A 113,733-nucleotide genomic window follows, 5' to 3' on the forward strand; every position below is an offset into this window, starting at 1 on the left:
TTTTATATCGGTAAATTTATCAGCGATCAGCTGCAGCGCTTCATCCCATTCCGCCTCCCGAAACGAGTCTCCTTCCCGGATAAGCGGTTTGGTAAGGCGCTTTTCACTATTGACGAAATCCCAGCCGAATTTCCCTTTCACACACGTCGAAATGCCATTTGCCGGGGCCTCGGCCTGAGGCTCGACCTTTAAAATGTCTCTTCCTTTTGTCCATATATCAAAACTGCATCCGACACCGCAGTAAGTGCATACGGTTTTCGTTTTTTTGATTCTTTCATCCCGCATGGCCGATTCCATGTCCGATATGGCCAAAATCGATCCGTACCCGGTTTCGACCCCTTTTGTGATGTCAATCATCGGCCGAAGCGTCTCTTGGTTAATGCCTGTTAAATACCCCGCTTCGCCTTCCATGCCTTTTTCCATCATGGCATTGCACGGACATACCGTCGAGCAATGTCCGCAGGAAACACATGATGATTCATTGATCGGCACATCCTGATCCCAAATGACCCGCGGGCGTTTCCGCTCCCAATCAATGCTTAAGGTTTCGGTTACCTGTACGTCCTGACAGGCTTCGACGCAGCGTCCGCACAAAATGCACTGGTCGGGATCATATCGGTAAAACGGATTTGATTCATCTTTAGGATACGGTTTTTGATCGAACGGAATGCTTTGATGATTGATTTTCATTTCCTTTACGGTATTATGTACTTCGCAGCTCCCATTGTTGTAATCACAGACCGTGCAGTACAATTCATGGTTGTGCAAAATGTTGTCCATGCCGATAATCTGCGCTTTTTTCACATCGGACGAAAGCGTATCGATGACATCTCCGTCCTTTATTTGCGCGGAACACGAACGCACCAGTTCCCCGTTAACATTGACGATACAGGTATCGCACGTTTCAATCGGCCCGAGACTCGGGTGATAACACACATGCGGCACGTCAATTGAACTATTGTTCAAAAGCTGCAAAACGGTTTGACCGTCCGGCGCTTCCATTTCAACCCCATTGATTGTAACCTTCTTTGTATCAGCCATTTTCTTTTCCCCTTTCTGTACCCCTCTATACATCCTCTATGATTCCCAGCCGGCCTTTCACTAAAACATCTCGTTTATCTCAGGAAACATACGGGTATGAGCGGTAAAAAGGAGGCGTTCACATATGTTGAAGAAAAAAACACTCGCCACGGGATTATCGGCAGTGATGCTCACGGGATGCGCATTCGGCGCAGAAGCATTTTCGGTTACACAGCCCGTCCACGCCGCAGCCGCTTCAAAAACGGAAAACCAGCGTGCACAAGAACTGGTGAACAGCCTTTACCAATCGGCATTTAAAGGGGAAATGCCGCAAAATGTGAAAGGCCTGAAAATCAACCAAAGCACAAGACAGGACGTTTACGATAAAATCGGCGAGCCGGAACAAAAAGCAGACAGCCGCAATCCATTTGATTTATACAGCTGGAACATGGGAAACCCCGGTTATGGATTTTCCTATCATAAAAACGGAAAAATCTCGGAAATACGCTATTTCGGAACGGGGGTCGAGCGGCGCTTAAACCTCGGCAGCGTCACACCTGACGTCTTAAGCAAACAAATCGGCAGCGCTGACAAAATCCTGACAGTGCCAAAAACGGGCGAAACAGATTACGTCTACCATACGGGGCAGTATGAGCTCCGCTTCGTCATCGGCAGTGACCAAAAAGCAGACCACGTCAACCTAAAAGCCAGATAACGCAAAAAAAGCGGACTCCCGGGCCGTTTTTTCATAGACAGCTTCTCCGTCGTTCCTTACAATACATGGGAGTACAAAAAAAGGGGAACAGCGTGAAGTGAATAGACATCCATTAACATACGGAATATGTACCGTTTTTATCATCGCCCTCGGTTTGCTGTCCAGAACCGCATACATCACCGCCCTATTGCCCGGCATCATAAACGCTTATTTAGGAGATGCCCTGTGGGCGGCAATGATTTTTACAGGATTCGGGCTTTTGTTTCGGCACATCCGGACGGAAACAGCCGCATTTTTGAGCCTCTCGTTTTGCTGTCTGATTGAATGCAGCCAGCTGTATCACGCGCCTTGGATTGACGCAATCAGAAGCAGCACGCTCGGCGGGCTGATCCTCGGCTGGCAATTTGTCTGGAGTGATATTTTCGCCTATACCCTCGGGGTATGCGCCGCCGCATTTTTAGAATGGGCCGTAAAAAGAAACCGCCAGTCCCCTTCATAATCGGAGCATGCCGCCGATATGAAGGGATAAGGAGGTGGAAGCTATGGATATCCCTGCGTTATCAATCGCTATGCACCAAGCATCTCTGGCGCAGAATGTAAATATCGCTTTAACAAAAACGGTCATGCAGCATGCACAGGCTGCGGCGGAAGAAACAGTGAAAATGCTGCCGTCCCAGCACCCGACTGCCGGACATTCAATTGATGTGAAAGTGTAAAAAAAGATGCCGGATGATAACCGGCGTCTTTTTTTTGCCCGTTGTACGTACACCATACCGGGCATACAGGAATAAGGTAAACGGAACCAAACATTTGAAAAGGAGGTTTTCCTCTTGTACGATCCTTTCTATCATGAATACACAGCCGAGAGCCACGAACGGGTGCCATATCATTATCCGCGGCCGCCTTATTATTTCCCCAGACCGTATCCATACTATCCGCGGCCGCCTTATTATTATCCTAGACCATATCCATACTATCCGCGGCCGTATATCCCGTTCTATCCTTGGTATTAATGTTTGAAAAGAAATGACTGCAGACAGGAGGCTTCCCCTGTCTGCTATTCAACTTTGACCGACAGGATATACGGGAGGGCTTGAACTTTTTCCATTACCGCCGCTTTCCCGCTTTTGCTTTTCACCCTTCCCTTCACTTCAAGCACCGCCTTATTCAATTCATAGGACGTAATAAGAATTCCTTTTTCCTCAAGAGAAGTTAAAATATCATGCATGACGGCTTTCTCCTCAATCCTGAAACTGACAGACAAAGAATGCGCCGCCGGTTTAAACAGAAAATTTAACAGTTCAAGCCCGATTAACGCCAAAATCGTGCCGCTGATGCCGATGACATACATACCTGCCCCGATCGTCAGCCCGATGCCCGACGTAGCCCAAATCCCCGCGGCCGTCGTAAGCCCCCGCACGACATGCCGCTGCAAAATAATCGTGCCGGCTCCTAAAAATCCGACGCCGCTGACGACCTGCGCCGCCACCCGGCTCGGATCAAAGGACGTATGGCTGTTGGATAACAAATCAAAAAAGCCGTATTTGGAAACGATCATCATCAAGGCGCTGCCGACGGCCACTAAAAAATGCGTCCTCAAACCGGCTTCCTTCGCCCTGAATTCTCTCTCCAATCCAATAAGAGCCCCAAGCAGACCCGCAACCGCCAGACGAATCACAAAATCAAGTTCCATCCCTCTCTCTCCTTTCCTTATCTTCTTACCCGCTTTTTATCCCCCGTATCTTTTTCAATCAGCACAGGACTGCCCTGCTGAAAAAAACTGCATTTGAATATATACTTTGGTTCTTTATCATATTGTCAGTGCCCTTATTTATATGCGGAAGGTATTAAGCTGGCGTTTCCAAAATAAAGGAAATAACTTATTGAGAGTATATGAAACAAGTTTATTCGTTGAAGCTGCGGCCGCTTGTCTCTTCCAATCTTCTAAAAACAGAACGAATGCCGCTCCCTCATACTCAAAAATTGCTTTCAATCCGCAAAAATATATCGTAATATAAGATATAATCTTAATAAACGATAGAAGGTGGATGATGATGTCAAACGAAATCATGCGATTAAATGACCTCTGGACAGATATTTATTACCGGCTCCGTTATCAGCACCATGAAAAAATCACTCACCAAGGTGTACGGATTCTGCAAGTCATTCAAAAAGAGAAGGCAGTCGGAATAAAAGACATTGCCGAAGCGATTCAAGTATCACATAATACCGCTTCGGAACATATAAAGCGGTTACTGCAGAAAAAGTACGTTTATAAAACCAGAAGTGTTGAGGATGAGCGGAAAGTCATTTTAAAACTTACCAGTTTGGGGGCGGATGTCCTTTACCGGCATTCCGGTCTTGATGAAGAAAAGCTTAAACAGCTTCTTTTTGACAGCATGAATAATGAAGAAAGAACACTTGTCCTAAAAGCATTCAGTTTGATGAAGGAGCGTGCTGAAGATGTTTACGATCGTTAAAATCATTGTCTCCGCTGCTATTATTGGGATTATCACTGAAATATCAAGAAGAAGCCCCAGTTATGGAGGTATAATAGCGGCTTTACCAATTGTCAGTATGCTGAGCATGGTTTGGCTGTACATCCAAGGCGAAACGAAGGAGACATTAAGTCATTTTGCATTCAGCGTGGCTTCCGGCATCCCCTCCACAGTCATTATGCTGGTCATTATCGGCATCGCCCTTCGCCATTCACTGTCTTTCATTGCCGCATCAGGGCTTGGACTTACAGGATGGCTGGTTTTCTTGTATGCTCAGGATTTTATCGTGAAACATATAAACAGTCAGCAATAAGCACCTTAGCGCTTCTTTGGAAGAAATACGAGGAATTAAAAAAACAGGGATACCCCTGTCTTAAAAGTGACTCCGATTAAAAAGCGAAACCCCTTTCTTCACGAGAAGCAGACACCGCCGAACACAAAAACATCCCGTGTTGCGAACGGAGTTCGCAGCCTGTACAGCCATATCGGCATGAAGAACCGGCTGATCTCTCAAACAGAATGTCCGGCAATCACCTCAAAAAACGAGGTGAAATCTGTCAGTATCCCGTCATCCGCCAGCTGTTTTTCTTCAAATAGCGCGCGGTTTTTTCCGAGCGGGTCAATGGCCATAATCTTGCCTGCACCTGCTTTTTTCGCCGCTGTGAGCCCCGAAAAGGCATCTTCAATGACTAAGCATTCTTCAGGCCTGAGGCCTAACTTTTCCGATGCGATGAGAAAAATATCCGGCGCCGGTTTTCCGGGGAAGCTCCCGTCATCAAACGTGACTTTGTCAAAATCAAACCACCGATCCAACTGAAAGACGTCAAAGTAAAACTCGACATTTTCCTTTACCGTAGCCGTGGCAATGGTCATCGGCGTTTCTGATTTTTTCAGATGGTTCAATACGCCGGTCAGTCCCTTCGTCAGCTTTAACTCATCTTTGTTTTCAAGGCATAATTCTCTGTAGTAGGCTTCTTTTTCAAAAGACAGCTTCTTGATTTCTTCATTTGTTAAATCGCCGGAAATAAAATACGTCAGGATTTCACTGTTTGTTCTCCCGTGAATGTTAACGAAAATGTCTTCATCAGAAATAGTTTTCGGCGCGTATTTTTTCACCATGAAAAACCATGCTTTTTCGTGCAGATGCGAATCTTGAAACATCGTGCCGTTAAAATCAAAAATAACCCCTTTCATCGAACCGCCCGCCTTTTTTATTTTTTTGCGATTTTGACATCTACATATTGCTCATAATGAATCTGAACATCTTTCATCACTTTATCATCCGTAATCAGATAATCCATATCGTGTAAGTTATAGAACACGTAAAAATCTTCCCGGTTGAATTTTTTATTATCCGCCAGCAAAAATTTCGTCCGCGAATTATTCAGCGCGATTTGATGGGCTTCCCCTTCTTCAATGCTGTAAGAAGAAATCTCATCATTATGTATGCCGTTTGCGCTGATGAAAGCTTTCGTAAAATTGAATTTCTGCAGATTGCCGTTCACGATGGGCCCGACGAAGGCACCGGTATTTTTTCGGAAATCGCCGCCAATCAGAATGGTATCCGCAGTGTCACCATGCTTTAAAATATCAAATACGGGATAGTTGTTTGTGATAATCCTGATTCGCTTATGCAGCAGGTGTTTGGCTAAAAGTTCAATCGTCGTGCCGGGCCCTAAAAAAACGGTATCGCCGTCATTTACATATGAAGCTGCGAGTTCCGCGATCTTCCCCTTCTCATCCATTTGAACACCCAGTTTTTCATTATGCGATAATTCGTGATCAATGGAATAAGATATGCTCTGTGCGCCTCCGTGAATACGTACGATTTTTCCGGCCTTATCCAGCTCGTCCAGATCTCTTCTCACTGTCATATCAGAAACATCCAGTTCATCGATAATATCACTCACCGTAATAAACCCCCGCGAGTTTACGATGTCGATGATTTTTAAAAGACGCTCTTTTTTTAACATGTTCAATCATCCCCTCAACTTTACACACAATCTAACACACCGCGGCACTCCGGTCAACAAAAACAAACACTAACAAACAACATAATCAACATATAAAACAACAAGAAACTTATAAAACCCCTATGAACACAGATGTTATTTCTTTATGAAGCTATTGACAACAAAAATGTATGCGTTTACTATTAAACAAAAGATAACAATTACAAACATTAACAAACTTCAATTCCCACATTGGCGAAGGAGGATTCAGTAATGCTCAAATTACCTCATGACTTTATTTTCGGCGGGGCGACTGCGGCATATCAAGCGGAAGGCGCCACAAAAGAAGGCGGCAAAGGGCCTGTGGCCTGGGATGAATTCCTTGAAAAACAGGGAAGATTCAGCCCTGATCCGGCAAGTGATTTTTACCGCCAGTTTCCGGAAGATATTAAACTATGTGAAAAATTCGGAATAAACGGCATCCGCCTTTCTATAGCCTGGACGAGAATTTTCCCTGACGGCACGGGCAAAATCAATCAGGAAGGTGTTGATTACTATCATCGTATTTTCTCAGAGTGCCATAAACGCAACGTCACCCCTTTTGTCACGCTGCATCATTTCGATACACCGAAAGGATTATTTGACCAGGGAGATTTCCTCAACCGCGCTGCAATAGAAGCGTTCGTCAGCTATGCGGAGTTTTGCTTTAAAGAATTCAGCGAAATCAGATATTGGAGCACGTTTAACGAAATTTATCCCACAGCCACCAACCAGTATTTACTCGGGGTTTTCCCGCCATCAATTAAAAGTGATATCACAAAAGTCATTCAATGCCTCCATCATATGATGGTAGCGCATGCGATGACCGTCAATCTTTTTAAAGACGGCGGCTATCCGGGAGAAATCGGTGTCGTCCACTCATTGGAAACAAAATATCCCGCCAGCGACTCAGAAGAAGACCGCCGCGCCTGTTTTCTGGATGACGCGTTATCAGTGAGATTTCTCCTCGACGCCACCTACCTCGGCTATTACTCCGAGGAAACCATGCGGGCTCTGGATGAAATCTGTGAGGCAAACGGCGCTTCATACGAGTTTTCAGACAGTGACTTTGACGTGATGAAAAAAGCTTCAACGCGCAATGATTATCTCGGCATCAATCATTATCAATGCCATTTCGTCAAAGCGTACGACGGAGAAACCGTTATTCACCATAACGGAACGGGCGATAAGGGCACTTCGGTCTATAAAGTAAAAGGAATCGGCGAAAGAATTTACAAAGAAGGCCTGAAACGGACCGATTGGGACTGGCTCATTTATCCTGAAGGCATGTATGACATGCTGATGCGCATCAAACGGGACTATCCGCAATATAACAAAATGTACATTACCGAAAACGGCATGGGCTATAAAGATGAGTTTGAAGACGGCATCATTATGGATAAGGCAAGAATCGACTATTTAAAAGTCTATTTAGAAGCCGTCAGTAAAGCGATTAGCGACGGGGTCAATGTAAAGGGGTACTTCTTATGGTCCTTAATGGATTTATTTTCATGGACCAACGGCTACAACAAACGTTACGGTCTTTTTTACGTCGACTTTGACACCCAAAAACGATATCCGAAAGAATCGGCCTACTGGTACAAACTTGTAAGTGAAACAAAAACAATCATTTAACGATCATACATGGTGAAAAGAGTCTCTTTTCATCATGTGTGCCGTCTTTAGGAGGTTTTTTTCATGACAAAGGAAGAATTGCAGATGCTCGGTTTTGAAATCGTCGCCTATGCCGGCGACGCCAGAAGCACTTTATTGAAAGTCCTGAAGGAAGTCCGTGCCGGAAACTTCGAAAACACGGAAGCAGCATTGAAAAGCGCCGATGAAAATTTAACCCTCGCCCACAATGCGCAAACGAAAATGTTAGCTGAAGAAGCTGACGGCAAGGACATGGAATTAGGATTTATTTTCGTTCACGGTCAGGACCACTTGATGACAACCCTTTTGCTCCGTGATCTTATTCAGGATTTTATAGAACTCTACCGAAGCCGCCGATAAGGAGTGGAAAAATGAACGGTATCATCAAGCAAATCGAAAAGGGAAAACCGTTTTTTGAAAAAATCTCAAGAAACATTTATTTAGGCGCGATCCGCGACGGCTTCTTAACGGCCATGCCTGTTATTTTATTCGCCAGCATTTTCATCCTCACCGCCGCTGTGCCGGAAGTGTTGGGTTTCACTTGGCCTAAAAGTGTTTCTGAATGGCTTTGGAAAGTTTATAACTATTCAATGGGCGCCCTCGGTCTGATCGTTGCGGCAACAAGTGCGAAATGCCTGAGTGAATCAATGAACCGAAAAATGCCGAAAAACAAAGGGATCAACCCCGTTTCAGCGATGCTTGCTTCAGTCGTCGGGTTTCTCATTTTAAGCGTCACTCAAATCGATGGCGGATTCTCCACGGAATACCTCGGCACAAAAGGTCTTTTAGCCGCTTTTGTATCCGCTTTCATAACAGTGAACGTTTACAGATTCTGCGTGCTGAAAAATATTACGATTAAAATGCCGAAAGAAGTACCGGGTACCATTTCACAAACATTTAAAGATGTTTTTCCGTTCGCTTTTTCCGTTTTGGCCATGGTGATCGTTGATTTATTGATCAGGAATACGCTGAACGTATCTTTTGCAGAGGCTCTCTCCTCTCTCTTATCGCCGTTTTTTACCGCCGCAGACGGTTATCTGGGGATTTGTGTCATTTGGGGAATGATGGCGCTGTTCTGGTTTGTCGGCGTTCACGGTCCTTCTATTGTGGAACCGGCCATCGCAGCTATTATTTACGCAAATGTGGAGGCGAACCTTCAGCTTCATAATGCCGGTGAGCAGGCGTCCAACGTGCTGACCGTCGGACTCGGGAACTTCGTCGGCACAATGGGAGGGACCGGCGCAACCCTTGTTGTTCCGTTTATCTTTCTTCTTTTCGCGAAATCCAAGCAATTGAAAGCAGTCGGAAAAGCATCCGCGGTTCCGGTGTCTTTCGCAGTAAACGAACCTCTGCTCTTTGCTGCGCCGATCATTTTAAATCCTTATTTTTTCATTCCGTTTGCTGTAACGCCGATGGTGAATGTCTGTCTGTTTAAATTTTTCGTGGATGTCATCGGAATGAACAGTTTTATGTATGTTCTTCCGTGGGCCACCCCGGCGCCCGCCGGCTTGATTCTCGGAACCGGCATGGGGCTCTCGGCTTTTGTGCTGACGGCTGTATTAATCATTGTCGATTTCCTGATATACCTGCCATTCTGTAAAGCTTATGACAAAGTATTAGCGGCGAAAGAAGCCCAACACACCGAGCCTGAAACCGCGCCGCAAACATTACAGCCCGCCATGGCCGGCGCCTCCGAAGACGCGTCCTCCGTCATCAGCACAAATCTTCAGGAATCCTCATCCTCCTTGGAACACAGCACCAATGTGTTAGTGCTGTGCGCCGGAGCGGGAACGAGCGCCATGCTTGCGAACGCACTGACAGAAGGAGCCGAAGAATATAACGTGCCGATTACCGCCTCAGCAGGCGCCTACGGATCCCATTACGACATCATGAAAGACTTCGATATGATCATTTTGGCTCCGCAGGTCGGCTCTTATTACGATGACATTAAAGAAGATGCGGACCGCCTGCAAGTGAAACTCATCGCAACGAAAGGAGCGGAATATATCAGCCTCACCAGAAATTCACAAAAAGCCATTCAGTTCATACTGGAGCATACCTCAAAATAGAATCGGAGGTTTATCATGGATGCCAAACTTTTAAAATCAAGATTCGAAGACATTTTCAAGAGAAGTAACGGAGAACTGTTTTTCGCACCCGGCCGGATCAACCTGATCGGGGAACATACGGATTATATAGGCGGCCACGTTCTTCCATGCGCGATCACGATCGGAACTTATGCCGTATGCGCAAAACGCGGAGATCACCAGATCCGGTTATACTCAGAAAACTTTCCTGACAGCGGCATTGTCTGCCTTGATCTTTCCGCCACAGCATACAAAAAAGAAGACGGCTGGACCAATTATCCGAAGGGGATGATCCATTACCTTCTTAAAGTCGGCGGCCAAATAGACAGCGGAATGGATATTCTTTTTCACGGTACGATTCCAAACGGAGCCGGTTTAAGCTCCTCCGCTTCTATTGAAATGTTAACAGGTTCCATTTTAAGAAAGTTATTCAGCCTGGATGTTTCCGATACTGAACTGGCGCTTATCGGAAAAAGAGTCGAAAATGAATTTATCGGCGTGAATTCAGGCATTATGGATCAATTCGCAGTGCAAAAAGGCAAAAAGAACATGGCCATTCTGTTAAACTGCGATAAGCTTGAGCACGAAATGATTCCGGCTGCTTTTAACGGATATAAAATCGTCATTATGAATACGAACAAGCGCCGGGAGCTGGCGGCTTCAAAATATAATGAACGCCGCAGCGAATGTGACGAGGCTCTTTCAGAACTGCGGCAATATCGGAATATCGCCTCACTTGCGGAATTGACGGGAGAAGAATTCAACGAACTCGAATCCCTTCTCTCCTGTGAAACTTTGCGTAAAAGAGCCCGGCACGCGGTCAACGAAAACGAGCGGACCCTCTCAGCCGCGGAGGCTCTCAAATCGAATGATTTGAAAACGTTCGGCGAGCTGATGAATGCGTCCCACCGTTCTTTACGCGATGATTATGAAGTGACCGGTGACGAATTAGACGCGCTGGCTGAAGCAGCCTGGAAAGAAGGAGCACTCGGAGCGCGGATGACGGGCGCGGGGTTCGGCGGCTGCGCCATAGCCATTGTGGAAAGTGAAGAAACCGCCGGCTTTATCCGGGCCGTTTCATCTCACTACCGCAGCAGGACAGGTCTTGAAGCTTCTTTCTACATCGCGGATATAAGCGATGGCGCGGCTGAATGGAGGGAAAAATAAATCATGGCGATTCTCATTCTCGGCGGAGCCGGCTATATCGGTTCTCATGCGGTTGATCAATTATTAAACAAAGGATTTAAAACGATAGCTGTGGATAATCTCCAGACAGGCCACCGGAAAGCTGTTCATGAAAAAGCAGTTTTTTACCATGGAGATATCCGTGAAAAACCGTTTCTTCGCTCTGTGTTTGCGAAGGAGAACGTAACAGGCGTTCTCCATTTTGCCGCTCAATCCCTTGTCGGCGAATCAATGAAAGACCCTCTTTCATATTTCAATAATAATGTGTACGGTACGCAAATTACGCTGGAGGTCATGCAGGAATTCGGAGTGAAACACATTGTGTTTTCTTCATCCGCCGCTGTATACGGCGAACCTGAAAAAGTGCCCATCACAGAAGACATGCCCGAAAAGCCGGAAAGCGCATACGGCGAATCAAAACTCATGGCAGAAAAAATGCTGAAGTGGTGTGAAACCGCCTGCGGCATAAAATATGTCTCGCTTCGGTATTTTAACGTTGCCGGCGCGAAAACGGACGGTTCCATCGGAGAAGATCATCATCCGGAAACCCACCTTATCCCTATCCTTTTACAAACCGCGCTCGGTCAGCGCGAGGAGGTTTTGATATTCGGCACTGACTATGATACAAAAGACGGCACGTGCATCCGCGATTATGTCCATGTTTCCGATTTAATCGATGCCCATATTCTCGCTCTGGAATATTTGCAAAACGGCGGAGACAGCGGCATTTTCAATTTAGGATCAAGCAGCGGGTTTTCCGTATCAGAAATGGCGGAAGCGGCCCGGCAAGTGACCGAAAGAGACATAAAAGTAAGAGCGGCCGCAAGAAGACCCGGTGATCCAAGCACCCTCATCGCTTCCAGCGATAAAGCGCGGAACATTCTGGGCTGGAATCCGAAACAAACGGACATATCGGAAATCATTGCGTCAGCATGGAATTGGCATCGGCAACATCCAAACGGATACAAGGACAAATGAAATGGAGGCGGCGGTCATTGAAGTTTTTGAATCAGTGACAGGGTTTCTGAAAGAAAGCACTGTCTTAGGCGACATAAATGAAACAGATGTGATTTATACAAGAAACAGACTTCTCGATCTGCTCGGACTGACGGATTATGCAGAACCGAAACATATCAAGAAACAAAACAGGCTCCACTATTTGGACGAAATGGTGAAAGACGCGGTAAAACGGTCAATCATAAACGATACACCGGCTGAAAGAGACATGCTGGGAAGCAGAATCATGGACGTGATCACACCGGCCCCTTCTCTGATCAACGCCGCATTCAGCAAATTGTTATCAGATTGCCCGAAAAAAGCAACAGATTACTTTTACCGACTGAGCCAAAACAACGACTATATTAAGACGCGGGCCATTCGAAAAAATATCGTGTACCGCTCATCAACACCTTTTGGGGAATTGGACATCACCATTAATTTATCAAAGCCCGAAAAAGACCCTAAAGACATCGCCGCGGTAAAAAACAGTCCGGAAAACCGGTATCCGACATGTCTGCTCTGTATGGAAAACGAGGGGTATGCCGGAACACCGCATCACCCCGCCCGTTCAAACCACCGCATCATCAGGCTTGACTTAGCGGGAGAACAGTGGGGGTTTCAATACTCCCCTTATGCGTATTACAGCGAGCACGCTATCTTTCTTTCAAGCGTGCACAAGCCGATGAACATCAGCCGCGACAGCTTCAGAAGGCTTCTGGCCATAACGGAAATCTTCCCCCACTATTTCGCGGGATCAAACGCAGACTTGCCGATCGTAGGAGGTTCCATTCTTTCTCACGATCATTATCAAGGCGGCGCCCATGAGTTTCCGATGGCAAAAGCGGGTTCCCTCTACCCTTTTCATATGCGTCATTTTCCAGACGTTCAGGCCGAAGCCGTGAAGTGGCCGGTATCAGTGATCCGCCTTCGCGCAAAAGATCCGGATTTGCTGACAGATGCCGCTGCGTATGTTTTTGAAAAGTGGCGGGAATATTCAGACGAAACCGTCAGCATCATCTCAAAGACAAATGAACCCCATAATACCGTCACCCCAATTGCCAGACGCAGGGGAACGGATTTTGAAATCGATCTCGCTCTCAGAAACAACCGCACCTCCGAAAATTATCCGGATGGCATTTTTCACCCGCATCAAGATGTGCATCACATCAAAAGAGAAAATATCGGTCTGATTGAAGTGATGGGACTCGCCGTTTTACCTCCCCGCCTGAAAGATGAGCTGGCAGAAGTGAAAAAGTATTTACTGAATGAACCTCATGACATCAAAGATATTCATCTTCCGTGGGCTGAAAACATCAAAGCGGATAAAGACGTGACATCGGAGAATGCAGCCGCTGTTTTACAAAAAGAAACCGCGAATGTATTTTTACGCGCACTGACCGATGCAGGCGTTTTTAAAATGACACCCGAAGGAATTCAGGCGTTTCAGCGTTTCACGACGTTATTGGAGAATGGCAGCTGAAACATTCAGAGTGAAATCAATCAACAATTTTTTTATCAGGAGGTATTGTGATGTTCAAAAACCGATTGAAACGTGTATTTGTAAACGCAATCTGTCTTTCTCTCATTTTCACTGCTTTTACATTCTTTGAGAAGTCTCCTAAAGCAAAAGCGGATGCCCCGTTTGCCTATGGCGCTGATATAGGTTGGCTGAAACAAATGGAGGACGAAGGTGTGCGCTGGCTGGATGACGGCGGAAAACAGAAAGATGCCTTGCAGATTCTTAAAGATCACGGAATAAATGCCGTGAGACTGAGAGTGTTTGTGAATCCGCCAAGCAGCTATTATTGGCTGAAAGACGGGACAACATGGACCATGCTCGGCTATAGTGACAAAGCGGGCGTACTTGCGGCGGCCAAAAGGGCAAAAGCGTTAGGAATGAAGGTAATGGTTGACTTCCATTACAGTGATGTGTTCGCTGATCCAGGCCACCAGATCAAGCCGAACCAATGGAACGGCTATTCAAACAGCCAGCTGCAGGCAGCCGTGTATAACCATACGTACGATGTCATGAAAGAACTTAAAAATCACGGCATCTCCCCTGATTGGGTGCAAGTAGGAAATGAAATGAATTCAGGAATTTTACTGCCCGACGGCAGCACGAACGATTTCAGCAAATTGACCGGCTTACTGAACAAAGGCTATGACGCCGTGAAATCCGTCAGCCCGGCCACCAAGGTCATCAGCCATTTGGCACACGGCACGGACAACAGCCTATTCAGATGGTGGTTTGATCAATTCTTTAAAAACGGAGGAAAAACCGACATCATCGGCGTTTCATTCTATCCCTATTGGGAAGGCAAGCCGTACTGGGAGCTCACCGGCCATTTATCATCTAATTTGAATGACATCGCCTCACGCTACAACAAGGAAGTCATGGTGGTTGAACTGGGCGGAGATGAAAATAATCCGAAAGATTCCTACTGGACCATAAAAGACACCATAAAACTGGTGAAAGCGGTTCCGAACGGAAAAGGAACCGGCGTATTTTACTGGGAACCCGAAGCTCACTCCAGCGTTCTGTCAGACGCGTATCCATTAGGCGCAACCGCCAAAGTGTCTAAAAACGTCTTGAAATACACAACCGCAATCGACGCTTTTCATGATGCCGCAACAGGAAAATGATTGATGCGAATCTCAAGCAGGCTCATTGTGCAGCCTGCTTTTTTATAAGGCTGTAGTGTTGGCCTGTTATGAAACAGAGCAAGTAACGAATACGGAAAGAAAAATACCCGAAAACCCGCGTTTCGGTTAAAAAACCGCTTTTTAAATAGAATACTTCTTCTGTTCTCCCTCCTTCTTATTTCTGCGCACTATCTCTCAGTTCCTAAATCATAACTTTACGATTGTTGAAAAAGAAACAAACATTTTATAATATTGTGTAAGCACCACCGAGCAGGAGGACGGGACATGGACAAAAAAGAACAGCTCCTCACGGATTTCAGGGACTTTTTTAACAAGATGGTGTGGCTGAATAGGCTGAAGATGGAAGAAAGCCTTAAGGGGCATAAACCTTCTGAAGTGCATTGCATCGAATTCATCGAAAAAATTGAAGACGCCAATGTGACAAAACTTGCGGAGTCCCTTTATATGACAAGAGGCGCCATAAGTAAATTAACGAAGAAGCTTATCAATAAAGGCCTTATCGAAAGCTATCAGAAGCCGCTTAACAAGAAAGAAATCTATTTCAGGCTTACCGAACAAGGAAAAGTCATTTATAAAATTCACGAGGAATTGCACAAAGAGTTTCAAGAACGGGACAAAATCGTATTTGAACAAGTAACTGATGAACAATTTGACACGATGCTGAACTTCGTGGAAACATACAGCAGGCATTTGGATTCAGAAATAAAGAAACTTGGTGCAGACATGAAATCGGAATAAATATGAATAAAACCATAGGCAGCCCTTCTCCATGAAAACGGGCTGCCTTTTTATATCCCTCTTATTGTTGACAAAGAAACAAAATCACTCTATTATTTTGTTGACAAGGAAACAAAGACAGCAATTTTGAGAGGAGAGTAATATGTCAACACATAAAAGAAAGGAACTTCGGGTGCCAAAAGAAGTTCTCACAGCCGCCTGGGCTATTGCACTGGGAGCAATCGCTCCAATGCTTGACTCTACGATGGTAAACATCGCCATCGACAAACTGACCAAAGACTTCAACACGACATTGGATACCATTCAGTGGTCCGTTACAGGCTATGTCTTAGCACTTGCGATTGCAGTACCCGTATCCGGCTGGCTTATGAATAAATATAACGGTAAGAAAATCTTCATCGGCTCAGTCATCGCCTTTGGTGTCATTTCTGTTTTTGCGGGGATGAGCCGTGACGTTTCCAGCTTCATCTTCTTCCGTTTGCTTCAAGGATTCAGCGCCGGCATTATGACTCCGCTTATGTCAACACTCTTGGTTAAAACGGCAGGTCCGGAAAACCTGGGAAAAGTGATGGCAATCGTCAGCACCCCTATGATCTTCGGCCCGATCTTAGGACCTGTCATCGGAGGCTTCATCGTCCAAGGCGCTTCATGGCATTGGATTTTTTACATCAACGTGTTCATCGTTTTGATTGCTGCACCGCTTATGATGAAAACCATTCCAGACTTTGAACCATTCAACAAAGATCGTAAACTCGATATTTTCGGGATTATCAATTTGTCATTAATGAGCGCGGCATTGATTTACGGTATTACAAAAGCGGCGGATCATGCATCATTTAACAATAGCGACACCATTTTATGGACAGGCATCGGTCTTGTTTCAGCAGCTATTTATCTTGTATATAATCAGATCAAGAAAAACCAAACCGTGCTGCCTATGAATTTGTTTGCAAACAAGAGCTTCTTGGCATCTTCGATCGGGTTGTTCTTAGCGAATGTTGCCATCATGGGGCCGATGTTAATACTTCCGCTGTTTTTTCAAAACATTCGTCAGTTCACGGCAGCCGGAGCAGCACTCGCTTTAATCCCTCAAGGAGTCGGAATGCTCGTGACTCGTCCGCTGATCGGAAAAATGATTGATAAGATCGGTGCGAAATACGTGGTTACGGTCAGTCTTGTTCTTTCGCTGATCGGATCTATCCCGCTTATTTTTATCACCGATAACACAAGTATGATTTGGATTTCCGTCGTATTATTTATCCGCGGCACCAGTTTTGGAGGAATTATGCTCCCATTGATGAGTGACGCTTATACAGGTCTTGACAGCAAACAGCTTCCGGAAGCGGGTGTCGGTATTCATATGATTGAAAACCTCGGTTCCAGCTTTGGGTCAGCTGTGATCGCAACCGTTACCGCAACTGTCATACAAGGATTGCAGCCGACGATTTCGAACAGTTTAAAAGGCTACCATGCCGGATTCTTAGTATCCGTCATCATCCTTGCCGCCATCTTCATTCCAAGTCTGTTCCTTACCCATAAAAAGACTGCGATATAAAGAACTTTTTAAAGTAAAAAACCCTTGCACAGCAAGGGTTTTAGTGAATGAAACTGATGATGGTTGCCGGCAAAGTCAGCCAACAACAGACAAAGCCTTTTACTCATTCACATTGCTTTTCATTAACCATTCTACTTCCGTTAATTCTTGTTTTTGAACGTCTTTTGTATGTTTTTTCGTAAAATGGACTTTAACAGCTTCTTCGTTTTCCCAAATCTCCCAAAGCATGAGTTTGCGTTCTGATGGTTCGAGCGGATAAGCATGGAACTGAATACAGCCTTCTTCTTTGTTCGTTTCTTCCTCAAGTTTTTTGAACTCTTTCATTATTTCATTAAGGTCTTTATCACTGATGATTTTTAAGCATGCCGTTATGTAATGCATCGAAATTCCCCCTCTTCCCATCTTTTTATGGCTTTACATTATAACATTTATCGAAAAACGAAACCGGCATACCGCATTCTCAACATATAAAAAACCGTCCATAAAAAATGAACGGCAATGTTTATTTAAGAGCATTTAGAGCGACTTTTGCAGCCTCAGCGATAAGAGCATTATTATAATTGGCATCTTCCGTAAACCGGTTTGACAGGATTGCCAAAACAATTGGGGCTCTGTCAGGCGGCCAAACGATCGCAATATCGTTTCGTGTGCCGTAGCTTCCGGCTCCGGATTTATCGCCGACTTCCCATCCTGCAGGAGCGCCTGCCCGAATCAGTTCGTCGCCGGTAGCGTTGCCCCGCATCCAATCTGTTAAAATCGTGCGCTTGTCAGCCGTGAGAGTGTTACCCAAAGCGAAAGCTTTAAGATCGGTTGCCAGTGCTTTTGCGGTGCTTGTATCACGACGATCCCCGGGAATCGCCGAGTTTAGATCCGTCTCGAATCGATCAGCTTTTGTTACATAATCCCCGATCTGTTTCAATGACTTTTCAAAACCTTTGGGGCCGCCAAGCTGCTGCAGCAATAGGTTCCCGGCGGTATTATCGCTGTAACGGACAGCGGCTTCTGAGATTTCTTTCAGGCTCATGCCTGTATCCAGGTGTTTTTCTGTGATTGGAGAATATGTAACTAAATCGTCTTTGCTGTAGCGGATGATGGCATTAAGTTTTTCATTTGAGCTTTTCTTCAGAACAGCAGCTGCAGCCAGAACTTTATAGGTTGATGCGTAAGCAAACCGTTCATTCGGCCGATAGGCGATTGTCTTGTTTGAACCTGTATCAATCGCATAAACCCCAAGCCTGGCATCAAATTTTTTCTCAAGCTGAACAAATTTTTGATTCAATATACAGCTTGTCATTTTTGTGTTTTCTATAGATTTCGCTTCAGCATGCGCTGAGCCGAATAAAGGATTGAAACCGGTAAAGCTTAAACATAAAAGTCCAATGCATATTCCAACTTGTATTCTCGCTTTATTTTTCACATCCAGACCTCCTCATTATAATGATTTTGTATACATCTTCTAATTAACATTACAAACAGGATGAAAGTCAATATATTTCCTTTGAGATGATTAAATCCTGCATTCTGACTCCTCCCCTTATTAAATGCGCCGCCCTCGCCGCGTCTGAATGTTTGCATGTCCGCTTCGTGTTCATCATCTATTTGTTATCCCTCCGTGCAAATAAAAACGGACACTAATCACAACACAGTGAGCTGTGCAATGATCAGTGTCCGCAGGCTTTCCGTCTTGGACCTATATATGTTTCTCTTGCAGACTATAAAAATCATAAGTAAGTTAACAAACGCATTACCTTAATCCTGCCAGTCAAAAAATTATATCATTTTATATATTTCAATAAGATTATTATCTGGATCTCTAAAATGAGCCACTCGTGCACGCCATTCCTGACGATCATGTGGTTCATTGACGCATTTAATCCCTTGCTTGTGCAGATAGTCATACGTTTTATCAACATCTTCTACCTTAAACTGAAGCAAAAATCTTGATTGCGCATCTCCGTCTAAAGATTTTCTTTCTTCTCCAACTATTTCAGCCATATTTTCTCGAGATAAAAGCTCTATTTTCGTTTCTCCATTATCGAAGAGTGCATATTCCATTTCCTTCTCTAACCAACTGATTGGAAGTCCTAATGAATCTTTATAAAACTCGACGCTTTTCTTAAAGTCATTAACCAATAGTCTAATTTGCAGCAATTTCATATTGAACGCCTCCTATCATTTTACTGGCCATTCATTTAATCATACAATAGGGACCTGACAGCATTATGTCAAGTTTCCATAAATTTTTTTCCATACTGCACCTAAATTTCGGATGAAAGCCTTCGGAGATTCATGAAACTGCGTTTGATCAATTCACATTCTTGGTTTGAATTTTCCTTCACTTCACCGTGGAGGCTCCGGCCGTGTAAGTCGCGCATCCGTAAACATCCGGCCGCCGCTCCTGTAAGTAACACAACGGATAAATGATTGACTTGAGTAGTTTTTTTCATTGTCATTGCTTCCCCTGCTTTTTAAATTCTGCGATTTCCTTAGGGGTAGCCTTTCGGACTCCGTCTGTGTCTGTCCTGTTTGCCACTTGAACGCCTTCCATGTTTTTTATCTCGCTGACTACTCCCAAATGCTCTAAATACACATGATCACCAATCTTGAAACGATTCAGTTTGGCCCGCTCCTCTGTCATGCTCCTGTATTCAGTCGCGGCTTTCATTTTTAATTCAGCCAGACACATTTGACAAAGGGTTACTGTTACAGAATTGCCGTTAAAATCAGTAAACGAAACCGATCTGACAGATTCCTTTTCCGGGTGCATCGTGCATGTTTTCTTCATAGGCGATGGCCGTGTAAATTCAATCATTCCGCTTCCTCCTCAAAAAAAGTCTTTTCGTCCCTCAGACATAACTCCGGTTGAATGGGAAGTTTAATACACCCGCATTCGAACTGTCACGACACATGGAGATTGCCTTTCCTTCGCCGTCTGACGGATATTCACACATCCTGCATAGCTGTAAGCCTATATTTCTTTATATTCCCAATGCTTGCCGCACTTCCCTGTTAGGATGAAGTTTCTAAAGCTGTTGACCAGTTACCGCATGTTGGTTCCATGCGAAAAGCCGTTTGGGTCGCCGTATCCAATCCATACGGGTGAATTTCAGCCCTCTAATATGTGTGTATGCTTTGTAAAGGAGGTGCGTCACATGATGTTCTAACAACCGATTCAACCTAAAGCTAACTCTTCCCCAATTCCCGATCATAAAATAAGTAAATTTACCCAGAACAAATTAATCATTTTGCACTTTCAAAATACTTATTTGTCTTTTTCTTCATTCTTCCATGGTAATATCTTGTTGAAGTATTTCGAATGAAAGGATTATGGTCATGAAAGTTTTCGAAGCAACCACCCTGCTGGCCGCTGCCAAACAGCGCGCGAGTGAATACAAAAAACTGCGCGGCCAGATGGTCAATCTAAAAAAAGCGTTTCAAGGTATGGCTGATCTCGGTGACAGCGACTTCTCAGGCCGGGGCGCCAATAATATCAAAGCTTTTTTCAAGGACCACGCCGGCGTCACAAACAGCTGGCTTGATCTGATCGATATGAAAATCGCATTTCTCACAAGCCTTCCCGGTAAGGTCGAAGATGCCGGACTTTCCAATTCGCATGTGGAGGAATCATTTCTGGAGCATGAGCTCACCCACGCCCTCAGTAAATCAAAGGCAATTATGGAAGGGCAAAAAAAGGATATGGGGTCCATCCTCAGAGAGATCGAAGACATCATCTCGCTCGAATTGTTTTCAACCGAAAGCACAGAACAAAAGCTTTCTTCAGCTGACAAAAAAAGAAGCGAAACGATACATAAACTCGGCAAACTTGATCACGATCTAACGAAAGAATACGCAGAAACCGAAGCGAACGAACAGTTCATCCAAGCCGACTTTCAGCAGCTCCAAAACGCCACAGGCAAAGGAAAAAGCGCCACGCCGCTTCACTACAATGCCAAGGCGTACCGAGAAAGCGACATCCATAAGAAAAAAGACGAGATTGCAAGACATTCGGATGCTTATTTGACGATTAAGAAGGAAGAGGCGAAAGAGCGGGAAGTTAAGGCCCTAAAGAAAAAGCTGGCCGATGGTGTGACCGATCCGGATGAGTATTTGGAAATCGCGAAAAAGATCGGCTATGAAAACCTTGAACCTGCTCAGGTGGAATATGTGATGCAGCTTGAACAAGCAAAACAGCTAGAAGAAGTCGGAGAAACGGCTTGGGATATCGTTAAAGGAATAGGCGTCGGCCTTTATGATGTCGGGAAAGACACAGTAACAGGCGTCAAAGATCTGGCTGTCGGCGCATGGGATTTTTACCATCTCTCTGATGAACAAAAAGTCGCTAAAACCATATCGGCTGTATTGAACACGCCCTCCTACGCAAAAATCATATGGACAAACCTGGCGGATTCATGGAATGATAAAATGGTTAACGGGGATGCGTATTCAAGATCACATTACATCACCTACGCCATCGGGAGCATTGTGGGACTAAAAGGTTCCGGCTCAGCTGTAAAAGTATCAAGCAAGCTCGCAAAAACAGGCGCCGCCAAAGTGGATAACGTCTTGGAAGCCGGAGAAAAAGCGGCTGCAAAACATGTAAAAACCGGGATTGAAAAAGGAAAAGATTATATCAATTCCGTTTCGAAAAATAAGTACGAACCCGCACTTGCCGGAATAGCACAGGATATTGAAAATACTCACAATGTGAAAAATACGCCTTTGTTGAAAAGTATTATTGAAGATCAGAAAGAGAGTGTTCTTAGAAAATCTGTGTCTTCTGACAATAGCGGTATACATAGTGTTAAACAAGGAGACAGCAGTCCTCTCGCACCAGGCGGTGGCTTAGCTGCTCACGAAGCAAAAGGCGGACATCTTATAGAAAGACATGTTGGTAAGACTGATGAAGAGTTATTAGAGAGGCTACAGATAAACAAGAAGATACGTGCCTCTTCTAGTTTCACTGATAGGCCAACTGCAGAAAGAGTCGCTAATGAAACATTAATTAAACATAAAAAGGAAATTGAAGAGTGGTTAAAAAGTGATGTTAATGATCCATTACCGTTACCTTATAGAGGAACCGAAGTTATAGGTAGAGGAGTTCGTAAAGGTTCAAATGAAGTTAAAGATATGACTAATGCTAGAATAGTATTAAAGAAAAATGAAGATGGTAGCTTTATATTAACAGGCTACCCAACGAGGTGATATATAATGATTGAAATTAAAGTTTCTGATCCTGTATTTAGATTTCTCGGCGGACATTTCCACCAAGATATAGAATCTCCCGAAGATGCTCTTAATGAATATCTAAATGAAGCATCACAAAAACTAAAAGAAAGAGATTTAATAGCACTAACTGAGTTTGTAAATAGTGATTATTCAGAAGAAGACAAGAATGAATTTATAGAGGAAGCAGCGGATGGCATATACTTTCCTGAAGATGATATAACTCCATTAGAATGGCTTAAGCAAGTCACTGAACAAATTAAAAAACACCTTAAAACAACATAGTTAGAAAAAGAGCCCTCTTATAAGAAGGGCTTCTTTTATTAATTCAATTTCGCTTTCGTTTTTGGTCCGTAAATGCCGTCTGGCTTCAAACCATACATGAGCTGAATCGTACTGAAACGTTCAGCCGCATTTACTGATGTAAGTGTATTTGAATAAATTGCAGAAAAACCCTCCTCGTCTTGAGAAGGGCTCTGACTTATACTTCTTTTTCTCTAAATCAGTCCGAAGCAAAAAACTGATGCCGCTCAACTTTTCAATCTGCCCCTATGCTTTTCTTTTGCTTTTTGTTTTCTGATTAAATATTTTTGTTCCTTTATTTTTTCTCTTTATTTTCTATTCAGTTGTTTTTTCTTTTCTTGTTTCAAGCTCCTGTTTTATCGCTTTTTATGCCTTAGTTGATATCCCGATATTTTTCATCTCTTTAGAAGCTTGTCGTTGCAATCTTTTTGGGTTTAATTTCTTAGATTTTGCTTTAACACAAACCTCTTCTTGTCAGTGTGGGAGAGAGTCTGTAAAAAAGGAAAGGGTCTCCGCTTATTTTAACAACACTTCAAGTTTTACTTTGGTTCAAGCGCATAAATTCCATCAGCTTTTAATCCATTCATCAATTGAAATCGAATTACTGCATTCGCTGTCTTCGCTCCATATGCACCATCAATCCCGAAGTTCTTTCGCTTTAATGAAGGGCGACAGCGCCGTTCGAATCTGTTTTACGCTCTCCCCTCGGATTTTAATGGGTTTTCAACTTTAAAAAACCGGAAGACAAGAGGAAGGATGCTTTCTTGCCTTCAGATGAAGAGCCCCCTGAATCACTTCTTTATCATCGACGGCAAAATGATAGCTTGTCGATTCGCTGTTACCCGACATATAACTGATTTCATTGGCGGCCGCATGCGTCATTTCCTGTATTGTGAATGATTTTCGGAGTGCCGCTGTATTTGCCATAAAAAACTAAATATTCCGTTTTTCAATACAAAAAAACAGCTGGATTAACCAGCTGCTGATCGTTATCACTTTAGCCGTTCAGTGATACGAAATTTCTGTATTTCTCTGAAATGAACAGGTTTCGGCAAAGACCGCCGCCTTAAAGGCGATGTTTATCTCCCTTGCAGTATACAGCGAATGTACTTCAAAATCAGCCCAAAAAGCAGCTCCGTCCCCAATTCGCCCCTCGATGAATGATGACAAAATCAATAAATAAGCATTGTCGGACTCAAAGGTTCCGGCTCAGCTGTAAAAGTATCAAGTAAGCTCGCGAAAACAGGTGCAGCTAAAGTGGATAACGTCTTGGAAGCCGGAGAAAAAGCGGCTGCAAAACATGTAAAAACCGGGATTGAAAAAGGAAAAGACTATATCAATTCCGTTTCGAAAAATAAGTACCAACCCGCGCTTGCCGGAATAGCACAGGATATTAAAAATACTGACAATGTGAAGAATACGCCTTTGTTGAAAAGTATTATTGAAGATCAGAAAGAAAATGCACTCATAAAATCTGAAAATTCTAACAACACAGCCATAGGTAATGTCAAACAAGGTGATAGTACCCCTCTCGCACCTGGCGGAGGTTTAGCTGCTCATGAAGCAAAAGGCGGGCATCTTATAGAAAGACATGTTGGGAAAACAGATAAAGAATTAATAGAAAGACTGAAAACTGATTCTAACCCACATATTACAGCTTCATCTACTTTTAAAAATAGGGCTACCGCTGAAAGAATTGCTAATTCAGTTTTAAACGATTCAAAAAATATAAAGAAAATCGAAAATTGGATTGATGATCCTAAAAAACCTAAATTAATGTTAAGATACAAGGGCGATGGAGAAATAATCGGCAGAAGTGTATCAAGAAATTCAGATCTAGTAGAAAACGTTACAAACGCAAAAATTATACTCAAAAAAGATAATAACGGTAACTTTATCCTTACAGGATATCCAACCAAATAGAAAGAGAGGAAGTATCATGGATGAAAGGTATGATTTCTTAGATGAATTAGAAAATTTTTTAGGTGCAACATTTCATCAAGATATCCAATCTCCTGAACACGCCTTAGACGAATTTATTGAGGAAATTAGTAAAGAAGGTTTGCTATTTACAGTAAAGTATTGCGAAGAGTTTCTAAATAGCGATCTAACTAAAGAAGAAAAGGAAGACATTATAAAGTGTAATGCAGAATTATATTTCCCGACAATTGGCTTACCACCTATAGAATGGTTGAAAAGTGTAATAGAACAACTAAAAGAAGCTATTTAAAAGAAACACTGAAAGGCCCCCATTTTATGAGAGGGCCTTTTTATATTGATACCGAATTTTTTGGCTTTCTTATCTGAATAGAAATGCAATACCGACAGTGCGGTTTGGATCTACTTGACGGCATCACTAGCTGAACTTTTCAACAATTTTGACCCTAAAAAGAGATACGGACAATAAATTTCTAGCCAAAAAATCAAGTTCGCCAACAACTTACGAATTTGATAAACCGGCTTTATTAAGGGAAATTAAAAAACCCTTGCGTAGCAAGGGTTTTGGCTATGATTCCGACTGGGCTCGAACCAGCGACCTCTACCCTGTCAAGGTAGCGCTCTCCCAGCTGAGCTACGGAATCATGATATGTATGTGTTGCTGGGTATGTTGTTGTCTCTCTGACATTTATAATTATATATCCTGATTTCTCATTCGTCAACACTTTTTTTATCTAAAATAAAAAAAGGGCGCGTCACAAAATTGACGGCGCCCTTTTCGTTTATGATCTCACTTGGGCGGGGGTTATTTTTTTCAATGCCTGTTCGAAGTCCCGCTCTAAATCTTCGGCGTTTTCGACTCCGACGCTCAAGCGCAGAAGGCCGTCTGTGATGCCGCGTTTCTCCCTCTCTGCTTTCGGCATGGCGGCATGCGACATGGCTGCAGGGTATGAGAGAATGGATTCGACGGCGCCGAGGCTGACGGCAAATACCGGAAGCGATACGTTTTCGACCAGCTTTTTGACGGCTTCTTTGCTTTCCAATTCAAAGGACAGGACGGCGCCCGCTCCGCTCGCTTGCCGTTTATGGGTATCGGCTCCCGGGTGTCCGGCAAGGCCGGGATAGTAAACGTTTTTGATGGCGGGATGCCCGTCAAAATAGGCAGCCAGCCGTTCGGCCGTCCGGCTCGCTTTTTCCAGTCTGACCTGCAATGTTTTTAAGCCTCTCAATACGAGCCAGCAGTCCTGAACGCCGAGCACCGCTCCAAACGAGTTTTGCAGCTTATACAGCTGATTGCCGAGCTCTTCATCTTTTACGGCGGCAAGGCCTGACAGCACATCGCTGTGGCCGCTTAAAAATTTTGTCGCGCTGTGGAGCACGATATCTACACCGAGATCAAGCGGACGCTGCAGAGCAGGCGTCATGAATGTATTGTCAAGGTATGTCAGACAGCCGTGATCCTTTGCCAGTTTGACGACGCCCTTAATATCCGTGATGCCGAGCGTCGGGTTTGACGGTGTTTCCATATAAATGGCTTTCGTGTTCGGCCGGATGGCGCGGGCGACAGCTTCTGTGTCCGTCATATCGACAAAGGTATGTTCGATTCCGAAACGGGACAGAACCTCAGTCACCATGCGGAATGTTCCGCCGTACACATCCTCCGTGACGAGGACATGGTCGCCTTGGGATAAGAGCAGAAATGCCGTCGAAATCGCCGCCATACCGGAGCTGAAAGCAAAACCTCTCGTTCCGCCTTCAAGGCCTGCGATTGTTTCTTCAAGCGCTGTTCTTGTCGGTGTGCCTGAGCGGCTGTAGTCATATGTCCCGAATTCTTCAAATGAAGACTGATGAAATGTGGAAGCATGCTGAATCGGCACGCTGACGGCTCCGGTGGCTCCGTCTGTTTTAAATGGATTGTGCACGAGCTGGGTTTCCAGCGTCCAATTGTGATTACTCATATGACACGGCCCCCTCTTTTACTTGCTGTAATGCCTGCTTTACATCCCGCTTCAAATCTTCTGCATGTTCAATGCCCACTGAAAATCTCAGCAGACGGTTGCAGACGCCGTTTGCGATACGGATGTCTTCCGGAATGTCCATGTGCGTCTGTGTCGCGGGGTATGTAATAAAGCTTTCCACCCCGCCGAGACTTTCTGCGAAACAGATCGTTTTCAGCGCCTTTAAAAACGGATTGATCCATTCCTCTTTTTGCAGCCGGAAAGACAGCATCCCGCCTTTTCCGGGATATAACACGTCGGCGATTTCTTCTTCCTGTTCTAAAAATTCCGCAAGTTCACGGGCGTTTTCTTCATGACGGCGCATTCTGAGTCCGAGTGTTTTCATCCCTCTCATTAAAAGCCACGAATCAAACGGCGGGAGAACGGCTCCGATCGCATTTTGGTGATTAAACATGATCTCGCCGAGCTCTTCATCCTTTACGACAGCAAGACCGGCAAGGAGATCATTGTGCCCCGCTAAATATTTTGTGGCGCTGTGAATGACGATGTCCGCTCCCAGTTCAAGCGGGCGCTGGAGCACCGGGGTATAAAACGTATTATCCACAATTAAAAGCAGGCCGGCTTCTTTCGTAATCCGGGCGATTTTTTCAATGTCCGCCTCCTGCATTAACGGGTTTGTCGGCGTTTCAACAAATACCGCTTTCGTGTTTTCCGTTATTTTGGAGCGTAAACAGTCTTCATCGCTGAAATCATCGTAAATAAAGCTTAAGCCGTATTTTCTCCATTCGTTTTCAAACAAACGGTACGTGCCTCCGTATAAATCGGAGGATACAATCAATTCATCCCCGCTTTTAAATAAAGCCATAATCGTTTGAATGGCTGCCATTCCCGAGCTGAAGGCAAAGCCTCTCGCACCGTTTTCCAACACGGCGATAGCGTCTTCAACGAGCTGGCGTGTCGGGTTTTTCGTGCGCACGTAGTCAAAACCTGTAGATTCTCCTATTCCTCTATGGCGGTAAGCGGTGGACAGATAAATCGGCGGACTGACCGTTCCCGTTGCTTCTTCGCTTCTATTTCCGATTTGGGCTAATTTTGTATCAACATGCTGCGTCATCAGTAAGCACCATCCTTTTTCAAAAATAAAAAAGCCCCCTCTTCATAAGAAGAAGGAGCTTTTCTCTTCCTCTTATCTTCCAAGCATGTGAATCGCTTGCTGGATTTAGCACCTTGGCACTTTGCCTTCCCGCGGCAAAGCAAACCGGTTGCTGAGGTTTCAAAGGGCCAGTCCCTCCACCTCTCGTGATAAGAATATTGTTTTGTATTTTCTGATTGTTCTATATTAACGCACTATAAAATGAATTTCAATAACTTTTTATTTATCTGAACTCTCGCAAGAAGTGCATCTGAAGAAAGAAATTTCTAATAATTCATGGTACAATAGGAAAAAACCATCAAGACAAGAAGCGGCCTGGAGGAATGCGAAGTGGCATCAAAAAACGGAATCATTCATGAGAAAAAACTTTTCTCCCATGAGCTTGAAGAGGAAATGACCGTTTTGGTCTACCTGCCCGCCACCTTCTCCCCCCTGTATAAATATCATACGGTCATCGCTCAGGACGGCCATGATTATTTCAGATTAGGGAGAATCGGGCGGCAGGCGGAAGAGCTTATGTCAAAAGGGGAAATTGACCGCTGCATCATTATCGGCGTCCCTTATAAAAATGTGCGGGAGCGAAGAAACACATACCATCCAGAAGGGTCTAAGTTCGCCTCATATAAGCGATTCATCGCAAATGAGCTCGTTCCTTTTATCGACAAAGAATACCCGACTTATCAAGTCGGATACGGCCGCACCATGATCGGGGATTCCCTCGGCGGAACCGTTTCGCTTATGACGGCGATTGACTATCCGAACATGTTTGGAAACGTCATCATGCAGTCTCCGTATGTTGACGGGCACGTGCTGGATGCCGTCCGGCAGTCGGAGGATCTCAAACAGATTTCCGTTTATCATCAAATCGGAGAAAAAGAAACCGGCGTTCACACGACAGACGGCCAGGTTCTTGATTTCACCGCGCCGAACGAAGAGCTCAAACAGCTGCTGGAAAGCAAACAGTCTGAATACACGTATGAAACCTTCGACGGGGATCATAAATGGACCTACTGGCAGCCGCTCATCACGCCGGCGCTGAAAAAAATGCTGTAACCATTCATTTAAGGAGGGAACTTTCATGAAATACGGTATTGTTTTATTTCCATCAAAAAAATTACAGGATCTCGCAAATTCGTACCGGAAACGCTACGACCCGAGCTACGCGCTCATTCCTCCGCACCTGACGCTAAGAGATCCGTTTGAAGCGACAGAACAGGAAATCGAGCAGGTCGTATCACAGCTGAGACAGACGGCGAAAGAGTCGCATCCGCTCGTTCTGAAAATCACAAAATACAGCTCGTTTTCTCCTGTGAATAATGTGATATATATGAAAGCAGAGCCGACGGAGGAATTAAAATCTCTGAGTGAGAAATGCTACTCAGGAGCATTATCCGGCGAGCCGGAATACAGCTTCGTTCCGCATGTCACGGTCGGCCAGAAGCTGTCGTCAGATGAACATTCCGACGTACTCGGACAGCTGAAAATGCTGGACATTTCCCACGAAGAAGTCATCGACCGTTTTCACTTGCTCTATCAGCTGGATAACGGCTCATGGACTGTGTATGAAACATTTTTATTAGGCGGAGGAGAATAACTGCTTGGAATCCATCATCGCAAAAACTGAAAAACAGCTAAACGACGCTTTTTTCGTCAGAAAAGAGGTCTTTGTTAAAGAACAGCACGTTCCGGAAGAAGAAGAGATTGATCAATTCGAAGACACGTCAGAGCATATAGTCATATATGACGGCGGCCAGCCGGTCGGAGCCGGCAGATGGCGCTTGAAAGACGGGCATGGAAAATTAGAGCGCATCTGCGTGATGAAAAGCCATCGTTCTTTAGGCGTCGGAGCCATCATTATGCAGGCGCTTGAAAAAGCGGCGGCAGCCAAAGGCGCCGACAGCTTTATCTTACATGCGCAGACGCAGGCGGTTCCGTTTTACGAAAAACAAGGATACCGCGTCACATCCGGCGAAGAATTTCTCGATGCGGGCATCCCCCATCTGGAAATGATAAAGGAACACAAACGATAAAATCAAAAGCACTCCTGTTATATGGCAGGAGTGCTTTTTTATGAAAATAAAACTATTTCATGAATTTTAATGAATTTTATGGAAGATCAATGTATGTTTAGTATACGAAGTATTACAATTCATACAAAAAATACAATTCATTTTTCGGAGGGATAAACATGACGGCACCAAAAGGAAAACACATTTTCGGGACTGTTAAAGTGGGCACAAAAGGACAGATTGTCATTCCTAAAGAAGCAAGAGATGTTTTCGATATAAATCCGGGGGATTCACTGCTTATGCTCGGAGATGACCAGCAAGGTATCGCACTTGTTAAACAAGAACTCTTTTTCGAGTTTGCAAAAGATATTTTAAACGCTAAGCAAATCGATGAAGATAGCGAGGATGAGTAAATGCACGCGATTGAGCTGAAGCAATTAACGAAACATTATAAAGAAACCGCCGCCGTTGACCGTCTTGAGTTCTCAGTTGAGAAAGGGGAATTTTTCGCTTTACTCGGTGAGAACGGAGCCGGAAAAACGACATTAATCAGCATGCTTTGCGGACTCCTTTCTCCGGATAACGGTGATGCATCAGTGCTTGGACACAGTATTTTGACTGATTTGGATAAAATAAAACCGAAATTGAATATGTCCCCGCAGGAAACAGCCATCGCTCCTCATCTAACCGTACGGGAAAACTTAGAGTTTATAGCCGGAGTCTACGGAATTCCGAAAAAAGAAGCAAAAAAAAGAACAGATGAGATGCTCGAATTGTTTCAATTAAAAGAGAAAGAAAGAGCAAAAACCAAAACATTATCAGGAGGAATGCAGCGCCGGCTCAGCATCGCAATGGGAATGATCACCAAGCCGGATATTTATTTCTTAGATGAGCCGACATTAGGGCTGGACGTCCGTTCGCGCCGCGAATTGTGGAAAAATCTTGAGGCATTAAAGGGTGACATGACGATTATTTTAACGACACACTATTTAGAAGAGGCTGAAGCCCTGGCAGATCGTATTTGCATTTTAGAAAATGGGACTTTAAAAGCACTGGGTACGGCGGAGGCTCTGAAAAAGCAAACTCATTCAGCTACATTTGAAGATGCCTTTTTAGCGATTTGTGACGGGGAGGCGGGTCTTTATGCTTGATTTCGCCATTCGCAACCGCAAAGAAATTTTTCGTGACCCCCTGTCTATTATCCTTGGAATCGCACTGCCTGTTATTCTATTGTTTCTGTTTACGGCGATTGAAAAAAATGCGCCGCTTGATACCTTTAAAATTCAGCACTTAGCACCCGGACTCATTGTTTTCGGTTTCGCTTTCCTTACGATGTTCTCTGCATTGCTGATCGCAAAAGACAAACAGACCGCCCTTTTGACCCGTTTGTTTGCTTCCCCTTTAAAAACAGCCGATTATGTCATCGGTTATGCAATGCCGATGCTGCCGTTAGCCATTTTACAAATCGTCATTTGTTTTATCGCAGCAGCGGCTGCCGGTTTATCCGCCGAGTGGATGAATCTTCTCGCAGGTATCGCTGTCTTGCTGCCGATTGCGATGATGTCCGTTTTCTTCGGTTTATGTTTAGGGGCTGTGTTTACGGACAAACAAATTTCAGGTATCGGAACGATTTATATTACACTCGTGCAATTTCTGGGCGGGGCTTGGATGGAGGTGAGCCTGCTCGGTGACACATTCAAACATATCGCTTATGCCTTACCGTTTGTTCACTCGATCGAACTGGCCCAGGAAGTCATATCCGGAGATTATTCTTCCTTTCATCAGCATATTTGGCCGATAGCGGGATATACCGTTTTGGCGCTTGCACTTGCTTTCCTCAGTTTTATGAAAATCAGGAAGAGATAAAAAAAGCCGGCACTCCGTAATGGGAGCGCCGGTCTTCTTTTTTACGTTTCTTTCAGAAGGCTTATCGTATGCGGCAGCAGACGGTCATCCCCCGGACTGCCATGGCCCGGAACGACAATGCTGATGTCCTGATATCTTTTCATGACTTTGCGGACGGCGCGCGGCCACTGGTCCGGATAAAAGCCCGGAGTAGGCACGATTTCCTTTGTTTCTAAAGCCTTGATTAAGCATCCGCCGAATAAGAGCTTATCCTTAGGCAGCCAGACGGTAATATTGTCTTCTGTATGCCCTTTTCCCGGATAAAACGTTTCAATTTTCATATCGCCAAACTGCAGCTTTGTCACGTTTTTCAAATCTCCGAGCGGCCGGTCATATCCCTGCTCTCGGGCGAAGTTGGCGGTCAGCTTCGTGCTGTGCACCTTTACACCGTATTTGTACAGGGTGTTCAGACCGCCGATACGATCGTCATGGGCGTGTGTCACAATGGCATCGGTCATCCTTTTGCCGGGAAACCGCTTTTTTATTTGTGTCATTAACTGCTCTGTGAGACTGTCATTCCACGGAGTATCAATCAGTACGATTCCTTTGGAAGTCTCAAGAAGCAATCCGTTCGCAGGGACGGGACTTCCGTCTGCCGTACCGGTGCTTGTATGCATCCAAACATGCGGCGCCAGCTGTGTAAGCGTGACATCTTTTGCGGCGGAGCCCTCCGCCGCGTCTGCCGGTTTCATTCCGGCAGTAAAGAGGCCGAATAGAAATAACCCCGCAATTAATAATGAAAGCTTTCTCAAATTGAATCATTCCTTTCCGCATCTTTCATATATACGACTCAAAAAAACCCGGATATATCCGGGCTTTTTCACACGTATTGATTTATTAACCGGCCTTTTCCCATGATTTGCGGCAGACGGGAAAGAGAGCGCTTACGTTTTTCCTCATGTACTTTCTTTTCTGCGGCTGCGGTGTTTTCCTGGCGGCGCTCCACCTCTCTGTACACCCTGTCATTGGCAAGGGCGGCCGCTTTCGTAATGCCGGCATAATCAGACTTATAACCCGCTGCCCGGTTTGCGTATTGAGAATACTGCTGGTTTTGAATCCGTCCTGCATAAATCATATGTACCCCTCCCCTTCGCTTTCATTTCCCTTAATCTTACTTTTTGAAACGCTGTTCTTTTGTTATGATATTCTTTGTCTATCAAATGGATGAACACCTTTTAATGGGAGGACCCCTTTTTGAAATGCGCCCGACTGAATAACCGAACGATACATTTACATACATATTCTAGAGAACATTACCAATTCCTTTTTGAAGAAGCTCAGAAAGGAAATATTTTTTGCGCACATTGTGAGCAGCCCGTCTTGATGCGGCTTTCGATTTTAGAGCAGCCGGCATTTTATCACCGGCAAAAGGGAGACTTCACCGCCTGTGAAAAAGCATGCGCGGCCGAGGAACCACTAGCGGAGAAAGAAAAAGAAGAGTATAAGGAAGCCGGCATGTTCCGCCTGCCGAAAGGAAAAGCGATTTCAGAGAATCCGAAACCGATCGTCTCAGAATGGAAAAGCCCGAAAAAAGTGCCTGCGGCCGAACCGTTTTCACCAACATCCGAGGCGGCTGATACATCTTTGTTCCCCGGCATCGGCCTGAACCGTGAACAGATGAAGGCAGTTACTGAAACGGACGGGCCTTTATTAGTGCTTGCCGGAGCGGGAAGCGGAAAAACAAGGGTGCTGACAGCACGCGCCGCCCATATGATTGAACACCTCGGCATTTCACCTGAGAATATGCTGCTTGTGACCTTTACGACAAAAGCCGTCGCCGAAATGAAAGAGCGGATGGCAAATGAGTACGGTCTGGCAGCCGGAAAAGTCTCCCGTCTCGTGACCGGAACATTCCACAGTTTTTTCTATAAAATACTCTGTCATTATGATTCTTCAAAATGGAACGGCAGCCAGCTTTTAAAAATGGAGTGGCAAAAAGAGCAATATGTGAAAAAGGCGCTCTATGAAGAAAACTTGGATGCTAAAGAGTTTCCCGTCGACCAGGCGCTTCAGCTTATCGGCTGCTGGAAAAACACGTATCTCCCCCATGAGACCATTCCGCTTGCGGACGACTGGGAGAAAAAAGTGTACAGGCTCTACGAACATTACGAACGGCAGAAGCAGGAAAAACGGCAATTTGATTTTGATGACATGGCCCAAGGCTGTTATGAACTGTTTCAAAGCCGGCCTGATATTCTCGCGCAGTACCAAAACAGATTTTCTCATATTTTGATTGATGAATTTCAAGATATCAATCCTGTCCAGTACAACATTATGCAAATGATCGCAAGCCCAAAGAATAACCTGTGCTGCGTGGGTGATGACGACCAATCCATTTATGCGTTCCGCGGCAGCAGCCCGTCTTTCATTTTAGATTTTCAGAAAGATTATCCGGCAGCAAAGACCATTTACTTAACGGCAAATTACCGATCGCCGCATCCGATCGTCTCAAGCGCTCATGCCGTCGTAAAGAAAAATAAAAAACGGTATAAAAAAACACTTTCTGCCGTCAAAAACGGCGTTCACAATCCCGTGATGTTTTATCCTTACGATGAAGAAGAAGAAGCGACCATGATCGTTTCGGATATGAAAGAGAAAATTCAAAACGGGGCGAGTCCTGACGATTTTGCCGTGCTTTACCGGACAAACAGCGCCGGACGGGCCATTTATGAAAGACTGCACCAATCATCGATTCCTTATCATGCCGACCGGGGCGTGCAGACGTTCTACAGCCGCAGAATCGTACGCCAGATCCTCGCCTACTTATATGCGAGTCAGAATGAAGATGATCCGGATGCGGTGAAAGACCTGCTGCCCGCCTTATTTTTAAAGCAATCCGCCCTGCAAACGTTAAAGGCGCTGTCAATCACGGAAGATTGCACGATGATTAAGGCACTGACGAAACTGCCTGACCTGAAGCCTTTTCAAATAGGGAAGATCAAGCAGATCGTTCCGTTTTTCGCAAGCATCCGGACAATGAAGCCGGTTGAAGCCATCACCTTTGCAGAAAGCAAAATGGGTTTTTCCGAGTATTTAAAAAAACGGGGCAATGAGGGAAACAAACTGGAAAAAGGCTCTGATGATCTCAGGGATGTCAAAGTGGCCGCCAAAAAATTCAAAACCATTCCTGATTTTCTTGCGCATGTCGATCATATGCGCGCCGCTGAGAATCTGAAAACCGATGAAAACGGCGTCGAACTGCTGACCATTCACCGCTCTAAAGGTCTTGAATTCAATACGGTCTATATTTTAGGCGCGGCTGACGGCTCGATCCCCCATGACTTCGCACTTGAGACGGCGAGACAGGGCGATCCCGCTCCGCTCGAAGAAGAAAGACGGCTTCTGTATGTCGCAATGACAAGGGCCATGCAGCATTTATATGTATCTTGTCCCGCGTACAGGCGGGGAAAAACAGCGCGCAGCTCAAGATTTCTCGAGCCCCTTCTTCGGACGGACAGACGGAGCGTACTCAGGATATAAAGAACCCGGCAGATCACTGCCGGGTTCTTCTCACATAAAAAGGCCTTTTTAGCAAGGCCGGCTGACGCCTATTTATTGTTCAGCATTTTAGAAATGGTGCCAAAATCAAGTTTCTCTTTACCGCTTGTAATAGATTGAACGATTTTGTCTTCCAATTCTTTCGGAACACGCTTGTTAGCCAGCTGGGACACCTTCTGAATGACGCCTCTCACCGTGTTTTCATCTTTGAAATTGGCATTTTGCAATGATCCTGCAAGGTTCATGACATCCTTCATGCTGACGCCTGTTTTCTTCTCAATATTTTTGAAAAATTGATTATCCATGGTGTGCCTCCTTTTGTGGAGTAATACGATATTGTATGAATAAAGAGCGGAACATGTGCCCGTAAGACAAGGAAAAAATTCCGAGTGCCCCGTCTCTATACTCCTTTATACATCAGGGAAGCACGGGACTGAACGGTCCCGCGCTTATCCAAGGTCTTGCTAAGGTTTAGCCAAAAAAGGATGCACCGACAATGATCAGAAGGATGAACAATACGACAACAAGAACAAATGTTGAGCCGTATCCGCCTCCGACATAGCCGCCTCCGTATCCGCCGCAGCCGCCATAACCGCCGTAGCCGCCGCCGAATCCGCCATATCCGAATCCCATATCTAAGCACCTCCTTTACTCTCTATACTCTATGTGAGCCGACTTGTTTGGCTTGGATAAATGCATAGGGCCGGTGCGGATTTCATTCATTTTAGTGAGAATGCTCATTTTTCTTCAGTTTCGCTTCTGTTTCGGCGGCAAACACATCTATCCATTCCTCAAAGCGCGATCCCGCTTCATCAAACTCAGACAGCTGTTTTTCAATAGATAAGATATATTTGTCATGCTCCAGCTGGTTTTGATTGTGCCGGCGGTATTTACCGTTTATGAATGATTCAAATATATTCATAACATCCCCTCCTCCTATGATCTATGCCGAACAGAGGCCGGCGTTCGGCAAAAAACAAAAAAACCGGAAGCTCCGGTTTTTTAGAAAACGGCTATTTCGGTTTTTTCTTTTGGCCGCAGCCGCAGCCTTTTTTCTTAATTTTTTTTTCGTAAGGCTGATGCACAGTTGATTTGTATGGAGAGTGTTGGGAAGGTTTGCTTGATTGACTCATGGTGATCCTTCCTTTCCTTATGTCATATATGCCAGTTTATGCCGAAAGTGACGGTAAGTTGCTGGTGGAACCGCCTTATTCCTGCAGAAGACGAGAAACCGCAGCTTCAATGATCCCGGCCGCGCCGGCTATGGCTAACAGCAAAATCAGCCATTGCGCAGCCTCGGGTACCACAATCTGGACCGCAATTAAAAAGGCGGCGCACCACACGCCCGTACACCAGTAGCAGCTGAGAAGTTCACCGATAAATGCCCTGATCCCTTTGCCTTTTATGACAATGTAGGTTTCTGTCGTGCCGTCGGGTGCGGTTTCTGTTTTTTCCTCGTGAAAAAGGCTCCGAAGCGGCGCCATAATAGTGTCAAATACGAAAAGCCTGGCCAGCCGGAAAACGGCAAACGATAACAGAATAAATGAAAGCCAATTGATAACCACCTGTTCACTCCTTTTCAAAACTTGACCTCTTTATACATATGCGAAAACCCTGATCTTCATGAATCGCACCTTGTCCGGTAAAAAAATAGGTGCGGTTTAGTTGTTTTTCTTATTCCGCTCGGCGTTTCATTTGCATTATATAGAGTATGAATGAGAAAGGAGTGAAGGTTATGTCGTTTGAAGAAAAAGTCGAAACACTGCAACCGCAAATATTCGAACAATTATCTAACGAATTCGAGCAGAAGATCGAAGTGATTGATTGCGAAAATGTCACAATAGATACAACACATATAACGGCTGCTCTTTCTATACAAGCTTCAGTTACTGCGGCGATTATCCTCGCGACACAGCTCGTGATCGCAGATGAAGACACAGCCGATCAAATGGCAACCGAACTGCTGATCCTCGAGGATTGCCAAATAAAAAAGCGAACCCTCATTCAAGTCATTAACAGCCGCAATATTAAAATCACACTGACAGCAGACGATATCATGGCCTTTGTACAAACTTTGTTTCAGCTATTAAATATACTTTTTGCTGAACTAGACATCCTTTAACTCTTTCTTTTCAAATTTTTAAAATAGAGGTGAGAACAAATGGCAGATAACGAAAAATTCAAAGAAGAACTCGCAAATCTACCAGAAGTGGATCCGCTTTTAAAAGTGCTTGTCAGCAATGTCTTCAAAAAACACGGCGTGACAAAAGATAAAATGCGGGAAATACCTGATGAAGAAAAAGAAATGCTGATCGCATTAGTGAAAGACATGCAGGCGAAATCAGAAGCTTTTCTTGAAAGCCAGAAACAGAAAAAAGAGCAGAAAGCGCAAGAACAGCAGACAAAGCAGCAAACCCGCAGAGAACAATTAATCGAACAGCTCCGGCAAAGACGCCAAAATCCCGGTCAATAACTAAAAATAGTGATTTTTATCAGGATAGATGCCTGAGTCAAAGTAAGGGGCCGGCTCATTTAATATTAGTAAAAGAAAAGGAGGAATAGATATGGAAAGCAGACCATACTCTTGGGTTGCACTTGATCCTGAATGTGAACATCCGCGAGAAGAAAAAGAAGAAAAAGAAGGCAGAAGATGTAATGTTTGCTGTAACGGACACGGGTTCGGCGAAGATAATGCCTTCATCGACCAAGACCTGGCACAGGCGAATCTCAACAAACAAGTTTCTGAAGAAGCGATTATTATCAGAGATTCTTGTGATATTAACGTGACATCGACAGATATTCAGGCAGTCACTTCAGTCATGACAGCGATTAATGCAGCAGTCGTAACGGCCACTCTCACTTCAATCGCTGACGGAGTCATCGCTGAATTGGTCGCACAAGACTTATTGCAGCTAACAGCTAACAAACAAATCAACCGTCAAAAACTGCTCATCGAAAACTCCCGCGGCGTAAACGTGACAACAGTAGATGCCGATATCGCAACATTGATCTCAACAGCAACAAATACACTGATTGCCATCTTAGTCATCACCCTCGTCCTCTAAAAAGAAAAAGCAGAGCTAAAAATGCTCTGCTTTTTCTTATTTTCTCCGCATATGATGAATATATAGACGTTCACCCACACCAAGTGAGGCTCGCGTACATATGTTGTTAAAGACAAAAGTCAAATACCCTAAAAGAAGGAGCTGAAATCCATGAGCTGCGGAAAACACCATGGCCGAGATGAAAATTGTGTATGCGATGCAGTCGAGAAGATTTTAGCAGAACAAGAGGCTGTTGAAGAACAATGCCCGACTGGATGCTATACGAATCTTTTGAGCCCGACGATTGCAGGTAAAGACACCATTCCGTTTCTCGTATTTGATAAAAAAGGCGGATTGTTCTCCACATTCGGGAACGTCGGAGGATTTGCGGATGACAGCCAGTGCTTTGAGTCCATTTTCTTTCGTGTAGAAAGACTATGCGATTGCTGCGCGACGCTTTCAGTATTGCGCCCCGTAGATGTGCACGGCGACACCCTCAGCGTCTGCCATCCTTGTGATCCTGATTTCTTCGGTTTAGAAAAAACAGAATTTTGCATTGAAGTTGATCTGAGCTGCTTCAGCGCCATTCAGTGCCTTTCACCCGAGCTTGTTAACCGGCCTGCGCCGCACAAAGAGAAAAAGCATCACGGATAGTCATTGATTCGCATCTTTCCTAAAGAAGAATCCCCTTCCAACCTTCTATTACAGATGCAATCATCAGCCCGCCCGGACTTCCGGGCGGCTGACTCTCCGCTATCGTTTAAACCGGTACCATTTAAAACGTGAAGTCAGGAGGGATATTATGAGCAAGCATACAACATACTGTGTGCGTGAAGCGGTAGAAAATATTGAAGACCTGCAAAATGCGGTTGAAGAAGATTGCCCGACAGGCTGTTATTCTAACCTTTTATCTCCGGCTTATACATTAGGCGATACAGTGCCGTTCGCCATCTTCACCTCAAAATCGAAACCGTTCACCGCATTCGGAAACGTCGGCGAGCTGGATAACGGTCCGTGCTTTAATACCGTTTTTTTCAGAGTTGAAAGGGTCTGTGACGGCTGTGCCACATTAAGCCTGCTTATTGCTTTTGACGAGCATAAGCACATTCTTGATTTTACAGATAAAGACTCTCTCTGCGATGTATTCCGTTTAGAAAAAACGAACTATTGCGTTGAAGTCGATCTCCATAGCTTCTGCGCCATCAATTGCCTGAACCCGAGACTGATCAACCGCACACATTCTTAAATCAAAAAGCATAAAAATAAGCTGCCGGATGAAAGAATTCAGGCAGCTTTTTGTATGGTTAAAATCCAAGCGGATGCAGCGAGGTAATATCGTCTATTGCGAGTTCTGCCGGCGCTCCGTTGCTTGTCGTCCGCAGGAAGATCGCATTATTTTTTCTGCCGACGATTACGCCTCTGTAGGTTTTCCCGTTGGCTTCTATCAGACAAAGGGTCCGCGGCATATTATGCGGCAGCTTCGTTAAGAAATCAATTTTTTCAAGAATGGACATTCTGCTCATCGGCTTTTTCACGCGCTTTGGCGGAACCTTTTCCTCTGGGGCGGCATTGTGAACCGCTTCAGGCTCTTTTTCAGCGGCATCAGGCTCTTTTTTAGCGGCGTCAGGCTTGGCAGTGTCCTGCTCCGCTTGCGCCGGAACTTCTTGAACGGCTTCTTCTGCGCGGCTGTGCTGTTCAGGTACTTGCTTTTCTGGCTCGACAGCCACTGCTCCTTCAGGCTGAGTTTGACATTCTTCCTCCCGCTTTCCATGCATCGGCTCTTCTTCCGGCGGCTGAGGCGCTTTCCTTTTTTTGATTAATATGTCCTGCATTGATGATTGCGTGTCTGAATAATCCGCCTGAACAATATACATGAGCGGTTTTTTTTCCGCGTTTCTGTTTTGTTTTGACATCTTCATCCCTCCGATTCTGTCATGTTTTATTTATATGACGGAATGATTAAAATCAGAAGAAAGAAAAAAGCAATCCCTGAAAGGGACTGCTTGTTATTTAACGTGCGGTAATATGGAATCCTGAATCAACGTGAAGATTTTCGCCCGTGATGCCTCTTGACAGGTCACTGAACAAGAATGCAGCCGTGTCGCCCACTTCTTCAGGTGTTGTCGTGCGGCGCAGCGGCGCGCGCTCTTCAATTTCTTTCAGGATAGAGTTGAAATCACTGATTCCTTTTGCAGACAGCGTACGGATCGGTCCTGCTGAAATGCTGTTGACGCGGATGTTTTCTTTTCCTAAGTCAGCGGCTAAATATCTGACGCTCGCATCCAGAGACGCTTTTGCCACACCCATTACGTTATAGTTTGAAACGACGCGCTCTCCGCCGAGGTAAGTGAGTGTAACGATGCTTCCGCCTTCAGTCATAATCGGACGCGCCGCTTTTGCGACCGCTGTCAGAGAGTAAGAACTGATGTTATGCGCAAGCAGGAATCCTTCGCGGTTCGTATTTAAATATTCGCCGACAAGCTCTTCTTTGTTTGCGAACGCGATGCAGTGCGCGATGCCGTGAATCACGCCGACCTGCTCTTTAATGCTCGCAAAGCAAGTTTCGATCTCAGCGTCATTTGTCACATCACACGGAAGGATGATGGAATCATTTCTTTCTAATGTAGCCGCAAGGTCATGAACTGATTTTTCCAAGCGCTCTCCCGCGTAAGTGAAAATGAGGCGCGCTCCGGCTTCATGCAGCGAACGGGCGATTCCCCATGCGATACTGCGTTTATTGGCAACGCCCATCACAACGATGTTGCGGCCTTCAAGTGAGAAATTCATATGTATAAAGCCTCCTGTAATCGTCTTAAAGACATAGTTTTAGTACCTGATCTTAATTTTTATCATATCATAACCTTGTCCAGATTGAAAGCATGGGAAAAAGACCGCGGATGTTGAAGCGGTCTCTTTTTTATCTCGTCTGCAGACTGTTCCTTTTAAAGGCAAAATGATTGGTCGGGCCGTGTCCCTCTCCAATGCCGAGCGTATGTTCCACGGCTTCCCGCACAAAATTGACGGCTGTCTCAAACGCGGTCTGAATGTTTTTCCCCTTTGCCGTTTCCGCCGTCAGCGCGGCTGCGAACGTGCAGCCTGTTCCGTGGGTGTGTTTGGTGTCAATATAAGCGTGGCTGATTTGGGTAAAAGACGAACCGTCAAATAATAAATCAACGATCCTCCCCTGTTCAGGCTGGTGTCCGCCTTTTATGATGACATGCTTTGCACCAAGCTTGCAAAGGCGTTCGGCCGCTTTTTTCCGGTCCTCAAACGTGCGGATTTCCATTCCCGTCAATACCTCAGCTTCCGGAACATTCGGCGTCACCGCATAGCTGCGCGGAATTAACAGCTCTTTTAACGCGGCCTGAGATTCCTCACGCAGCAGGGAAGCGCCTCCTTTGGCAATCATGACGGGGTCGGTGATGACATGATCAAGCCCGTACTGATCCGTTTTTTCCGCAATTTCCGCAATCATTTCCGCGCTCCACAGCATTCCCGTTTTTACAGCGTCAGGCCGCAAATCTTCCGCCACCGCGTCAATCTGGCTGCCCAGCGCTTCCCGGGTGAGCGGATAAATGCCGTGAACGCCCAAAGTGTTCTGGGCGGTGACCGCTGTAATGGCTGACATCCCGAAAACGCCGAGCTCCTGAAAGGTTTTGAGATCCGCCTGTATACCGGCGCCGCCTCCTGAATCTGATCCGGCAATCGTCAATGCTTTGCATATGCTCATGATGTTTTTCTCTCCTTTCGCATTATCCGATCCATTTATGATAAAAGGATTTCGCTCTGCTGATATCACTTGTGCCGTGTATTAATGCTCTGCCGTCACGAAACAGTACCATCTTGAAATCGTCTTTGCAAAACGAAATTAAATACGGGTTGGCTGAAACATCAAGCCCTGTCCGTCTGAGCTGTCCCGCAAGTTTTTGCAGATCAAACTGTTCAGAGATCCCCGCTCTGATCTGCACCGTGTTCCGCCCGCACAGAACCGCCGCTCTTGTCTGATTTTCATAGGATAAAAACGGATAATCGTTCGTGCCGCAGCTTGGGCAATCAGCCGACTTAAGACGGGTGACGTTTATTTCTGACCGTTCATTTTTCCATAAATCAAAGGAACGGAGAACATGCTCGATAGATCCGCCCGTTAACAGCTTCAGCGCATCTGCTGCCTGAAAAACGGCCGTCTGCAATACAGCCGGGCTGATGATTCCCGCCGTATCGCATGTCATACCGCCTAAAGGCAATGTCTCAAGCAGACAATGAAGGCACGGCGTGACACCGGGAATGACGGTAAAAGAGAGCCCGTAGCTGCCGACACAGGCGCCATACAGAAAGGGAATCCCTTTCTGCACAGCCGCATCATTCACAATCAGTCTTGTTTCGAAGTTGTCGGCGGCATCCACGATGAGGGAGGCGTCACGAATCAATCCGGGTGCGTTTTCCGCAGTGACATCCATGACAAATCCCTCGACCTCTACATCACTATTTATGGATCGAAGCCGTTTTTCAGCCGCCGCGGCTTTCGGCATTTCCTCTCTGACATCGTCTTCGGTATAGAGCTGCTGGCGCTGGAGATTACTCCACTCCACATAATCTCTGTCAGCGATCGTTACCTTCCCGACCCCTGCTCTGACAAGCATCTCCGCACTTGCCGTCCCAAGCGCACCCGCGCCGATAATCACGGCATGAGACGACCGGAGCTTCTCTTGGCCGGAGGGACCGATCGGCTGAAACAGCTCCTGTCTGGAATATCTGTCCGTCATACCGGAAGACCGTCTCGCGGACTGCTTGCAGTTCCGTAATCTTTCACCGGAATTCTCCCCGCTTCATAAGAAAGGCGGCCCGCTTCTACGGCAAGCTTCATCGCCCGGGCCATCTTGACCGGATCATCAGCGCCTGACACAGCGGTATTTAACAGCACACCGTCAGCCCCGAGCTCCATCGCGTAGGCGGCGTCTTTTGAAGATCCGACGCCGGCATCGACAATGACCGGCACCTTCGCCTGTTCAATGATAAAGGATAGATTCAGCGGATTTAAAATTCCCTGACCGGAACCGATCGGCGAAGCGCCCGGCATAATGGCATGCACTCCGAGCTCCTCAAGACGTCTTGCGAGCACGACATCATCTGACGTATACGGAAGCACGATAAATCCCTCTTCGAGCAGCTGTTCTGATGCTTTCAGCGTTTCAACCGGATCAGGCAAAAGTGACCGGCTGCATCCGATGACTTCTACTTTTATCATGTCACAAAGCCCTGAAGCTTTGGCAAGCCTTGCGATTCGGACCGCCTCTTCAGCCGTTGCGGCGCCGGCCGTATTCGGCAGAAGCGTATACTTAGACAAATCAAGCTGTTCAAGAAAGTTAGGCTGAGACTCTTCAAAGATGTTCATCCGCCTTACCGCAAAGGTTAAAATATCTGATTCCGAGACGGCCACCGCCTCTTTCTGAATCTCAAAACTCGGATATTTTCCCGTTCCTAACAGCAATCTTGACTGAAACTGTTTTCCGCCTATTGTTAACATCCTCATCCGCCTCCTACAAAATGGACAATTTCTATGACATCGCGGTCACACAAACTCGTATTTTCATAATTCTTTTTTTCAATGATTTCTTTATTTCTCTCCACAACTACGATTCTTTGATCAAGCTGGTACGATTCAAGCAAATCCTGAACCGTCCCCTCTTTTCGATTCCAATCAATTTGTTTTCCGTTCAGCTGAAGGATCATATATGAACAGCCTCCTTGCGATCGATTCGAAACGCTTCTTCCCATTCCTGTTTAATCTGTCTTTCCATGATCATATCCCGCACCATTTCAGCCGTTGCCGGCGCCAACAGGATGCCGTTCCGAAAATGGCCGGCGGCGAAGATGATGCCGCTGTCTTCAGGATGCCGCCCGATAAACGGCTTTCCGTCTCTTGTTCCCGGCCTGAGCCCCGCCCAAAACCGGTCTATTTTCATATGTTCGATGGCGGGAAGCATGGTTTTCGCTTTTGCAATGACGGCCTCAATTCCTCCGATGTCAGGCGTATCGCTCCAGTCGTCCTGTTTCATCGTGGCGCCGATGACAAGCCGGCCGCTTTTTCTCGGGACGACATAACAATGATCATGGTAAAGGGTTTTGGTCAGCGGGATATCGTCATTCCACACGGAAAGGCATTCTCCTTTCACAGGAAAAAAAGGCTGTCCCAAGCCGAGCTGGCTGAAAAACCGGCCGCTCCATACACCGCTTGCAACTGCGACTTTGTCAGCATAGACATCCCCGCCGGATGTTGTGATGCAATATTCTCCGTTCACCCGTTTTACGGAGGTGACTTGTGTATGCTCATATATATCAGCGCCATAGCGCCGCGCTCCTTTTGCATACGCTTTGCAGACATAGTACGGTTCGACATGGACATCGTCTTTTATAAAACTTGCGCCGAGAATGTCTTTTGAAGCGTAAGGCTCTTTTTCAAGGGCATCTTCCGCTGAAAGCCAGGTGACGGAAGGCAGATCATCCATCTTCCGCAGACGGGCGATATCTTCTTCGGTATACGCCAGTTTAAGCATTCCGCCGTTATGGCGCCTGATGTCAATGCCGCAAGCTTCCTCAAGCTCTTGCCCCGCCGCTTCATACAGCCTTTGACTGTGCATGGCAAAATCAAAAAACGCATCCCGGTTTTCACATTCCGCATGAGCGCCCAGCATTCCCGCGGCAGCGCTTGTCGTTTTTCGGCCGACTTCTCCGGCTTCAAACAAGACAACGTTCTGCTGCGTCTTCGCCAGCTCATAAGAAATGGCGCACCCGATAATTCCGCCGCCGATCACCGCCGTATCATAGTGCTTCTTCATAATCGGCCTCCCTTACCGCGCGTGCATACCGCTTTGCCGCCTCCTCAGGATTTTCAGCTGAGAAAATACCTGACATGACGGCAATTCCGTCCGGTTTCGCCTGCTTTGTGTGTCCGATCGTCTGCAGTGTCATTCCGCCGATTGCGATGACGGGGATGGAAAGCGTGCGTTTGATCTCTGAAAGCAGGCTGATGCCTCTTGCTTCAAGTCCTTGTTTACATTCGGTTTCAAATACATGGCCGAACACCACATAATCCGCATCTTCCTTTTCAGCTTGGATGGCTTCTTTCAGCGAATGAACCGAACGTCCGATATGAAGATGGGGAAATCTGCTTCGCACCTGCTTTACGGAAAAGCTGCGGGACGGAAGCTGAACACGGTGTATATTGGCAAAAAGCGCGATATCCGCCCTGTCATTGATGATCAATTTGTCCTTATCCGCACCGCCCTTTTTCAAAAGGGTCAAAAGCTGCATGATTTCTCCCGCTGTTTTATCCCGCTCACGGATATGGATAAAGCTTACTTCGCGCTGAATCGAAAGAATATCCTCGGCCAGCTCGGCAACGGGTTTGCGATTATCAGTTACCGCGTGCAGCTCCAAAAGATTCCACCTCTTTTCCGCCCTTCTCGGACCAGCCTTCTTTTTGATAGGCCATTCCCCAAAATTGATATTCATAATAGCTTGAAATCACAAAATTCTCTTTCATTTTCGCGCGGATGTCCTCTGTGCTGTTTTCAGCAATCTCGTCAAAACGGCTGATCTGTTCTTCGACTTGCTGTCTGAACCAGTCTCCGCCGTATGTACCGATCCATTTTTCATAAATCGGATGCTCCGGTTTGCACTCCTTTAAGTGTTCGCCGACTTCATAATAAAGCCAATAACAGGGCAGAAGCGCAGCTAATATTTCTCCAAAATTGCCGCTCATCACCGATCTGTACATATGAGACGTATAAGAATAGGCGGTCGGTGCCGGTTTAAATGCCGCACGCTCTTCTTCCGTAATCCCTAAAAGCTCCGTAAACTCGCGGTGCAGCGCCATTTCCGCTTCATATGTCCCTTGAGCGTGGCCCGCCATCCTGCCCGTCGTAAACAAGTCTTCGGCATATGCGGCGCCGAACGCCTGAACTTTTGCAAAATGCGTCAAATAGTAGGAATCTTGCAGCACGTAATAGCTGAAACGGTCTATCGGCAGGCTTCCGTCACCGATTCCCGTTACAAACGGATGAACAAAACTTCCGTCCCACCATTCGGCAGCCGCCAGTCTGCATTCTTCAGAAAATGTCATCATGTCTTCCCCCCTGATAAAATAAAAAAACCACTTTCCCGCATCGGAAAAGTGGTTTGGAATTTAAATGGATAAAAGGAACCCCAAAAAAATACCGCTCCACTTCCCTACGCAGGTCTGAACCTGTTCAAGTTATGAGGGTCTAAAAGTCTCACTTTTATCTCAGCCCTTATGAAGGACACCCCTAGTGGTCATACGATTAATGATTTATTTGTTATGCCTTCTATATTATCACGAATTGCAATTTGGTCAAGCTTCAAGGATTTTTCTCAGTTCCGACACGTAGTTGCGCGAGCCCGTGACGATGAGACGGTCTCCTGTTTTCAGCCTCGTGTCTCCGTGCGGAACGATGCTGTCCACACCTCTGAAAATCCGGACGAAAATGACATCGCCCATCAGCGGAAATTCCCGCAGAATGATGCCGTTATACGCCGGGTTTTCCAGATTGATCTGATATAACGAAGACTCCTCATTCGTCAGGAGGCTCATCACGCCCGGCGCCTCAATTAATGCGCGCAAGAGCGTCTTTGTAGACAGAAGGATAGAAAAAATACTGATGCCCTCTTCTTTCAGTTTTGTTTCATGCTCAACCGAGCCGACGCTTGCGATGATACGCTCAGTCCCTTTCTCTTTCGCTATTAAGGCGATTTCAGCGTTCACATCTTCATTTCCCGTCGCCACGACAAGAATATCCGTTTTGAAAATACCGTGCGACTCAAGCGTGCCGGGCTCGTAATCAGAAATCGTGTCAACCGAAAAAACGGATTCCGCAAGCGTTTCCCCGGCATTTTCCTGATACACATGGACGACCCGTACTTCATATTCCTCATCGGGCAATTCCAGCGTAACCGGAAGTGTCATTTGGTTGGCGCCGATAAATGTAATGCGCTTTTTTTCCTGCGGCGCACTTTGCCGTTTGTATAATTTCTTAAAGCCGATCGGCGTGATGATGCTGGCAATAACCGCAACTAAAGTCAGCGCGCCGGACATATTGGCGCTGATAATGTGGAGCCTTTCTCCGATCGTAGCCGCCGCGATAACAAGCGACAGCGTGGACGTCAGCAAAAAGCCCGAAGCAAACACGGTTCTATTGTCATACCATTTCTTTAAATAAAACACCGGGAACATCTTGCTGATAAACAGCGCAAGCAGAAGCAGCGGAATCATCGTTAATGTTTTCGGGTCTTGGAAGAGTGTCCAAATATCCAATTTCACCCCGACCATGACGAAAAAGATCGGAATTAAAAACCCGTAGCCGAAGGAATCCAGCTGTTCCACCATTTCTTTATTCGGAGACAGAAGCGATACCAGAACGCCTGCCAAAAACGCGCCGAGAATATTTTCCGCCCCGAGAGATTCCGATAAAGCGACAAGCACGATAATCAGTGTGAAAATGGCTCTCGTGCCGATCTGCACGGTGCCTTTAGACATCGACTGCACAAATGAACGGTGTTTAAAGATCCTGCCGAAGAAATACAGCACGACCCCCGCGGCAAAAAGGATCAACAGAAGCCACATATTTCCGCTGTCTTCTCCGTAAAGAGAAGAGAAGAAAGCGAGCAGAATCATCGTAGCCAAGTCCGCGATAACGGCGACAAGCAGGATGATCTGGCCGATATTGGAGTTCATGATCCGTTCTTCCTTTAAAGTCGGGACCACCACACCGAGTGATATCGTCGAAATAATAAGCGTCATTAAAAATGCGTTTTGAATAAAACCGGCTAATACAAAGGCATAGGACAGCAGCAATGATAAAATAAAGATGCCGAAAAAGATAATCAGTGCGGCAGAAAACGTGTTGGGCGCTTCCTTGCCGTTCGGAAGGAATTGTTTTTTCTTCCCTTTCTCAAATGAAGAAAAATCAATTTCCAAGCCGCTTAAAAACATTAAAAAGATAAAGCCGAGAACAGACAGCGTCTCCAGCCACGTGTCTCCCTGAACGACAAGATTCAGGCCGCTTTTTCCGATAATAAGCCCCATGATGATCTCCGCGACGACGACGGGGATGCTGAGCTTAAACCGATGTAAAAGGAGCGGCGTCAAAAAAGCGACGATCAGAACGACGACTAAAGATGCGACTGATGTGTGTTCCATTCGTAAATACCTCCTTAAAACAAGGGTTATAAAAGCCCGCTTAAAGCGGGCGAAACCTTACTTTTTTTAAAAACATAACGCATATTCTAACAAGGCTGAACGCGAAAAAAAAGTGATAAGGCTTTATTTCTTTAATTCTTTTTTTAATTTGTACAAAAACAGCGTAATTAGGTATAGGAATTAGCCCCATAATAAATAAAAAACCGTTAATAAGGAGGCTGACACGAATGGCTTATGACATCATCAGCGATATACACGGATGTTATGACGAAATGATCGCGTTAATGCAAAAGCTCGGATATGAAGTCAAAGACGGAACGCCCGTTCACTCTGAAGGCAGGACGCTTGTCTTTGCGGGGGATTTAACGGACAGAGGCCCAAAATCCGTAGAAGTGATGCGTTTTGTGGCAAAAGCATATGAAAAAGGAGCCGTCCGTTATGTCCCGGGAAATCATTGCAACAAACTGTACCGTTACTTAAAAGGAAACCCCGTAAAAGTGATGCACGGACTGGAAACGACGGCAGCCGAACTGAAAGAGCTGTCTCCCGCCGTCAGAACTGAAGTCTCCAGACAATTTATCCGATTATATGAGTCAGCGCCGCTTTATGACATTTTACATAATGGCGATCTCGTTGTCGCCCACGCCGGCATAAAAGCTGACGATATCGGTAAATACTCGCGTAAGGTAAAAGAATTTGTTCTGTACGGCGATATCACGGGTGAAACGTATCCCGACGGCAGACCCGTCAGAAGAGACTGGGCCGCCGCTTATGAAGGCAAGGCATGGATTGTTTACGGCCATACCCCGGTAAAACGTCCCCGGATCGTCAACCGTACAATCAACATTGATACAGGATGCGTCTTCGGTAATCAACTGACAGGCTTTCGCTTTCCGGAGCATGAAACCGTCTCTGTGGAAAGCTCAATGCCCTATGATGCTTCACGATTTCGCGAGGATCACGGAAGGCAGACATGAAAAAAAGCCCGAAACCGGCAAACGGTTCGGGCTTTACATGTGTTCAATTAATGTTTTCATATCGTCAGGCACCGGAGCGTGAAAAACGAGCGTTTTTCCGGTCATGGGGTGTACGAATGAAAGCCGCTCACTGTGAAGAGCCTGCCGCGCAATTCCCTCATTTTTTCCGCCGTACAGTGTATCACCGACTAACGGATGGCCGAGGTAGCTCATGTGCACTCGGATTTGATGCGTCCGCCCCGTTTCCAACCGCAGGGCTGCAAGCGTAAACGCATGTCCCGCTTTTTCCGTTTGAAAATGCGTCACCGCTCGTTGTCCCTCCGGCGTTACCATCCGCTCAATAATACTGTCGTGTTTTCTTCCGATGGGCGCGTCCACCGTTCCTTCCTTCTGCCGCATGATCCCGTGTACGACAGCGAGATACCGCCTGCTGACAAGCCCCTTTTTCTGCGCTGCCGACAAAAGAGAATGGGAAAGCCGATGTTTGGCGATGAGCATCGCCCCCGATGTATCCCTGTCAAGGCGGGTGACAAGATGAACCGTTGATTGCACACCGCTTTTTCGGTAGTGGCTGATCACTCCGTTAGCGATGCTCTCCGACGGGTGTTCTCTTGATGGAATTGAGGAGACATACGGCTGTTTATTGACCACAAGCACATGGTCATCTTCATAAAGAATATCAAGAGGAACCGGCTCAGGCAAAAGCGTTTCACTCACATGCTCCTTCGGAAATTCAATCTTAAGCACGTCTCCTTCCGCTAACACGGCGCGGACGGTTACATGCTCTCCGTTCACAAGCAGGTCTCCCCCGCCGAATTTAATGTCAGCGAGAAGCCGCTTTGAAATGCCGAGCTGCGCCGTATATTCTTTTACCGTCATGCCGGCTTCCCGGGCAGTCATGTTCTTTTGGATAAAAAAGTTGTCCAATCCGTTTCCTCTTTCTATTCGCCTTTTCCGATAAAGGAATCCTGCACCCTTTTCCAAAACGGAAAAGGACGGAATCTTGCAAATCTGACTTTTTCATTTGCCACACGGCATAGAATGGACTTGACATCCTTATGCAGCAAGGTTAAATGATCAATTGTGACTTGAAAGTCGACGTCGTTTCTCGGTTTGATGACACAGTTATGATGATCGGGAAGCAAAAGCGGCGAGCCGACAGTCCTGAACACTCTGTTGTTGATGGATGCCATTTCTGCAAGCTGAATCGCTCTGATGGAAGGGTGGATGATCGCGCCGCCTAACGCCTTATTATAAGCCGTGCTTCCGGAAGGCGTGGACAGACATAAACCGTCCCCCCTGAACGTTTCAAACAGCTGGCCTTTAATTTCCACGTCAGCGACGAGACTGCCTTCTATACTTTTGATCGTACATTCGTTCAAAGCCAGATACCGCTCCTCACGCTCTTCATCATGATAAGTGACAATCACCTCAAGAAGGGGATACTCCACGGTATGATACGGCGTTTTGGCAATGGCCAGAACGAGCTTTTCTATCTCCTGCGGAACCCAATCGGCATAAAAACCCAAATGCCCCGTGTGAACTCCGACAAACGCCGTTTTATCGAGACGGTCGCTGTACCTGTGAAATGCGTAAAGAAGCGTTCCGTCACCGCCGACGGAAATAACGATTTCCGGCTCTTTTTCATCCAAGGTCATATCAAAATCGAGTAAATACGCCTGTATTTTGCTTTTCAGTGTATCTGAAACCTCGTCTCCTTTTGAAGAAACGGCAAATTTCATGCCATTCCCCTCCTTTCCTACTGGTGGTCTCCCGCTTTTTTCTTTCGCGAGAACGCGGCTTGGGCTTCCTGGATTTCTCCGCGGATTTCTGACATTTCTTCATCGAGCCGGGATGCGGCTTCTGAGGCCCGCTGCAGCCTCAGCTTTACTTTTTCGGGAATGTTCCCGCTGTATTTGTAATTCAGTGAATGCTCAATGGTTGCCCAAAAGTTCATGGCAAGCGTCCGAATCTGTATTTCCACAAGAACGTGCTTTTCTCCGGACGTTGTTTGTAAAGGATATAAAACGACAAGGTGGTAAGACCGATATCCGCTTTCCTTATGCTCTGCTATGTAATCCCGCTTATCGACAACGGTAAAATCTTTTCTGGCAAACAGCATATTTTTGACGATCTGGATATCATCGACGAATTGGCACATAATACGCAGCCCCGCGATATCCTGCATCGTTTCAATCTGATGAAGCGGTATGCTTTTTCGTCTCGCTTTTTCAAGTATGCTCGCCACCGGCTTCACGCGGCCTGTCACAAACTCAATCGGTGAGTGGTCATCTTCATACTCATAAAGGGTTCTGACGCCTTTCAGCTTCACCTTTAATTCTTCAACAGCCTGGCGGTATGGCGCTAAAAATTGCTCCCATTGTTTGTCATCCATCGTACATCCCCCAATTCCGAACCTGTTCTAAAGAAATACGCTTTTCACTTTTTCTTCCATATCTCCGTAGTTTGCATTATCTTTAATATTTTCAAGAAGATAATCGAGTTCTTCATGCAGCCCTGAAAGTTCAACCGTTTTTCCGCCGGCCTCAAGGACCGCCGGTTTTCTTTGGTCTAAGGCTTCTTTCAGATCCGGCCAGATATGTTCTTTTATAATGACATATTCAAAAGAGTCAGCTGATTCAAGTATGTATACAAAAGCAAAGTGATCGGAATCAACAAGCATTTGACCTGAGGCTTTGCGTTCCGCTCCGCTTAAGTCCTCTCCGCACTTCAAGCGGAGCGCGTCTTCTGTTAATGATGCATTTTGGATTTCAATTCTCTTTTGCATAATGTTCTCCTTTTTTAACAAAGTACAGCATTTATTTTATCATATCAAGGTCGATATTGATAAACGTAACCTCTAAAGAGATAATGGGAATTATACAATTTTTCGTCCTGAAAGGAAGACTGTCATGACCCAAGAAATAGAAATTGAATTCAAAAACCTGCTGACAAAATCAGAATTTCTGAAGCTGAGTGAAGCACTCTGCATGAAAGAACATGATTTTAAACAGCAGGTCAATCATTATTTCGACACGAAAGATTTTTCCCTGAAACAAAAAAAATCAGCACTCCGCATCCGAGAAAAAGACGGCGCGTTCGTTCTGACGTTAAAAGAGCCTGCCGCGGTCGGTCTGCTGGAAACCCACCAAGAGCTTGCGGCACCTGATCTTGACGTCTTCAAGATTCCGGAAGGCCCCGTCAAACGTCAGCTGGAAGGTCTCGGAATCAACTCAGAACACATTTGCTATTTCGGAACGCTGTCGACCGCACGCGCGGAAAAAGAATCAGAAAAAGGCTTAATCATTTTAGATCACAGCCGATATTTAGAGAAAGAAGACTTTGAATTGGAATTCGAAGCTGCTGACTGGGATGAAGGAAAACGGGCGTTTGAACAATTGCTCAAGCAATTCGGCATCCCAGAGCGGATCACGAAAAATAAAATCCAGCGTTTTTATGAACAGAAACAAAAAAAGGTGGAATGACACAGTGAATATCACGAATTGGGCGGCCCTTCTCCAGCTGCAATCAATGGCGCTGCAATCAATCTCTCATACAAGCACGGCTTCAGGCGGACAATCTTCAGAAAGCCCGCTTGCAAATTTCAGCGCGCTTCTCAGCCAGTATACGGACACAGCCGTCCGGCAGCAGCCGGAATCAGGAATTTTAAACGGTGTGCGGACCGCTCACGCTTCATATTCACCGAGAATTCCCGTTTCATCCGGCTCCGCGGCTGCTTCACAGACCGCTTCCCCGGGCATAAAGTCTCCGGATGCGGCTTCTGATATCAGCACCGGAAACTTTTCAATAGACAGCGCCATTCAGAAAGCGGCCGAAAAATACGGAGTGGACGAAAAGCTGATCCGCGCGGTTATTAAACAGGAATCAGGCTTTAATCCGAAAGCGGTCAGCGGTGCGGGGGCAATGGGATTGATGCAGCTCATGCCTTCCACGGCAGAATCACTCGGGGTGTCAAACCCGCTTGATCCCGTCCAGAACGCTGAGGGCGGCACAAAGTACTTAAAGCAGATGCTCACGAAATACGACGGAAATGTATCTCTGGCGTTAGCCGCCTACAACGCAGGCCCCGGCAACGTAGATCGGTACGGGGGCATTCCGCCGTTTAAGGAAACACAGCAATATGTCAAAAACATAACCAAACAGTATTACGCGTAAACCAGAGAGGCTTCCTTCGCCCTCTGGTTTTTTTGCGGAGTGAAATCTTACACATGAATGAAGGCGATGTGATATGATATGAAATACAAGCGCCTGACAGAAAGGCACTTTGTTTGTAGAAATAAAATGTTATTGCTAAAATATACAGTAACTGAAGATAGTAAAACTGAAAGATAAATTCGCAATGGGAATTATGATTCCTATTAGCCATATAAAGGAGTAGTCAACATGGGACAATCGTTTAACGCACCATATGAAGCGATTGGAGAGGAACTTCTATCGCAACTTGTTGATACTTTTTATGAGCGTGTCTCGTCTCATCCCTTGCTGAAGCCGATATTTCCAAGTGATTTGACTGAAACGGCCAGAAAACAAAAGCAATTTTTAACCCAGTATTTGGGCGGACCTCCTCTTTATACTGAAGAGCACGGACATCCCATGCTCAGGGCAAGGCATCTCCCCTTTCCGATTACGGACGAGAGGGCTGATGCGTGGCTAAGCTGTATGAGCAAAGCGATGGATCAGGTCGGGCTGGAGGGCGATATTCGTGAATTTCTGTACGGGCGTCTGGAACTGACGGCCAGGCATATGGTAAACCAGTCAGAAGCGGAGGATCGATCATATTGACGAATTATCAGCATGAGCAATACTTCGCCCATTGCCACGGACATCCAAAAAAACCGCTCGAAATTTACATGTTTGTCGACCCTTTATGTCCTGAATGCTGGTCGCTGGAGCCCGTCATAAAAAAATTAAAAATCAAATACGGACGTTTTTTTACGCTGCGGATCATTGTTTCCGCGAGTATTACATCGCTGAATAAGCAAAAGCGGAAAAAACACCTTCTTGCCGAAGCTTGGGAAAAAATTGCGAACCGTTCCGGGATGCCCTGTGACGGAAGCCTTTGGCTTGAGCAGGATCAGCCTCTTTCATCGCCCTACCTTGCCGCACTTGCTTTAAAAGCGGCCGAACTGCAGGGAAGAAAAGCGGGCATTCTGTTTCTCCGCAGCATGCAGGAAAGCCTGTTTGTTTCCAAGCAGAATATTACGGATGAAGACGTTCTTTTAGAGATTGCCGAAAAGACGAAATTGGATGTTGAAGAATTCAAGCGCGACCTCCATTCGCAAAGCGCGGTAAAAGCGCTTCAGTGCGATATGAAAATCGCGGCGGAAATGGACGTCACCGTCAACCCGACATTGACGTTCTTTAACAGCCTGCATGATGATGAAGGGCTGAAGGTTCCCGGCAACTATTCTTATGACGTATACGAAGAGATCTTATTCGAAATGCTCGGGGATGAACCGAAGCCTTCTGAAACGCCGCCTTTGGAATGTTTCATTGAATATTTCCGGTTTGTCGCATCGAAAGAAATCGCACTCGTTTATGATTTGAGTCTAGAAGAAGTTGAAAAAGAAATGAAAAAACTGGCATTCGCCAAAAAGGTCGCCAGAGTGGAAGCAAAGCACGGTCTGTTTTGGAAATCTCTGGCCGGCACTCAGGAGGATGTCACCTGTTGTGATCATTAAAAAAAGCTGATTCCTTACGGAGCCGGCTTTTTTTGTGCAAATAAAGAAACCGCGCCGGGATAAGCGCGGTTTCATATGTCTTAACGACAACAAAGGGGATGGGAGAAATTTTTCACGGTCAAACAAAGGGGTAATGTTTGTTTGTGATCAATTTCACATCCTTATCATATCAAATCTTGTCGAGTTTTGACAAGCCATAAGATTAATGTTCATATTTTTGTCACAAAACATAACTGACTGCTTGTTTTCATAGAATATATCAATCATAAACAAGGAGGGAAATCAATGCTCCGCACCGTATTGATCATCGGAATGATTGTGTTTTTCTTCTTTTTAAACCTGCTGGCCATGATGCACATGCTGCCGATTTACATTACATCTCCCCTGCTGTTTCTGTCCATATTGTTTGCCCTGTATCGGCTGAATCACAGAAAAACGTTTAAAGGGTTTTAAAAAAAGCCTGCGCATCTTATGCACAGGCTTTTTTGAACTACGAAGGGTTCACTTTCGAAAGAAGCTCTTCCATCTCGTTCAGTTTCTCTTCAAACATTTTGCAGGCCGCCTCGATCGGTTCAGGCGATGTCATATCGACTCCCGCTTTTTTCAGTATGTCGATCGGATATTCCGAGCTTCCCGCTTTTAAGAATTCGGTATAGCGCTCCACCGCAGGCTTGCCTTCTTTTAAGATCTGGCTGCTCAGCGCTTGGGCCGCACTGTAGCCTGTCGCATATTGATACACATAATAATTGTAATAGAAATGCGGAATTCTTGACCATTCCAGACTGATTTCTTTATCAATCACCATGTTGTCACCGAAATACTTTTTATTCAGATCATAATAAAGTTCGTTCAGCAGTTCAGGCGTTAGCGGCTCGCCTTCCTGTGCTTTCGTATGAATCAGATGCTCAAATTCAGCGAACATCGTCTGTCTGAACACTGTGCCTCTGAATCCTTCAAGCATATGGTTGAGCAGGTACAGACGCTGTTTTTCATCCTTTAAGCTGTTCAGCATATATTCACCGAGCAGCGCTTCATTAGTCGTTGAAGCAACTTCAGCGACAAAAATGCTGTAGTTACCGTACGGATACGGCTGATATTTTCTCGTATAGTAGCTGTGCACGGAATGGCCGAACTCGTGAACGAGCGTAAACAGATTATTGACATTGTCATGCCAGTTCATCAAGATGTACGGATTCGTGCCGTATGTACCGGACGAATAAGCACCGCTGCGTTTTCCTTTATTTTCGTATATATCGACCCAGCGGTTTTCAAGTCCTTCTTTTAAAATAGACGCGTATTCCTCGCCCAGCGGAGCAAGTCCTTTGAGCATATACTCTTTCGCTTCCTCATATGTGACCTTCATTCCCGAATCTTTTACAAGCGGTGTGTAAAGGTCATAAATATGGACTTCATCAAGGCCGAGAACCTTTTTCCGCAGGTCAATGTAACGGTGTAATAACGGAAGATGTTTATTGATCGTTTTAATAAGGTTATCGTAAACTTCTTCAGGGATGCTGTTATTGGATAAAGCCGCTTCCCGTGCTGATTTATACTTTTTCACACGGGCGTAAAAATTATCTTTTTTCACAGTGCCGCTGAGTGTAGTCGCCATCGTGTTTTTATACTGTCCGTATGTTTTATATACGGCTTCAAATGCGTTTTTGCGGACTTCACGATTGCTGCTTTCCAGGAAATTAATAAAGTTGCCGTGTGTGATTTGAGTTTCCTTGCCGTTTTCATCTTTAATCGACGGAAACGTAATATCGGCGTTATTTAAAACACTGAATGTATTGGAAGGCGACGACAGCGCTTCTGAGGCTTCCGCAAGCAGGGCCTCTTCTTGTTCGCTCAGCACGTGCGGACGCTGTTTTGTAATTTCTTCAATTGCATGGGAGTAAAGTTTAAGCTCCTCTTTTTCCAGAATAAACTGGTGCAGCTTGTCCTCCTGAATCGCCAGAATTTCCGGTTCAATGTAAGCAGTCGCGCTGGCAGCCTGGGAATACAGGCTTGCGGCTTTGTCGTTCAGCCCTTGGTAGAAAGAATTTCCCGTATCCTGGTCTGAGCGCATATGCGCGTATGCATAAAGTTTCCCAAGGCGGTTCGTCACTTCATCCTGTGCCGTAAGCGCCGCGTATAAATTATCAGCCGAATGAGCAAGCGTGCCTTTAAAAGAAGATAAATTCGGGATTAATTCTTTAACTGCTTGAAATTCTTTATTCCAGGCCTCATCACTAGGAAAAATATCCTCTAGTCTCCATGTATGCTCTGCCTTTACTTCACTTCTGTCAGGCAGCTGTGCTGCTTTATTTTCCTCAGTCATGGTGATCCCCCTCGTTTTCTTTACTTCAAGCCAATTGAAAAAACGATTGTTTCTCCAAAAACTTGTGTTGTGATTATCTTCCGGCTTTTCACTGCCTTTTGTCAAATCATATGCGGCATATAAGACCGAGCATACCAATAATACAGTGAAAAAACGAAAACAAACTGCTTGTACGCCCCTCACATTCGCCACCACCTTGACGTTAGGGTGAACGAAATGAAGCATTCTCATTCCCCAAAAAAGAGCAGATCCCGCCGGCGCAGCTCTTCTGCCGTTTGAGGGAGCTTCCGTTGAGATGAGGGCATATATACTTCATTCTCAATTTCCCTTAAAAAATCCTGCAAGCATAAGAAATCAGCATATTGTTTTACCGCCATTCTGATAAGGCTATTTTGGGAACCATACCGCATCCGAATCTCCTTACGCCTGATTTTTTGCCGCAAATCATGAACCATGCCGGATAATCGGATCGGCGCGCCTTTTTTAGAAAGTTCCGCAAGCCGCAAGTATAAATGGCTCTGCCACACAAAAACGGGACTTGCAAACACAAAGCCCGATGAAACGGGAATAAACACTTCAGAGGGGAGAAACGGAAATGCAACCTGATGTCTTTCGTAAAAAAGACGCCGGATAAGACCGGCATCTTCAGATAAAAACCGCCTGCTTTTGTTTCGGAAGCCGGCTACGGCACGTCCCCACGAGGGAAGTCTGACGCTGTGCCGCCCTTCCGGATGACAGATGTCTTTCAGGTTTGCTTTGTGAAGAGGGATTGTAATTAAGCCGGCATAAGAATAGCCGGTGTAAAACGGAGTGATGGAATGCAGCCTGTAAAAGGAGCGGGCGTCGGGGCAGTAAAACAGTAAGGAGGAAAATGAATGGACTTCAAAGAACTGCCAGTGAAAAGCAGAAAGCCGGAAAAATTGCGCGGCCATCCGTTTTAACCGTTTTGCTCCGATGATCCAGACCGGCCGGTACCCGGCGTTTTTCAGGCCTGCCGTCCGGCTCTTTAAAGAGTCCGCCGAAAGGTTCGCACATTGAAATTCAAAAGCCAGCCTCTCTTCTCCGCTTTCCGCCGTCAAGTCAGGCCGCTGTCCAGCGGAAGTCAGATACGGTTCCAGGCTGACGCTGCACCCTTGTGTCTTTAGCCAGAGAAAAAGCTGCCTTTTTCCTTCCAGATGGTATTCGCTTTCAGGTTCGGATTCCCCCGGACACAGCCTGCTTTTTTTATGAGCGAAGTGCGGCAGTTTCTCCCGTCCCAGTTTGATATCAAGCTCACTTTTGCAAACGGGGCAGAACCAGCGTTTCTTTCTCAGCTCCGCCGTTTTTTCCTTTGAATAGCTTCCGGCCAGCTGAATGAGCCGTCCGTCGGCAGTCACAGCACTGAACATGTTGCATCTTCTCCTTTCCTGAATCTTGTTGTATTCAGCAGGGAGAAGATATAATCCTGTTTGCGGATGAGAGCCGTTATACGGTTTTCATCCGTTCATCCTGTCATTCAGAACAAAAAAAACCGATTTCTGCTGAGAGAAATCGGTTTGTTATGATGCAAAGTGTTTTTTTATTGTATATAACGCATGATCAGCGATCACCAATTTGCCGTATTCTTCAAGACGGTGAATGCTGACTGATGATTCGTGCGCGTACTCCAACAGGATGCTTAGCTGATTTTCAACCTCTTCATCAGTTTGCTCATAAAAATCTGCATATAAATAATATCGGTCTTCAAACGAATACAGGGTCGTTTTGATTCCGTTAAGATTCAATTTTGATAGCGAGATGAGATCCTCAAAATCATCGAACCGCAAAGTGAACTGAAGCTTTTGCTCCTTATCTTCCCGGCTCTCGGCCTGCTCTTCTTTCTGGAAATCATCAAGTAAAGCATCGAGATTTTCATCTGCCGGCTCTTGTTTTTTATCTTCCGGGATCGGCAGTTCGAGTTTTTGTCCGTCCTTGGAAAGCTGGGCTTTTGTTACGATTATTTCCAGTCCTTTGTCCAATGCCTGAACCTGAATCCAAAGAGGACCCTCGACAGCGAATTCCTCTTCATCATGCACTTCATCCATGACTTCCCAGAACAGTTCTTCACTGCGCTCGCGATTGTACCAGATTTCTTCTCTGTCAAAACCGCGATCTTCAATATCACCATAAGACATATAAAATTTTACAGTATGCTCATTAATTCTTTCTATTTCCATTTTGCCAACCTTCCCTTCTTTATAAGATGTTGAAGGGACATCTAAGCTCCCGATGAATAGTACTTTACTACACTTTACCCATTCCGTCCACATCTTAACCTTATAGAAGACAGCGCAAATTCTTTATATTTCTATTTTATGATAAAACAGTTATAAAAGAAATAAAAAAGCATTTTCACACCGAAAAACAGGCTTTCTCCCGGTTCCCATCATAAATAGCGCACTGCTTCATATATTAGCTGTACAAGCAATCGATCTATAAGCGAGGTGTTACCATGCCGCACGATTACCTGCTGTCCCTTCTGCTCATTATCGGAATTGACCTTATTCTCGGCGGTGACAATGCCGTCGTCATCGCGATGGCCAGCCGGAATCTGGCCCATAAACAAAGACAGCAAGCGATCATCTTCGGAACGTTTATCGCAGTCGTCTTGAGAATCGTTCTGACGAGCGCTGCGGTCTATTTATTGAATGTTCCTTTTTTGCAATGCGCAGGCGGGGTATTTTTATTGTATCTCGGCTATCAGCTTCTGATTGAGAAGAAAGATGCGCAGCATGTGAAAAGCAGTTCTTCTCTTTGGAAAGCCATCCGCACAATCGTTATGGCTGATATCTTTATGTCGCTTGACAATGTCATCGCAGTAGCCGGCGCTTCTCACGGTGAGCTGACACTTGTAGTGATCGGTCTCTTCATCTCGGTGCCGATTATCATTTGGGGCAGCAAGCTCGTTCATGCCGCCATGGACAAAATGCCTTTATTGATGTACGCCGGGAGCGGTCTTCTCGCATTTACCGGCGGTGAAATGATTGCCGGAGACAGCAAGCTGTCATTTTTCATGGCAGAACACGGCATTATACAAATGACGCTGCCGATTTTGACCGTCGTATTTGTTATCCTCGCCAGTATGATTTACCAGCAGACTGAAAAATAACAAAAAGCCCAAACCGCGATGGTTTTGGGCTTTTTCCATGCTTATCGTAAGCTTATATCAGTTGGCAAGACGCTGTGCTTCTCTTAATTGGAAAGAACGCACTTTTCTTGGCAGGAATCGTCTGATTTCATCTTCGTTATAGCCGACTTGCAGACGTTTTTCATCAATGATGATCGGACGGCGGAGCAGTCCCGGATGCTCATTGATCAAAGTATATAAGTCTTGAAGCGGCATAGATTCAACATTTACGTTCAGTTTCTGGAATACTTTAGAACGGGTAGAGATAATTTCATCCGTACCGTCTTCAGTCATACGCAGAATCTGCTTGATCTCATCAATTGATAACGGCTCGGAGAAAATGTTTCTCTCTACAAACGGAATCTCGTGCTCTTCAAGCCAAGCTCTTGCTTTTCTGCATGACGTACAGCTAGGTGATGTGTATAATGTAACCATTAATCTTCACTCCTCTAATTAGTAGGATGAACATGTTTGTATTCTCAAATTGAAATGACTTTAAAAAAGGAATCTTTATAGGTATTATACTATAAAAAAGTAAGTGTGAACAGTCTCCTGAGAAAAAAATGTGTCAATCCGGCAAATTTACGGCTGGCGGATGTTTCCCCATTCTCAATTAGCTCAGCTGATCGAAAATGTTTTTTCGTTTTTTCTCATCAATGACTTTGAGAACTTCATCCGTTTTTTCGTATGATTCTCCGTACCATTTTTCATCTTTATAAGTGTGAATGTTTTCATATGTCTGTTTCATTGCTTCAAACATTTCTTCTTCTGATTCCGTCTTAGGTGACCAGTACAGAATCTCCATTTTGTTCACTTCATTCGTAGCCAATGACCGGCGCCGATACCCGATTGACTGCGCGTGCTTGAAATGCTCTCTTTGATAAAAACGCAAGCGTTTCTGTGTATCCGTGTCATCCTCGTCAACAGGCTCCACCTCAAGCAGAATCGGCTTGTTTTTCTTTTTCAGCCTGCCGATCAGTTTGCTTCCGAGGCCTTGTCCTCTGGATTTCTTTGACACAAACAGGTAATCAATAAAGATGAAAGAGTCAAATTCCGCATACATCAGCACGTGGTACTGCCCCTCTTCTTTATGATAAACATCGCTTTGCTCCTTTAACAGAGCTTCCATATGCGCTTTTGATTTCATTTCTTCAATCGGAAAATATTCACTCAGCTTTTCGTACCAGTTCATTCATTTGCTCCTTATGGGTTCGTTGTCTTCACACTTTTAGATATACCCCATTTCCGATTGTTTAAACAATCTTACATCTATTAAGACGTGTGATCCTTTAACATGGTTTCAATTTTTTTAAAATGGTGTGTAATCGACGTTTTTGGTATAGCGGTTTGCCGCGTCCCACAATAAAAATTCGTCAATTCCTTCATCATGCAGCGCTTTAACCTGGTCTTCCACCTGGCGTTTTCCGTACTTTTGATAATTTCCGCTGCCGAGATATGATGCCGTGAAGTCCTGAAGCCACGGACGCGATACAGGCGGGTGTTTCAGCTTAGACAGTTTTTTATTTTCCACCTTCGCGTATTCTTTGACGACTTTGTAAGGCTCAAGATCCGGTTTATCAATGCCGAAATAGCTTGTCCAATGGCTCGGGTAAATCATGGATGAAATGACATCGACCTGTTCTGAAATTTTGCTGAAATTCTGGCCGATCCCAGGCGCTTCCGGCAGCGTGGCTGAATAGCCGAAAATATCAACCGACACATCCGCGCCGTACGGCTTGAGTTTTTTCTTCGCATAACCGACAAAATCGGTGACGGCGTGAACGCGTTTTTGCACATTGCTGTCTGCTGTTTTTCCGTAATCGCCGTGTCCGTATGTCAGTTCGTCATCACGTTTTTCAAATCCTTCAGGAAAACGGACATAATCAAACTGAATTTCTTGAAAACCCATCTTTACGGCTTGTTTTGCAATCTCTACATTGTAATCCCATACTTCTTTCATAAACGGATTGACGAACGATTCGCCGCGGCCGTTTTTCCAGACACTTCCGTTTTTTTCTTTAAAAGACCACTCCGGCTTTTTGTTCGCGAGTTCGCTGTCTTTAAATACGACAATACGCGCGATCGGATAGATCTTTTTTTCCTCCAGCTTTTTCATCATCTTTTTTGGGTCTTTGATGTACGGCTTGGCGATTTTGGCATACTCAGAATGGCCGTCCGGCTTAAAGGTGAGGTTTCCGTTGTCATCCTTGACATCAATCACCATTGTATTGAGCTCCGTTTTGTCCACAAAGTCTGTCAGCTCCCCGAATTTGCTTCCTCCCGCTGAATGCCCTGTGACGTAAATGCCCCGCACCTTATCAGGATGTGAAAAATGCAGCCCTGACGGATAAGCGAACCGTGCATTTGATTTCGGCAGTTCTTTTTCGGCCAGCGCTATTTTTACAAGCGGCTGCTCCTCTTTCGCAGCGGCGTGGGCCGGATAAGCGGCTGCACTGATAAACAGTCCCGCACAAATGGCGCACAAAATGGTTTTCATACTGATCTCCCCCTTTTTTTCCATTATAGAAAAACGGGAGCAGGCTTAATAAACTTGAATGTGCGCAAAAAAATCCTCCAAGACTGAGTCTTGGAGGATGATACGTTTATAGATAGGTTTTAAATTCAGCTTCTGTGCACATGACAAAATGTCCCGGTTTCACTTCTCTGAATTCCATTTTTTCTCCGTCTTGCAGCTGATGAACTGCCGGATCGTATTTCTTTCGCGTGCGATTTCTTTCATAGTCCGGATCAGGGAGCGGGATAGCGGACAGCAATGATTTCGTGTATGGGTGAAGCGGGTTTTCGTAAAGCTCATCCGCCGGCGCAAGCTCCACCAATTTTCCGAAATACATGACGCCGATGCGGTCGCTGATGTATTTGACCATTGATAAATCATGGGCGATAAACAGGTAAGTGAGCCCTTTTTCTTTCTGCAATTCTTTCATTAAATTGACGACTTGCGCCTGAATGGAGACGTCAAGCGCCGAAATCGGTTCGTCCGCGATGATAAACTCCGGATCAACCGCCAGCGCTCTGGCGATTCCGATACGCTGTCTCTGTCCGCCCGAAAATTCATGCGGGTAGCGGTTGGCGTGCTCTTTATTTAAACCGACCGTTTCCAGCAGTTCGTGAACCCGCTGCATCCGCTCTTTTTTCGTTTTTGCCAGGCGGTGAATATCTATTCCCTCGGCAATAATGTCGGCGACTGTCATTCTCGGATTTAAAGATGCGTACGGATCCTGGAAAATCATCTGCATTTTCCGGTTAAACTCCAGCAGCTTCTTGCGGGATTTTTTCCCGTGGACATTTTCCCCGTTAAAGAGAACTTCCCCGCCGGTTGCCTCATACAGCCGGATAATACTGCGGCCCGTCGTTGATTTACCGCAGCCCGATTCTCCGACAAGGCCGAGCGTTTCGCCTTTATAAATATCAAATGACAAATCATCTACGGCTTTTACCGTTCCTTTCTGCGTGAAAAAATGCTGTTTTAAGTGTTTGATTTCGAGAAGCTTCTCAGTCATTTTTTTCACCTTCCTTCATTAAAACAGGATGCTGATACGTATTCGGAAGCTGACGGATTTTAGCCTTCACCGCTTCAGGCGGCTCGACCTTAGGCGCATCAGGATGCAGAAGCCACGATTTCACAAAATGCGTATCAGACACTTTATACATCGGCGGTTCCTGTTCAAAGTCAATTTTCATCGCATATGAGCTGCGGAGCGCAAATGCATCCCCTTTCGGAGGATTCGTCAGATCAGGCGGCGTGCCCGGGATGGCCGTCAGTTTTTCCTGATCGGTGCTGTCCAGGCTAGGCATTGAGGCAAGCAGCCCCCACGTATACGGATGGCGCGGATCATAAAAGATTTCATCCACCGTGCCCGATTCGACGACCTGACCCGCGTACATGACAGCGACCCGGTCGGCGACATTGGCGACAACGCCGAGATCATGCGTGATAAAAATGATAGACGTATCAATTTTCTTTTGCAGATCTTTCATCAGCTCAAGGATCTGTGCCTGAATCGTCACATCAAGAGCTGTTGTCGGTTCATCGGCAATTAACAGTTTCGGATTTGCCGCAAGCGCCATCGCGATGACGACACGCTGTCTCATCCCGCCTGAAAATTCATGGGGGAATTGGCCGATCCGTTTTTCGGGCATCGGAATTCCGACGAGATCAAGCAGCTCTATGGCGCGCTTTTTCGCCGCTTCACTTGAGATTTTTTCATGTTTGAAAAGCACTTCCGTAATTTGTTTGCCGACTCTCATCGTCGGGTTCAGAGAGGTCATCGGATCTTGGAAAATCATTCCGATATCCTTTCCTCTGATGGCCTGCATTTCTTTTTCAGACATCGGCACGATATCGCGTCCGTCAAAAAGAATCTGTCCTCTTTTAAAGTAGCCCGGCGGCATCGGGATCAGCTTCATAATCGCTTGGGAGGTCACACTTTTTCCGGAACCCGACTCCCCCACGATCGCCAGCGTCTCTCCTTTATTCAAATGGAAATTCACGCCGCGGATTGCCTGTACCTCTCCGCCGTATGTTTTAAATGAAATGGCTAAGTCTTTTACTTCTAGCAAACGTGTCACTCATATCACTCCTTATTTGCGTAACTTAGGATCCAGCGCGTCTCTTAACCCGTCGCCGACAACGTTAAAGCCGAACATCGCCAGGCAGATAAAGCCGGCAGGGAAGAACAGACGCCAAGGGTAATAGGTTAATGCAGGCAATCCGTCTGAGGCCATCGTTCCCCAGCTCGCAAGCGGCGCAGGTACGCCGAGGCCCAAATAACTTAAAAACGCTTCTGTAAAAATCGCCGTCGGAACCGTCAGTGTCATCGTTACGAGGATAGAGCCCATCGCGTTCGGGACGATATGCTTAAACAAAAGCCGGCCGGTTTTGGCGCCGAGTGTCTGTGAAGCAAGCACATACTCCTGATTCTTTAATTGCAGCACCTGTCCGCGGACGATCCTCGCCATATTGATCCAGCCCGTGATCGTCATGGCGACGATAATGGTGAGCAATCCTTTCGGCAGAACAACCATCAGCAAAATAACCATTAATAATGAAGGAACAGCCCACAGAATGTCGGCGATGCGCATCATCACTTCATCTGTGCGTCCGCCGCGGAATCCGGAAATGCTGCCCCAGATTACGCCGATTAATAAATCAAGCACGGCAGCTGCGACACCGATAAAGATGGAAATCCGCGCGCCCACCCATGTCCGGACGAATATATCCCTTCCAAGGTCATCCGTGCCGAACCAATGATCTTTCGACGGCGCTTTATCCGCATTTAATAGATTGGTAGTGGCATAATCATACCTTGAAAAGACAGGCGCTAAAATCGCCATCAGAATAATAAGAACGATCAGTACGAACCCGACCATCGCAAGCTTATTGCTGCGGAAGCGGAGCATGGCGTCTTTCCAGAGGGAAAGGCTTTTTTTATTTATTTTTTCGGCATCGCCGGCATTAGCTGAAGCTGGTTCAAACATATTTTTAGGAATGTTCTGCATGGTCTAGGCTCCTTTCTTTGCTTTGGAAAGCTTGATTCTCGGATCGATTAATCCGTACAGCACGTCTACAATTAATACGCATAAAAGCAGGAGCACGCTGAAGAACACGGTAACTCCCATAATGACCGTATAATCACGGTTTGTAATGCTGTTTACAAAATGCGCGCCTAAACCGGGAATTCCGAAAATGGATTCAATGATGAAACTTCCCGTTAAAATGGATGCCGCCATCGGCCCCATATATGTCACGACCGGCAAAAGCGCGTTTCGAAGCGCATGGCGCACGGTGACTGACGGACGGGAAAGTCCTTTAGCTTTTGCAGTCCGTATGTAATCGCTGTTTAACACTTCAATCATGCTTGAACGGGAGAGTCTGGCAATGAACGCCATCGGCATGGAAGCGAGCGCAATAGAGGGCAGAAAGGTGTATGCCCAGGATTCCCACCCTGCGACCGGGAACAGTTCTAATTTAATTGAGAAAATATATTGCAAAATCGTCGCCAATATAAAGCTCGGAACTGAGATCCCAAAGATCGTTAAAATCGCAATGGTATAATCCTGCCATTTATTATGGTACAGGGCAGCAAGCACCCCGAAAAGCACGCCGAACGCTAAAGCGAGGAGAATAGCTTCTGCACCGAGAGTGAATGAGACGGGGAAGCCTGAATTGATTAAATCATTAACACTTTGGCCTTTATATTTAAAAGAAGGTCCGAAGTCCCACATCGCCACAGATTTTAAGTAGCTGACATATTGAACGAAAAGAGGCTTGTCCAGGCCATAGTGTTCGTTTAAGTTTGCCTCAATTTCAGGCGGCAGCTTTCTTTCGCCGGAAAATGGTCCGCCCGGCGCTGCCTGCATTAAGAAGAATGTGGCGGTCACAATCACAAACAGCGTGATGATCATGTAAATGAATCGTTTACCGATATATTTCAGCAAGGTGAACACCTCCATGTTTTTTACAATTTTATACTTAATCAGTAAGAAAGGTATATGGGGACATCCTCCCCATATACCTTGGGTCTTTTGTTTTCAGAACCGTCTTTTATTCAAAAGAAGCGTTTCTGAAGTAAACTTCGCCTGTTCCTGTCAAGATCACATTTTTGAGGTTTTTATCCTGAACCCAAGGATCTGTATAGAAATAAACTGGCGCGACCGGCATTGCGTCCATAAAGATCTTTTCTGCTTTTTTCAGCTCTTCGATACGTTTATCCGGATCCGTTTCAAGCTGAGATTGGTTCAGCAGCTTTTTAAACTCAGGATCTTCCCATCCGGTATCATTGTTTCCGCCTTCTTTATCACGGAACAATTCTAGGAAGTTGATCGGATCGTTGAAATCGCCGAGCCAGCCCATACGCCCGATTTGGTAGTTCTGGCTGTGCAGCTTGTCGATGTAAACATTCCATTCGGAGTTATCAAGCTCAACTTTGACGCCCAAGTTCTTTTTCCACATTTCCTGTACGGCCTGCGCAATTTTTGCATGCGCGTCATCCGTATTGTAGGACAGTTTGATCGCCGGAAGGTCAGAGGCATTCTTGACGCCTAATTCCTTCAGTCCTTTATTTAAGAATTCTTTAGCTGATTTGACGTCATTGTCTTTGAAATAACCTTTTGTGTTATCCTTGAATCCCTTCATTGACGGCGGCACCGCAGCCATGGCCGGGATCTGTTCGCCCTGCGTTACATTTTTTACGATGGACGAGCGGTCGATCGCATAAGCAAGGGCTTTACGGATGTTAACATTGTTCAGCGGTTTCGCTTCTGTGTTGAATTTGTACCAATACACGCCTGCGATCGGTTCAACGTGAAGAGATCCGTCTTTTTTCAATGTCGGCAGAGATTCAGTCGGAAGCTGTCCGAGCGGCATTCCTGCCCAGTCAAGCTCACCGGCCTGGAATTTTTTCAGTTCGGTGTTGTTATTGTTAATCATCACCATGTTGATTTTCTTCAATTTCACAGCGTCTTTATCCCAATATTGATCGTTCTTTTCGAGCGTGATGGAACCGCTGTGTTTCCAGGCCGTCATTTTGAACGGGCCGTTTGACACATAATTTTCGCCCGCGTTTGTGTTCCAGTTTTTATGTTTTTCCGCGATTTTCTTGTTGATCGGCATATACGTATAGAATGAAGTTAATTGCGTGAAATAAGGTGTCGGGTTATTCAGTTCAACCTTTAATGTTTTGTCATTTACGGCTTTTACGCCTACATCATCAATCTTGCCTTTTCCTGTATTGGCAGCTTCAGCGCCTTTGATATAGTAGAGCTGATAAGCGTATTGTGATTCGTTGTTCGGGTCAAGCGCCCATTTCCATGCATATTCAAAATCCTGCGCCGTCACAGGGTCGCCGTTAGACCATTTCGCACCGTCACGAATCGTAAATGTATAGGTCTTTCCGTCTTTGCTTGTTTCAATTTTAGATGCCATTCCTTCTTCAGGCTCACCTTTGGAGTTTACGCGTGTCAATCCTTCAAAAGTCTGTCGGATTACGCCTCCTGACACGGAATCATTCGCTAAACCCGGATGCAGTGAGAACGGCTCGGTTTTAATATTGATATTAAGTGAAGTCTGTCCTTTGGTGTCTTTTTTACCGCCGCCTGATCCGCCGCTGAATCCGCCGCACGCACTTAATACAAGCGAGAAGATAAGCATCAAACCTACAATAGACCAACGCTTTTTCATGCACTAACCCCCTAATCAAATTTTTCAGCCTTTACTACTAAATACTCAGAAATATCAGACAAAATAACTTAATATTTTTCTAAACTTTAATTGTGTTCCGTCTTTTCTGATTATTTTATGTAAAGAAGCTGTAACAATAGAGTGAACAAGTTCATTATAATGAAATGAATAATTTATTGCAATACTATTTTCTCAATTTAAAATATTTAAATTTGGTCAGTTTTTCTGTCAAAAAGGTGATACACTTCTATAGTTTAAAGCATGACCTAACTAAATTTTTTTATTGTAATTTCCAGTTCATATTGCTTTTTACATATAATATTCGTTATACGAAATGTTGATATGCGTTATCATTTAAGCATTTTCAGTTCTTTTTGAGGATTTCCACCCCTAAAGCAAACTGGAAATAAGCTTGTATTCCTCTGATGACATTTGGCTATAATTGATTTATAATAGATCAATCAAATACATTTGTTGTGATTGCGATGATGAAGAGTAGTACACATTTTCATCCGTTTGAAGAGAGTCTGCGGTGCTGGGAGCAGGTAACGGGCGATGTGGAATGGACTTCTGAGCAGCTGACCGAACGTTAGTAGGCCCAGCCGGAGCAGCCTCCGTTACCAACGTCTCGAGCGATTCCATTGTAATGGAATAATCAGGGTGGCACCACGGTTCATTCGTCCCTTTTTTCTACGGGAAGAATGGGCTTTTTTTATTATGTTTTAAGAAATGAGGTAAGAACTATGAAGAAAACGATTTTTTCTGGCATTCAGCCGAGCGGTTCCGTTACCCTCGGCAACTACATCGGCGCAATGAAGCAATTTGTTGATTTGCAGCATGACTACAACGGCTACTTCTGTATTGTCGATCAGCATGCGATTACGGTTCCGCAGGATCGGCTTGAGCTGCGGAAGAACATCCGCAATCTCGCGGCTCTTTACCTGGCCGTCGGACTTGATCCCGAGAAAGCGACCCTCTTTATCCAGTCGGAGGTTCCCGCTCATGCCCAGGCGGGGTGGATGCTCCAATGCGTCGCATATATCGGCGAGCTTGAGCGGATGACGCAATTTAAAGATAAGTCAAAGGGCAAAGAAGCCGTCGTGTCAGGACTGTTAACCTATCCGCCGCTGATGGCCGGCGATATTTTACTGTACGGAACGGATCTTGTTCCGGTCGGAGAAGATCAAAAACAGCATCTTGAACTGACCCGCAACCTGGCGGAACGCTTTAATAAAAAATACAATGACATCTTCACGATTCCTGAGGTGAAAATTCCTGAATCAGGCGCGCGCATCATGTCACTGGCTGATCCGCTCAAAAAAATGAGCAAATCAGATCCGAACCAAAAGGCATTCATCACGCTGCTTGATGAACCGAAGCAGCTCGAGAAGAAAATCAAGAGCGCCGTAACTGATTCTGAAGGCATTGTAAAGTATGATAAAGAAAACAAACCGGGCGTTTCTAATCTTTTGACGATCTATTCTATTTTAGGAAACACATCAATTGAAGAATTAGAAGCTAAATATGAAGGCAAAGGGTACGGTGAATTCAAAAGCGATTTAGCCGAAGTCGTTATCGGCGCATTGACACCGATCCAAGAGCGCTACCGTGAATTAATTGAGAGCGACGAACTTGACCGCATTCTCGACGAAGGGGCGGAGCGCGCAAACAAAACGGCCGGCAAAATGGTAAAGAAAATGGAAAACGCCATGGGTCTCGGACGGAAAAGAAGATAAAGAAAAGAGGCGGGAGAATCCCCGCCTCTTTTTTAGTTCACTTTTGATTCCTGTTCCATTTCCCAAAGCTTTTCGAAAAATGGCTGCCCTTTAATCAAATTTTCACAGAACGCAAGATGTTTATCTGACCAGCCTTCAATTGTTTCATTGTAAAGCATGTCCCAAATCTCTTCAAAGCTCATCCGTTTGATCTGCTCGTACATATGCGGATTCCACTCCGTGTACCAATACACAATTTCCGCACGGTTTTTCAGCCCTTTCAGCTGGTCGAGCGCCATAAACATCAGCTGCTTGATCTGCCGCTCTTTTCTCGTCAGCCCTCTGACGTGCTCCGGCGCCAATGACAAAATGTGATATTCCTTTGAAGACTCCAATTGCGCCGGCTTAAATTGAAACGATTCCGGTTCTACATCCTTTACCATTTCATAAACAAGCTGCTCCTGTCTCGGAATCAGGCGGCTCTTTCTGACCGGAATGGTATACCCGATCGTATCCACGGCAATGATGCCGATCCCGTCTGTCACGACAAAACAATACTCCAGCTTTGTCCGCTCATGATTTTTTCGCACGTATGACTTTTGGTGGACTTGGTCAAGCAGCTCTTTCGGAAGCTCTGATAAGTCGTTTTCTATGTAATGAAATAATACCGACGGCACTCTGAGCAGCGGCGTCTGATCCAAAAGTTCAACCGTGTCTTCCTTCCGCCATTCGTGAAAATGGCATACATTGTAGCCGTTTTCTTCCCCTTCAAACCAATTGACCCATACATCATGAAGAAATAACATATTCGACCCCTCACTTTATAAAAACTGTTGTCCACAGTATAGGCAAGGGATAGATAAATTATTCCATTTCAATATGAGATTTCCGCATTACGGAGCTGGATTTCCGACTGCATCGCAACAAAAAAATCTCCCGTTCCGTCCGGGAGATCATTTCACATTTTTCGGATCAAGCGCATCACGCAGCCCGTCTCCGACAAAGTTAAAGCACAATACGGTAAGAAGAATCAACAACCCTGGGAATAACGGGTACCACCAAGCCTGAATCATAAGCGTAAAGTTCTGTGCATCCTGAAGCATATTGCCCCAGCTTGCGATCGGCGGCTGAATCCCGAAACCGAGATAACTTAATGTAGATTCCGCCAAAATAACCGTTCCCACCTTTAATGTGGCTGAGACAATAATCGGTCCGAGCGCATTCGGCAATATATGAGAAAAGATGATGTGATGATTTTTTGTACCGATCGTCTTTGCAGCTAATACAAACTCTCTGGAACGAAGCGATAAAAACTCCCCTCGGACAAGACGTGCCGTTGTTGTCCAGCCTGTAAGGGAGAAAATTAAAATTAATTTATCCATTCCGGGCTGGAAAATCGTAACAAGTGTAATAAGCAAAAATATATCAGGTATGGATAATACGATATCAACGGTTCTCATGAGAACGGCATCGACAATCCCTTTAAAATATCCGGCAACGGCTCCGACAACTGTCCCGATTGTAATCGCGCCGATCACAGAAGCGAATCCGACAAGCAAGGAGACGCGCGCCCCGTACAGAACCCTCGTAAAGATGTCTCTTCCGAATTTATCAGTTCCCATTAGATGTTTTAAGCTCGGCGGCTTCAAACGATTGATAAGAGATTGACTCTCCGGAGAGTAAGGAGCGATTACCGAAGCGAATAAGGCTGACAAGATGATGATGGTTAATATAACGGCTCCGATTACAGCTAGTTTATTTTGAAAGAACTTTTCGAAAAAAATCTTCGTCATTGTTTCCGGTTTGGATTGAATATTTTCCTTTAATTTTACTTCGCTGGGGGGTGTGCCGGTATTTGGCTGTAACATTTGACCTCTCACCTCTCTTTGTTAATATTCAATGCGGGGATCAACCAGCGCATATAAGATGTCCGCAATTAAATTCCCCACCACAACCAAAACAGCTGAAATGACCGTCATGGCCATGATAACCGGATAATCCCGCGAAAAGGCTGAATCAATAAACAATTTACCGAGACCCGGCCAAGTAAAAATCTGTTCTACCACTACCGCTCCCCCGATAAATGACGGTATCATCAGACCAAAAATAGTGATGACAGGAAGAAGTCCGTTTCTCAAACCGTGTTTAAAAATTACTTTATTATCTCGGAATCCTTTCGCACGCGCCGTTCGTATATAATCCTGTTTTAACACATCAAGCATACTGGATCTTGTGTATCTCGTTATCCCTGCCATGTCTGCCGTAGCGAGCACAAAAGCAGGCAGAATCAAGTGATGCAATCGGTCAAATATGTTAAAGTCAGCATTCAAAGTGCTTACTCCGCCAGTGGGAAACCACCCCAGATTTACAGATAAAACCATGATTAAAATCAAACCGAACCAAAAATTCGGAATGGCAAGCCCTAAAAATGAAGTAACAGTTATCCCGTAATCCAATTTTGAATAAGGACGTTTCGCTGACAGAACACCAAATGGAATAGAAATAAGAAGAGCGACAAGGGTTGAGAAAAGCATAAGCACAATCGTATTCGGTAAGCGGGATAAGATAAGTTCAGAAACTGGAGTGCCTTTCTTGACGATAGAAGTCCCGAAATCCCCTTGCAGCATATTCCCCAGCCATTTCACATATTGAACAGGTTCCGGATCATTCAACCCGTATTTTTCAATGAATTTTGCCCTGTCCGCTTGACTGATTGTAGGGTCCATCATAAGTGACATCGGGTCTCCCGGCGCTGCTTTCATGATGGCAAACGACAAAATTGTAATGCCTAAGAGAATCGGCAAGGACATTAATGTTCGCCGTAAAATATATGTAACCATGTTCTTGTCCCCTTTTTAAATAGGATAAGAGAGGAAAGGAACCTCCTTCCCTCTCCAGGGCTTTTGCTATTTTTGATCCAGCCACCATTTTTCAATATTGTACAAGTCATTTTTAGGGTGGAATACATAGCCTTGTAAATTATTCGGCATCGCTCTGTGGTAATTGTAATAGAATAAGAAGCTGTACGGCTGATCTTCAGCAATCAATTTGTATATCTCTTCATACTTCTTTTGGTATTCTTTTCTGTCTGTAATTGTCTTCGCTTCTTCAAGCAGCTTATCGACTTTCGGGTTTTTATACCAGATATTATTCAGCCCGTTTTTCGATTGGCTTGAATGGAAAATAGAGAACTGATCCGGGAACGTTGCAAGACTCCATCCGAGAAGAAGAGCGTCGTAATCCCAATTAGGGGCACTTGTCTGTTCGATTAACGCACTGAATTCAACAATTCGCGGTTTAGCCTCGATTCCCACTTCTTTTAATTGCTGCTGAACGACAACAGCTAAATCTTCACGAATTTTATTGCCTTGATTCGTTTTAATTTCAAATGAGAATTTTTTTCCGTCTTTATCAAGGTAGCCGTCACCGTCATGGTCTTCCCATCCGGCTTCTTTTAGCAGCTGCTTTGCTTTTTTCGGATTATAATCAAATGTCGGCACTTTAGACTTCGGATAATTCCATGACAGCGGACTCTCAGGAACATCCGCTACCTTACCGTCTCCATTCAGCACTTGATCCACCATTGCCTGCCTGTCAAGAGCGTAAGTCAATGCCTGACGCACTTTTTTGTCCTTAAAGATCTCTTTTTTCTCATTCCAGCCGATATAGCTGTAGTTTAAGCCAAGGTCAGATTTGACCTTCACATTTCCAAACGTTTTAACCGTATCAAAATCTGTGCCCGGCACAACGAAGAAATCAATATCCCCCGCTTTTAACTGAGCCACGGCCGCGTTAGAATCAGGTATTGTTTTTACTGTCACTGTATCAAGGTAAGGTCTGCCGCCAAAGTAATCATCATTTGCTTCCAGTTTGACATACTCGCCCTTTTTCCACTCAACAAACTTAAACGGACCGGAGCCGATTGGATTTTTACGGTTAAATTCATTCTCTCCCAGATCTGCAACCGGGACCTTACCCAATATATGTTTAGGCAAAATGCCGTAACTGTCGAGAACGACATTATAGAAATAGGCATCTTTTTTCTTCATTTTAAACTGAATTTCATATTTTCCTTTTTTCGTTACGGATTTAAGGGACTCAAAACCCGAGCCACGCTCACCGTTGTAATCTTTGTTAAGAGGGATGCTGTAGGTGAAAACAACATCATCGGCCGTCAGCTCTTTTCCATCATGGAATTTTACGCCTTTTTTCAGTTTTACATCATACGTTAATCCCCCGTCAGCTTCTGTTACTTTTTCAGCCAGCGACGGCTTGACGTTTAATTTCTCATCAGTTTCCAATAATGTGCTGTAAAGCATTCCTTCAATATCAGAACTTGCAACATCAGTAGAATAAAGTGGATTAAAAAGTGTGGGTTCCCCGGTTGACCCGACAACCAAATCTCCGCCTTTTTGCGGTTTTCCTGCCGGTTTGGATTCGGTGCTTGTGGATTTTGAGCCGGAGCAGGCTGACAGGAAGATGGCAAACGCCATAAAAACACTTAGCATCATCAGTGCGCTTTTACGTAATTTCATATCAATTCCCCCTTTGTGATATATATGCAGCAAACTGGTTATGTAATCCGGCATACCCCCTCTCGATGCTTGTCATTTCAGGCATATAAATGGCAGGCAACGTAATGGCCGGGAGCGGCTTCTTCAAATGCCGGGATTTGTTCCTTGCAGATCGGTTTGGCCATCGGGCACCGCGTGTGGAACACGCAGCCTTTCGGCGGGTTTGCCGGGCTTGGCAGTTCTCCTTTCAGGATGATTCGTTCCCGCTTGACGGCGTCTTTTTTTCTCGTGACGGGCACTGAAGACAAAAGCGCTTGCGTATAAGGGTGAAGCGGATTGCCGTACAGCTCGTGTTTATCGGTCAGCTCCATCATTTTTCCCAGATACATGACGCCGACTCTGTCGCTGATATGGCGGACAACACTCAAATCATGAGAAATAAACAAATAGGTCAGGTTGAATTCATCCTGCAGTTCTTCCATCAGATTGATGACCTGGGCCTGAATGGAGACATCGAGTGCGGAAACGGGTTCATCCGCAATAATCAGCTCGGGATTCAACGTCAGAGCCCGCGCAATCCCGATCCGCTGGCGCTGCCCCCCGGAAAATTCGTGCGGATAGCGGTTTGCAAAGCTCGGGTGAAGGCCGACTTTCGCCAGCAGCTCCTCCACTCGCTCGTTCCGCTCGCTCATGCTGTACATATGGTGAGTCTGGAACGGCTCTTTAATAATGGAACGCAGCGTTTTCCTCGGGTTAAGGGATGCGAAGGGATCTTGGAAGACCATCTGGATGTTTTTGCGGACGCTTTTTCTCAGCTTTTCTTCAGATAAGCCGGAGATATCCTGCCCCTTAAAAAGAATCCGGCCGTCTGTCGGCTTGTATAAACGGATCATCGTCCTTCCCGCCGTTGATTTGCCGCATCCTGATTCACCGACGATGCCGAGCGTCTCCCCGCGCTTCAGTGAAAAAGAAACACCGTCAACAGCCTTTATATCACCGACTTTCCTTTGAAAAAAACCGGAGCGGATCGGGAAATATTTTTTTACGTCTTTCAGCTCTAAAATCGTTTCTTGGCCTGCAGCTGTCATTTTGATTGGGCACCCTCTTCCTCATATAAAAAACATCTTACAGAACGGCCGCTTTCATGCGTTATCAGCTCCGGCTGCCCTGTTTTGCATTTGTCCATCGCTTTTGAACACCTCGGGGCAAATCGGCAGCCTTCCGGAAGATTATCCGGTGTCGGGACACTGCCTTTGATCGCTTTTAATGTATCAATCTCTCCATCTATCACCGGTATGGAGTTTAACAGCCCTTCGGTATACGGATGAAGAGGGTTTAAAAATAAGTCCTCCACACTCGCGCTCTCTACGACTTGTCCGCAGTACATCACGATCACCCTGTCGGCGGCTTCGGAAACCACACCTAAATCGTGAGTGATCAGCAGAATGGAAGTATCGAATTTTTTGCAGAGGTCTTTCATCAGCTCCAATACTTGGGCTTGTATCGTCACATCAAGCGCCGTCGTCGGCTCATCAGCGATCAGAAGCTTCGGATTGCAGCTGAGCGCAATGGCGATCATCACCCTCTGTCTCATCCCTCCGGAAAGACGGTGCGGATATTCTTTCATTACTTGTTCCGCTCTGGAGAATCCGACGAGTTCCAGAAGCTCAACGGCTTTTTTAGCCGCTTCTTTTTTATTCATTTTTTTATGGTATTCAAGCACTTCGGTAATTTGTTCGCCGATGGTCAGCACCGGATTCAGGGAAGTCATGGGCTCCTGAAAGATCATAGAGACGTCATTTCCGCGGATTTTGCAATATTCGTTTTCGGTGAAGGAGGCCAGGTCCCTGCCTTCAAGCTTAATCGAGCCGTCCATAATTTTTCCGCCCGAGCCTTGGACAAGTCCCATAATAGAAAGCGAGGTGATGCTTTTGCCCGAGCCGGATTCTCCTACAAGAGCGACGGTTTCGCCTTTGTTAATGTGAAAATCAACCCCGTCGACTGCGGGGATCGGCTGTTTCTTTCTGAAAAAATAGGTCTTTAAATTATTCACTTCTAATAGTGTGCTCATGATACGCCCCTTTCTCATTCCGCTGAAGCAGAGGGAAACATACGTTTCGCTATCACAAAATATAGAATAGTCGAAAAATTTTATAGTTGTATATTATTACATCATTATTACAAAAGCAAGAATTTTTTAGGATAAATGTAATATCCTTAAATAATTTCCATTCTTTTAATCTATTAAAGCGTTGCCTCCAGAAAGGTTTTTGAAGGGATGGCCAATGCTTCTTTTACTGTTTTTTGATGGCCGGTTAAATATTTTTTTACTATATTGAATCCGACGGCATAGCCGAGCATTGAGGGGAAGTATCCTTTTCCGTATAACAGCTGGGAAAACATTCTGCTGTCTCTCGTTAAGCGGAGGTTCGGCTTGACTCTTTTTTCAAACAGAAAATCAAGCTGCTCAGGCGTATAGTAGGACGTCCATTCCGCCGTAAGACTTGAGCCGAACCGCTCATATACAGCATATTCTGCCAGCCCCTCCATCATGATTGTATCAAGAAATGTCTCGTCTTTTTCGTCCTTTGTCACATGTTCTAACCGGCAGACGTGATTATATTCATGTGTCATAAGGGCGGATACAGCTGAATTGGAACTATCCGACGATAGAAAGAGGAACATTTTGTCCCGAAAGGCCAGACCGGATTTTGATCCGAATTCCTGACGGATTTTCCGGTTTCGTTCATCGACGGGCAAAACTACGATCGGCACGTCCGGCCCGTTCCACTTCTCCTTTAAATAGGCTTCCTCCTTTTGAATATGGCTGTAGCATCCTTTTTCTTTCAGCCGTTTACTGGTCCTAACGCCGTCCTTCAAATGGCGGAACATGCCGTGGTTTTGCAGCATCCCGAGTATCGGCTTCCACTCTTTCTTATCGGCCCCTGCAAAAAGCGGCAAAAGATGCGGGGCCAGATCATTTACGGATGCCGCCTTTTCCATCCATTGATATGTCTGCTTGACGCTCATACCGGTTCGCCTCCTCTTGTTGTTATCATATGCACACACAAAAAAACCGGCCACCTTTTTCAGGCAGCCGGTCAAAACTGTATTATTGATATTTTTTAAAGATCAAAGTGGCATTATGTCCGCCGAAGCCGAGCGAGTTGCTGAGAACGATGTTGACATCCTGCTCGCGCGCTTTGTCCGGTACATAATCTAAATCACACTCTTCATCAGGTGTTTCGATGTTAATCGTCGGCGGGATAATGCTGTCTTTAATGGCCATGACGGAGAAGATTGCTTCAATTCCTCCGGCAGCGCCTAACAAATGACCCGTCATTGATTTTGTCGAACTGACGGCGAGCTTGTACGCATGATCACCGAAAACGGTCTTAATGGCTTTTGTCTCGTATTTATCATTGTAGTACGTGCTTGTGCCGTGAGCGTTGATGTAATCAATTTCTTCAGGCTTGATGCCCGCATCTTTGATTGCTTCCTGCATCGCTCTCGCACCGCCTTCTCCGTCTTGGGCAGGCGCGGTAATGTGATAGGCATCACCCGTTGAGCCGTAGCCGACAATTTCCCCGTAGATTTTCGCACCGCGGGCAAGGGCATGCTCAAGCTCTTCAAGCACGACGATCCCCGCGCCTTCTCCCATGACAAAGCCGTCACGGTTTTTATCAAACGGGCGGCTTGCCGTTTTCGGATCAGGATTTGTAGAAAGGGCTTTGTTTGCGCTGAAGCCCGCAAATGACATTCTTGTCAGCGGCGCTTCCGTTCCGCCCGTAATCATCGCATCGGCATCGCCGCGCTGAATGACTTTAAACGCGTCACCGATAGAGTTCGTTCCCGTCGCACATGCCGTCACCGTACAGGAGTTGACTCCTTTTGCTCCGAGAGCGATTGAGATTTGGCCTGTCGCCATATCCGGAATCATCATCGGAACAAAGAACGGGCTGACCCGTCTCGGCCCTTTTGTCAGGAAGATTTCGAATTGGGATTCAAGCGTTTCAAGACCGCCGATTCCGGACCCGACCCAAACGCCGACTCTCGGCGCGATCTCGTCTGTGATGTTCAGACCGGCATCTTGAACGGCCATTTTCGCGGCTACGACAGCATATTGCGTGAAGCGGTCCATTTTTCGCGCTTCTTTTTTATCCATGTAATTTTCAATATTGAAATCTTTCAGTTCAGCAGCTACTTTCGCCGGATACTCGTCCGATTCCACACGTGTGATCGGTCCGATTCCGGATACGCCGCCGATTGCATTTTTCCAGCTTGTTTCGGCGTCGTTTCCAAGCGGAGACAGGGCTCCAAGCCCTGTAACGACTACTCTTTTTTTACTCATCTTGTGTGCACCTCACCTTTTTTTATCGTCCCCAGCGTATTGCTATGGCGCCCCATGTCAATCCTCCGCCGAAACCGACCATGACGATGACGTCGCCGTCTTTAATTTTGCCTGCTTCCAGTTCCTCTACTAATGAAATCGGAATGGATGCTGCGGATGTGTTTCCATATTTATGGACTGTTTTAGACATCTTTTCAACCGGAAGCTCCAAACGTTCCCGTGCCGCTTCCATGATGCGGATGTTTGCCTGATGCGGAATCAAAAAGTCTACGTCCTCTTTGGAGAGGCCGGCTTTTTCAATGACATTTACACTCGATTCACCCATTTGCCGGACGGCGAATTTGAAAACTTCTCTTCCATGCATGATTGTATGTCCTTTTTCATCTAAGTACAAGTGCTGACCGCCTGTACCGTCTGCTCCGAGCTCAAATGACAGTATGCCTCTGTCGTCGCTGACCGGTCCGATGACCGCCGCTCCGGCTCCGTCTCCGAACAGCACAGCCGTATTGCGGTCGTCCCAGTCGGTAATGCTTGAGAGCTTTTCCACGCCGACCACGAGGACATGTTTGTATGTTTGCGATTCAATGAATTGTTTGGCGGTTACGATACCGTACATAAAACCCGCACATGCGGCGCTGATATCCATCGCGCACGCTTTTTTGGCCCCGAGCTTCTCTTGTATCATACAGGAAACGGTAGGGAAGGACTGGTCAGGAGTAACCGTCGCCACGAGGATCATATCAAGCTCCTCAGCGGAAATGCCGGCCTGATCAAGCGCTTTTTGCGCAGCCTCAGCGGCCATGCCGGATGAATACATATCTTCCGCGGCGATTCTTCTTTCTTCTATACCTGTTCTCGTACGAATCCACTCGTCCGATGTATCTACCATTTGTTCAAGATCATGATTTGTCAGCACTTTTTCCGGGATGTAACGGCCGACGCCAAGAATTCCAGCTTTCATTGGAAAGACTCCTTTTTTATAATGAATTTAAAACTAATTAGTTATGATCAATTATTAGTATCAGGTACTAATTCTACCCTATTTTTTTTCTGTTGGCAATATATTCGTCTAAACTATCGGACGCTGCTCCTCATAGAATAAAAGGAAGACGAAAGGAGGCTTCACTATGGATATTTTCTCCAAAATGATGTTCGGCGATTCCAGAGACCGGGATAAAGAACCGGAAGAAAACCCGGAGCAGCCTCAGGCTGAAAACGAAGAAGAGATCGATTACAACCACGTGATGAATCAGCTGGGGTCCATCATGAACTCTCTGGATCAATTAAAGCCTGTATTTAAAGACTTCGCGCCGATGGTGTCCGCTATAAAGAAAAAAATCATGTGAAAAGCCACTTCATGAAAAGTGGCTCTCTTTATTTATTCAGCTCCCCGGCATCAGATCTGCCAAGCTCATACGCTTCCGCCATGACCGATGTAAACAGGTCCATAAACGGCTGAATCATTTCCAAAGACAGATCTATGCCGGATTTCTCAAGCTCCGCCTTTGCTTCCGGCAGGTATTTCATCGCGATCTGCATAAATTCAAGAGACTTTTCATGCTGCATGTGTATCCACCTCTATTCATTTGACGGCAGTTCATTTGTTCGGTTATACGTTTTTACAAGGTCTGAGATTTTGTCTTGAAATGCTTTGTCCACCAGAGGGCTGAACGTCCCCATTTCAACGACTCCTTCCCTGAAATCAAAGTTGTGATCTCCGCTCTTGAGCGTACCTTTATTATATTGCTCGGCAATTAATGTATAGGCTTTATCTACGTTTTGCACCGTGCTTGTCAGCACCGTGTTTTTGCCGAGATTCGATTGCTCGGCGACATAGCCGATGGCGTAAAGCCCGTCTTTTTTGATTTGCTGAATGACAGGAACATTATACCCGTCTCCGGCCGGATATACAACATCCGTGCCTTCCGCTTTTAACTTCTCGTAAAGATGCAGCGCTTCATTGCCGTTATCCCAGTGGTCCGTAAATTCAGTATTGACGGTGATATCAGGCTTTTCATATTTCGCCCCTTTGATAAAGCCGTCTACTTCAGGCTGCCACAAAAAGGAGGCGATGACGCCGACCTCATTGGTTTTTGACATATGGGCGGCTGTCATTCCCCCGAAAAAACCCATTGCTTCTCCCATAAGATGAACGCTTGTGACATTATCGCTTTTCGCCGTTCCGTTTGCGACGACGAATTCCATGTCGGGATAATCCTTGCTGATCATATTGAAGATTTCCTCGTATTCATTTCCGTGCCCGTATAAAAGATTGACTCCTTTTTTATGAAAATCATCTATCGCTTTTAAAATATCTTCATCGGATCTGATATTTTCTTTATAATAAACGTCAACGTTAAATTCAGATTGTATCGCTAATAAACCTTTGTAACCTTTTGTGCCCCATACCAAGTCACTGATAGTATCGGGAAAAAGCATTCCGACCTTCTCAATTTTTCCTTTAAACGGAGTTTGTGCGCATCCGCTCAATAAAAGGAGGACAGAAAAGATCATGACAAGCCTGGTGATCAAGCCATGTTCAACCCCTTTTCAAACTCATAACATGTATAATTGATATACGTTTATTGTAGCGGTAATGCACATAACATGGAAGGTATTTCTTAAAAAATGTCGAATATTGATGAAAATTGTCTTTTCCATTCTTTAATTTTTTCTTCCGCTTCCGTTTTTTGCGTTTTTTCTTTTATTTCCAGGGTAATAATCTGATTTTCGTCTTCTGTGCCGTATGCCTCAAGCTGATTCATCAGCCCGCAGACTGCGTCTTCTAAAAAGATCCTGCTTTCGCCATCTTCTTTTGCTTCTGTCCACGGACCGTAAAGGGGAGGAAGGATAATCGCTTTTGCCGTATCCCGCTGACCGTTTTTTTCCCAGTCTCCGTGATCCTCACTGTAAACAATCCAATATAAAGGCTCAGCCCTTTCTTCAGGCAGACACCCGCTCCCGTATTGAACGCAGATACGATCGTATTCCTTTTCACCGATTTCATCTATTATTTGAAAAAGCCCGTTTCTCGCGAGCCACATTAAACGTTCTTCTAAATACAGCTGCCTCGTTTTGTCCTCCGGTTCTGCCAAAATGACATCAACATGCACACCCTCATCCATCAACCGTTCGCACAATGAAAGGCCGAGAAATTCATCTGCTCCAATGATCAGCGCTGTCTTCATCACATCTGCCGCCTTTCCGGTTTTTCATTCGCACACAAGCCAAACAGCCCTCTGAAAAGAGATGGCTGTTGTATTCTATTCATTACAGGTCTTTTTCATGACTGCGGAAAAACCGGCAGATGGCTCTGTACATACGCGCAGGGTTCTCAAGCAGGTGATACGTGATATCAGTCTTGCTTCCGGTCTTTTCCCGGGCTTCTTTATACGCATTCGCATGCAGGGTGTACGGGTACGGCGCTCCGGTCGTTCTTTGCCATATATGTACCGGCACGCGGGTGCGGCAGCCGGTAATGGTCTGATAGCTCAGTGAGCTTGCCTCTTTTTCAGAAACACCGAAGCTCTGTGCCGTTTCCCTCAGAAACTGCTTATAAAAAAACTTATTTTCTTTCTCTGATTCAAAATGGGCTTGAAGGTCAAGACAAGGATCTAACATTGCGGCTGAACGGATATGCTCCGCTGAAGACTGCAGCAATTGATCGGCGATAAGGGCGCCCATGCCTTCTGCGAGCAAGTGTATTTTCGGATTGAGGATTTCTTGTTTCAGCACATAATGAATCAGCTGTCTGGCGTAAAGGACGGCTTTTTCCGAACCCCAATGCCGTCCGTATAAATTGCTGTTAAAAATGGTGTATCCTCTGTCAAGCATCGTATTTAACAGCTGGTTTCTCCCTTCATGTTCGAGCCAAAAGCTTGAGTCCCGGCTGACAAAGTGGGTTCTGTCCCCCAGAATAAAGATACAGAAGCCATTCGGCCGATACGGCAGATGGATGACGTTCAGCTCAGATCCGAATTGGAAAAATCTTTCCGTAATCCCCATGCCTGCCCGCCTCCTTTTACCCCTAATCTCTCTATTGGCTATCATATGTAAGAAGAATGAAAACGGATCGGATAAACTCCTATTTGCTGCTATGTTTTGGCTATTATCCCGAGCACAGGAACCGAATTTTCCATCAGACGGCCGGACAGGCGGGCAAATGTCAGTTTCAGGCGCGCTTTTTGATGAGAAAATGACCTTCCGCCCGCGCTTTATGTATGGTATGATACAACGTAGAATAAAATGAAGGACGAGGTGGAAACGTGCGGTTTATTATCGGTTTTATTTGGACGTTCCTTTTAACACATATGGCCTGTTATTTGGTCGCCTCCATGAACAGCGCGGCGTACAACTTCAAGCAATCATCCGTTATTGCCGTGGTTATTGCGGTGCTAGTCTTTGTTCTTGCGGAGATCATGCCTGTCAAACAGGATGCAAGCCAGCATTAAATAAAAAAACCTGCTATTCAGCAGGTTTTTTTGTGTTCACGGTTTTCGTTGATACGTCCACAATCTGTTGTGGTTTGAAGTTTCAGGGAACATTTCCCCCACCGTAAGCTTGATTTTTTGCGGGTTTTTGACCATGCTTCCCGTTTCGCCGATTTCAACGTACACACCGTTATTCGGCGCTTTTTGTCCCGGGCGGAATTGATGCTGCTGTCCCACGTCATTTCCTCCTTTTTCTTTTTTATGTAGTATGCGCTTGTATGCGGAGAAATATCAAAAACCGCTGAATGAGATTCAGCGGTTTTTTTGTTCATCCTGTTTGTAAAGAAGAGCTTTCAGGAGCGCTTTTTGCGCGTGAAGCCGGTTTTCCGCCTGCTGAAATACCGCAGAGTTCGGACCGTCGATAATCTCGGACGTGACCTCTTCTTCCCGATGCGCGGGCAGGCAATGCAAAAATGTATAGTCGGGTTTTGCGAGACTGACGAGTGAGGCGTTGACTTGATACGGGGCAAACACATTCAGCCGCTGCTGCGTCTCTTCCTCCTGCCCCATGCTCGTGAAGACGTCGGAGTAAATCACATCTGCATCCCGCACCGCTTCCTGCGGATTTTCGGTAAGGGTGATTTTCGCTCCGGAAACAGCCGCCGCTTCTTTCGCGGCATTCACCGCCTCTTCCTCTACTTCATAGCCTTTCGGCGAAGCAATCGCAATGTCACAGCCCATTTTTGCGCAGCCGATCATAAGTGAATGCGCCACATTATTTCCGTCACCGATATAGGCGGCTTTTACTCCTTTCAGTTTTCCTTTTATTTCTTGTATCGTTAACAGATCCGCGAGTGCCTGACACGGGTGATACCGGTCGGTCAGCCCGTTTATGACGGGAATGTCTGCATGCTCGGCAAGCTCTTCGACTTTTTCATGCTCAAAGGTGCGGATCATAATGGCATCAACGAAGCCGGACAGCACCTTCGCCGTATCCGCGACCGTCTCCCCCCGCCCAAGCTGCAGGTCGCTGCTTGAAAGAAATAGTCCCGTTCCCCCGAGCTGGGCCATTCCCGCTTCAAAAGACACACGTGTGCGGGTTGAAGATTTTTCAAAAATCATCGCCAATGTTTTCCCTTGGAAAATCGGCTGTATCGGATGTTGTTTTAATAATGAAGCTTCTGTCAGAAGCGCTTTGATGTCTGACGGGCTGACATCTTTTAAGGAAAGAAAATCTTTGCCGTACAAATGGGTTAATGTGTGTTCCGCTTTTATTGTGTGCATGATGCCACTTCCTTTTGATAAAGATCTTTGAGCGATACAGGCTTAGTTTTGCCGGAGCCGCTTGCTAAAAATGCCTTTACGGTTTCCGGTTCAGTAAAGACCGTCACACCGTGCGTCATGGCTTCAATCCGTTGTTTACGTGCTTCTTCAGAGTGATTGAAATTGATATGGACCGCTTTATCCTTTCGCTCTGCCCATGCCGGGAACGCATCTTTGCATACGGTAAATCCCGCCTCTTGAGCCTGACGTTCCAATTCCGCATCACAGCCTTCCAGATAGATGCTGCCTTTTTTCTCCCAGACGTGCGCGTAGATTTTTTTCAGGGCGCTTTCTGCGTCAAACGCGACACACATGCCTTCTCCGGTCGACTTCATTTCCGGCCCGGGCTTTACGTCCACATCCTGAATGGCGTGCGAAGAAAAAACCGGGAATTTCACTGCCGTTCCGTGCTGATTTTGAACCTCGGGCTTGATGTCTTTAAGGGAAGCGCCGGCCAGCAATCTGGCGGCAAGCGGGATCATCGGCACCCCCATCACCTTAGACACGACAGGAACCGTGCGGCTTGCCCGCGGATTCACTTCAAGAACGAGAATATCCCCTTTGTCATCAATGACAAACTGAATGTTCATGATGCCTTTAAAAGCCAGTTTTACCGCGATTTTTTCGGCGGCCTCTCTTATATTCCGCTGCATATCAGGTGTGACAGACGGACCCGGAAGAATCGCAAAACTGTCGCCCGAATGGACGCCGGCGCGTTCAATGTGCTCTGTGTAAGTCGGCACGAATACTTCATGTCCGTCGGAAATCAGATCGATCTCCAATTCTTTTCCTGTAATGTACTGATCGATCAAAATCGGATACGGCATGCCCGCTTCATTTTCCAGCAGTTCTGACATTTGCGCTTCTGAATCAACGATGATCATGCCCATCCCACCGATGACATAAGACGGACGGATCAGCACGGGGTAGCCGATTCGGCTTGCTTTTTCCGTTGCTTCTTCTTTTGAATAAGCGGTTTCGCCTTTGGCATGTTTCAGGTCAAGGTCATCAAGCAGCTGATAAAACAGATCCCGATCCTCCAGCGCATCAAGGGTTTCAAAGGATGTTCCGAGCAGCGGAATGCCCGCTTTTTCCAGCGGTTCAGCGGCATTGATCGCGGTCTGCCCCCCAAACTGGACGATGGCAAAATCAATGTTTTCATGTTCCGCCACGTTCAAAATATGTTCTGTCGTCAGCGGTTCAAAATAAAGCCGGTCAGCGATTTCATAATCCGTGCTTACTGTTTCCGGATTGTTATTGATCATAATCGTTTCATACCCCAGCTTTTGCAGGGTCAGAACGCCGTGGACGGCACTGTAATCAAATTCCACTCCCTGACCGATGCGGATCGGGCCTGAGCCGATGATGAGGGCGCGTTTTTTCTCTTTTCGGCTGATATCTCCGTCGCTTTCCCCGAGGTAGGTGGAGTAGAAATAATTCGTCTTGGCATCAAATTCAGCGGCGCATGTATCTACGATTTTAAACGACGGGACGATGCCTGATTTCTTTCTGAGAGCACGGATGTCTTCTTCCGTTTTTCCCGTGAGAGATGCGATCATGACATCCGTGAAGCCTTTTACCTTCGCCTGCTTTAAAAGCGGCAGTGACAGATGATCCCCTTCTTCCATCAGCTTGTTTTCCAATGTGATGATATTTCGGAATACATGGAGAAAAAACGGGTCAATTTTCGTTTTGGCATGGATGTCTTCTATCGTTTCACCGCGGCTTAACAGCTCCATGACGACGAAAAATCTCCGGTCATCCGGCGTTACCGCTAATTCCCACAGCTGATTGATCGTACAGCCGCCGAGTTCAGGCAGGCGGGTGCCGATCGTTTTCAGCTCAAGGGAGGCCGCCGCTTTTTGAATGGCCGCTTCCATATTTCTTTCAATCGCCATGACCTCTCCCGTCGCTTTCATCTTCGTTCCGAGCGTGCGGTCGGCATGTTTAAATTTATCAAACGGCCAGCGCGGGAATTTGACGATGACATAATCAAGCGCCGGTTCAAAGCTTGCATAAGTAGAGCCCGTCAGCGGATTTTTCAGTTCATCAAGCGTATAGCCGACGGCAAGTTTCGCCGCCATTTTGGCAATCGGATAGCCGGTCGCTTTTGACGCGAGAGCTGAAGAGCGGCTGACACGCGGGTTCACTTCAATGACATAGTACTGTTTGCTGAACGGATCCAGCGCAAATTGAATGTTGCAGCCGCCGACCACATCCAGCGCCGAAATAATCGCCAGGCTTGCTGAACGCAGCATCTGATATTCTTCATCCGTTAACGTCTGGGACGGTGCGACGACAATGGAGTCCCCTGTATGCACGCCGACGGGATCGATGTTTTCCATATTACAGACGGTGATGCATGTATGATTGCTGTCGCGCATGACCTCATATTCGATTTCTTTAAAACCGGCGATGCTTTTTTCGACGAGGCATTGGCTGATCGGGCTTGCTAACAGCGCCTGTTTAATAAGCGTCTGAAACGCTTCTTTCGTTTTCGCGATTCCGCCTCCCTTTCCGCCTAACGTGTACGCCGGTCTCAGAATGACCGGCAATCCGATAGACTCAGCGAAACGGAGGGCGTCTTCTTCGTTGTCGACGATTTCGCTTTCCGGAACGGGCTGATCGAGCTCTTTCATCAGGGCGCGGAACTGCTCCCGGTCTTCGCCTTTTTGAATGGTTTCCACCGATGTTCCCAAAAGCTTGACGTGATGCTTCTTCAGCACGCCTGCTTCTTCAAGCTTAACGGCTAAATTCAATGCCGTCTGGCCGCCCAAATTGGCAAGCAGACCGTCTGGTTTTTCTTTTTCAATAATGGCCTCGATGCTGTCGGTTGTGAGCGGTTCAAAATATATTTCATCGGCAAACGCCTCATCCGTCATAATCGTTGCCGGGTTGTTGTTGACTAGAATAACGCGGTATCCTTCTTCTTTCAGAGCCATGCAGCCCTGCGTTCCTGAATAATCAAATTCTGCCGCCTGGCCGATGATGATCGGGCCGGAGCCGATGACTAATATGCTGGAAATGGTTGTATCTTTAGGCATGAGCGATTTCTCTCCTTGCTGGTATCACTTTCTCTAGAAATTCATCAAATATCCACTCGCTCTCAGCCGGTCCGGGATGAGCTTCAGGGTGGAACTGGACGCTTAATACGGGAAGGCGCTTATGAATGAGCCCTTCCACTGATGTATCATTGACATGATGAAATCTGATGGACAGCTCGTTTTCGTCAATTGATGCTTCATCAACGACATAGCTGTGGTTCTGGCTTGTCATAAACACCCGTTTCGTTTTCCGGTCAATGACGGGATGGTTGGCACCCCTGTGGCCGAACGGCAGCTTATACGTATTTCCTCCGAAAGCCAGGGCAATCAGCTGATGCCCGAGGCAAATGCCGAGTGCGGGGAAATCACTGAGTAATGATGTAATCCGGTTCATGTACGGCGCAATCGCTTTCGGGTCGCCCGGGCCGTTTGAGAGCACGATTCCGTCAGGCTGAATGTCGTAAACAGCGTTCATCTGCTGATACGGAATGACCGTTACTTTACAGCCGCGCTTTACAAGTGACGAGGCGATTGATTTTTTATAACCGAAATCAATCAGCGCAATATGCCGGTCTCCATTCCCCATTGACGTGATGTCTTCAGACTGCGCCAGCTCCGCCGGGTTTTCTGTTCCGGATGCTGCCGGAATTTCTCCTGTTGTTGACACGGCAGCGTTCATCGTGCCGCCGGAGCGGATGGTTTTGACGACGGCCCGTGTGTCCACTTCGGTTAAGAGCGGGATGTTCCATTTATTTAAATACTCTCTCAAGCTTGAGACTGCTTCATGGTGAGAAAAATGTTCACACGCTTCATAGACGGCAACAGCCTTGACTTGAGGAATCTTACTTTCAAGGTCTTTTTCATTAATTCCGTAGTTTCCGATCAGCGGATACGTAAAGACGACGATCTGACCCTTATATGACGGGTCTGTAAGCACTTCCTGATAACCCGTCATTCCGGTGAAAAAAACCGCTTCGCCAACACAGCGGGCTTCTTTTTCAAGTTCACCGCCGAATGATGTTCCGTCTTCCAATACTAAATAGCCTTTCATCTAAAGCCCACCTCTTGATGAATAATTAATTAAAAATATGAATTTTTATACTTTTATATCGAAAAAAAATTACCGTTTCACTGCCGAATGCGCTTCGATCGCTGCCTTAAGCATACTGACGGCCGACAGCATTTCTTCTTCAGAAACCGTAAGCGGCGGGAGCAGCCTGATGACATTCGGTCCGGCCGGAAGCACGAGAAGCCCGCGTTCCTGCAGATCTCCGATGATGCCGGACACGGGACCTGCGCATTCAATGCCGATTAATAACCCTTTTCCGCGGATTTCTTTTACAAAAGGCCCTGTCAGTTCACGGTTCAGCTGCGCTTTTAAAAATGATCCTTTGTCTGCCGCCGCCTGGAGAAAGTCCGGCTGAAACACAATGTCCAAGGTTGCTTTCACAGCTGCCATGGCAAGCTTATTGCCGCCGAAAGTCGTACCATGCGTACCCGGCGTAAAGGCGTCGCCAAGCTTCTTTTTGCCGATCACGGCTCCGACGGGAAAACCGTTTCCAAGCCCTTTCGCAGCAGTGATGATGTCCGGCGAGATGCCGAAATGCTCATAGCCGAATGCCTTGCCCGTCCGGCCGATTCCGGTTTGAATCTCGTCTGCGATAAGCAGCGCCTGTTTATCTTTGCAAAATGTCTGTAAGGCTTCGATGAATTCCGGATCGACGGGATTGACTCCCCCTTCTCCCTGCACCGTCTCAAGCATGACGGCGGCGATATCATCCTCTTTTGAAAGCGTGCTGAATGCCGACGGATCATTGAACGGAAGATAGTGAAAGCCTTGAAGCATCGGTCCGAAACCGGTCTTGATTTTGTCTTGTCCGGTGGCGGCCATCCCCGCATAGGTCCGCCCGTGAAAGGATTGATGAAATGTTACAATTTTTGTCTTTCCCGTTGCTTTACGGGCAAGCTTAATGGCGCCTTCATTCGCTTCGGCCCCGCTGTTGCAGAAGAAAACGAGATCCCCCGCGCTATGTTCGGCAAGCTTTGCCGCGGCTTTTTCCTGAAGATCATTTTCAAACAGATTGGAAACGTGCCATACGCTGTCAAGCTGTTCTTTCACCGCTTCTGTGACCTCATCATGACAATGGCCGAGATTGGAAACGGCGATGCCCTGAATAAAATCGAGATACGTTTTTCCGTTTTCATCCTCTGCAATTGTCCCTTTCGCTTTTTTGATATCGATGGGCCAGCGACTGTAGGTTTGAAATAGACTGCTCATGACACGCTCTCCTTTTCTTTGACAATTTTTGTTCCTTGGAAGGCTTGATCGGTGAAAAACGCTCCTTTTCCGTTTACGATCATCACTTCCTCGACATCTTCACTCAGTGCCGATAATGCCGAGTTTACCTTCGGAATCATCCCTCCTGAAATCACGCCGTCATCTATGAGGGCCTGAATCTCTTGCGGCGTCAAAGTATCCAGCCTGCTCTCTCCGTCCATAATTCCTTCGACATCCGTGACAAATAAAAGTTTGTCGGCGTGTAAGGCTGAAGCGACGGCCGATGCCGCGGCGTCTGCGTTGACGTTCAGCGTTTCGAAATCACTTGTCATGGAAAGCGGAGCGATAACGGGAATGATGCCTTCTTTCATTAATGCGTGAATGATTGACGGATCGGTTTTTTGTATTTCGCCGACTTCTCCGTATTTGTCTTGATTAAGATAGGATGCTTGAAGGAGACCGCCGTCCTTTCCTGATATTCCCGCGGCTTTCAGCCCGTTTTTCGCGAGTTCGGTTACGAAAAATTTATTGATCGTCCCTGACAAGACCATTTCCGCTGTTTCCAGCACCGGTTTGGTCGTTTTCCGCTGTCCATCGACAAATTCCGTTTCAATCTGCAATGTTTTCAGCATTTTTGAAATGTCCGGGCCGCCTCCATGGACGACGGCAATGTTCCAGCCCGATTGCATCAGCTCTTTTACATTTTGAAAAAAATCGGCGGATAACTCGCGGATCACGCTTCCGCCGCACTTAAAAACGATCGTTTTCTTCATGCCGCTCCCCTTTGTTATGTGCGATAGCTCGCATTGATTTTAATATAATCATAGGTTAAGTCACAGCCCCATGCCCGGCCGCTGCCGGAGCCTTCCTGCAGGCGGACTGAAATCGTAATCTCATCACCTGATAAGTACTCCTTGGCATCAGTTTCCGAAAACGGCTGAGGTTCGTTGTGTTTAAACAGACACTGGCCGCCGAGGAAAACTTCCACTTGTTCGGCCGTTACGCTTGCCGCACTGTGCCCGATTGCGCCGATGATGCGCCCCCAGTTGGCGTCTGTGCCGTAAACGGCGGTCTTCACAAGGCTTGAGCCGACGATTTTTTTGGCGATAATATTCGCCTCAAGGTTGTTTTTCGCGCCTTCGACTCTGGCTTCAATTAATTTCGTCGCTCCTTCACCGTCTCTGGCTATATCTTTGGCAAGGTCTTCGCATACAAGCTTTAATCCCTTTTTAAAAGCCGGCCAGTCAGGGTGCTGCTCCGTCAGGCAATCATTCCCCGCGCAGCCGTTTGCCATCACAAGCACCATGTCATTCGTCGATGTTTCTCCGTCAACGGTGATTTGGTTAAATGAAACATCCGTAATCTCTCTGAGCGCGTTTTTGAGCGCCTGTTCTTCCACGGCCGCGTCCGTTGTGACAAAGCCGAGCATTGTCGCCATGTTGGGGTGGATCATGCCGGAGCCTTTCGCCGCTCCGCCGATCGTGATGATGTCTCCGCCGATCACCAGTTCATAACACGTCTGTTTCGTCACTGTATCCGTCGTCAAAATGGCTTCTTCAAATGCTCCGGACACGGACGGCGCTTGACCGAGCTGTTCAATGCCCGCTTGAATTTTTTTCATGTCTAAAAGCTCGCCGATCACCCCGGTTGACGAAACCGCAACAAGCTCCGGCTCAATGCCGAGCTGGCTCGCGAAGCCGTCCCGCATTTCATAGGCGTCCTTTAATCCTTGGTCTCCCGTACAGGCGTTGGCAATCGCGCTGTTGACGATAACCGCCTGAAGCACACCCTCTTTTTTCAGGCTGGCTTGCGTCACTTTCAGCGGCGCTGCCTGAAAATGGCTCTGCGTATATACCGCTGCACTGACTGCAGGCGCTTCGCTGATAATCGCTCCGAGATCTTTTTTTGAATAGCGCAGACCGCAATGCACGCCCTTTGCCTCAAACCCTTTCGGCGAGGATACGCCGCCTTTTATTTTCGTGATTTCCTCACTCAGCTGAATCATATTTTTGAATCCCTCTTTCGTTCTATGGATAGACTGGCGTCATCGTAAGTCCCGTTTCTTCCTGCCAGCCATTCATGATATTTAAATTTTGAACCGCCTGCCCTGCGGCGCCTTTCATCAGATTATCTATGACAGAAACGATGGTGGCACGGTTTGTTCTTTCATCCACGGTGACACTGATATCACAAAAATTGCTGCCGTATACCTCTTTCGTCGCCGGAAATTCACCTTCCGGCCTGATTCTGACAAAATATGAATCTTTGTAGAATTCGGAATACAATTCTCTTACCTGTGCAGCAGACATACCCGGAGGAGCCTCCGTATACATCGTCGCCATAATGCCCCTTGTCATCGGCGCCAAATGTGCGGAAAACGTGATCGGGCCTGTGCCGGGCTGCCAAGCCGCTAATTGCTGTTCAATTTCCGGAGTATGCTGATGCTCATTAACCTTATAAATTTTGAAATTATCATTCAGCTCAGAATAATGAGTGCCCATGGATGCTTTTCGGCCGGCGCCGGATACGCCCGTTTTCGCATCAACAATCAGAAATGAATCTTGTAAAAGCTTATTCTTCGCCAGCGGGGCGAGCCCGAGCAGCACAGCCGTCGGAAAACATCCCGGATTGGCAATCAGCTTTGCAGTCTGAATCTCTTCTTTTTGCAGTTCAGCTAAACCGTAAACCGCGCTTTGAATCGTTCCTTTCGGAGCGGCCTTCCGCTTATACCACTTTTCATACACGGCCGGGTTTTGAATCCGCAGATCGCCGGATAGATCAATGACCGGGATACCCGCCTCCGCCAGCTTGGGCGACCACTCTCCGGAAACGCCGGGCGGCGCGGCTATGAACATGACATCAATTTCGTTTCGGATCGTTTCTATATGAAGCGGCCGAAGTGATTGTGACGCTATATTCCTCAAATGCGGATATGAAGCGGCATATTCTTTTCCTTCGTCGCTCGATGAATATAATATACAATCTTCTGCATAAGGGTGATGGTTAAGAATCCTGACAAGTTCGGCGCCTCCATAACCAGTCGCGCCTATAATACCTATTTTCAACGGGTTCACCTTCTTGGTTTTTGTGAAATTATTTAACATTATAACATGAATAAAAATTAATTCAATTGTATATTTAATATTTTTTCATTCATTTTCCATCTGTTTTCGCTGACAAAAAACCCCCTCTCGATCGAGGGGGGGGCATAAGAAAAACAGGCTGATCGGATCAGCCTGTTTTTTTCAGCATCATCAGCCCGCTTATAAAAAACAGCACGGAGCTGGCGTAAAAGATAATATAAACCGTAAAGAAATCAGCGAGAAACCCGCCGAGAATAATGGCGGCAGCTGAAAATACGGCCGTCCAGAAATGATAGCTGCCGACTTTTTTTCCCCGCTCCCCGCCGTCGGTGTAATCGGCGATCATGATTTTCTCGCCGTGTTTTTGCATCGCGCCGAACAGGCCCAAAAGCACCTGCACAACATAAACCTGGTGCACGCCGGTAATGTGCGGGAGCGTCAGAAGAAGCACCGCCATCCCCCACGAATTTGCCATAAGGAACCAGCGGGAATCCAGTCTTGCCGACAGCCGGCCGAGCAGCGGATGAATCAATGCGCCGCTCAAGCCGAACAAGCCGTATGAGAGACCGAATTGCGTGTAGCTGGAACCGATGTTTTTAATAAATAAAATATAAAACGGAAAGATCAGGCTGCCGGCAAAAAAGACACTGCTCTGTGACAGGATCAGCCATTTTAAATGGTTGTGTTTCATGATTTGTACCTCTGATAAAAATAATTCATAAACAAGTCATCCGGATCATATTTGTGTTTTTTCTGAAAGAACATATCGCTTTTCGGATATGCCTCGCGCATCTGCTCTTTCGTTTGATACAGCATATACGGGAGATAATAACTGCCGCGGTGGCGCAATGCCGTATCCGTCATTTTTCTGACAATCCGCGCCGCACTCGCCTGGCTGTCTGTTGAAAACCCTTCATTGATTAAAAGAACGAGTGAAAACATGTCTTCCTTTGCGTATGACAGATCGGCTTTTTCATTTTTTTGCACGTAGCGGATCGTAATATTTACGAGGTTGAGATCTTCATGTGACAGCGTCTTGCGTAAATCATGAATGTACGGCGCAAATTCGCCGACGGGCACGAAGTATTCTTGTAGCACATCGGTGTTGTCCGTGTTTTCATATTCCAAAAATTTCGATTCTGACCGCATGACATTGTTCCTGGAGACTTTCACACCGTTTTGTCTGAGAAAATAAGACTGCTGGGTTGACCAGAACCAATTTCTTCCCCAGTCATACCGGCGGGAGAGGCCGAGCGCGAATTTCGTCAGCGCCGGATGCTCATCTTCTTTCAGTTCATTGTGCCGCTTTAATTCTTTCTGGTTGTCTGAGAGTGTGTAATCAGTCACATACATATCGTGCAAAAAGCCTTTATCCCCTGTTGCGATCCGCGCGAGATGCATGCGCACGGCGGGGTTGCGCTGAACATGCTGCGTAAAATATTGACTGTATGTATCAGCGTTCATGCGTTTCGTTTTCATTTCATAAAGCTCATCATCCGTCAGCTCAATATCCGCGTCCAGGATGACGCCGAACAGGCCGTAGCCGCCGATGACGGCTGAAAACAGGTCATCTTTCGGAGTAACGGTGATGACTTTGCCGTCCGCCTTTAAAAGATGAAACGATTTGACCGTATCAATCAGCGAACCGTACCGGATATCCCGGCCGTGGGCGTTGGCGCTCAGTGAGCCGCCGATCGTAAAAATGTTTTGCGATTGCATGACTTTTACCGCGAGCCCGTACGGATTGACATAGCGCTGAATATCATTCCACGTCGCTCCCGCCTGCACTCTGATGATTTTTTTCTTTCGGTCGAGACCGAGTATTTTGTTGTAGCCCGTCATGTCGAGAACGATACCGTCTTCATAATACGTCTGGCCGCCCATTGAGTGCTGGGCGCCTGCGATTGAGATCTTAAGATGCTTTCTCTTTGCTTCCTTAATGGTTTCGACCAATGTTTCTTTCTCTTTTCCTTTGACCGTCTGCTTAATTTTCACGGGCATGAGGCGGCTGACATCCGTCATTGTCCCTGCCTGCTGCACCGGCTCTTTGTGAAAAGCGGAAACAGCGAACAGCGCCGTATAAACAAGAATGCTAAGGATAATGAGAAGTAATTTTTTCTTCATGGATTCCTCCCTCGCATGCAGCCGGTCTATTATATCATGCCTCACGTCCGTTTTTTCCTTTTAAATTCTAAACTAGATTGTATTGAAATCAGATGTAACAAAATACTGTCCCAAAAATAATTTGTCACAATATAAAACTTCTGTCTTTTTGTTACATTGATTGTTTATTGATTTATAACATTCTATTTTCTATTCAACATACAATTGGTGTTTTCGGTTCTGTTGCAAAGATTTTTAAACTGAGATAACCTGTAGAAAAAGTGTGAGCAGCAGAAGAATGATATATGGGGTATTTTAAAGGGAAACCGTTTAAAAAGGATATTATTTTGGTAGCCGTCGGGTACTACTACCGTTTTTCTCTTTAAGCTATCGTGATGTACCCGAAATCTTGAAAGAGCGTAGTGTTTCGGTTCACCCAACAACCATCATGCGCTGGGTTCATGAATATGGAAACCTTATCTATCAAATTTGGAAGAAGAAAAATAAAAACGTTCAATTATCTTGAAAACTAGATGAAACCTATATAAAAGTCAAAGGAAAATGGTGTTATTTATATCGCACAATTGATAAAGACGGGTACACATTGGATATTCAACTTCGTAAAAAAACGGGATCATCAGGCTGCCTATGCCTTTAAGAAAAGATTAGTTAAAACGTTTGGAAAACCAGCGGTTCTCACTGCAGACAAAGCACCAGCATTACTTTGCGCATTTAACAAATTAAGAGAAATATAAACGAAACCGAAGTCTTGGCTCAGACTTCGGTTTTTCGACATACAATGAATTACAGGAGCTACTAACAATCGCATAAATGTACAACTTTTTGTTGGCACCACTTAACCTTAACAAAACTTCGCAACAGAACCCTATAAAAATCAGGGCTTCATCTCCTAGAAAATATATTAACGTACAAAATCCGCGTTTTGCCGTCAGTACCCTTTTGTGATCGGGAGGAAGGATTGGATGTTCTAAAATAAACCGTGAGGTGCTAGAGGAAGTGCCATCATGTATAGTGTGGTGGAAACTGCAAAAGAGAACAATCTAAGTCCCTATCATTATATTCATTATTTGTTTGAAACGCTGCCTAACATCAATTTAAACACTAAAGAAATTGCCATCTAGCTGTAGAATGCCGAAAAAAAGTGAAGAAAACAAAAAATCCAAAATAAACTTTTATTGTATATTTTGGAATTAATTAACTTTTACTTTTTAAAGAAAAGAGACCTGCAACATGAATACATCCCATATATAGGTCGTCAGCATCTGTATTTTTCACGCTAACTTGTATACTCAAAATTCCTTTGATTTGTTTTTGGATGGTAAAACACGTTTCTCTACTCTTTCATATAGAGTAAGCAATTGCTTGATAAAAGAAAATTTCGGTACTAACCAATACGAAAATAACGCTGAAACACCCCCTATTAAAGCCCCTATTGCAACATCACTAGGATAATGAACCCCTACCCAAATACGAGAGATCGCTACACAAAATGCAAGTATAAGCCATAACCATCCAGTCTTTTTACGAACAAGCCAAAACGAAAAACAAATCGAAAAAAAGAGAATCGTATGGTCACTAGGAAATGAATTATCTACAGCATGATCGACAAGTTTATTAACATCAGGCAATACTGCAAACGGTTGATAATTCAAATGAAATTTCCCTGCTATTTTTCCAATCACCTCAGCAATCACAAAAGCAACCATCGCTTGAATAACCATCATCCTACTTTTTCTGGATCCGGTAAACCAATAAGCTATAATAATAAAAGCCAAAATATATACCATATATTCTGCTAAAAATACCATGGCTGAGTTTAGGAATGAATATTGTTTACCTAAATCATTAATTGCTCGAAAAATATCGATATTGAATTGAGAAAAAGACATTTTCAAATCCCTCCTTTATAGTAAGGTGTATAACTGATTGCCATATACCTTCATTACATGAATAGTTTTGATTATTGTACTCATCTAAAAATACCAACCTTCTTGTACGTTTATAATTTTATTATGGAAAAAAGGTTTAAATGAGACTTAACTACTTCTTAAATATGTGAATGTACTGTTTCTTACTCTAACATGACGTTTTCACTTAAAAAATAAGCGGCATACGTACGTATATTTCGACTAAGGTTTTTAAACGCGAGCTGAGAAAACATCTTATTTCCCCTCCCACGCTTTTTTTACTTTCATAAAAATAGGTATCACCATGAGTATGACATTTCCATCTCCTTCTTCTTTCTTTTTTTTCATTATAATAAAAAAAGAAAAAGGAAAACATCGAACTTCCTTACAAACATTCGTGTAATCTTACAATTTTGTCACTTTTCTCGTCATTTTGTAAATGTGTTCATCGCCTTGCCTTTCGCTATTTTCAAAAACTCTTGTAACTCTGGGTTTATATTCTTCTTTCTGTATGCAACGCCTAGTTTCGCAACAATTTAAACCAACGGTAGTCTTTGACAAAAATAAAGTCCTAGACTGCTGCTGGTTTATTGGACTGGCGTAATCAATTGTCACTTATCATTATTGGCTACTTTCAGTTTCACATTCATTATTTTGTCTTCCATACAGTTGTCCCGAGTATCGCCATAAATGACATAACTGTATCCTATTTTGCTCATTCTTAGCTCCGTTTTATGTTTAGTCTGCTCCTCTCTCTTTGACGAACAACCATAATCCAATTGCAAAGAAAAACAAAATATAGGCGATATCTATCGCTAACGATATAGGTAAGCCAACTAATTCCGATTTATATTGTGACGTGCTCCAATAAACACTTAAATCATCATGATGAATGAATAGAATGTGTGTCCATGATGTAGATAAGAGACTACCTCCAAATATCATTTGTGAAAAGTATAGCACTAAGCTACCGCCTACTGCGATAGCAGCTGATCTCGTCCACACGCCAATCAAGGATGCTAGACTTGCATATAGGCAACATTGCAATACGATTGCTCCGATAGAGAATATAACATCCGTCATGTCGCCCCATTGTATGTTTTTTGGAGCCACCAGAAGATTCACTAACAAAGAAACAATGAATATATTAACAACACTCGTAATGATGAGCAAAATCATCGCAGCAATTTTTGCAACATACAACCGTGAGCGCGAGGACGTATGCAGGAACAGTTGTTTCAGAGTACCATATTGATACTCATCCGTCCAAATAAGAGGTGATAAAACAATCGCCCAAGGTAGAATAACAAGCATTCCCGATAGGCCAAGCAAAGCATTTACCATTTGAGCCGCCGTATCATCAGCCTTGAGATTACTGGTGTATGCCCAAGAGAACAGTACCGTCATCACAATAAAACCAATGTGTGAAAGAATAAAGATTCTTTTATTCAATATCTTCAAACATTCATTCCATAACAATTTAACTCACCTCACCGCTCGCAGTTGTCCATTTTAAAAACTTATCCTCTAAACTCGTATGTGCCGACAACACCCGATGAACTTCCACCCCGGCATCACACAATGCTCGAATCAGCTTTGGAACTTGACCTTCATCAATAGCTACTGTCATAGCATGCAAACCGTTAGATAGTTTCTGTGTCTGCATATAATCCAATGCATGATAATCATCCCCAAACAAGTTAACCACAACTTCGCTTGTAAGCTCAACATTATCAATGTGGAGAGTGATACAGAATTCCCCATCATCTAACCCATCATCAATCCGCTGCTCTGTCACTAAGCAGCCATTCTGCATAATAACCACTCGGCGTGCCATCTGCTCAATCTCAGACAGTTGATGACTGGAAATCACAATTGCTACGCCCAACTCTGCCGCAATTCTATTTAAATAGTTCCGGGTTTCACGGACACCAGAAGGATCAAGTGCATTCATCGGCTCATCTAACACAAGCAACTTTGGCTTTCGCAGTAGTGCTTGTGCAATTCCCAAGCGTTGTTTCATTCCCATAGAGTACGTGCCTACTCGCTGCTTAAGCGCATGTTCTATACCGGTTAGCCTTGCTACCTCCAGCAACCAATCCTTACTCGCATTTCTGTGCAAGCGCTGATATTGACGTAAATTTTCGTATCCACTCAAATAAGGATAGAATGCAGGTGCTTCAATCACTGCCCCTACATTGAAGAGTGCTTTAGAAAACTGACTCTTAATACTGTAACCTGCAATCTGCACGTCCCCGGCACTTATTGTGCTTAGACCAACTATCATCTTCATAGTGGTTGTCTTGCCCGCTCCGTTCGCACCAAGTAGTCCAATAATCTCTCCCTCTACCACATCGAATGATATGTCTTGCACAATCAACTTGCCCTTGATTTCTTTCGTTAGGTGTTGCACCGATAGTACCGTTTTCAATTGTCCCACTCCCTTACAATATAAGTACAGCCTCATTTCATGAATTCATTAATAACAGCCTGTAAAGAAAAATCAGCTATGAACTCATTTCTTTATAGTAATATTGATAATAATTTGAAGTATGTAACAACTGACTGTGATTTCCTACATCGCAAACCTTCCCATTCTCCAAAACAATGATCATGTCGCTATTCATCACCGTCGATAACCGATGGGCTATCACTATTCGTGTACAATGAATACTAGATAAATATTCATCTACCCGCGCTTCACTTATATGATCCAAAGCGCTCGTTGCTTCATCCAATACTAGTACGGTTGGATTATTAAGTAGTGCCCTAGCCAAAGCTATTCGTTGTCTTTGCCCTCCTGAAATATTCCTTCCCATTTCAGCCAAAACTGTCTGATATTTCATCGGCATCGCCATAATTTCATCGTGAATATTCGCTGCTTTTGCCACCCGCACTACTTCATCCATAGTTACACCATCCTGGTGCAGCACAATGTTATCATAAATACTACGATTGAGTAATGATATATCCTGTGGCACTATTCCCATCTGTTTACGCACATATTGCATATCCAAATCCGAGGTTTCATGATTATCATAGTATATTTCCCCCGAGGTTGGTGTAAATAACCCAATCATCAAATAAGCTAAAGTCGATTTCCCAGAACCAGATTGTCCAATAATGGCTATCTTCTGCCCTAGCTTTATATGTAAAGAAATGTCGATTATTACCTTCGGACTATACTTTGAATAGGAGAAGCTGACATGTGATAGTCTAATATCTCCTCTTACTTTTACTTGCAATTTACCTTCATTCTGCTCAATTGGAGATTCCAGCACGTCATGTGTTCTTTTCAAAATAGTAGTCGTAAGAATATATGAGTTTATCGTATTCATAAGACTTGATGATGTAGTGAAAAGTAGCGTCGCAATTGCTTGAAATGAGACAAGCTCACCAACCGTCACAGAACTGTATTTACCAGCAACTAACAGAACGCCGATGCTTAGCACAATGAGTGGTGACATAAACTGCAATCCATTGCTAGTTGTTGTAATGTAGCTATTCAAATTTTCCTTACGGCGGTACACCTGCAATAAATGCTTGAATTTATTAAGCCATTGGGAGTAAACTTGCTGTTCTGTCCCTGATATTTTCACTCCCATAATACCGTACAACATCTCTGTCTGCACAGCTTGTACCTCTGTCGTTGCCACCACTTGTTGCTGATTAATCTCTGCTACATAGCGTTTAGTGAAAATGACCAACAAAATATTTATGCTTACCAGCAAAAATACAACCATCGCAAGCAATGGAGATATGAACAACATATAACCAGACAATACAAATAACATGAAGCCATCCAATATACCTGTAATCAGAGTGCCTGAGAGCTGATTTCGGATTGTGGCCAAGCTATTCATTCGAAAAAGCATGTCCCCATACGAACGTAATAAGAAGAACGGTAAAGGCAACTTCAATAAATGTGAGAAAAAGCTAGTCTGCATCTCATAATCCAAAGCATTGTGCAATCGAACCAAAACACGACTGCGCGCGAATGTAATTAACATGTATGCAAGTAGAAAGCTGATTATAGATATAAAAACCGTTATAGATAAACTCGAATTTTTCGGAATCATAATTTCGTCAATAACATGTTTCATGAATAACGGCATACCTACTATTATGACTTGCAAAGCCAGTGTAATAAGAAAAACATATACGAACAGATTTTTATGTGATTTTACATAGACTAAAGATCTTAACCAAACATTCTGATCTTTCTCAACGTCGATTCGTTCTGTTAAATTCACTGTCATCAAAAATCCAGTAAATTGCTCGCTGAAGCTCTTAAATGACAGCTTGATTCTTCCAAAACGTGGGTCAACAATACGAGCATAATTGTTATCTATCTTTTCAAGAACTACAAAATGACCTTGGTTCCAATGTAGAATTGCTGGTAAAGAAACCTGCTTTAATTGATCAATATGTTCAATGCGATAAGCTTTAACACCAAAGCCTAGGCTCTCAGCAATTCTCTTTAATTGCAATAGTGTTGTACCATCCCGTCCAACGTCCGCCCTTTCACGTAGTCTAGATAATGAAACTTCCTTTTGATAGTAGGCTGATATCATAGCAAGGCAACAAAGTCCACATTCCGACTGATGCATCTGCTCGACATACGGTACACGCCGACGAGCCATTACATTCTCTCCCTTCTACTTTGATTTATGATCACACAATTTATCCAGAAATAACAGAGAAGAATTTATCATTCTCCAAGTTTAAAATGTTAGGAACTTTTTCCGGAAATGCCTGCTTTAATAGACCAAATCCAATACCCGACAGACCACCCATTAATCCTTTAATATCAAAAGCGCGATGGACCCCCGTGTTATTCCATGGTTGGTCATTTAGAAGTCTGAGCAGATACGCTCTGACAACATTGATAGTATCCTCATTACGATCAAGAACTGAATTAGCATAAAGTAATATTTCTAATTGTCCAAAATCGCCGTGACAATAAACAGGTTCTGTCCCAAAACCTAATTTAAGAGTTGTTTCAAGAGCAATATTAATTTCTTGATCAATATGTGCATCCCAATATCCATTTTCCAACAATCGTAGTCGAGATAATAATATGCCCGGCGCACCATGACACCATGTAACCCTTGCAGTATCATTAGGAGTAACCCAATTTTTCAATTCAGCACAATAGTTTGCACGCTCATACTGTAATCCCTTTTCAATATATTCAATGTACTCTGCACGTTGAGTTACCCTGTATAACGATGATAATGAAGCAATAATTCCAGATACGCCGTGAGAATACCCCACATAGAGCTTACGATTCGGTGTCGTAAACCAAGCCATACTACCATCTGGCAATGTTTGTGCATTCTGAAGCAATTGCTCCGCACATTTCTCCGCACCTTGCAGCGCCTCTGTCCAACCCGTTCCATGATATATATGTAAAAGTATATCAATAGCTCCAGCTGCACCACCTATATAATCGAATGCGGTGTCTTTATCAACGAGTTCACAATAATAAGGAAGGTATTCTTTAACAGTTTGTAGTAACTCTTCATCATTCCATAAGCGTGACAACTGATAAGTAACAAATACGCCACCACCAATGCTACCAACTTCAAATGCTCCAATGTTTAACGATACAGCATTTGATCTGCACTTATCCCTCATAATTTCTAACAACGGCTGCAATGCTTTTCGAGCCATATTTTTATATTGGTTATTTGCAGTCAGTTCAGATAAATAACCCAAAAACAAAGCAATTCCACCATTCCCATTATAAAGGTCATTTCCTACTGGAATTAGTCTCAGTTTTCTCTCATCATCACCACTGGCTACTAAACCAATCCATGTTATATCATCAGCTGCAGTATTCGAAGGTATAATTGCCGATTGAACCAAACTTTCTCCAATTGAAGTAGCTAACCGGACATACTCAGCTTTCCAATTAGACCCTAGCACATCGTTTGAATCTTTTAATTGAATTTCAGGAATACGATAGGAATAAAGGTCAGGCTTAGATGCTAAAACAGACATATTTAGTAATTGCAACTGTTCTTTTAAGTCCTTCTCGCCCATTTTATCGATTTTGTTTATTACAATGTCTATACCTGATTGCTCAAATAACTGCGGAATTCGTTCACCATTAGATGCCCAAGCATCTCTTTCAGACGGACAGGTGTAAAAGATAGGGATATCCCCGTCTTCAATATCGCACATCTCGTAGGGAACAAATTTTAAATGTTTAGGATCAGCTAAGCATTGCAACCATAATCGATGCAAAACAACTTTACGATCTAATTCGTCTCGCAATAAATCAGGATGATATAGCGTACGCATTAGTTCACCATATGCTCTAGTATTTCGCACTATCACTCTAACTCTAACGTCATCAAACTCTCGAATCATTTCTTTCAGTCTGTGCTTATTCTCCATCATAATCCTGTATGCTTGAGCAAAACCCTGTTCAATGTCATTAATATATCGATAACTATCTACAACTTCGTTATTATAATGTGGAAGATTATGAGTTTTTCCTGATTCCCCCATACTTCTTTCTAACCTCATTCGATCCGTTCCTCTGTCAACGAGACTCACTGCATTTGGTACTTTTTTTCCACCGGATCCAAAAATACCGCTAATGTCAAAACCTGAGTACGTCTCTGAGTTATAAATATACTGTGGTAACATGCCAGAAGACATAACAGAATAATATAGAATTTCATAGGCATGACCATTGGCGTCATGTTCAAATTTCTTCGTACTTATATGACGATGAAACAAAGATTCTAGATCTATTACAACAGGGCTAGATCCATGCGCAATAATATTCTCATAATGGAAGTCCGTAGCGTTAAACATGTACATCATAGCCAAGTTTACACCCATATTTTTATAGAATTCACTAATTTCTCCAATGGATTTGCACTCAGAAAACTCCACAAACTCTGTCCAACCGTAAATTCCACAATCTATATTTTCTATTATTTTCATATACGGAACACCAAACTGTCGCATCCACGACAGAATTCGATAATATCCTTTATCAACCTTTAGTGAACGGGGTTTATATACCAATTTGCATCCTGTCGTAAACTCTAACATCGTTACACTTCGTCCATCGTGAGTATCGCCTACACCAATATGTAGCCGAACAAGCTTGCCAAACTGCTTGACCTCAGGCATATGTGAAACAATTTTCGAATAGTCAGACGTGAACCTATTTAACACTTCACTAACATGGGCTGCCCATTTTTCAGTTATACGAAGCAATGAACGAATTAACTCAGGGTATTCATTGGCCAATTGTCTTAAATACTCTTTGTCATGTAGCAAATTTTCAAAGTACTGGTACCTCTTTTCTGAAGTTTCTCCTTGTAGAAGTCCCTGATCACTCAATACGTTTAATTCCAATATTAAAGTTTTGTAACTAAAATCTATGATTCTTTGGAATAAAGAAGGTAGCAAACTTTTAAAAAAAGTATTACTTGTATGTAAAATATGAGAATCTAAACCACGAATTGTTCCCTGCTTTTCCAATAAATAAATAGCCAGTAATAAAAAACGTTCAACGAATCCCGAAAATACGGGCGAAGTAGTAGAAAAGTAGTCTTCCACCGAGCCTTTCAACAACTCTTCCCACTGATATTTCCATGTTAAATCATTTTTCTGCAAATTTATAATGGTTCCAACTTCTAGATTGGACACCTCTTTGAGGCTCTTTTCCAAATACTCTTCTTTATCATAGAAAAATTTTGACCAATATTTTAACTTTTCACTAGTATTAATCACTATATAAAACAACCTTTCTATAATTTAGGTATACAGCCGAGATACGTGTAAAAATAGGTCATAGACTTACTTTTATTTCTAGAGGCGATTTAGTGAGCTTATAAATATTGTTTTGTCTATTTTTATTAAAGAATTTGTCTATTATGGGTTAACCTTAATCATCCATTAGTTAGCTATTGAAAACACTTCGTTGAAAATTTATAGAGAAAACCTTGATTTTAAGTCAGTTTGAAAATATAATTAAGTTTATGACTCAAAATTACATGTATCTCGGCTGTATCCCAATTTAGAAGCAGATAATTGACACAACTACATGGAACGGAGGGCATTCAAGCTATATACTCAGCAAGCACCATTTACAATGCTTCGATAATATTAGCAGAATGCCCTCCGATAGAATCCATGTCAAACCTAAACGGATCACCACTCCGTTACTACTGTGAATCAACTTGCTCTAGAATAAAGTAAGGTATTCCTTAAGATTGTACTAACATCCCCATATCCAAGGCGTACAATCAGCCGTAATGGTAGCAAGGCAATTACCATCCGTAAAGCCTAGCGCTTGAGCACCGCCAGCTACTGTATCCATCTCAGTATCTGTCAATTCAGATAATACACTGCCTACCGGATTATAGGTAGCTGCATTAAGATTTTCCATTTGATTTTTCCATTGCACAGTTATCACCCCCTTATTACTACTGTGAATCAACTTGCTCTAGAATAAGTAAGGTATTCCTTAAGATTGCACTAACATCCCCATATCCAAGGCGTACAATCAGCCGTAATGGTAGCAAGGCAATTACCATCCGTAAAGCCTAGCGCTTGAGCACCGCCAGCTACTGTATCCATCTCAGTATCTGTCAATTCAGATAATACACTGCCTACCGGATTATAGGTAGCTGCATTAAGATTTTCCATTTGATTTTTCCATTGCACAGTTATCACCTCCTTTCATAAACTTTATCCTGCCAAGCAGGACAAAGTTGTTCACCTCCATAAGAGAAGCTGAATAATAGCACACTAACTACCCACTTCATATTCATCAATAATATTTAATCTCATATATTAAGAGATTAAATATAATAAATAAAGGATTTCATTGTTCATATCCCTTATATGGTTGATATTAACATGGAACATTATGGTTAGTAAAGAGGATTTGTATATTTATGGCATATTTTAGGGTTTTGACACGAAAATTTTTAAGAAAAATTGCAATTAATCTCTAAATCTTGGACATACTGAACTACTATTACTCTAAAAAAGGTGCGTGATCAGTATGGAAAAGTGAAATTTATTTAAGTGGAAGCATTATCATCACAAACAGGGCTCTGTTGCAAAGATTTTCAAACTGAGATAACCTGTAGAAAAAGTGTGAGCAGGAGAAATGAAACATGAGGAATCAGTTTGACAGTCCAATAAAAGTTCTCCACTTTTATTAAAATATGCCGAATTAATAACTGATTGAATATCAATTAAAGGGTTATCAAATTTATAAAGCCTTGCTCTACAAGCAAATTTATAAAATGATTTCGTTGCAGAAAGAAAGGACTTTACAGTTAATGGACTCTTACTAGTGAGGTTTACATATAAATAAGAGTCCTCCGCAGCAACTTTACACCCTAACTTATCCATTAAATAATACTCCACTGCCACACGGACCATCTCAGGATTACTATTTCCACTTCATCTCAAGTAATTGATTGGTACTTGCCACTCCCACCCATGTGAAAAATTCCATTAACCGATTTAAATATGACTTAGCAGTATTCACAGAATATCTTTTAACACAGTCTGCATAATATTCTGTAAGAGGCATAAAAGGATCATTTTTTTGACCGAACACCAATAACTCATATGAACTTTTAATGGTTTTAGGACATTTCACACAGTAGCACCTGTTAACCATCTCTCCCCTCCTTCATTTTTTAATTTTCTGTCCTGCACAAAAAAAGAGCACTCAAATAATATTATCTTCACAAAAGTTATTTCCAGTAAATTATGTATTTATTTTACTTTGTTAGTAATCCATGTGCATATCAGAGTGAAATATTTTTTTATTAATATAATATCCATCCAGTTTTTAAGCCTCAAAAAGAGCACGCCCTTCATCAGCATGCTTACTTGGTTTTTCATCTTGTGTAACAAGTGCTTTTATCCCTGTCAGAGTAGGCTTATTCCAACATCTTTGATTTTAACCTTTCTGTTATACCAAGAAATGAAATACATAAATCTTATACGCATATGGCCTTTACAATTGACCCAAAAGATTTTGATGCAATACATCAAAGGCTAAAAAATCTAAATGTAAGTATATTAAATGGGCGTCCTAGGGATAAGCAAGATCAAAAGTCAATTTATTTTACTGATCCCGATGGACATAAATTTGAATTCCACACAGGTACACTCCAAGACAGACTGTCCTATTACAAAAAAGATAAACCTCATATGAAATTTTATATTTAAAGGTTTGTTTGCGATCCAAAACAAACCCTCACTGTCGCTTATTCGCGTTGATTTTTTCCTTGTAAATGCAGACAAAAGAAAAGCACCTCCAAACTTTAGGATGTACCTAAAATCCGAGGTGCATTTTCTTATTACTGAATCCCTAATGCGATTTTTGCGTAGCGTGACATTTTGTCTCTTGTCCAAGGCGGATTCCAGACGATGTGGACCTCCGTCTCTTTTACATCCGGAATGTCGGCGAGCGCTTTTTTCACCTCGTCGACGATGATCGGAGCGAGCGGGCACCCCATTGATGTCAGTGTCATCGTAACGTGCGTCAGGCCGTCGTCATCCATATCAACGTCGTATACAAGGCCGAGATTGACGATATCGACGCCGAGCTCAGGGTCAACAACCTGCTCCAAGGCGCCCATGATGTTTTCTTTTAATGCTTCTTCCACGTTCCATCACTCCTTTTTCCTCAGTATAACGTAAAAGCGGGTTTTGTTAACACCTTTGTGCTTTATAAATGCTTATCGAACCAGGCGACGGTTTCTAAAACGGCGTATCTCGGGACTTTATGATCAGCCCGTTCGTCTTTCAGAAACTGAAGATGGTCAGGCCGGCTGCTGTAATGAGGTTTAATCGTTTCATAAAAGCCGCGGGTCGGTGCATACGGAACGACTTTGTCTTGAACGCCGTGCCAGAACAGCAGCGGGCGGCTGCGGAGTTTTTCCGGTTCCAGACTGAGATCGAACGGTTTGAGCCGCGCAAACAGTTCATCGACCTGTTCTTTTGTGACGTCAATGTCGATGTCCTGCTTTTGAATGTGGTCAATCTGCTGCTGAAAAAATGCCGTATAGTTCGGGCTTCCCATCAGACTGACGCCGGCTTTGACCCAATCATACGCGGCCATCGCGCCGAATGTCGTAATTCCGCCCATTGACGTGCCCGCAAGACCGATCCGCCCGTCTTCAATCAGACCGCGCGCTTCAAAATCCTTTTTCAGCACGTCAAGCTCCTCGATTTCATTTAATACAATGTCCCAAAAATGGACGGCGAGCTCTTCTGCTGACAGCTGTTCAGCGCGTTCACCGTGGTAAAGAGCTTCCGGCAGCACGGCCCTGAAGCCCTTTTCAGCAAGCAGGTAAGCGAAATGAAGATTATGCTCCTTCGCGCTTGTAAAACCGTGAATAAAGAAAACAAGGGGAGCGGGACGGTCCCGATTTTCTTCTTTTACAATATGTAAAAACGGAATGCCTGATACGGTTTGATGATCAATAAGAATCACGTTGACTCCCTCCTTAGGATAACCATAATCATAAGTGTAACATGTAGACAATAAAGATGGTAAAAAGCTACACTGTACATAAGTGAAAAACAGCAAATTATATGACAAAAGGAGTTATTTATGGAGACAAAACCTTATCTCATCGCCTTAGATCTGGATGGAACTTTATTAAAAGACGATAAAACCATTTCCCCTGAAACGGCACGGACGATTCAGAAGCTGAAAGAAGCGGGCCATCATGTCTGCATCTCAACCGGGCGCCCGTTCCGTTCCAGTTCGATGTATTATGACGAGCTTGGGCTGACAACGCCGATTGTCAATTTTAACGGGGCATTTGTCCACCACCCGAAAGACGAATCATGGGGACGCTACCACACGTCTTTATCGGTCGATGTGGTCAGACAGCTTGCCGAACTTACAGAGACCTATCAAATACATAATGTGCTCGCTGAGGTCATTGATGATGTGTACTTCCATTATCATGATGAGCATTTAATTGAGGCGTTTCATATGAATACGGCGAATGTCACATTCGGCGATCTGCGTGAAACGGTCAAGGAGGATGTGACGTCCGTATTGATTCACGCGAAGGAAGAGGACGTCGCGGACATACGCGCGCATTTATCCGATGTGCACGCCGAGGTCATTGACCACAGAAGATGGGCGGCTCCGTGGCATGTGATTGAAATCATTAAACACGGGATGAATAAAGCGGTCGGCCTGAAGAAAATCAGCGACTATTACCAAGTGCCGAGAGAACGGATCATCGCGTTCGGCGACGAAGACAACGATCTTGAAATGCTCCGGTTTGCCGGGTGCGGCGTAGCAATGGGAAATGGCACGGATGAAGTCAAACAGGCCGCCGACCGCGTCACGGGATCAAATGAAGCGGACGGAATCGCCGAATTTTTAAAATCCTATTTCTCCCTGTGAGGTTTTGCCGCTCATAACACAAAGCCTTCCGCCCATACTAAAACAGACGACTCATCTCGTCTAAATATGGAAGGGGGACATTGCAATGGGTAAACGAAACAAATCAAAACGGTTTATTCAGCAAGGCAAGGACTCTGTCAGTCTTCATGACGCAAGATTTCCATATCGGTCTACATTAGAGGAAGCACAGCATGATGCAGCAAAAGATTCGGCTGAAAGGCAGGTTGACTTTTAATGAGAAACGAACTGTTTTCTCAAGCCAAGTCATTTGTCCAGCAGGCCGTCATGATTGCTAACGGTTTCGAGGACGGCGATCAGGAAAAAGCTGTCTCACGCGCCAAAAACGCCGTGTCTTCCGCGTACGCCAATTCGACGGATGCAGAACGTCAGCAGCTGCACCAATTTCAGGATCAGCTGGAGAAATTGCAATAAAAAAAGGCGCCCCGTTTAGACGAGGGCGCCGCTTTTTTATTTCACTTCAAATGTTTTTACCGTTTTCAGTCTTTTTCCGATCTGATCGGACTTCCCTAAAAACGTCACCGTCACCGTGTATGTTCCCGGACCGGGCACGTTCTTCCACACATCTGAAAAGTCATACGTTTCATTCGGCATTAAGGTCACAGTCTGAAACGCCTGAGTAAACATTTTGTCTTTTGAATAGCGGTACAGTTCTTTGTGATGTTGGTCATGTACGGTCAATTCGAATTTCTGCCCTGAGCTGAATGTGAAATCGATCGGGCTGCCGCTCTTATTTTTTAAAGACATCTGAAATTCGATCTGCTGATCCGTCTGCACAGGGTTTACGGCTAATTCCGCTTGCTGTTCATTCATCTCTCCGGATACCTCCTCAGCGGGCTCCTTCTGCCCGGATTGACTGCTGCATCCGATCAGTAAAATGACCGGTAATAACAGGCCAAACAGCCACTTCATTCTATCCGCTCCTATCAGTCTTTTCTGAAGAAACCAAAGATCCCCGTCGTTTGCACGATGTTTGTGAAGGCTTTCGGGTCGACTTCTTTCACGATTTTCTCAAGGTCATACAATTCGTACCGCGTGATGACGATGATCATCATTTCTTTCTGTTCGTTTGTGTAAGCGCCTTTTGCCGGCACCGTCGTAATGCCGCGGACCATTTTCCCGTAAATCGCTTCTTTGATTTCATCGGCTTTTTTTGTAACGATCATGGCGGTCAGTTTCATGTGGCGGGTGTGAATGGCGTCAATCACCCTTGTTGTGACATACAGAGCGACAAGGGTATATAATGCTTTCTCCCATCCTTGCAATAATCCTGCCGTCAAAATGATAATCCCGTTCAAAATGAAGAAATATGTGCCGACCGGCTTATCCTTCCATTTGGCCAGCACCATCGACACGATATCAAGACCGCCTGTCGAAGCGCCGAATTTCAGCGTTAAACCGATGCCGATAGCTGAGATGACTCCTCCGAATACGGTATTCAGAAGAATATCGTGCGACAGTCTCATTTCCGGGAGAATTCCCATAAAGACGGACGTCAGCGCTACGCTTAATATGCTGTATACAGTGAATGATCTGCCGACTTTCAGCCACCCTAACACACCGATGGGAATGTTTAAGAGGAACATGAGAACTCCTGTCGAAATATAAAAGGGGGCGTATTGATCAACGACGCTTGACAGCAGCTGGGCGACACCGGTAAAACCGCTGGCATATACATTCGCCGGTATCAGGAATAAATTCAGTCCCGCCGCATACAGAAACGCGCCGATGACGACGATTGCTAATTTTTTTGCTTGTTCTAGTACCATGGCTTGCTCCTCCGCTCATTTTCATTATTAGCTTTTCCCTTAAAATAAAGTTTTGAACACTATTTTGCCACATTTATATGATATAGTTGGCATCACTCTCACCAATCGGAAAGAAGGGAATTATGATGACAGTTCACCTTATTGCTGACAGCGCCTCTGACCTGCCGAAATCTTATATTGAAGAAAACCGGATCGGGTTCATTCCGCTGCACGTAACACTTGACGGAAACGAATATGAGGACACGGTCACCATTCAGGCGGATCATATATTTCAAGCGATGCGGGACGGGAAAGTTCCGAAAACATCCCAGGCATCACCGGATACGATAAAAAAAGTATTTTTACAATACGCGGAACTGGGAGACCCGGCGATATACATCGCCTTTTCCTCAGGTCTTTCCGGCACCTATCAGACGGCCGTAATGATCGCCAATGAAGTAAAAGAGGAATTTCCCGATTTTGATTTACGGATTGTAGATTCCAAATGCGCTTCATTGGGCTGCGGCCTCGCGGTGATGCACGCGCAAACACTCTGTGTTAACGGGAATACAATACAAGAAATCGAAACGTCTGTAAAGAGCTTTTGCGCACGGATGAAACATATATTTACGGTCGATGATGTCGCTTATCTCGCGCGGGGCGGCAGAATTTCAAAAACGTCCGCTTTTGTCGGGGGGCTTTTGAACATCAAACCGATTCTGCATGTGGATGACGGCAGGCTCGTGCCGCTCGAAAAATTGCGCGGACAGAAGAAACTGTTTAAACGGATTATAGACATGATGAAGGAAGAAGGCGGCGATTGGGCGGATCAAACCGTGGGGATCAGCTATGCAGATAACGAGGAGACGGCGCTTCGGATGAAGGAAATGATTGAAGAAGCGTTCCATCCGAAAGAGACCATTCTTCATTCAATCGGCTCTGCGATCGGCGCGCACTCCGGGCCGGGCACGCTCGCGATTTTTTTCCTGAAGCCATAATTTCAATGCGGGCGGGCATCCTAACGGACAGAAGGGAGGCTTTGCCGCATGAAAGATGATGACAAAAAACCGTTGGACAATAACGCCGTAAATCAGAAAAAGAACCGGCTTGCCGAAAAAAACCGGCAGGCGGGAAAAAACCAGAATTCCAAAAAACCGGACCATCTGTAAAAGCAAAACAGCCCTCTTGTGGATGAAGATAGAGGGCTGTTTTTTGTTCTATATGCGTCTAACATCACTTATCACGAATCCGCTTTCAGGCAATGCCGGCATTCTGGACAGGCTGAAGCTCAAATCTTGGGACGGAACATCGTACTCTATTTCATTGGCAAGAAACGCAAGGGAAGTTTTCATGACTTCCACGGTCATTCCCTCACCCGGACAGCGGTGGCCGTTAGCCGGATCACCTCCGCCCTGGGGAATGAAATCAAATTTATTTTCCTCCCGCCCCTGAAAACGTTCCGGGCGAAATTCATTCGGATTCTCCCAAAGCCGGGAATCATGGTTTGTCCCATATAGGTCAAGCATGACGGATGCACCCTTTTTAAACTCACAGTTCTTCCATACGAAATCTTTTTTCACAACGGCTCCTAAAAACGGGGCAAACGGGTAATACCGCCGAACTTCATGTGCAAATCTTTCAGCCTCCTGATCATCTCTCGATCCCAGTTTGCCCCGATATTCAGGGTAATCATGCAATGCAAGAGCTGAAAACGTAATGAAGTAAGAAATGGCGGCAATCGGGCGCAGAACATTAATCAGCTCAACAGCAGCCATGTGAGAATCAAGTCTGTTCCCGTCAAGTTCTGTATGAAAAGCCATTTCATACAAGGCTGAGCACTCCGGCGTTTGCAGCTTGCCGGACCGCACATCCTCAATGACCTCCTCTATCCATTTCTCCGTTTTCAGCCTCGCCCTTCTGCCTTTCCAATGACGCGGTCCGACAGCGCCGAATGCGTCTACCATATCGGTGAAATCCTCCGCCCGCTCTTTCACTTCTGAGTCTTTCAGCGGGACGCCGGCCCACTCACAGGCAGCCCGGCACAGCACTTTCTTCGCTTCATCAAAAAGGAC

Annotated in this window: 121 protein-coding genes, 1 tRNA gene, 8 pseudogenes, 2 riboswitches and 1 other annotated feature (2 of these 133 running past the window's edge); of the genes and pseudogenes, 49 read left to right on the forward strand and 81 right to left on the reverse strand. The window is 45.1% G+C overall.

Annotated elements, in window-relative coordinates; genetic code table 11:
• On the reverse strand, nt 1-1,041 hold the start of the coding sequence (gene fdhF, locus AC3WTF_RS06435; protein WP_007407311.1) for a formate dehydrogenase subunit alpha. 1,917 nt of this gene lie to the left of the window's left edge; 1,041 of the gene's 2,958 nt are visible here — the first part of the coding sequence; the start codon lies at nt 1,039-1,041; its stop codon lies beyond the left edge, outside the window.
• 124 nt (nt 1,042-1,165) lie between these two features.
• Here fdhF and AC3WTF_RS06440 point away from each other — a divergent pair, with 124 nt between their 5' ends.
• The 4 genes from AC3WTF_RS06440 to AC3WTF_RS06455 all read left to right on the forward strand — a co-directional run bounded on the left by AC3WTF_RS06440 (nt 1,166) and on the right by AC3WTF_RS06455 (nt 2,748).
• Nucleotides 1,166-1,735: a YjgB family protein gene (locus tag AC3WTF_RS06440; RefSeq protein WP_015417262.1), complete on the forward strand. Its 570-nt coding sequence runs from the start codon at nt 1,166-1,168 to the stop codon at nt 1,733-1,735.
• A gap of 97 nt (nt 1,736-1,832) precedes the next feature.
• Nucleotides 1,833-2,234 carry a ribosomal maturation YjgA family protein gene (locus AC3WTF_RS06445; RefSeq protein ID WP_007407313.1) on the forward strand — a complete coding sequence of 134 codons (402 nt, stop codon included), beginning with the start codon at nt 1,833-1,835 and terminating at the stop codon, nt 2,232-2,234.
• Nucleotides 2,235-2,277: 43 nt separating this feature from the next.
• On the forward strand, nt 2,278-2,451 hold the full coding sequence (locus tag AC3WTF_RS06450) for a YjfB family protein (protein WP_012117340.1): 174 nt from the start codon (nt 2,278-2,280) through the stop codon (nt 2,449-2,451).
• Nucleotides 2,452-2,565: 114 nt separating this feature from the next.
• The gene (locus AC3WTF_RS06455; protein ID WP_076851211.1) at nt 2,566-2,748 is read left to right on the forward strand and encodes a hypothetical protein; all 183 of its coding nucleotides are present in this window, start codon (nt 2,566-2,568) and stop codon (nt 2,746-2,748) included.
• Between the two features lie 283 nt (nt 2,749-3,031).
• On the opposite strand, the pseudogene AC3WTF_RS06460 reads toward AC3WTF_RS06455, so the two are convergent.
• A pseudogene (locus AC3WTF_RS06460) lies at nt 3,032-3,428 on the reverse strand (MgtC/SapB family protein); the annotation flags it as partial.
• A gap of 361 nt (nt 3,429-3,789) precedes the next feature.
• On the opposite strand from AC3WTF_RS06460, the gene AC3WTF_RS06465 reads away from it, so the two are divergent.
• Together AC3WTF_RS06465 and AC3WTF_RS06470 are read left to right on the forward strand one after the other, a co-directional pair.
• The gene (locus AC3WTF_RS06465) at nt 3,790-4,215 is read left to right on the forward strand and encodes a MarR family winged helix-turn-helix transcriptional regulator (protein WP_015239656.1); all 426 of its coding nucleotides are present in this window, start codon (nt 3,790-3,792) and stop codon (nt 4,213-4,215) included.
• Nucleotides 4,199-4,546 (forward strand): DUF3147 family protein, encoded by a 348-nt coding sequence (locus AC3WTF_RS06470; RefSeq protein ID WP_007407319.1) that lies wholly within the window; start codon nt 4,199-4,201, stop codon nt 4,544-4,546. Before AC3WTF_RS06465 ends, AC3WTF_RS06470 begins: the two co-directional genes overlap by 17 nt.
• Before the next feature lie 197 nt (nt 4,547-4,743).
• Here the strand turns inward: AC3WTF_RS06470 and AC3WTF_RS06475 are convergent, their stop codons facing one another.
• Entirely contained in the window at nt 4,744-5,427 is a 684-nt protein-coding gene (locus AC3WTF_RS06475; RefSeq protein ID WP_007407320.1) for an HAD family hydrolase, read from the reverse strand.
• A gap of 17 nt (nt 5,428-5,444) precedes the next feature.
• Nucleotides 5,445-6,206, reverse strand: a complete 762-nt coding sequence (locus AC3WTF_RS06480) for a DeoR/GlpR family DNA-binding transcription regulator (RefSeq protein WP_007407321.1) — start codon at nt 6,204-6,206, stop codon at nt 5,445-5,447.
• Nucleotides 6,207-6,458: 252 nt separating this feature from the next.
• Between AC3WTF_RS06480 and lacG the strand changes: the two genes are divergently transcribed.
• The 9 genes from lacG (at nt 6,459) to AC3WTF_RS06525 (ending at nt 17,105) form a co-directional block, all read left to right on the forward strand.
• On the forward strand, nt 6,459-7,859 hold the full coding sequence (lacG, locus tag AC3WTF_RS06485) for a 6-phospho-beta-galactosidase (protein ID WP_007407322.1): 1,401 nt from the start codon (nt 6,459-6,461) through the stop codon (nt 7,857-7,859).
• 63 nt (nt 7,860-7,922) lie between these two features.
• Nucleotides 7,923-8,237 (forward strand): PTS sugar transporter subunit IIA, encoded by a 315-nt coding sequence (locus AC3WTF_RS06490; protein WP_007407323.1) that lies wholly within the window; start codon nt 7,923-7,925, stop codon nt 8,235-8,237.
• Nucleotides 8,238-8,248: 11 nt separating this feature from the next.
• Complete coding sequence (locus AC3WTF_RS06495) at nt 8,249-9,946, forward strand: PTS lactose transporter subunit IIBC (protein ID WP_492314213.1); 1,698 nt, start codon at nt 8,249-8,251, stop codon at nt 9,944-9,946.
• A 15-nt stretch (nt 9,947-9,961) separates the two neighbouring features.
• A complete protein-coding gene (locus tag AC3WTF_RS06500; protein WP_492314214.1) occupies nt 9,962-11,131 on the forward strand; it encodes a galactokinase in 1,170 nt (389 codons plus the stop codon).
• Nucleotides 11,132-11,134: 3 nt separating this feature from the next.
• The gene (galE, locus tag AC3WTF_RS06505; protein WP_492314215.1) at nt 11,135-12,127 is read left to right on the forward strand and encodes a UDP-glucose 4-epimerase GalE; all 993 of its coding nucleotides are present in this window, start codon (nt 11,135-11,137) and stop codon (nt 12,125-12,127) included.
• Nucleotide 12,128: 1 nt separating this feature from the next.
• On the forward strand, nt 12,129-13,628 hold the full coding sequence (gene galT / locus AC3WTF_RS06510; protein WP_007407327.1) for a UDP-glucose--hexose-1-phosphate uridylyltransferase: 1,500 nt from the start codon (nt 12,129-12,131) through the stop codon (nt 13,626-13,628).
• A 50-nt stretch (nt 13,629-13,678) separates the two neighbouring features.
• Nucleotides 13,679-14,791, forward strand: a complete 1,113-nt coding sequence (locus AC3WTF_RS06515; RefSeq protein WP_114354673.1) for a glycoside hydrolase family 53 protein — start codon at nt 13,679-13,681, stop codon at nt 14,789-14,791.
• A 285-nt stretch (nt 14,792-15,076) separates the two neighbouring features.
• Nucleotides 15,077-15,550: a MarR family transcriptional regulator gene (locus AC3WTF_RS06520; protein ID WP_007407329.1), complete on the forward strand. Its 474-nt coding sequence runs from the start codon at nt 15,077-15,079 to the stop codon at nt 15,548-15,550.
• Between the two features lie 142 nt (nt 15,551-15,692).
• Nucleotides 15,693-17,105, forward strand: a complete 1,413-nt coding sequence (locus tag AC3WTF_RS06525; RefSeq protein ID WP_492314216.1) for an MDR family MFS transporter — start codon at nt 15,693-15,695, stop codon at nt 17,103-17,105.
• A 99-nt stretch (nt 17,106-17,204) separates the two neighbouring features.
• On the opposite strand, the gene AC3WTF_RS06530 is transcribed toward AC3WTF_RS06525, so the two are convergent.
• The 4 genes from AC3WTF_RS06530 to AC3WTF_RS06545 all read right to left on the reverse strand — a co-directional run bounded on the left by AC3WTF_RS06530 (nt 17,205) and on the right by AC3WTF_RS06545 (nt 19,917).
• The gene (locus tag AC3WTF_RS06530) at nt 17,205-17,486 is read right to left on the reverse strand and encodes a putative quinol monooxygenase (protein WP_032866134.1); all 282 of its coding nucleotides are present in this window, start codon (nt 17,484-17,486) and stop codon (nt 17,205-17,207) included.
• A 121-nt stretch (nt 17,487-17,607) separates the two neighbouring features.
• Nucleotides 17,608-18,528: a class A beta-lactamase gene (gene bla, locus AC3WTF_RS06535; RefSeq protein WP_237436671.1), complete on the reverse strand. Its 921-nt coding sequence runs from the start codon at nt 18,526-18,528 to the stop codon at nt 17,608-17,610.
• Nucleotides 18,529-18,875: 347 nt separating this feature from the next.
• Complete coding sequence (locus AC3WTF_RS06540; RefSeq protein ID WP_007407334.1) at nt 18,876-19,262, reverse strand: VOC family protein; 387 nt, start codon at nt 19,260-19,262, stop codon at nt 18,876-18,878.
• Between the two features lie 292 nt (nt 19,263-19,554).
• On the reverse strand, nt 19,555-19,917 hold the full coding sequence (locus AC3WTF_RS06545) for a hypothetical protein (RefSeq protein ID WP_007407336.1): 363 nt from the start codon (nt 19,915-19,917) through the stop codon (nt 19,555-19,557).
• 521 nt (nt 19,918-20,438) lie between these two features.
• Between AC3WTF_RS06545 and AC3WTF_RS06550 the strand changes: the two genes are divergently transcribed.
• Nucleotides 20,439-22,307 carry a ribonuclease YeeF family protein gene (locus AC3WTF_RS06550; RefSeq protein WP_492314217.1) on the forward strand — a complete coding sequence of 623 codons (1,869 nt, stop codon included), beginning with the start codon at nt 20,439-20,441 and terminating at the stop codon, nt 22,305-22,307.
• Between the two features lie 6 nt (nt 22,308-22,313).
• Nucleotides 22,314-22,613, forward strand: a complete 300-nt coding sequence (locus AC3WTF_RS06555; protein WP_031378848.1) for a contact-dependent growth inhibition system immunity protein — start codon at nt 22,314-22,316, stop codon at nt 22,611-22,613.
• A 38-nt stretch (nt 22,614-22,651) separates the two neighbouring features.
• Here the strand turns inward: AC3WTF_RS06555 and AC3WTF_RS06560 are convergent.
• From AC3WTF_RS06560 to AC3WTF_RS06575, 4 genes and pseudogenes are all read right to left on the reverse strand, one after another.
• Nucleotides 22,652-22,750: pseudogene (locus AC3WTF_RS06560) on the reverse strand (peptidoglycan-binding domain-containing protein); the annotation flags it as partial.
• Between the two features lie 108 nt (nt 22,751-22,858).
• Nucleotides 22,859-23,128, reverse strand: a pseudogene (locus AC3WTF_RS06565) (DUF2992 family protein); the annotation flags it as partial.
• A 42-nt stretch (nt 23,129-23,170) separates the two neighbouring features.
• The gene (locus AC3WTF_RS06570; RefSeq protein ID WP_079978564.1) at nt 23,171-23,272 is read right to left on the reverse strand and encodes a peptidoglycan-binding domain-containing protein; all 102 of its coding nucleotides are present in this window, start codon (nt 23,270-23,272) and stop codon (nt 23,171-23,173) included.
• Nucleotides 23,273-23,414: 142 nt separating this feature from the next.
• Nucleotides 23,415-23,529 (reverse strand): annotated as a pseudogene (locus tag AC3WTF_RS06575) (N-acetylmuramoyl-L-alanine amidase); the annotation flags it as partial.
• Between the two features lie 284 nt (nt 23,530-23,813).
• Between AC3WTF_RS06575 and AC3WTF_RS06580 the strand changes: the two are divergent.
• A pseudogene (locus tag AC3WTF_RS06580) lies at nt 23,814-24,554 on the forward strand (RNase A-like domain-containing protein); the annotation flags it as partial.
• Nucleotides 24,555-24,570: 16 nt separating this feature from the next.
• Nucleotides 24,571-24,861 (forward strand): contact-dependent growth inhibition system immunity protein, encoded by a 291-nt coding sequence (locus AC3WTF_RS06585; protein ID WP_047935615.1) that lies wholly within the window; start codon nt 24,571-24,573, stop codon nt 24,859-24,861.
• 279 nt (nt 24,862-25,140) lie between these two features.
• Here AC3WTF_RS06585 and AC3WTF_RS06590 read toward each other — a convergent pair.
• From AC3WTF_RS06590 to AC3WTF_RS06600, 3 genes are all read right to left on the reverse strand, one after another.
• Nucleotides 25,141-25,213, reverse strand: a tRNA-Val gene (locus AC3WTF_RS06590).
• 138 nt (nt 25,214-25,351) lie between these two features.
• Nucleotides 25,352-26,527, reverse strand: a complete 1,176-nt coding sequence (gene metC, locus AC3WTF_RS06595; protein ID WP_007409073.1) for a cystathionine beta-lyase — start codon at nt 26,525-26,527, stop codon at nt 25,352-25,354.
• Nucleotides 26,520-27,641, reverse strand: coding sequence for a methionine biosynthesis PLP-dependent protein (locus AC3WTF_RS06600; RefSeq protein WP_032871212.1), 1,122 nt, complete (start codon nt 27,639-27,641; stop codon nt 26,520-26,522). Before AC3WTF_RS06600 ends, metC begins: the two co-directional genes overlap by 8 nt.
• Before the next feature lie 69 nt (nt 27,642-27,710).
• A riboswitch (SAM riboswitch) is annotated at nt 27,711-27,836 on the reverse strand.
• A 174-nt stretch (nt 27,837-28,010) separates the two neighbouring features.
• Here AC3WTF_RS06600 and AC3WTF_RS06605 point away from each other — a divergent pair.
• From AC3WTF_RS06605 to AC3WTF_RS06630, 6 genes are all read left to right on the forward strand, one after another.
• Nucleotides 28,011-28,733, forward strand: coding sequence for an esterase family protein (locus AC3WTF_RS06605; protein ID WP_007409075.1), 723 nt, complete (start codon nt 28,011-28,013; stop codon nt 28,731-28,733).
• Between the two features lie 25 nt (nt 28,734-28,758).
• On the forward strand, nt 28,759-29,274 hold the full coding sequence (locus AC3WTF_RS06610) for a YjcG family protein (protein WP_007409076.1): 516 nt from the start codon (nt 28,759-28,761) through the stop codon (nt 29,272-29,274).
• Nucleotides 29,275-29,278: 4 nt separating this feature from the next.
• On the forward strand, nt 29,279-29,710 hold the full coding sequence (locus AC3WTF_RS06615) for a GNAT family N-acetyltransferase (protein ID WP_012117312.1): 432 nt from the start codon (nt 29,279-29,281) through the stop codon (nt 29,708-29,710).
• A gap of 158 nt (nt 29,711-29,868) precedes the next feature.
• Nucleotides 29,869-30,102 carry an AbrB/MazE/SpoVT family DNA-binding domain-containing protein gene (locus AC3WTF_RS06620; RefSeq protein ID WP_007409078.1) on the forward strand — a complete coding sequence of 78 codons (234 nt, stop codon included), beginning with the start codon at nt 29,869-29,871 and terminating at the stop codon, nt 30,100-30,102.
• On the forward strand, nt 30,103-30,840 hold the full coding sequence (locus tag AC3WTF_RS06625) for an ABC transporter ATP-binding protein (protein ID WP_039062913.1): 738 nt from the start codon (nt 30,103-30,105) through the stop codon (nt 30,838-30,840).
• The gene (locus AC3WTF_RS06630; RefSeq protein WP_007409080.1) at nt 30,833-31,555 is read left to right on the forward strand and encodes an ABC transporter permease; all 723 of its coding nucleotides are present in this window, start codon (nt 30,833-30,835) and stop codon (nt 31,553-31,555) included. The genes AC3WTF_RS06625 and AC3WTF_RS06630 overlap by 8 nt, the downstream gene beginning before the upstream one ends.
• A 41-nt stretch (nt 31,556-31,596) precedes the next feature.
• Here AC3WTF_RS06630 and bla (AC3WTF_RS06635) read toward each other — a convergent pair whose 3' ends face one another.
• Together bla (AC3WTF_RS06635) and AC3WTF_RS06640 are read right to left on the reverse strand one after the other, a co-directional pair.
• The gene (gene bla, locus AC3WTF_RS06635) at nt 31,597-32,346 is read right to left on the reverse strand and encodes a subclass B1 metallo-beta-lactamase (RefSeq protein ID WP_129004068.1); all 750 of its coding nucleotides are present in this window, start codon (nt 32,344-32,346) and stop codon (nt 31,597-31,599) included.
• A gap of 68 nt (nt 32,347-32,414) precedes the next feature.
• Nucleotides 32,415-32,669: a hypothetical protein gene (locus tag AC3WTF_RS06640; protein ID WP_007409082.1), complete on the reverse strand. Its 255-nt coding sequence runs from the start codon at nt 32,667-32,669 to the stop codon at nt 32,415-32,417.
• A gap of 119 nt (nt 32,670-32,788) precedes the next feature.
• Here AC3WTF_RS06640 and AC3WTF_RS06645 point away from each other — a divergent pair, with 119 nt between their 5' ends.
• Nucleotides 32,789-35,074 (forward strand): ATP-dependent helicase, encoded by a 2,286-nt coding sequence (locus tag AC3WTF_RS06645; protein WP_492314218.1) that lies wholly within the window; start codon nt 32,789-32,791, stop codon nt 35,072-35,074.
• A gap of 68 nt (nt 35,075-35,142) precedes the next feature.
• Here the strand turns inward: AC3WTF_RS06645 and spoVIF are convergent, their stop codons facing one another.
• The 4 genes from spoVIF to AC3WTF_RS06665 form a co-directional block, all read right to left on the reverse strand.
• A complete protein-coding gene (gene spoVIF / locus AC3WTF_RS06650) occupies nt 35,143-35,397 on the reverse strand; it encodes a sporulation-specific transcription regulator SpoVIF (RefSeq protein ID WP_003154986.1) in 255 nt (84 codons plus the stop codon).
• A 166-nt stretch (nt 35,398-35,563) separates the two neighbouring features.
• Nucleotides 35,564-35,725, reverse strand: coding sequence for a YjcZ family sporulation protein (locus AC3WTF_RS06655; RefSeq protein ID WP_007610678.1), 162 nt, complete (start codon nt 35,723-35,725; stop codon nt 35,564-35,566).
• A 91-nt stretch (nt 35,726-35,816) separates the two neighbouring features.
• Entirely contained in the window at nt 35,817-36,014 is a 198-nt protein-coding gene (locus tag AC3WTF_RS06660) for a hypothetical protein (RefSeq protein WP_020955645.1), read from the reverse strand.
• Between the two features lie 286 nt (nt 36,015-36,300).
• On the reverse strand, nt 36,301-36,657 hold the full coding sequence (locus AC3WTF_RS06665; RefSeq protein WP_015239585.1) for a DUF1360 domain-containing protein: 357 nt from the start codon (nt 36,655-36,657) through the stop codon (nt 36,301-36,303).
• A 170-nt stretch (nt 36,658-36,827) separates the two neighbouring features.
• Between AC3WTF_RS06665 and AC3WTF_RS06670 the strand changes: the two genes are divergently transcribed.
• From AC3WTF_RS06670 to cotZ, 5 genes are all read left to right on the forward strand, one after another.
• The gene (locus AC3WTF_RS06670) at nt 36,828-37,214 is read left to right on the forward strand and encodes a spore coat protein (protein WP_007409087.1); all 387 of its coding nucleotides are present in this window, start codon (nt 36,828-36,830) and stop codon (nt 37,212-37,214) included.
• A 39-nt stretch (nt 37,215-37,253) separates the two neighbouring features.
• Nucleotides 37,254-37,565 (forward strand): hypothetical protein, encoded by a 312-nt coding sequence (locus tag AC3WTF_RS06675; protein WP_007409088.1) that lies wholly within the window; start codon nt 37,254-37,256, stop codon nt 37,563-37,565.
• Between the two features lie 91 nt (nt 37,566-37,656).
• Complete coding sequence (cotX, locus tag AC3WTF_RS06680) at nt 37,657-38,157, forward strand: spore coat protein CotX (protein ID WP_007409089.1); 501 nt, start codon at nt 37,657-37,659, stop codon at nt 38,155-38,157.
• A 150-nt stretch (nt 38,158-38,307) separates the two neighbouring features.
• Nucleotides 38,308-38,790, forward strand: coding sequence for a spore coat protein CotY (gene cotY, locus AC3WTF_RS06685; protein ID WP_007610670.1), 483 nt, complete (start codon nt 38,308-38,310; stop codon nt 38,788-38,790).
• A gap of 148 nt (nt 38,791-38,938) precedes the next feature.
• Nucleotides 38,939-39,382: a spore coat protein CotZ gene (cotZ, locus tag AC3WTF_RS06690; protein WP_007409091.1), complete on the forward strand. Its 444-nt coding sequence runs from the start codon at nt 38,939-38,941 to the stop codon at nt 39,380-39,382.
• Between the two features lie 58 nt (nt 39,383-39,440).
• On the opposite strand, the gene AC3WTF_RS06695 is transcribed toward cotZ, so the two are convergent.
• From AC3WTF_RS06695 to AC3WTF_RS06740, 10 genes are all read right to left on the reverse strand, one after another.
• Nucleotides 39,441-40,049 (reverse strand): CotO family spore coat protein, encoded by a 609-nt coding sequence (locus tag AC3WTF_RS06695; RefSeq protein ID WP_007409092.1) that lies wholly within the window; start codon nt 40,047-40,049, stop codon nt 39,441-39,443.
• A 97-nt stretch (nt 40,050-40,146) separates the two neighbouring features.
• Entirely contained in the window at nt 40,147-40,923 is a 777-nt protein-coding gene (gene fabI / locus AC3WTF_RS06700) for an enoyl-ACP reductase FabI (RefSeq protein WP_003155001.1), read from the reverse strand.
• Between the two features lie 130 nt (nt 40,924-41,053).
• Complete coding sequence (thiD, locus tag AC3WTF_RS06705; protein WP_015417222.1) at nt 41,054-41,866, reverse strand: bifunctional hydroxymethylpyrimidine kinase/phosphomethylpyrimidine kinase; 813 nt, start codon at nt 41,864-41,866, stop codon at nt 41,054-41,056.
• Between the two features lie 22 nt (nt 41,867-41,888).
• Entirely contained in the window at nt 41,889-42,899 is a 1,011-nt protein-coding gene (thiF, locus tag AC3WTF_RS06710) for a thiazole biosynthesis adenylyltransferase ThiF (RefSeq protein ID WP_007409094.1), read from the reverse strand.
• Entirely contained in the window at nt 42,896-43,666 is a 771-nt protein-coding gene (gene thiG / locus AC3WTF_RS06715; RefSeq protein WP_007610655.1) for a thiazole synthase, read from the reverse strand. The genes thiF and thiG overlap by 4 nt, the downstream gene beginning before the upstream one ends.
• On the reverse strand, nt 43,663-43,866 hold the full coding sequence (gene thiS, locus AC3WTF_RS06720) for a sulfur carrier protein ThiS (protein ID WP_003155008.1): 204 nt from the start codon (nt 43,864-43,866) through the stop codon (nt 43,663-43,665). The genes thiG and thiS overlap by 4 nt, the downstream gene beginning before the upstream one ends.
• On the reverse strand, nt 43,863-44,972 hold the full coding sequence (gene thiO, locus AC3WTF_RS06725; protein ID WP_129004064.1) for a glycine oxidase ThiO: 1,110 nt from the start codon (nt 44,970-44,972) through the stop codon (nt 43,863-43,865). The genes thiS and thiO overlap by 4 nt, the downstream gene beginning before the upstream one ends.
• Nucleotides 44,956-45,573, reverse strand: coding sequence for a thiazole tautomerase TenI (gene tenI / locus AC3WTF_RS06730; RefSeq protein ID WP_015417219.1), 618 nt, complete (start codon nt 45,571-45,573; stop codon nt 44,956-44,958). The genes thiO and tenI overlap by 17 nt, the downstream gene beginning before the upstream one ends.
• On the reverse strand, nt 45,551-46,258 hold the full coding sequence (tenA, locus tag AC3WTF_RS06735; RefSeq protein WP_007409099.1) for a thiaminase II: 708 nt from the start codon (nt 46,256-46,258) through the stop codon (nt 45,551-45,553). The genes tenI and tenA overlap by 23 nt, the downstream gene beginning before the upstream one ends.
• An 87-nt stretch (nt 46,259-46,345) precedes the next feature.
• Nucleotides 46,346-46,454, reverse strand: a riboswitch (TPP riboswitch).
• A 53-nt stretch (nt 46,455-46,507) separates the two neighbouring features.
• Entirely contained in the window at nt 46,508-48,352 is a 1,845-nt protein-coding gene (locus tag AC3WTF_RS06740; protein ID WP_061046899.1) for a monovalent cation:proton antiporter family protein, read from the reverse strand.
• A gap of 227 nt (nt 48,353-48,579) precedes the next feature.
• Between AC3WTF_RS06740 and prpE the strand changes: the two genes are divergently transcribed.
• Nucleotides 48,580-49,329 (forward strand): bis(5'-nucleosyl)-tetraphosphatase PrpE, encoded by a 750-nt coding sequence (gene prpE / locus AC3WTF_RS06745; protein WP_032871194.1) that lies wholly within the window; start codon nt 48,580-48,582, stop codon nt 49,327-49,329.
• Nucleotides 49,330-49,362: 33 nt separating this feature from the next.
• On the opposite strand, the gene AC3WTF_RS06750 is transcribed toward prpE, so the two are convergent.
• From AC3WTF_RS06750 to AC3WTF_RS06765, 4 genes are read right to left on the reverse strand one after another with little or no spacing between them, the layout of a single operon-like run.
• Nucleotides 49,363-50,256 (reverse strand): RluA family pseudouridine synthase, encoded by an 894-nt coding sequence (locus AC3WTF_RS06750; RefSeq protein ID WP_032871192.1) that lies wholly within the window; start codon nt 50,254-50,256, stop codon nt 49,363-49,365.
• 14 nt (nt 50,257-50,270) lie between these two features.
• Nucleotides 50,271-51,071: an NAD kinase gene (locus tag AC3WTF_RS06755; RefSeq protein ID WP_003155018.1), complete on the reverse strand. Its 801-nt coding sequence runs from the start codon at nt 51,069-51,071 to the stop codon at nt 50,271-50,273.
• Nucleotides 51,072-51,088: 17 nt separating this feature from the next.
• Entirely contained in the window at nt 51,089-51,724 is a 636-nt protein-coding gene (yjbM, locus tag AC3WTF_RS06760) for a GTP diphosphokinase (protein ID WP_007610625.1), read from the reverse strand.
• 27 nt (nt 51,725-51,751) lie between these two features.
• The gene (locus tag AC3WTF_RS06765; protein WP_003155020.1) at nt 51,752-52,117 is read right to left on the reverse strand and encodes a UPF0738 family protein; all 366 of its coding nucleotides are present in this window, start codon (nt 52,115-52,117) and stop codon (nt 51,752-51,754) included.
• A 124-nt stretch (nt 52,118-52,241) separates the two neighbouring features.
• On the opposite strand from AC3WTF_RS06765, the gene AC3WTF_RS06770 reads away from it, so the two are divergent.
• The 5 genes from AC3WTF_RS06770 (at nt 52,242) to AC3WTF_RS06790 (ending at nt 55,484) form a co-directional block, all read left to right on the forward strand.
• Nucleotides 52,242-52,814 carry a CYTH domain-containing protein gene (locus AC3WTF_RS06770; RefSeq protein ID WP_021494986.1) on the forward strand — a complete coding sequence of 191 codons (573 nt, stop codon included), beginning with the start codon at nt 52,242-52,244 and terminating at the stop codon, nt 52,812-52,814.
• A gap of 4 nt (nt 52,815-52,818) precedes the next feature.
• On the forward strand, nt 52,819-53,505 hold the full coding sequence (locus tag AC3WTF_RS06775) for a lytic transglycosylase domain-containing protein (protein ID WP_007409105.1): 687 nt from the start codon (nt 52,819-52,821) through the stop codon (nt 53,503-53,505).
• 228 nt (nt 53,506-53,733) lie between these two features.
• A complete protein-coding gene (locus AC3WTF_RS06780; RefSeq protein WP_003155023.1) occupies nt 53,734-54,132 on the forward strand; it encodes a globin domain-containing protein in 399 nt (132 codons plus the stop codon).
• Nucleotides 54,129-55,031: a protease adaptor protein SpxH gene (gene spxH / locus AC3WTF_RS06785; protein WP_007409106.1), complete on the forward strand. Its 903-nt coding sequence runs from the start codon at nt 54,129-54,131 to the stop codon at nt 55,029-55,031. Before AC3WTF_RS06780 ends, spxH begins: the two co-directional genes overlap by 4 nt.
• Nucleotides 55,032-55,316: 285 nt before the next feature.
• Nucleotides 55,317-55,484: a hypothetical protein gene (locus AC3WTF_RS06790; protein ID WP_003155026.1), complete on the forward strand. Its 168-nt coding sequence runs from the start codon at nt 55,317-55,319 to the stop codon at nt 55,482-55,484.
• A 37-nt stretch (nt 55,485-55,521) separates the two neighbouring features.
• Here AC3WTF_RS06790 and pepF read toward each other — a convergent pair whose 3' ends face one another.
• The 3 genes from pepF to mecA all read right to left on the reverse strand — a co-directional run bounded on the left by pepF (nt 55,522) and on the right by mecA (nt 59,546).
• Nucleotides 55,522-57,351, reverse strand: coding sequence for an oligoendopeptidase F (pepF, locus tag AC3WTF_RS06795; RefSeq protein WP_094031915.1), 1,830 nt, complete (start codon nt 57,349-57,351; stop codon nt 55,522-55,524).
• Nucleotides 57,352-57,578: 227 nt separating this feature from the next.
• Entirely contained in the window at nt 57,579-58,739 is a 1,161-nt protein-coding gene (locus AC3WTF_RS06800) for a competence protein CoiA family protein (protein ID WP_047935598.1), read from the reverse strand.
• A 150-nt stretch (nt 58,740-58,889) separates the two neighbouring features.
• Nucleotides 58,890-59,546 (reverse strand): adaptor protein MecA, encoded by a 657-nt coding sequence (gene mecA, locus AC3WTF_RS06805; RefSeq protein ID WP_003155032.1) that lies wholly within the window; start codon nt 59,544-59,546, stop codon nt 58,890-58,892.
• A gap of 275 nt (nt 59,547-59,821) precedes the next feature.
• On the opposite strand from mecA, the gene AC3WTF_RS06810 reads away from it, so the two are divergent.
• A complete protein-coding gene (locus tag AC3WTF_RS06810) occupies nt 59,822-60,478 on the forward strand; it encodes a TerC family protein (protein ID WP_007409109.1) in 657 nt (218 codons plus the stop codon).
• Nucleotides 60,479-60,535: 57 nt separating this feature from the next.
• Here the strand turns inward: AC3WTF_RS06810 and spx are convergent, their stop codons facing one another.
• From spx to AC3WTF_RS06850, 8 genes are all read right to left on the reverse strand, one after another.
• A complete protein-coding gene (gene spx, locus AC3WTF_RS06815) occupies nt 60,536-60,931 on the reverse strand; it encodes a transcriptional regulator Spx (RefSeq protein ID WP_003155034.1) in 396 nt (131 codons plus the stop codon).
• A gap of 178 nt (nt 60,932-61,109) precedes the next feature.
• Complete coding sequence (locus AC3WTF_RS06820) at nt 61,110-61,688, reverse strand: GNAT family N-acetyltransferase (protein ID WP_007409110.1); 579 nt, start codon at nt 61,686-61,688, stop codon at nt 61,110-61,112.
• A gap of 117 nt (nt 61,689-61,805) precedes the next feature.
• The gene (locus tag AC3WTF_RS06825; RefSeq protein ID WP_079978554.1) at nt 61,806-62,993 is read right to left on the reverse strand and encodes a putative glycoside hydrolase; all 1,188 of its coding nucleotides are present in this window, start codon (nt 62,991-62,993) and stop codon (nt 61,806-61,808) included.
• Between the two features lie 106 nt (nt 62,994-63,099).
• Complete coding sequence (gene oppF, locus AC3WTF_RS06830) at nt 63,100-64,017, reverse strand: oligopeptide ABC transporter ATP-binding protein OppF (RefSeq protein WP_020955632.1); 918 nt, start codon at nt 64,015-64,017, stop codon at nt 63,100-63,102.
• The gene (locus AC3WTF_RS06835) at nt 64,010-65,086 is read right to left on the reverse strand and encodes an ABC transporter ATP-binding protein (protein ID WP_003155039.1); all 1,077 of its coding nucleotides are present in this window, start codon (nt 65,084-65,086) and stop codon (nt 64,010-64,012) included. The genes oppF and AC3WTF_RS06835 overlap by 8 nt, the downstream gene beginning before the upstream one ends.
• A gap of 12 nt (nt 65,087-65,098) precedes the next feature.
• Nucleotides 65,099-66,016 (reverse strand): oligopeptide ABC transporter permease OppC, encoded by a 918-nt coding sequence (gene oppC / locus AC3WTF_RS06840; protein WP_020955631.1) that lies wholly within the window; start codon nt 66,014-66,016, stop codon nt 65,099-65,101.
• A gap of 3 nt (nt 66,017-66,019) precedes the next feature.
• Nucleotides 66,020-66,955: an ABC transporter permease gene (locus tag AC3WTF_RS06845; RefSeq protein ID WP_003155043.1), complete on the reverse strand. Its 936-nt coding sequence runs from the start codon at nt 66,953-66,955 to the stop codon at nt 66,020-66,022.
• 106 nt (nt 66,956-67,061) lie between these two features.
• Nucleotides 67,062-68,696 (reverse strand): peptide ABC transporter substrate-binding protein, encoded by a 1,635-nt coding sequence (locus AC3WTF_RS06850; protein ID WP_492314219.1) that lies wholly within the window; start codon nt 68,694-68,696, stop codon nt 67,062-67,064.
• 476 nt (nt 68,697-69,172) lie between these two features.
• Nucleotides 69,173-69,384 (forward strand) — a binding site (T-box leader).
• 55 nt (nt 69,385-69,439) lie between these two features.
• Here AC3WTF_RS06850 and trpS point away from each other — a divergent pair.
• A complete protein-coding gene (gene trpS / locus AC3WTF_RS06855; RefSeq protein ID WP_136803428.1) occupies nt 69,440-70,432 on the forward strand; it encodes a tryptophan--tRNA ligase in 993 nt (330 codons plus the stop codon).
• Nucleotides 70,433-70,464: 32 nt separating this feature from the next.
• Here the strand turns inward: trpS and AC3WTF_RS06860 are convergent, their stop codons facing one another.
• The 9 genes from AC3WTF_RS06860 to AC3WTF_RS06900 form a co-directional block, all read right to left on the reverse strand.
• Nucleotides 70,465-71,217, reverse strand: coding sequence for a YjbA family protein (locus AC3WTF_RS06860; protein WP_047935595.1), 753 nt, complete (start codon nt 71,215-71,217; stop codon nt 70,465-70,467).
• Nucleotides 71,218-71,364: 147 nt separating this feature from the next.
• Nucleotides 71,365-72,279 (reverse strand): oligopeptide ABC transporter permease, encoded by a 915-nt coding sequence (gene opp4C / locus AC3WTF_RS06865; protein WP_007409117.1) that lies wholly within the window; start codon nt 72,277-72,279, stop codon nt 71,365-71,367.
• A 21-nt stretch (nt 72,280-72,300) separates the two neighbouring features.
• Complete coding sequence (locus AC3WTF_RS06870; RefSeq protein ID WP_003155051.1) at nt 72,301-73,251, reverse strand: ABC transporter permease; 951 nt, start codon at nt 73,249-73,251, stop codon at nt 72,301-72,303.
• A gap of 66 nt (nt 73,252-73,317) precedes the next feature.
• Complete coding sequence (locus AC3WTF_RS06875; protein WP_007409118.1) at nt 73,318-74,946, reverse strand: peptide-binding protein; 1,629 nt, start codon at nt 74,944-74,946, stop codon at nt 73,318-73,320.
• A 77-nt stretch (nt 74,947-75,023) separates the two neighbouring features.
• Nucleotides 75,024-76,013: an ABC transporter ATP-binding protein gene (locus AC3WTF_RS06880; protein ID WP_003155053.1), complete on the reverse strand. Its 990-nt coding sequence runs from the start codon at nt 76,011-76,013 to the stop codon at nt 75,024-75,026.
• The gene (locus tag AC3WTF_RS06885) at nt 76,010-76,996 is read right to left on the reverse strand and encodes an ABC transporter ATP-binding protein (RefSeq protein WP_007409119.1); all 987 of its coding nucleotides are present in this window, start codon (nt 76,994-76,996) and stop codon (nt 76,010-76,012) included. Before AC3WTF_RS06885 ends, AC3WTF_RS06880 begins: the two co-directional genes overlap by 4 nt.
• Nucleotides 76,997-77,169: 173 nt before the next feature.
• Entirely contained in the window at nt 77,170-77,955 is a 786-nt protein-coding gene (locus AC3WTF_RS06890; protein WP_020955630.1) for a DUF2268 domain-containing putative Zn-dependent protease, read from the reverse strand.
• Nucleotides 77,956-78,037: 82 nt separating this feature from the next.
• Nucleotides 78,038-79,276, reverse strand: coding sequence for a beta-ketoacyl-ACP synthase II (fabF, locus tag AC3WTF_RS06895; RefSeq protein ID WP_020955629.1), 1,239 nt, complete (start codon nt 79,274-79,276; stop codon nt 78,038-78,040).
• 22 nt (nt 79,277-79,298) lie between these two features.
• Nucleotides 79,299-80,237: a beta-ketoacyl-ACP synthase III gene (locus tag AC3WTF_RS06900; protein ID WP_007409122.1), complete on the reverse strand. Its 939-nt coding sequence runs from the start codon at nt 80,235-80,237 to the stop codon at nt 79,299-79,301.
• A gap of 166 nt (nt 80,238-80,403) precedes the next feature.
• On the opposite strand from AC3WTF_RS06900, the gene AC3WTF_RS06905 reads away from it, so the two are divergent.
• Entirely contained in the window at nt 80,404-80,622 is a 219-nt protein-coding gene (locus tag AC3WTF_RS06905) for a hypothetical protein (RefSeq protein ID WP_007409123.1), read from the forward strand.
• Nucleotides 80,623-80,650: 28 nt separating this feature from the next.
• Here AC3WTF_RS06905 and AC3WTF_RS06910 read toward each other — a convergent pair whose 3' ends face one another.
• From AC3WTF_RS06910 to AC3WTF_RS06925, 4 genes are all read right to left on the reverse strand, one after another.
• Complete coding sequence (locus AC3WTF_RS06910; protein WP_007409124.1) at nt 80,651-80,842, reverse strand: ComZ family protein; 192 nt, start codon at nt 80,840-80,842, stop codon at nt 80,651-80,653.
• Between the two features lie 12 nt (nt 80,843-80,854).
• Nucleotides 80,855-81,808 carry a BMP family ABC transporter substrate-binding protein gene (locus AC3WTF_RS06915; protein WP_007409125.1) on the reverse strand — a complete coding sequence of 318 codons (954 nt, stop codon included), beginning with the start codon at nt 81,806-81,808 and terminating at the stop codon, nt 80,855-80,857.
• 89 nt (nt 81,809-81,897) lie between these two features.
• The gene (locus AC3WTF_RS06920; protein WP_007409126.1) at nt 81,898-82,464 is read right to left on the reverse strand and encodes a Rossmann-fold NAD(P)-binding domain-containing protein; all 567 of its coding nucleotides are present in this window, start codon (nt 82,462-82,464) and stop codon (nt 81,898-81,900) included.
• Between the two features lie 82 nt (nt 82,465-82,546).
• Nucleotides 82,547-83,281 (reverse strand): hypothetical protein, encoded by a 735-nt coding sequence (locus tag AC3WTF_RS06925; RefSeq protein ID WP_007409127.1) that lies wholly within the window; start codon nt 83,279-83,281, stop codon nt 82,547-82,549.
• A 260-nt stretch (nt 83,282-83,541) separates the two neighbouring features.
• Here AC3WTF_RS06925 and AC3WTF_RS06930 point away from each other — a divergent pair, with 260 nt between their 5' ends.
• Nucleotides 83,542-83,727, forward strand: coding sequence for a YjzD family protein (locus tag AC3WTF_RS06930; protein ID WP_007409129.1), 186 nt, complete (start codon nt 83,542-83,544; stop codon nt 83,725-83,727).
• Nucleotides 83,728-83,763: 36 nt separating this feature from the next.
• Here AC3WTF_RS06930 and AC3WTF_RS06935 read toward each other — a convergent pair whose 3' ends face one another.
• The 10 genes from AC3WTF_RS06935 to AC3WTF_RS06980 form a co-directional block, all read right to left on the reverse strand.
• Complete coding sequence (locus AC3WTF_RS06935) at nt 83,764-83,943, reverse strand: YjzC family protein (protein WP_003155070.1); 180 nt, start codon at nt 83,941-83,943, stop codon at nt 83,764-83,766.
• Nucleotides 83,944-84,018: 75 nt separating this feature from the next.
• Entirely contained in the window at nt 84,019-84,990 is a 972-nt protein-coding gene (gene argF, locus AC3WTF_RS06940) for an ornithine carbamoyltransferase (protein ID WP_007409130.1), read from the reverse strand.
• Nucleotides 84,978-88,073 (reverse strand): carbamoyl-phosphate synthase (glutamine-hydrolyzing) large subunit, encoded by a 3,096-nt coding sequence (gene carB / locus AC3WTF_RS06945; protein ID WP_047935589.1) that lies wholly within the window; start codon nt 88,071-88,073, stop codon nt 84,978-84,980. Before carB ends, argF begins: the two co-directional genes overlap by 13 nt.
• Nucleotides 88,066-89,124, reverse strand: a complete 1,059-nt coding sequence (locus tag AC3WTF_RS06950; protein ID WP_007409132.1) for a carbamoyl phosphate synthase small subunit — start codon at nt 89,122-89,124, stop codon at nt 88,066-88,068. Before AC3WTF_RS06950 ends, carB begins: the two co-directional genes overlap by 8 nt.
• A 69-nt stretch (nt 89,125-89,193) precedes the next feature.
• Nucleotides 89,194-90,351 (reverse strand): acetylornithine transaminase, encoded by a 1,158-nt coding sequence (gene argD, locus AC3WTF_RS06955; protein WP_032866150.1) that lies wholly within the window; start codon nt 90,349-90,351, stop codon nt 89,194-89,196.
• A complete protein-coding gene (gene argB, locus AC3WTF_RS06960) occupies nt 90,348-91,124 on the reverse strand; it encodes an acetylglutamate kinase (RefSeq protein ID WP_007409134.1) in 777 nt (258 codons plus the stop codon). Before argB ends, argD begins: the two co-directional genes overlap by 4 nt.
• Nucleotides 91,125-91,138: 14 nt before the next feature.
• Entirely contained in the window at nt 91,139-92,356 is a 1,218-nt protein-coding gene (gene argJ / locus AC3WTF_RS06965; RefSeq protein WP_047935587.1) for a bifunctional ornithine acetyltransferase/N-acetylglutamate synthase, read from the reverse strand.
• A gap of 22 nt (nt 92,357-92,378) precedes the next feature.
• A complete protein-coding gene (gene argC / locus AC3WTF_RS06970) occupies nt 92,379-93,416 on the reverse strand; it encodes an N-acetyl-gamma-glutamyl-phosphate reductase (RefSeq protein WP_042635047.1) in 1,038 nt (345 codons plus the stop codon).
• 166 nt (nt 93,417-93,582) lie between these two features.
• Nucleotides 93,583-94,125, reverse strand: coding sequence for an MFS transporter (locus tag AC3WTF_RS06975; RefSeq protein ID WP_012117271.1), 543 nt, complete (start codon nt 94,123-94,125; stop codon nt 93,583-93,585).
• Complete coding sequence (locus AC3WTF_RS06980; RefSeq protein ID WP_047935585.1) at nt 94,122-95,558, reverse strand: FAD-binding oxidoreductase; 1,437 nt, start codon at nt 95,556-95,558, stop codon at nt 94,122-94,124. The genes AC3WTF_RS06975 and AC3WTF_RS06980 overlap by 4 nt, the downstream gene beginning before the upstream one ends.
• Nucleotides 95,559-95,842: 284 nt before the next feature.
• Here AC3WTF_RS06980 and AC3WTF_RS06985 point away from each other — a divergent pair.
• Together AC3WTF_RS06985 and AC3WTF_RS06990 are read left to right on the forward strand one after the other, a co-directional pair.
• Nucleotides 95,843-96,286, forward strand: a pseudogene (locus AC3WTF_RS06985) (IS6 family transposase); the annotation flags it as partial.
• A gap of 207 nt (nt 96,287-96,493) precedes the next feature.
• Nucleotides 96,494-96,752 (forward strand): annotated as a pseudogene (locus AC3WTF_RS06990) (transposase domain-containing protein); the annotation flags it as partial.
• A gap of 95 nt (nt 96,753-96,847) precedes the next feature.
• On the opposite strand, the gene AC3WTF_RS06995 reads toward AC3WTF_RS06990, so the two are convergent.
• The 7 genes from AC3WTF_RS06995 to AC3WTF_RS07025 all read right to left on the reverse strand — a co-directional run bounded on the left by AC3WTF_RS06995 (nt 96,848) and on the right by AC3WTF_RS07025 (nt 106,162).
• A complete protein-coding gene (locus tag AC3WTF_RS06995; RefSeq protein WP_047935583.1) occupies nt 96,848-97,447 on the reverse strand; it encodes an undecaprenyl-diphosphatase in 600 nt (199 codons plus the stop codon).
• Between the two features lie 756 nt (nt 97,448-98,203).
• Nucleotides 98,204-98,944: an ABC transporter permease gene (locus AC3WTF_RS07000; protein WP_047935582.1), complete on the reverse strand. Its 741-nt coding sequence runs from the start codon at nt 98,942-98,944 to the stop codon at nt 98,204-98,206.
• Nucleotide 98,945: 1 nt separating this feature from the next.
• The gene (locus tag AC3WTF_RS07005; RefSeq protein WP_047935581.1) at nt 98,946-99,896 is read right to left on the reverse strand and encodes an ABC transporter ATP-binding protein; all 951 of its coding nucleotides are present in this window, start codon (nt 99,894-99,896) and stop codon (nt 98,946-98,948) included.
• A gap of 76 nt (nt 99,897-99,972) precedes the next feature.
• A complete protein-coding gene (locus tag AC3WTF_RS07010; RefSeq protein WP_047935579.1) occupies nt 99,973-102,108 on the reverse strand; it encodes a peptidase domain-containing ABC transporter in 2,136 nt (711 codons plus the stop codon).
• A 40-nt stretch (nt 102,109-102,148) separates the two neighbouring features.
• The gene (locus AC3WTF_RS07015; RefSeq protein WP_047935578.1) at nt 102,149-105,226 is read right to left on the reverse strand and encodes a type 2 lanthipeptide synthetase LanM family protein; all 3,078 of its coding nucleotides are present in this window, start codon (nt 105,224-105,226) and stop codon (nt 102,149-102,151) included.
• A 487-nt stretch (nt 105,227-105,713) separates the two neighbouring features.
• Nucleotides 105,714-105,902, reverse strand: a complete 189-nt coding sequence (locus tag AC3WTF_RS07020) for a plantaricin C family lantibiotic (RefSeq protein ID WP_047935577.1) — start codon at nt 105,900-105,902, stop codon at nt 105,714-105,716.
• 71 nt (nt 105,903-105,973) lie between these two features.
• A complete protein-coding gene (locus AC3WTF_RS07025; protein WP_047935577.1) occupies nt 105,974-106,162 on the reverse strand; it encodes a plantaricin C family lantibiotic in 189 nt (62 codons plus the stop codon).
• 1,272 nt (nt 106,163-107,434) lie between these two features.
• Between AC3WTF_RS07025 and AC3WTF_RS07030 the strand changes: the two are divergent.
• Nucleotides 107,435-107,692, forward strand: a pseudogene (locus AC3WTF_RS07030) (VOC family protein); the annotation flags it as partial.
• Nucleotides 107,693-107,823: 131 nt separating this feature from the next.
• On the opposite strand, the gene AC3WTF_RS07035 reads toward AC3WTF_RS07030, so the two are convergent.
• Both AC3WTF_RS07035 and AC3WTF_RS07040 read right to left on the reverse strand, forming a co-directional pair.
• Entirely contained in the window at nt 107,824-108,132 is a 309-nt protein-coding gene (locus tag AC3WTF_RS07035) for a metal-sulfur cluster assembly factor (protein WP_003155088.1), read from the reverse strand.
• A gap of 62 nt (nt 108,133-108,194) precedes the next feature.
• Nucleotides 108,195-108,962: a prolyl oligopeptidase family serine peptidase gene (locus AC3WTF_RS07040; protein ID WP_007409140.1), complete on the reverse strand. Its 768-nt coding sequence runs from the start codon at nt 108,960-108,962 to the stop codon at nt 108,195-108,197.
• Nucleotides 108,963-109,082: 120 nt separating this feature from the next.
• On the opposite strand from AC3WTF_RS07040, the gene AC3WTF_RS07045 reads away from it, so the two are divergent.
• From AC3WTF_RS07045 to AC3WTF_RS07055, 3 genes are all read left to right on the forward strand, one after another.
• A complete protein-coding gene (locus AC3WTF_RS07045) occupies nt 109,083-109,895 on the forward strand; it encodes a Cof-type HAD-IIB family hydrolase (RefSeq protein WP_007409141.1) in 813 nt (270 codons plus the stop codon).
• Nucleotides 109,896-109,980: 85 nt separating this feature from the next.
• Nucleotides 109,981-110,130 (forward strand): hypothetical protein, encoded by a 150-nt coding sequence (locus AC3WTF_RS07050; protein WP_003155094.1) that lies wholly within the window; start codon nt 109,981-109,983, stop codon nt 110,128-110,130.
• Nucleotides 110,130-110,327: a DUF3813 domain-containing protein gene (locus AC3WTF_RS07055; protein ID WP_003155097.1), complete on the forward strand. Its 198-nt coding sequence runs from the start codon at nt 110,130-110,132 to the stop codon at nt 110,325-110,327. Before AC3WTF_RS07050 ends, AC3WTF_RS07055 begins: the two co-directional genes overlap by 1 nt.
• A 36-nt stretch (nt 110,328-110,363) precedes the next feature.
• Here the strand turns inward: AC3WTF_RS07055 and AC3WTF_RS07060 are convergent, their stop codons facing one another.
• Together AC3WTF_RS07060 and AC3WTF_RS07065 are read right to left on the reverse strand one after the other, a co-directional pair.
• Nucleotides 110,364-110,825, reverse strand: a complete 462-nt coding sequence (locus AC3WTF_RS07060) for a BsuPI-related putative proteinase inhibitor (RefSeq protein WP_007409142.1) — start codon at nt 110,823-110,825, stop codon at nt 110,364-110,366.
• Between the two features lie 14 nt (nt 110,826-110,839).
• Nucleotides 110,840-111,682, reverse strand: coding sequence for a YitT family protein (locus tag AC3WTF_RS07065; protein ID WP_007409143.1), 843 nt, complete (start codon nt 111,680-111,682; stop codon nt 110,840-110,842).
• A gap of 125 nt (nt 111,683-111,807) precedes the next feature.
• Here AC3WTF_RS07065 and AC3WTF_RS07070 point away from each other — a divergent pair, with 125 nt between their 5' ends.
• Nucleotides 111,808-112,659: a DegV family protein gene (locus tag AC3WTF_RS07070; RefSeq protein ID WP_020955621.1), complete on the forward strand. Its 852-nt coding sequence runs from the start codon at nt 111,808-111,810 to the stop codon at nt 112,657-112,659.
• Nucleotides 112,660-112,707: 48 nt separating this feature from the next.
• Nucleotides 112,708-112,830, forward strand: a complete 123-nt coding sequence (locus tag AC3WTF_RS07075) for a DUF3941 domain-containing protein (protein WP_003155105.1) — start codon at nt 112,708-112,710, stop codon at nt 112,828-112,830.
• Nucleotides 112,831-112,878: 48 nt separating this feature from the next.
• Here AC3WTF_RS07075 and cypC read toward each other — a convergent pair whose 3' ends face one another.
• Nucleotides 112,879-113,733 carry the 3' portion of a CYP152 family fatty-acid peroxygenase CypC gene (gene cypC / locus AC3WTF_RS07080; RefSeq protein ID WP_023842861.1) on the reverse strand. It continues 396 nt past the right edge of the window, so 855 of the gene's 1,251 nt are visible here — the last part of the coding sequence; the start codon falls outside the window, past its right edge; its stop codon occupies nt 112,879-112,881.

Source organism: Bacillus sp. EB106-06-01-XG163, assembly GCF_058791615.1.

Bases quoted from the DNA above. Each gene is read 5' to 3' on its own strand.
- AC3WTF_RS06780 (WP_003155023.1), top strand. From the start codon at position 53,734: ATGGGACAATCGTTTAACGCACCATATGAAGCGATTGGAGAGGAACTT.
- AC3WTF_RS06530 (WP_032866134.1), bottom strand. From the start codon at position 17,486: ATGCATTACATAACGGCATGCTTAAAAATCATCAGTGATAAAGACCTT.
- yjbM (WP_007610625.1), bottom strand. From the start codon at position 51,724: ATGGATGACAAACAATGGGAGCAATTTTTAGCGCCATACCGCCAGGCT.
- fabF (WP_020955629.1), bottom strand. From the start codon at position 79,276: ATGAGTAAAAAAAGAGTAGTCGTTACAGGGCTTGGAGCCCTGTCTCCG.
- AC3WTF_RS06500 (WP_492314214.1), top strand. From the start codon at position 9,962: ATGGATGCCAAACTTTTAAAATCAAGATTCGAAGACATTTTCAAGAGA.
- AC3WTF_RS06850 (WP_492314219.1), bottom strand. From the start codon at position 68,696: ATGAAAAAGCGTTGGTCTATTGTAGGTTTGATGCTTATCTTCTCGCTT.
- cotX (WP_007409089.1), top strand. From the start codon at position 37,657: ATGGAAAGCAGACCATACTCTTGGGTTGCACTTGATCCTGAATGTGAA.
- pepF (WP_094031915.1), bottom strand. From the start codon at position 57,351: ATGACTGAGGAAAATAAAGCAGCACAGCTGCCTGACAGAAGTGAAGTA.
- AC3WTF_RS06810 (WP_007409109.1), top strand. From the start codon at position 59,822: ATGCCGCACGATTACCTGCTGTCCCTTCTGCTCATTATCGGAATTGAC.
- AC3WTF_RS06450 (WP_012117340.1), top strand. From the start codon at position 2,278: ATGGATATCCCTGCGTTATCAATCGCTATGCACCAAGCATCTCTGGCG.
- AC3WTF_RS06610 (WP_007409076.1), top strand. From the start codon at position 28,759: ATGAAATACGGTATTGTTTTATTTCCATCAAAAAAATTACAGGATCTC.
- AC3WTF_RS06975 (WP_012117271.1), bottom strand. From the start codon at position 94,125: ATGAAACACAACCATTTAAAATGGCTGATCCTGTCACAGAGCAGTGTC.
- AC3WTF_RS06925 (WP_007409127.1), bottom strand. From the start codon at position 83,281: ATGGGGATTACGGAAAGATTTTTCCAATTCGGATCTGAGCTGAACGTC.
- trpS (WP_136803428.1), top strand. From the start codon at position 69,440: ATGAAGAAAACGATTTTTTCTGGCATTCAGCCGAGCGGTTCCGTTACC.
- AC3WTF_RS06440 (WP_015417262.1), top strand. From the start codon at position 1,166: ATGTTGAAGAAAAAAACACTCGCCACGGGATTATCGGCAGTGATGCTC.
- spoVIF (WP_003154986.1), bottom strand. From the start codon at position 35,397: ATGGATAATCAATTTTTCAAAAATATTGAGAAGAAAACAGGCGTCAGC.
- argB (WP_007409134.1), bottom strand. From the start codon at position 91,124: ATGAAGAAAACGATCGTTTTTAAGTGCGGCGGAAGCGTGATCCGCGAG.
- AC3WTF_RS06790 (WP_003155026.1), top strand. From the start codon at position 55,317: ATGCTCCGCACCGTATTGATCATCGGAATGATTGTGTTTTTCTTCTTT.
- AC3WTF_RS06900 (WP_007409122.1), bottom strand. From the start codon at position 80,237: ATGAAAGCTGGAATTCTTGGCGTCGGCCGTTACATCCCGGAAAAAGTG.
- AC3WTF_RS06555 (WP_031378848.1), top strand. From the start codon at position 22,314: ATGATTGAAATTAAAGTTTCTGATCCTGTATTTAGATTTCTCGGCGGA.
- AC3WTF_RS06670 (WP_007409087.1), top strand. From the start codon at position 36,828: ATGTCGTTTGAAGAAAAAGTCGAAACACTGCAACCGCAAATATTCGAA.
- oppF (WP_020955632.1), bottom strand. From the start codon at position 64,017: ATGACTGAGAAGCTTCTCGAAATCAAACACTTAAAACAGCATTTTTTC.
- thiO (WP_129004064.1), bottom strand. From the start codon at position 44,972: ATGAAGAAGCACTATGATACGGCGGTGATCGGCGGCGGAATTATCGGG.
- AC3WTF_RS06995 (WP_047935583.1), bottom strand. From the start codon at position 97,447: ATGTCTTTTTCTCAATTCAATATCGATATTTTTCGAGCAATTAATGAT.
- AC3WTF_RS06585 (WP_047935615.1), top strand. From the start codon at position 24,571: ATGGATGAAAGGTATGATTTCTTAGATGAATTAGAAAATTTTTTAGGT.
- argF (WP_007409130.1), bottom strand. From the start codon at position 84,990: ATGCACACAATAAAAGCGGAACACACATTAACCCATTTGTACGGCAAA.
- tenA (WP_007409099.1), bottom strand. From the start codon at position 46,258: ATGACATTTTCTGAAGAATGCAGACTGGCGGCTGCCGAATGGTGGGAC.
- AC3WTF_RS06695 (WP_007409092.1), bottom strand. From the start codon at position 40,049: ATGTCAAAACAAAACAGAAACGCGGAAAAAAAACCGCTCATGTATATT.
- AC3WTF_RS06825 (WP_079978554.1), bottom strand. From the start codon at position 62,993: ATGAAAACCATTTTGTGCGCCATTTGTGCGGGACTGTTTATCAGTGCA.
- AC3WTF_RS06520 (WP_007407329.1), top strand. From the start codon at position 15,077: ATGGACAAAAAAGAACAGCTCCTCACGGATTTCAGGGACTTTTTTAAC.
- AC3WTF_RS06655 (WP_007610678.1), bottom strand. From the start codon at position 35,725: ATGGGATTCGGATATGGCGGATTCGGCGGCGGCTACGGCGGTTATGGC.
- mecA (WP_003155032.1), bottom strand. From the start codon at position 59,546: ATGGAAATAGAAAGAATTAATGAGCATACTGTAAAATTTTATATGTCT.
- thiS (WP_003155008.1), bottom strand. From the start codon at position 43,866: ATGATCCTTCAGCTGAACGGAAAACAAATTGATTGGAATCGAAAAGAG.
- AC3WTF_RS06545 (WP_007407336.1), bottom strand. From the start codon at position 19,917: ATGATTGAATTTACACGGCCATCGCCTATGAAGAAAACATGCACGATG.
- AC3WTF_RS06470 (WP_007407319.1), top strand. From the start codon at position 4,199: ATGTTTACGATCGTTAAAATCATTGTCTCCGCTGCTATTATTGGGATT.
- AC3WTF_RS06875 (WP_007409118.1), bottom strand. From the start codon at position 74,946: ATGAAATTACGTAAAAGCGCACTGATGATGCTAAGTGTTTTTATGGCG.
- AC3WTF_RS06620 (WP_007409078.1), top strand. From the start codon at position 29,869: ATGACGGCACCAAAAGGAAAACACATTTTCGGGACTGTTAAAGTGGGC.
- AC3WTF_RS07010 (WP_047935579.1), bottom strand. From the start codon at position 102,108: ATGGCTCGTCGGCGTGTACCGTATGTCGAGCAGATGCATCAGTCGGAA.
- AC3WTF_RS06880 (WP_003155053.1), bottom strand. From the start codon at position 76,013: ATGACAGCTGCAGGCCAAGAAACGATTTTAGAGCTGAAAGACGTAAAA.
- AC3WTF_RS06550 (WP_492314217.1), top strand. From the start codon at position 20,439: ATGAAAGTTTTCGAAGCAACCACCCTGCTGGCCGCTGCCAAACAGCGC.
- AC3WTF_RS06770 (WP_021494986.1), top strand. From the start codon at position 52,242: ATGACCCAAGAAATAGAAATTGAATTCAAAAACCTGCTGACAAAATCA.
- AC3WTF_RS06660 (WP_020955645.1), bottom strand. From the start codon at position 36,014: ATGAATATATTTGAATCATTCATAAACGGTAAATACCGCCGGCACAAT.
- thiG (WP_007610655.1), bottom strand. From the start codon at position 43,666: ATGAGGATGTTAACAATAGGCGGAAAACAGTTTCAGTCAAGATTGCTG.
- AC3WTF_RS07045 (WP_007409141.1), top strand. From the start codon at position 109,083: ATGGAGACAAAACCTTATCTCATCGCCTTAGATCTGGATGGAACTTTA.
- AC3WTF_RS06765 (WP_003155020.1), bottom strand. From the start codon at position 52,117: ATGCAAAAGAGAATTGAAATCCAAAATGCATCATTAACAGAAGACGCG.
- galT (WP_007407327.1), top strand. From the start codon at position 12,129: ATGGAGGCGGCGGTCATTGAAGTTTTTGAATCAGTGACAGGGTTTCTG.
- lacG (WP_007407322.1), top strand. From the start codon at position 6,459: ATGCTCAAATTACCTCATGACTTTATTTTCGGCGGGGCGACTGCGGCA.
- AC3WTF_RS06980 (WP_047935585.1), bottom strand. From the start codon at position 95,558: ATGAAGAAAAAATTACTTCTCATTATCCTTAGCATTCTTGTTTATACG.
- prpE (WP_032871194.1), top strand. From the start codon at position 48,580: ATGGCTTATGACATCATCAGCGATATACACGGATGTTATGACGAAATG.
- metC (WP_007409073.1), bottom strand. From the start codon at position 26,527: ATGAGTAATCACAATTGGACGCTGGAAACCCAGCTCGTGCACAATCCA.
- AC3WTF_RS06910 (WP_007409124.1), bottom strand. From the start codon at position 80,842: ATGCAGCATGAAAAGTCTCTTGAATTTATGCAGATCGCGATGAAATAC.
- AC3WTF_RS06480 (WP_007407321.1), bottom strand. From the start codon at position 6,206: ATGTTAAAAAAAGAGCGTCTTTTAAAAATCATCGACATCGTAAACTCG.
- AC3WTF_RS06625 (WP_039062913.1), top strand. From the start codon at position 30,103: ATGCACGCGATTGAGCTGAAGCAATTAACGAAACATTATAAAGAAACC.
- galE (WP_492314215.1), top strand. From the start codon at position 11,135: ATGGCGATTCTCATTCTCGGCGGAGCCGGCTATATCGGTTCTCATGCG.
- AC3WTF_RS06640 (WP_007409082.1), bottom strand. From the start codon at position 32,669: ATGATTTATGCAGGACGGATTCAAAACCAGCAGTATTCTCAATACGCA.
- AC3WTF_RS06675 (WP_007409088.1), top strand. From the start codon at position 37,254: ATGGCAGATAACGAAAAATTCAAAGAAGAACTCGCAAATCTACCAGAA.
- thiF (WP_007409094.1), bottom strand. From the start codon at position 42,899: ATGACGGACAGATATTCCAGACAGGAGCTGTTTCAGCCGATCGGTCCC.
- AC3WTF_RS07065 (WP_007409143.1), bottom strand. From the start codon at position 111,682: ATGGTACTAGAACAAGCAAAAAAATTAGCAATCGTCGTCATCGGCGCG.
- carB (WP_047935589.1), bottom strand. From the start codon at position 88,073: ATGCCTAAAGATACAACCATTTCCAGCATATTAGTCATCGGCTCCGGC.
- AC3WTF_RS06465 (WP_015239656.1), top strand. From the start codon at position 3,790: ATGTCAAACGAAATCATGCGATTAAATGACCTCTGGACAGATATTTAT.
- AC3WTF_RS06600 (WP_032871212.1), bottom strand. From the start codon at position 27,641: ATGACGCAGCATGTTGATACAAAATTAGCCCAAATCGGAAATAGAAGC.
- AC3WTF_RS06800 (WP_047935598.1), bottom strand. From the start codon at position 58,739: ATGTTCAGTGCTGTGACTGCCGACGGACGGCTCATTCAGCTGGCCGGA.
- AC3WTF_RS06740 (WP_061046899.1), bottom strand. From the start codon at position 48,352: ATGGAACACACATCAGTCGCATCTTTAGTCGTCGTTCTGATCGTCGCT.
- fabI (WP_003155001.1), bottom strand. From the start codon at position 40,923: ATGAATTTCTCACTTGAAGGCCGCAACATCGTTGTGATGGGCGTTGCC.
- argD (WP_032866150.1), bottom strand. From the start codon at position 90,351: ATGAGCAGTCTATTTCAAACCTACAGTCGCTGGCCCATCGATATCAAA.
- AC3WTF_RS06950 (WP_007409132.1), bottom strand. From the start codon at position 89,124: ATGAAAGGCTATTTAGTATTGGAAGACGGAACATCATTCGGCGGTGAA.
- AC3WTF_RS06475 (WP_007407320.1), bottom strand. From the start codon at position 5,427: ATGAAAGGGGTTATTTTTGATTTTAACGGCACGATGTTTCAAGATTCG.
- cotY (WP_007610670.1), top strand. From the start codon at position 38,308: ATGAGCTGCGGAAAACACCATGGCCGAGATGAAAATTGTGTATGCGAT.
- spx (WP_003155034.1), bottom strand. From the start codon at position 60,931: ATGGTTACATTATACACATCACCTAGCTGTACGTCATGCAGAAAAGCA.
- AC3WTF_RS07055 (WP_003155097.1), top strand. From the start codon at position 110,130: ATGAGAAACGAACTGTTTTCTCAAGCCAAGTCATTTGTCCAGCAGGCC.
- AC3WTF_RS06870 (WP_003155051.1), bottom strand. From the start codon at position 73,251: ATGGTTACATATATTTTACGGCGAACATTAATGTCCTTGCCGATTCTC.
- AC3WTF_RS07070 (WP_020955621.1), top strand. From the start codon at position 111,808: ATGACAGTTCACCTTATTGCTGACAGCGCCTCTGACCTGCCGAAATCT.
- thiD (WP_015417222.1), bottom strand. From the start codon at position 41,866: ATGAGCATATGCAAAGCATTGACGATTGCCGGATCAGATTCAGGAGGC.
- AC3WTF_RS06630 (WP_007409080.1), top strand. From the start codon at position 30,833: ATGCTTGATTTCGCCATTCGCAACCGCAAAGAAATTTTTCGTGACCCC.
- AC3WTF_RS07060 (WP_007409142.1), bottom strand. From the start codon at position 110,825: ATGAAGTGGCTGTTTGGCCTGTTATTACCGGTCATTTTACTGATCGGA.
- oppC (WP_020955631.1), bottom strand. From the start codon at position 66,016: ATGCAGAACATTCCTAAAAATATGTTTGAACCAGCTTCAGCTAATGCC.
- AC3WTF_RS07075 (WP_003155105.1), top strand. From the start codon at position 112,708: ATGAAAGATGATGACAAAAAACCGTTGGACAATAACGCCGTAAATCAG.
- AC3WTF_RS06540 (WP_007407334.1), bottom strand. From the start codon at position 19,262: ATGAAATTGCTGCAAATTAGACTATTGGTTAATGACTTTAAGAAAAGC.
- AC3WTF_RS06890 (WP_020955630.1), bottom strand. From the start codon at position 77,955: ATGAGCGTCAAGCAGACATATCAATGGATGGAAAAGGCGGCATCCGTA.
- opp4C (WP_007409117.1), bottom strand. From the start codon at position 72,279: ATGTTACAGCCAAATACCGGCACACCCCCCAGCGAAGTAAAATTAAAG.
- AC3WTF_RS06905 (WP_007409123.1), top strand. From the start codon at position 80,404: ATGGATATTTTCTCCAAAATGATGTTCGGCGATTCCAGAGACCGGGAT.
- AC3WTF_RS06820 (WP_007409110.1), bottom strand. From the start codon at position 61,688: ATGAACTGGTACGAAAAGCTGAGTGAATATTTTCCGATTGAAGAAATG.
- argJ (WP_047935587.1), bottom strand. From the start codon at position 92,356: ATGATTCAGCTGAGTGAGGAAATCACGAAAATAAAAGGCGGCGTATCC.
- AC3WTF_RS06515 (WP_114354673.1), top strand. From the start codon at position 13,679: ATGTTCAAAAACCGATTGAAACGTGTATTTGTAAACGCAATCTGTCTT.
- AC3WTF_RS06860 (WP_047935595.1), bottom strand. From the start codon at position 71,217: ATGTTATTTCTTCATGATGTATGGGTCAATTGGTTTGAAGGGGAAGAA.
- AC3WTF_RS06885 (WP_007409119.1), bottom strand. From the start codon at position 76,996: ATGAGCACACTATTAGAAGTGAATAATTTAAAGACCTATTTTTTCAGA.
- AC3WTF_RS06525 (WP_492314216.1), top strand. From the start codon at position 15,693: ATGTCAACACATAAAAGAAAGGAACTTCGGGTGCCAAAAGAAGTTCTC.
- AC3WTF_RS06755 (WP_003155018.1), bottom strand. From the start codon at position 51,071: ATGAAATTTGCCGTTTCTTCAAAAGGAGACGAGGTTTCAGATACACTG.
- AC3WTF_RS06495 (WP_492314213.1), top strand. From the start codon at position 8,249: ATGAACGGTATCATCAAGCAAATCGAAAAGGGAAAACCGTTTTTTGAA.
- AC3WTF_RS06490 (WP_007407323.1), top strand. From the start codon at position 7,923: ATGACAAAGGAAGAATTGCAGATGCTCGGTTTTGAAATCGTCGCCTAT.
- AC3WTF_RS06920 (WP_007409126.1), bottom strand. From the start codon at position 82,464: ATGAAGACAGCGCTGATCATTGGAGCAGATGAATTTCTCGGCCTTTCA.
- AC3WTF_RS07050 (WP_003155094.1), top strand. From the start codon at position 109,981: ATGGGTAAACGAAACAAATCAAAACGGTTTATTCAGCAAGGCAAGGAC.
- cotZ (WP_007409091.1), top strand. From the start codon at position 38,939: ATGAGCAAGCATACAACATACTGTGTGCGTGAAGCGGTAGAAAATATT.